Origin of the sequence: Streptosporangium sp. NPDC006930, assembly GCF_040635605.1 — a bacterium.
GTDB lineage: Bacteria > Actinomycetota > Actinomycetes > Streptosporangiales > Streptosporangiaceae > Streptosporangium.
In genome coordinates this window covers 56,726-168,106 of the sequence record NZ_JBEYID010000018.1, presented here as the reverse complement: position 1 = coordinate 168,106, position 111,381 = coordinate 56,726, and the positions used below count along the sequence as shown (strand labels likewise).

Annotated in this window: 110 protein-coding genes and 1 pseudogene (1 of these 111 running past the window's edge); 69 read left to right on the top strand and 42 right to left on the bottom strand. The window is 70.4% G+C overall.

Annotated elements, in window-relative coordinates:
- Positions 1 to 660 precede the first annotated feature (660 nt).
- From ABZ664_RS28405 to ABZ664_RS28380, 6 genes are all read left to right on the top strand, one after another.
- Positions 661 to 2,346 carry a serine/threonine-protein kinase gene (locus ABZ664_RS28405; protein ID WP_362516243.1) on the top strand — a complete coding sequence of 562 codons (1,686 nt, stop codon included), beginning with the start codon at positions 661 to 663 and terminating at the stop codon, positions 2,344 to 2,346.
- Positions 2,347 to 2,695: 349 nt separating this feature from the next.
- Entirely contained in the window at positions 2,696 to 4,126 is a 1,431-nt protein-coding gene (gene gndA, locus ABZ664_RS28400; protein WP_362516241.1) for an NADP-dependent phosphogluconate dehydrogenase, read from the top strand.
- Between the two features lie 554 nt (positions 4,127 to 4,680).
- On the top strand, positions 4,681 to 5,457 hold the full coding sequence (locus tag ABZ664_RS28395) for a hypothetical protein (protein ID WP_362516239.1): 777 nt from the start codon (positions 4,681 to 4,683) through the stop codon (positions 5,455 to 5,457).
- A 28-nt stretch (positions 5,458 to 5,485) separates the two neighbouring features.
- Complete coding sequence (locus tag ABZ664_RS28390) at positions 5,486 to 6,613, top strand: hypothetical protein (RefSeq protein WP_362516237.1); 1,128 nt, start codon at positions 5,486 to 5,488, stop codon at positions 6,611 to 6,613.
- Entirely contained in the window at positions 6,610 to 8,079 is a 1,470-nt protein-coding gene (locus ABZ664_RS28385) for a hypothetical protein (RefSeq protein ID WP_362516235.1), read from the top strand. Before ABZ664_RS28390 ends, ABZ664_RS28385 begins: the two co-directional genes overlap by 4 nt.
- 100 nt (positions 8,080 to 8,179) lie before the next feature.
- Complete coding sequence (locus tag ABZ664_RS28380; protein WP_362516232.1) at positions 8,180 to 9,478, top strand: AAA family ATPase; 1,299 nt, start codon at positions 8,180 to 8,182, stop codon at positions 9,476 to 9,478.
- Positions 9,479 to 9,596: 118 nt separating this feature from the next.
- Here ABZ664_RS28380 and ABZ664_RS28375 read toward each other — a convergent pair whose 3' ends face one another.
- Positions 9,597 to 10,550: a GNAT family N-acetyltransferase gene (locus ABZ664_RS28375; protein WP_362516230.1), complete on the bottom strand. Its 954-nt coding sequence runs from the start codon at positions 10,548 to 10,550 to the stop codon at positions 9,597 to 9,599.
- 130 nt (positions 10,551 to 10,680) lie between these two features.
- Positions 10,681 to 12,237 (bottom strand): MDR family MFS transporter, encoded by a 1,557-nt coding sequence (locus tag ABZ664_RS28370; protein ID WP_362516227.1) that lies wholly within the window; start codon positions 12,235 to 12,237, stop codon positions 10,681 to 10,683.
- A gap of 134 nt (positions 12,238 to 12,371) precedes the next feature.
- Between ABZ664_RS28370 and ABZ664_RS28365 the strand changes: the two genes are divergently transcribed.
- From ABZ664_RS28365 to ABZ664_RS28350, 4 genes are all read left to right on the top strand, one after another.
- Positions 12,372 to 12,923, top strand: coding sequence for a helix-turn-helix domain-containing protein (locus ABZ664_RS28365; RefSeq protein WP_362516225.1), 552 nt, complete (start codon positions 12,372 to 12,374; stop codon positions 12,921 to 12,923).
- Positions 12,920 to 13,237, top strand: a complete 318-nt coding sequence (locus tag ABZ664_RS28360; RefSeq protein WP_362516222.1) for a DUF4031 domain-containing protein — start codon at positions 12,920 to 12,922, stop codon at positions 13,235 to 13,237. The genes ABZ664_RS28365 and ABZ664_RS28360 overlap by 4 nt, the downstream gene beginning before the upstream one ends.
- Complete coding sequence (locus ABZ664_RS28355) at positions 13,237 to 13,815, top strand: type 1 glutamine amidotransferase domain-containing protein (RefSeq protein WP_362516220.1); 579 nt, start codon at positions 13,237 to 13,239, stop codon at positions 13,813 to 13,815. The genes ABZ664_RS28360 and ABZ664_RS28355 overlap by 1 nt, the downstream gene beginning before the upstream one ends.
- Positions 13,816 to 14,078: 263 nt before the next feature.
- Positions 14,079 to 14,606 (top strand): ATP-binding protein, encoded by a 528-nt coding sequence (locus ABZ664_RS28350; protein WP_362516217.1) that lies wholly within the window; start codon positions 14,079 to 14,081, stop codon positions 14,604 to 14,606.
- Here ABZ664_RS28350 and ABZ664_RS28345 read toward each other — a convergent pair.
- Together ABZ664_RS28345 and ABZ664_RS28340 are read right to left on the bottom strand one after the other, a co-directional pair.
- A complete protein-coding gene (locus ABZ664_RS28345) occupies positions 14,493 to 15,968 on the bottom strand; it encodes a wax ester/triacylglycerol synthase family O-acyltransferase (RefSeq protein WP_362516215.1) in 1,476 nt (491 codons plus the stop codon). The genes ABZ664_RS28350 and ABZ664_RS28345 overlap by 114 nt on opposite strands.
- Positions 15,969 to 16,130: 162 nt before the next feature.
- Entirely contained in the window at positions 16,131 to 17,201 is a 1,071-nt protein-coding gene (locus ABZ664_RS28340; RefSeq protein WP_362516213.1) for a helix-turn-helix domain-containing protein, read from the bottom strand.
- A gap of 162 nt (positions 17,202 to 17,363) precedes the next feature.
- Between ABZ664_RS28340 and ABZ664_RS28335 the strand changes: the two genes are divergently transcribed.
- Positions 17,364 to 18,671: a glycine hydroxymethyltransferase gene (locus ABZ664_RS28335; RefSeq protein WP_362516210.1), complete on the top strand. Its 1,308-nt coding sequence runs from the start codon at positions 17,364 to 17,366 to the stop codon at positions 18,669 to 18,671.
- A 197-nt stretch (positions 18,672 to 18,868) separates the two neighbouring features.
- On the opposite strand, the gene ABZ664_RS28330 is transcribed toward ABZ664_RS28335, so the two are convergent.
- Positions 18,869 to 19,966 (bottom strand): NADH:flavin oxidoreductase/NADH oxidase, encoded by a 1,098-nt coding sequence (locus tag ABZ664_RS28330; protein ID WP_362516208.1) that lies wholly within the window; start codon positions 19,964 to 19,966, stop codon positions 18,869 to 18,871.
- A gap of 136 nt (positions 19,967 to 20,102) precedes the next feature.
- Between ABZ664_RS28330 and ABZ664_RS28325 the strand changes: the two genes are divergently transcribed.
- Both ABZ664_RS28325 and ABZ664_RS28320 read left to right on the top strand, forming a co-directional pair.
- Complete coding sequence (locus tag ABZ664_RS28325; protein ID WP_362516206.1) at positions 20,103 to 20,459, top strand: helix-turn-helix transcriptional regulator; 357 nt, start codon at positions 20,103 to 20,105, stop codon at positions 20,457 to 20,459.
- Between the two features lie 178 nt (positions 20,460 to 20,637).
- The gene (locus ABZ664_RS28320; protein WP_350948434.1) at positions 20,638 to 20,856 is read left to right on the top strand and encodes a DUF2277 domain-containing protein; all 219 of its coding nucleotides are present in this window, start codon (positions 20,638 to 20,640) and stop codon (positions 20,854 to 20,856) included.
- Here the strand turns inward: ABZ664_RS28320 and ABZ664_RS28315 are convergent.
- From ABZ664_RS28315 to ABZ664_RS28305, 3 genes are all read right to left on the bottom strand, one after another.
- A complete protein-coding gene (locus tag ABZ664_RS28315) occupies positions 20,828 to 21,706 on the bottom strand; it encodes a MaoC family dehydratase N-terminal domain-containing protein (protein WP_362516203.1) in 879 nt (292 codons plus the stop codon). The two genes, ABZ664_RS28320 and ABZ664_RS28315, sit on opposite strands and share 29 nt — an antisense overlap.
- A 117-nt stretch (positions 21,707 to 21,823) precedes the next feature.
- Positions 21,824 to 22,663, bottom strand: coding sequence for a CoA ester lyase (locus ABZ664_RS28310; RefSeq protein WP_362516199.1), 840 nt, complete (start codon positions 22,661 to 22,663; stop codon positions 21,824 to 21,826).
- Positions 22,660 to 23,817, bottom strand: a complete 1,158-nt coding sequence (locus tag ABZ664_RS28305; RefSeq protein ID WP_362516197.1) for an acyl-CoA dehydrogenase family protein — start codon at positions 23,815 to 23,817, stop codon at positions 22,660 to 22,662. The genes ABZ664_RS28310 and ABZ664_RS28305 overlap by 4 nt, the downstream gene beginning before the upstream one ends.
- A gap of 146 nt (positions 23,818 to 23,963) precedes the next feature.
- Here ABZ664_RS28305 and ABZ664_RS28300 point away from each other — a divergent pair, with 146 nt between their 5' ends.
- Positions 23,964 to 24,902, top strand: a complete 939-nt coding sequence (locus tag ABZ664_RS28300) for a LysR family transcriptional regulator (protein ID WP_362516195.1) — start codon at positions 23,964 to 23,966, stop codon at positions 24,900 to 24,902.
- Positions 24,903 to 25,095: 193 nt separating this feature from the next.
- Here ABZ664_RS28300 and ABZ664_RS28295 read toward each other — a convergent pair whose 3' ends face one another.
- The 5 genes from ABZ664_RS28295 to ABZ664_RS28275 all read right to left on the bottom strand — a co-directional run bounded on the left by ABZ664_RS28295 (position 25,096) and on the right by ABZ664_RS28275 (position 32,382).
- On the bottom strand, positions 25,096 to 25,266 hold the full coding sequence (locus tag ABZ664_RS28295) for a hypothetical protein (RefSeq protein WP_362516193.1): 171 nt from the start codon (positions 25,264 to 25,266) through the stop codon (positions 25,096 to 25,098).
- 146 nt (positions 25,267 to 25,412) lie between these two features.
- The gene (locus ABZ664_RS28290) at positions 25,413 to 27,413 is read right to left on the bottom strand and encodes a Xaa-Pro dipeptidyl-peptidase (protein ID WP_362516190.1); all 2,001 of its coding nucleotides are present in this window, start codon (positions 27,411 to 27,413) and stop codon (positions 25,413 to 25,415) included.
- Between the two features lie 101 nt (positions 27,414 to 27,514).
- The gene (locus tag ABZ664_RS28285; RefSeq protein ID WP_362516188.1) at positions 27,515 to 28,534 is read right to left on the bottom strand and encodes a glycoside hydrolase family 6 protein; all 1,020 of its coding nucleotides are present in this window, start codon (positions 28,532 to 28,534) and stop codon (positions 27,515 to 27,517) included.
- 90 nt (positions 28,535 to 28,624) lie between these two features.
- Positions 28,625 to 30,643: a galactose oxidase-like domain-containing protein gene (locus ABZ664_RS28280; RefSeq protein WP_362516186.1), complete on the bottom strand. Its 2,019-nt coding sequence runs from the start codon at positions 30,641 to 30,643 to the stop codon at positions 28,625 to 28,627.
- Positions 30,640 to 32,382 (bottom strand): cellulose synthase catalytic subunit, encoded by a 1,743-nt coding sequence (locus tag ABZ664_RS28275; RefSeq protein WP_362516184.1) that lies wholly within the window; start codon positions 32,380 to 32,382, stop codon positions 30,640 to 30,642. Before ABZ664_RS28275 ends, ABZ664_RS28280 begins: the two co-directional genes overlap by 4 nt.
- A 238-nt stretch (positions 32,383 to 32,620) precedes the next feature.
- Here ABZ664_RS28275 and ABZ664_RS28270 point away from each other — a divergent pair, with 238 nt between their 5' ends.
- From ABZ664_RS28270 to ABZ664_RS28260, 3 genes are all read left to right on the top strand, one after another.
- Entirely contained in the window at positions 32,621 to 33,367 is a 747-nt protein-coding gene (locus ABZ664_RS28270) for a pirin family protein (RefSeq protein WP_362516182.1), read from the top strand.
- A gap of 160 nt (positions 33,368 to 33,527) precedes the next feature.
- On the top strand, positions 33,528 to 34,184 hold the full coding sequence (locus ABZ664_RS28265; protein WP_362516178.1) for a pyridoxamine 5'-phosphate oxidase family protein: 657 nt from the start codon (positions 33,528 to 33,530) through the stop codon (positions 34,182 to 34,184).
- 114 nt (positions 34,185 to 34,298) lie between these two features.
- Positions 34,299 to 34,949, top strand: a complete 651-nt coding sequence (locus tag ABZ664_RS28260) for a nucleotidyltransferase domain-containing protein (protein ID WP_362516176.1) — start codon at positions 34,299 to 34,301, stop codon at positions 34,947 to 34,949.
- Positions 34,950 to 35,027: 78 nt separating this feature from the next.
- On the opposite strand, the gene ABZ664_RS28255 is transcribed toward ABZ664_RS28260, so the two are convergent.
- Together ABZ664_RS28255 and ABZ664_RS28250 are read right to left on the bottom strand one after the other, a co-directional pair.
- Positions 35,028 to 36,209 (bottom strand): MBL fold metallo-hydrolase, encoded by a 1,182-nt coding sequence (locus tag ABZ664_RS28255; RefSeq protein WP_362516174.1) that lies wholly within the window; start codon positions 36,207 to 36,209, stop codon positions 35,028 to 35,030.
- Positions 36,210 to 36,474: 265 nt separating this feature from the next.
- Entirely contained in the window at positions 36,475 to 36,771 is a 297-nt protein-coding gene (locus ABZ664_RS28250) for a thiamine-binding protein (protein ID WP_362516257.1), read from the bottom strand.
- 114 nt (positions 36,772 to 36,885) lie between these two features.
- Between ABZ664_RS28250 and ABZ664_RS28245 the strand changes: the two genes are divergently transcribed.
- Genes ABZ664_RS28245 through ABZ664_RS28235 form a run of 3 tightly spaced genes read left to right on the top strand, consistent with a single transcriptional unit; the run spans position 36,886 to position 39,151 of the window.
- Complete coding sequence (locus tag ABZ664_RS28245) at positions 36,886 to 37,590, top strand: endonuclease V (protein WP_362516171.1); 705 nt, start codon at positions 36,886 to 36,888, stop codon at positions 37,588 to 37,590.
- Positions 37,591 to 37,592: 2 nt separating this feature from the next.
- On the top strand, positions 37,593 to 38,558 hold the full coding sequence (locus tag ABZ664_RS28240) for an ankyrin repeat domain-containing protein (protein WP_362516169.1): 966 nt from the start codon (positions 37,593 to 37,595) through the stop codon (positions 38,556 to 38,558).
- Positions 38,559 to 38,599: 41 nt separating this feature from the next.
- Positions 38,600 to 39,151, top strand: coding sequence for a hypothetical protein (locus tag ABZ664_RS28235; protein ID WP_362516167.1), 552 nt, complete (start codon positions 38,600 to 38,602; stop codon positions 39,149 to 39,151).
- 13 nt (positions 39,152 to 39,164) lie between these two features.
- Here the strand turns inward: ABZ664_RS28235 and ABZ664_RS28230 are convergent, their stop codons facing one another.
- The 3 genes from ABZ664_RS28230 to ABZ664_RS28220 are packed head-to-tail and all read right to left on the bottom strand — an operon-like array spanning position 39,165 to position 42,800.
- Positions 39,165 to 40,352, bottom strand: a complete 1,188-nt coding sequence (locus ABZ664_RS28230) for a M20 family metallopeptidase (RefSeq protein WP_362516164.1) — start codon at positions 40,350 to 40,352, stop codon at positions 39,165 to 39,167.
- Positions 40,349 to 41,521: an amidohydrolase family protein gene (locus ABZ664_RS28225; RefSeq protein ID WP_362516162.1), complete on the bottom strand. Its 1,173-nt coding sequence runs from the start codon at positions 41,519 to 41,521 to the stop codon at positions 40,349 to 40,351. Before ABZ664_RS28225 ends, ABZ664_RS28230 begins: the two co-directional genes overlap by 4 nt.
- Complete coding sequence (locus ABZ664_RS28220; RefSeq protein WP_362516160.1) at positions 41,511 to 42,800, bottom strand: glutamine synthetase family protein; 1,290 nt, start codon at positions 42,798 to 42,800, stop codon at positions 41,511 to 41,513. Before ABZ664_RS28220 ends, ABZ664_RS28225 begins: the two co-directional genes overlap by 11 nt.
- Before the next feature lie 196 nt (positions 42,801 to 42,996).
- Here ABZ664_RS28220 and ABZ664_RS28215 point away from each other — a divergent pair, with 196 nt between their 5' ends.
- From ABZ664_RS28215 to ABZ664_RS28155, 13 genes are all read left to right on the top strand, one after another.
- On the top strand, positions 42,997 to 43,794 hold the full coding sequence (locus tag ABZ664_RS28215) for an SDR family NAD(P)-dependent oxidoreductase (protein ID WP_362516158.1): 798 nt from the start codon (positions 42,997 to 42,999) through the stop codon (positions 43,792 to 43,794).
- A gap of 201 nt (positions 43,795 to 43,995) precedes the next feature.
- Positions 43,996 to 45,303: an ABC transporter substrate-binding protein gene (locus ABZ664_RS28210; RefSeq protein WP_362516156.1), complete on the top strand. Its 1,308-nt coding sequence runs from the start codon at positions 43,996 to 43,998 to the stop codon at positions 45,301 to 45,303.
- The gene (locus ABZ664_RS28205) at positions 45,300 to 46,145 is read left to right on the top strand and encodes a polysaccharide deacetylase (protein WP_362516153.1); all 846 of its coding nucleotides are present in this window, start codon (positions 45,300 to 45,302) and stop codon (positions 46,143 to 46,145) included. The genes ABZ664_RS28210 and ABZ664_RS28205 overlap by 4 nt, the downstream gene beginning before the upstream one ends.
- A 28-nt stretch (positions 46,146 to 46,173) precedes the next feature.
- Entirely contained in the window at positions 46,174 to 47,763 is a 1,590-nt protein-coding gene (locus tag ABZ664_RS28200; RefSeq protein WP_362516151.1) for a gamma-glutamyltransferase, read from the top strand.
- A 63-nt stretch (positions 47,764 to 47,826) separates the two neighbouring features.
- On the top strand, positions 47,827 to 48,642 hold the full coding sequence (locus ABZ664_RS28195) for an SDR family oxidoreductase (protein ID WP_362516149.1): 816 nt from the start codon (positions 47,827 to 47,829) through the stop codon (positions 48,640 to 48,642).
- Positions 48,639 to 49,379, top strand: a complete 741-nt coding sequence (locus ABZ664_RS28190) for an ABC transporter ATP-binding protein (RefSeq protein ID WP_350948408.1) — start codon at positions 48,639 to 48,641, stop codon at positions 49,377 to 49,379. The genes ABZ664_RS28195 and ABZ664_RS28190 overlap by 4 nt, the downstream gene beginning before the upstream one ends.
- Entirely contained in the window at positions 49,376 to 50,107 is a 732-nt protein-coding gene (locus tag ABZ664_RS28185) for an ABC transporter ATP-binding protein (RefSeq protein ID WP_362516146.1), read from the top strand. The genes ABZ664_RS28190 and ABZ664_RS28185 overlap by 4 nt, the downstream gene beginning before the upstream one ends.
- Complete coding sequence (locus ABZ664_RS28180; protein ID WP_362516143.1) at positions 50,094 to 50,969, top strand: branched-chain amino acid ABC transporter permease; 876 nt, start codon at positions 50,094 to 50,096, stop codon at positions 50,967 to 50,969. Before ABZ664_RS28185 ends, ABZ664_RS28180 begins: the two co-directional genes overlap by 14 nt.
- Positions 50,970 to 50,974: 5 nt before the next feature.
- On the top strand, positions 50,975 to 51,973 hold the full coding sequence (locus tag ABZ664_RS28175) for a branched-chain amino acid ABC transporter permease (RefSeq protein WP_362516255.1): 999 nt from the start codon (positions 50,975 to 50,977) through the stop codon (positions 51,971 to 51,973).
- Entirely contained in the window at positions 51,970 to 53,295 is a 1,326-nt protein-coding gene (locus ABZ664_RS28170; protein WP_362516141.1) for an ArgE/DapE family deacylase, read from the top strand. Before ABZ664_RS28175 ends, ABZ664_RS28170 begins: the two co-directional genes overlap by 4 nt.
- A 126-nt stretch (positions 53,296 to 53,421) precedes the next feature.
- A complete protein-coding gene (locus ABZ664_RS28165; RefSeq protein ID WP_362516138.1) occupies positions 53,422 to 54,360 on the top strand; it encodes a MurR/RpiR family transcriptional regulator in 939 nt (312 codons plus the stop codon).
- Between the two features lie 548 nt (positions 54,361 to 54,908).
- Positions 54,909 to 56,513: a M4 family metallopeptidase gene (locus tag ABZ664_RS28160; protein ID WP_362516136.1), complete on the top strand. Its 1,605-nt coding sequence runs from the start codon at positions 54,909 to 54,911 to the stop codon at positions 56,511 to 56,513.
- A 325-nt stretch (positions 56,514 to 56,838) separates the two neighbouring features.
- The gene (locus tag ABZ664_RS28155; protein WP_362516133.1) at positions 56,839 to 58,290 is read left to right on the top strand and encodes an MFS transporter; all 1,452 of its coding nucleotides are present in this window, start codon (positions 56,839 to 56,841) and stop codon (positions 58,288 to 58,290) included.
- An 86-nt stretch (positions 58,291 to 58,376) separates the two neighbouring features.
- On the opposite strand, the gene ABZ664_RS28150 is transcribed toward ABZ664_RS28155, so the two are convergent.
- Positions 58,377 to 59,468, bottom strand: coding sequence for a hypothetical protein (locus tag ABZ664_RS28150; RefSeq protein WP_362516131.1), 1,092 nt, complete (start codon positions 59,466 to 59,468; stop codon positions 58,377 to 58,379).
- 48 nt (positions 59,469 to 59,516) lie between these two features.
- Entirely contained in the window at positions 59,517 to 60,761 is a 1,245-nt protein-coding gene (locus tag ABZ664_RS28145) for a transposase (RefSeq protein WP_362516129.1), read from the bottom strand.
- A gap of 31 nt (positions 60,762 to 60,792) precedes the next feature.
- On the opposite strand from ABZ664_RS28145, the gene ABZ664_RS28140 reads away from it, so the two are divergent.
- On the top strand, positions 60,793 to 61,290 hold the full coding sequence (locus ABZ664_RS28140; RefSeq protein WP_362516127.1) for an ATP-binding protein: 498 nt from the start codon (positions 60,793 to 60,795) through the stop codon (positions 61,288 to 61,290).
- 21 nt (positions 61,291 to 61,311) lie between these two features.
- Positions 61,312 to 61,461: a hypothetical protein gene (locus tag ABZ664_RS28135; protein WP_362516125.1), complete on the top strand. Its 150-nt coding sequence runs from the start codon at positions 61,312 to 61,314 to the stop codon at positions 61,459 to 61,461.
- Positions 61,462 to 61,477: 16 nt separating this feature from the next.
- On the opposite strand, the gene ABZ664_RS28130 is transcribed toward ABZ664_RS28135, so the two are convergent.
- Both ABZ664_RS28130 and ABZ664_RS28125 read right to left on the bottom strand, forming a co-directional pair.
- Entirely contained in the window at positions 61,478 to 61,762 is a 285-nt protein-coding gene (locus tag ABZ664_RS28130) for a DUF1540 domain-containing protein (RefSeq protein WP_362516122.1), read from the bottom strand.
- A gap of 335 nt (positions 61,763 to 62,097) precedes the next feature.
- On the bottom strand, positions 62,098 to 63,816 hold the full coding sequence (locus tag ABZ664_RS28125) for a right-handed parallel beta-helix repeat-containing protein (RefSeq protein WP_362516120.1): 1,719 nt from the start codon (positions 63,814 to 63,816) through the stop codon (positions 62,098 to 62,100).
- A gap of 85 nt (positions 63,817 to 63,901) precedes the next feature.
- On the opposite strand from ABZ664_RS28125, the gene ABZ664_RS28120 reads away from it, so the two are divergent.
- Complete coding sequence (locus tag ABZ664_RS28120) at positions 63,902 to 64,906, top strand: TetR/AcrR family transcriptional regulator (protein ID WP_362516118.1); 1,005 nt, start codon at positions 63,902 to 63,904, stop codon at positions 64,904 to 64,906.
- Between the two features lie 193 nt (positions 64,907 to 65,099).
- Here ABZ664_RS28120 and ABZ664_RS28115 read toward each other — a convergent pair whose 3' ends face one another.
- The 4 genes from ABZ664_RS28115 to ABZ664_RS28100 form a co-directional block, all read right to left on the bottom strand.
- On the bottom strand, positions 65,100 to 66,209 hold the full coding sequence (locus ABZ664_RS28115) for an LLM class flavin-dependent oxidoreductase (RefSeq protein ID WP_362516116.1): 1,110 nt from the start codon (positions 66,207 to 66,209) through the stop codon (positions 65,100 to 65,102).
- 28 nt (positions 66,210 to 66,237) lie between these two features.
- A complete protein-coding gene (locus ABZ664_RS28110) occupies positions 66,238 to 67,236 on the bottom strand; it encodes an ABC transporter substrate-binding protein (protein WP_362516114.1) in 999 nt (332 codons plus the stop codon).
- Positions 67,233 to 67,922, bottom strand: coding sequence for an ABC transporter ATP-binding protein (locus ABZ664_RS28105; protein WP_362516112.1), 690 nt, complete (start codon positions 67,920 to 67,922; stop codon positions 67,233 to 67,235). The genes ABZ664_RS28110 and ABZ664_RS28105 overlap by 4 nt, the downstream gene beginning before the upstream one ends.
- 140 nt (positions 67,923 to 68,062) lie before the next feature.
- Positions 68,063 to 68,851: an ABC transporter permease gene (locus ABZ664_RS28100; RefSeq protein WP_362516110.1), complete on the bottom strand. Its 789-nt coding sequence runs from the start codon at positions 68,849 to 68,851 to the stop codon at positions 68,063 to 68,065.
- A gap of 209 nt (positions 68,852 to 69,060) precedes the next feature.
- On the opposite strand from ABZ664_RS28100, the gene ABZ664_RS28095 reads away from it, so the two are divergent.
- Both ABZ664_RS28095 and ABZ664_RS28090 read left to right on the top strand, forming a co-directional pair.
- Positions 69,061 to 69,543, top strand: a complete 483-nt coding sequence (locus tag ABZ664_RS28095; protein ID WP_362516108.1) for a cation:proton antiporter regulatory subunit — start codon at positions 69,061 to 69,063, stop codon at positions 69,541 to 69,543.
- A gap of 8 nt (positions 69,544 to 69,551) precedes the next feature.
- Positions 69,552 to 70,709, top strand: coding sequence for a cation:proton antiporter (locus ABZ664_RS28090; protein WP_362516104.1), 1,158 nt, complete (start codon positions 69,552 to 69,554; stop codon positions 70,707 to 70,709).
- Positions 70,710 to 70,862: 153 nt separating this feature from the next.
- On the opposite strand, the gene ABZ664_RS28085 is transcribed toward ABZ664_RS28090, so the two are convergent.
- The 4 genes from ABZ664_RS28085 to ABZ664_RS28070 are packed head-to-tail and all read right to left on the bottom strand — an operon-like array spanning position 70,863 to position 75,719.
- Positions 70,863 to 72,014 (bottom strand): LLM class flavin-dependent oxidoreductase, encoded by a 1,152-nt coding sequence (locus ABZ664_RS28085; protein WP_362516102.1) that lies wholly within the window; start codon positions 72,012 to 72,014, stop codon positions 70,863 to 70,865.
- Positions 72,011 to 73,192 (bottom strand): LLM class flavin-dependent oxidoreductase, encoded by a 1,182-nt coding sequence (locus ABZ664_RS28080; RefSeq protein WP_362516100.1) that lies wholly within the window; start codon positions 73,190 to 73,192, stop codon positions 72,011 to 72,013. Before ABZ664_RS28080 ends, ABZ664_RS28085 begins: the two co-directional genes overlap by 4 nt.
- Entirely contained in the window at positions 73,189 to 74,514 is a 1,326-nt protein-coding gene (locus ABZ664_RS28075) for an NtaA/DmoA family FMN-dependent monooxygenase (protein WP_362516098.1), read from the bottom strand. Before ABZ664_RS28075 ends, ABZ664_RS28080 begins: the two co-directional genes overlap by 4 nt.
- On the bottom strand, positions 74,511 to 75,719 hold the full coding sequence (locus ABZ664_RS28070) for an LLM class flavin-dependent oxidoreductase (RefSeq protein WP_362516096.1): 1,209 nt from the start codon (positions 75,717 to 75,719) through the stop codon (positions 74,511 to 74,513). Before ABZ664_RS28070 ends, ABZ664_RS28075 begins: the two co-directional genes overlap by 4 nt.
- A gap of 147 nt (positions 75,720 to 75,866) precedes the next feature.
- On the opposite strand from ABZ664_RS28070, the gene ABZ664_RS28065 reads away from it, so the two are divergent.
- Positions 75,867 to 76,835 (top strand): hypothetical protein, encoded by a 969-nt coding sequence (locus ABZ664_RS28065; protein ID WP_362516093.1) that lies wholly within the window; start codon positions 75,867 to 75,869, stop codon positions 76,833 to 76,835.
- 29 nt (positions 76,836 to 76,864) lie between these two features.
- Here ABZ664_RS28065 and ABZ664_RS28060 read toward each other — a convergent pair whose 3' ends face one another.
- Positions 76,865 to 77,290 (bottom strand): MarR family transcriptional regulator, encoded by a 426-nt coding sequence (locus tag ABZ664_RS28060; protein ID WP_362516253.1) that lies wholly within the window; start codon positions 77,288 to 77,290, stop codon positions 76,865 to 76,867.
- Between the two features lie 84 nt (positions 77,291 to 77,374).
- On the opposite strand from ABZ664_RS28060, the gene ABZ664_RS28055 reads away from it, so the two are divergent.
- On the top strand, positions 77,375 to 77,785 hold the full coding sequence (locus ABZ664_RS28055) for an organic hydroperoxide resistance protein (RefSeq protein WP_362516091.1): 411 nt from the start codon (positions 77,375 to 77,377) through the stop codon (positions 77,783 to 77,785).
- A 30-nt stretch (positions 77,786 to 77,815) separates the two neighbouring features.
- On the opposite strand, the gene ABZ664_RS28050 is transcribed toward ABZ664_RS28055, so the two are convergent.
- Positions 77,816 to 78,178: a DUF2203 domain-containing protein gene (locus tag ABZ664_RS28050; RefSeq protein WP_362516088.1), complete on the bottom strand. Its 363-nt coding sequence runs from the start codon at positions 78,176 to 78,178 to the stop codon at positions 77,816 to 77,818.
- Between the two features lie 99 nt (positions 78,179 to 78,277).
- Between ABZ664_RS28050 and ABZ664_RS28045 the strand changes: the two genes are divergently transcribed.
- Positions 78,278 to 78,505 carry a helix-turn-helix domain-containing protein gene (locus tag ABZ664_RS28045; protein WP_362516086.1) on the top strand — a complete coding sequence of 76 codons (228 nt, stop codon included), beginning with the start codon at positions 78,278 to 78,280 and terminating at the stop codon, positions 78,503 to 78,505.
- A 2-nt stretch (positions 78,506 to 78,507) separates the two neighbouring features.
- Positions 78,508 to 79,059, top strand: coding sequence for a Clp protease N-terminal domain-containing protein (locus tag ABZ664_RS28040; RefSeq protein WP_362516084.1), 552 nt, complete (start codon positions 78,508 to 78,510; stop codon positions 79,057 to 79,059).
- A gap of 158 nt (positions 79,060 to 79,217) precedes the next feature.
- Here the strand turns inward: ABZ664_RS28040 and ABZ664_RS28035 are convergent, their stop codons facing one another.
- Positions 79,218 to 80,060 (bottom strand): amidohydrolase family protein, encoded by an 843-nt coding sequence (locus ABZ664_RS28035; RefSeq protein ID WP_362516081.1) that lies wholly within the window; start codon positions 80,058 to 80,060, stop codon positions 79,218 to 79,220.
- A gap of 411 nt (positions 80,061 to 80,471) precedes the next feature.
- Here ABZ664_RS28035 and ABZ664_RS28030 point away from each other — a divergent pair, with 411 nt between their 5' ends.
- Complete coding sequence (locus tag ABZ664_RS28030) at positions 80,472 to 80,762, top strand: HTH domain-containing protein (protein WP_362516080.1); 291 nt, start codon at positions 80,472 to 80,474, stop codon at positions 80,760 to 80,762.
- Positions 80,763 to 80,799: 37 nt separating this feature from the next.
- On the opposite strand, the gene ABZ664_RS28025 is transcribed toward ABZ664_RS28030, so the two are convergent.
- The gene (locus tag ABZ664_RS28025; protein WP_350948369.1) at positions 80,800 to 81,027 is read right to left on the bottom strand and encodes an HGxxPAAW family protein; all 228 of its coding nucleotides are present in this window, start codon (positions 81,025 to 81,027) and stop codon (positions 80,800 to 80,802) included.
- Positions 80,982 to 81,503, bottom strand: coding sequence for a MarR family transcriptional regulator (locus ABZ664_RS28020; RefSeq protein ID WP_362516251.1), 522 nt, complete (start codon positions 81,501 to 81,503; stop codon positions 80,982 to 80,984). Before ABZ664_RS28020 ends, ABZ664_RS28025 begins: the two co-directional genes overlap by 46 nt.
- 88 nt (positions 81,504 to 81,591) lie before the next feature.
- Between ABZ664_RS28020 and ABZ664_RS28015 the strand changes: the two genes are divergently transcribed.
- The 15 genes from ABZ664_RS28015 (at position 81,592) to ABZ664_RS27945 (ending at position 93,284) form a co-directional block, all read left to right on the top strand.
- Positions 81,592 to 81,774 (top strand): hypothetical protein, encoded by a 183-nt coding sequence (locus ABZ664_RS28015; RefSeq protein WP_362516077.1) that lies wholly within the window; start codon positions 81,592 to 81,594, stop codon positions 81,772 to 81,774.
- 141 nt (positions 81,775 to 81,915) lie between these two features.
- On the top strand, positions 81,916 to 82,119 hold the full coding sequence (locus ABZ664_RS28010) for a DUF5302 domain-containing protein (RefSeq protein WP_350967627.1): 204 nt from the start codon (positions 81,916 to 81,918) through the stop codon (positions 82,117 to 82,119).
- A gap of 150 nt (positions 82,120 to 82,269) precedes the next feature.
- Positions 82,270 to 82,710 carry a type II toxin-antitoxin system PemK/MazF family toxin gene (locus ABZ664_RS28005; RefSeq protein WP_362516074.1) on the top strand — a complete coding sequence of 147 codons (441 nt, stop codon included), beginning with the start codon at positions 82,270 to 82,272 and terminating at the stop codon, positions 82,708 to 82,710.
- 28 nt (positions 82,711 to 82,738) lie between these two features.
- Positions 82,739 to 83,281 carry an RNA 2'-phosphotransferase gene (locus ABZ664_RS28000; RefSeq protein WP_362516070.1) on the top strand — a complete coding sequence of 181 codons (543 nt, stop codon included), beginning with the start codon at positions 82,739 to 82,741 and terminating at the stop codon, positions 83,279 to 83,281.
- Positions 83,282 to 83,688: 407 nt separating this feature from the next.
- On the top strand, positions 83,689 to 84,450 hold the full coding sequence (locus tag ABZ664_RS27995; protein WP_362516068.1) for a DeoR/GlpR family DNA-binding transcription regulator: 762 nt from the start codon (positions 83,689 to 83,691) through the stop codon (positions 84,448 to 84,450).
- Positions 84,451 to 84,547: 97 nt separating this feature from the next.
- Entirely contained in the window at positions 84,548 to 85,489 is a 942-nt protein-coding gene (gene pfkB, locus ABZ664_RS27990) for a 1-phosphofructokinase (RefSeq protein ID WP_362516066.1), read from the top strand.
- A 65-nt stretch (positions 85,490 to 85,554) separates the two neighbouring features.
- Entirely contained in the window at positions 85,555 to 86,667 is a 1,113-nt protein-coding gene (locus ABZ664_RS27985) for a PTS mannitol transporter subunit IICB (RefSeq protein WP_362516064.1), read from the top strand.
- 3 nt (positions 86,668 to 86,670) lie between these two features.
- Entirely contained in the window at positions 86,671 to 86,979 is a 309-nt protein-coding gene (locus ABZ664_RS27980) for a PTS lactose transporter subunit IIB (RefSeq protein ID WP_350948361.1), read from the top strand.
- Positions 86,972 to 87,430, top strand: coding sequence for a PTS sugar transporter subunit IIA (locus ABZ664_RS27975; RefSeq protein ID WP_350948360.1), 459 nt, complete (start codon positions 86,972 to 86,974; stop codon positions 87,428 to 87,430). The genes ABZ664_RS27980 and ABZ664_RS27975 overlap by 8 nt, the downstream gene beginning before the upstream one ends.
- The gene (locus tag ABZ664_RS27970; RefSeq protein WP_362516061.1) at positions 87,427 to 88,458 is read left to right on the top strand and encodes a zinc-dependent dehydrogenase; all 1,032 of its coding nucleotides are present in this window, start codon (positions 87,427 to 87,429) and stop codon (positions 88,456 to 88,458) included. Before ABZ664_RS27975 ends, ABZ664_RS27970 begins: the two co-directional genes overlap by 4 nt.
- A 126-nt stretch (positions 88,459 to 88,584) precedes the next feature.
- Entirely contained in the window at positions 88,585 to 88,869 is a 285-nt protein-coding gene (locus ABZ664_RS27965) for an HPr family phosphocarrier protein (RefSeq protein WP_362516059.1), read from the top strand.
- The gene (ptsP, locus tag ABZ664_RS27960; protein WP_362516056.1) at positions 88,862 to 90,544 is read left to right on the top strand and encodes a phosphoenolpyruvate--protein phosphotransferase; all 1,683 of its coding nucleotides are present in this window, start codon (positions 88,862 to 88,864) and stop codon (positions 90,542 to 90,544) included. Before ABZ664_RS27965 ends, ptsP begins: the two co-directional genes overlap by 8 nt.
- Positions 90,545 to 90,803: 259 nt before the next feature.
- Entirely contained in the window at positions 90,804 to 91,571 is a 768-nt protein-coding gene (locus ABZ664_RS27955) for a DUF3152 domain-containing protein (RefSeq protein ID WP_362516053.1), read from the top strand.
- Between the two features lie 528 nt (positions 91,572 to 92,099).
- Positions 92,100 to 92,240, top strand: a complete 141-nt coding sequence (locus ABZ664_RS27950; RefSeq protein WP_362516051.1) for a hypothetical protein — start codon at positions 92,100 to 92,102, stop codon at positions 92,238 to 92,240.
- A 105-nt stretch (positions 92,241 to 92,345) separates the two neighbouring features.
- Positions 92,346 to 93,284, top strand: coding sequence for a DUF72 domain-containing protein (locus tag ABZ664_RS27945; protein WP_362516049.1), 939 nt, complete (start codon positions 92,346 to 92,348; stop codon positions 93,282 to 93,284).
- 85 nt (positions 93,285 to 93,369) lie between these two features.
- Here ABZ664_RS27945 and ABZ664_RS27940 read toward each other — a convergent pair whose 3' ends face one another.
- The 5 genes from ABZ664_RS27940 to ABZ664_RS27920 all read right to left on the bottom strand — a co-directional run bounded on the left by ABZ664_RS27940 (position 93,370) and on the right by ABZ664_RS27920 (position 98,791).
- A complete protein-coding gene (locus tag ABZ664_RS27940; protein WP_362516047.1) occupies positions 93,370 to 93,642 on the bottom strand; it encodes a WhiB family transcriptional regulator in 273 nt (90 codons plus the stop codon).
- Between the two features lie 270 nt (positions 93,643 to 93,912).
- Complete coding sequence (locus ABZ664_RS27935; protein WP_362516045.1) at positions 93,913 to 95,571, bottom strand: catalase; 1,659 nt, start codon at positions 95,569 to 95,571, stop codon at positions 93,913 to 93,915.
- 167 nt (positions 95,572 to 95,738) lie between these two features.
- Positions 95,739 to 97,139 (bottom strand): FAD-dependent monooxygenase, encoded by a 1,401-nt coding sequence (locus ABZ664_RS27930; protein WP_362516043.1) that lies wholly within the window; start codon positions 97,137 to 97,139, stop codon positions 95,739 to 95,741.
- Between the two features lies 1 nt (position 97,140).
- Positions 97,141 to 97,743, bottom strand: a complete 603-nt coding sequence (locus tag ABZ664_RS27925) for a PadR family transcriptional regulator (protein WP_362516040.1) — start codon at positions 97,741 to 97,743, stop codon at positions 97,141 to 97,143.
- Positions 97,744 to 98,026: 283 nt separating this feature from the next.
- On the bottom strand, positions 98,027 to 98,791 hold the full coding sequence (locus ABZ664_RS27920) for a hypothetical protein (RefSeq protein WP_362516038.1): 765 nt from the start codon (positions 98,789 to 98,791) through the stop codon (positions 98,027 to 98,029).
- A gap of 217 nt (positions 98,792 to 99,008) precedes the next feature.
- Between ABZ664_RS27920 and ABZ664_RS27915 the strand changes: the two genes are divergently transcribed.
- The 5 genes from ABZ664_RS27915 to ABZ664_RS27895 all read left to right on the top strand — a co-directional run bounded on the left by ABZ664_RS27915 (position 99,009) and on the right by ABZ664_RS27895 (position 103,635).
- Positions 99,009 to 100,013, top strand: a complete 1,005-nt coding sequence (locus tag ABZ664_RS27915; RefSeq protein WP_362516036.1) for a MoxR family ATPase — start codon at positions 99,009 to 99,011, stop codon at positions 100,011 to 100,013.
- A gap of 123 nt (positions 100,014 to 100,136) precedes the next feature.
- Positions 100,137 to 101,162, top strand: coding sequence for a DUF58 domain-containing protein (locus ABZ664_RS27910; RefSeq protein WP_362516034.1), 1,026 nt, complete (start codon positions 100,137 to 100,139; stop codon positions 101,160 to 101,162).
- A complete protein-coding gene (locus ABZ664_RS27905; RefSeq protein WP_362516032.1) occupies positions 101,159 to 102,106 on the top strand; it encodes a VWA domain-containing protein in 948 nt (315 codons plus the stop codon). Before ABZ664_RS27910 ends, ABZ664_RS27905 begins: the two co-directional genes overlap by 4 nt.
- A gap of 163 nt (positions 102,107 to 102,269) precedes the next feature.
- A complete protein-coding gene (locus ABZ664_RS27900) occupies positions 102,270 to 102,884 on the top strand; it encodes a methyltransferase (RefSeq protein WP_362516030.1) in 615 nt (204 codons plus the stop codon).
- 193 nt (positions 102,885 to 103,077) lie between these two features.
- Positions 103,078 to 103,635 (top strand): TrmH family RNA methyltransferase, encoded by a 558-nt coding sequence (locus ABZ664_RS27895; RefSeq protein ID WP_362516028.1) that lies wholly within the window; start codon positions 103,078 to 103,080, stop codon positions 103,633 to 103,635.
- Positions 103,636 to 103,684: 49 nt separating this feature from the next.
- Here the strand turns inward: ABZ664_RS27895 and ABZ664_RS27890 are convergent, their stop codons facing one another.
- Complete coding sequence (locus tag ABZ664_RS27890; protein WP_362516026.1) at positions 103,685 to 105,373, bottom strand: ubiquinol-cytochrome c reductase cytochrome b subunit; 1,689 nt, start codon at positions 105,371 to 105,373, stop codon at positions 103,685 to 103,687.
- Between the two features lie 286 nt (positions 105,374 to 105,659).
- Between ABZ664_RS27890 and ABZ664_RS27885 the strand changes: the two genes are divergently transcribed.
- From ABZ664_RS27885 to ABZ664_RS27870, 4 genes and pseudogenes are all read left to right on the top strand, one after another.
- The gene (locus ABZ664_RS27885) at positions 105,660 to 106,457 is read left to right on the top strand and encodes a glycerophosphodiester phosphodiesterase (RefSeq protein WP_362516024.1); all 798 of its coding nucleotides are present in this window, start codon (positions 105,660 to 105,662) and stop codon (positions 106,455 to 106,457) included.
- A gap of 72 nt (positions 106,458 to 106,529) precedes the next feature.
- A pseudogene (locus ABZ664_RS27880) lies at positions 106,530 to 107,906 on the top strand (MFS transporter); the annotation flags it as partial.
- Between the two features lie 147 nt (positions 107,907 to 108,053).
- The gene (locus ABZ664_RS27875; RefSeq protein WP_350948341.1) at positions 108,054 to 108,398 is read left to right on the top strand and encodes an RNA polymerase-binding protein RbpA; all 345 of its coding nucleotides are present in this window, start codon (positions 108,054 to 108,056) and stop codon (positions 108,396 to 108,398) included.
- A gap of 261 nt (positions 108,399 to 108,659) precedes the next feature.
- Positions 108,660 to 109,487 (top strand): isocitrate lyase/phosphoenolpyruvate mutase family protein, encoded by an 828-nt coding sequence (locus ABZ664_RS27870; protein WP_362516021.1) that lies wholly within the window; start codon positions 108,660 to 108,662, stop codon positions 109,485 to 109,487.
- 136 nt (positions 109,488 to 109,623) lie between these two features.
- Here ABZ664_RS27870 and ABZ664_RS27865 read toward each other — a convergent pair whose 3' ends face one another.
- Positions 109,624 to 109,884, bottom strand: a complete 261-nt coding sequence (locus ABZ664_RS27865) for a hypothetical protein (RefSeq protein ID WP_362516018.1) — start codon at positions 109,882 to 109,884, stop codon at positions 109,624 to 109,626.
- Between the two features lie 272 nt (positions 109,885 to 110,156).
- Here ABZ664_RS27865 and ABZ664_RS27860 point away from each other — a divergent pair, with 272 nt between their 5' ends.
- Both ABZ664_RS27860 and ABZ664_RS27855 read left to right on the top strand, forming a co-directional pair.
- Positions 110,157 to 111,029, top strand: a complete 873-nt coding sequence (locus ABZ664_RS27860) for an MHYT domain-containing protein (protein ID WP_362516015.1) — start codon at positions 110,157 to 110,159, stop codon at positions 111,027 to 111,029.
- 107 nt (positions 111,030 to 111,136) lie between these two features.
- Positions 111,137 to 111,381: the 5' end (the start) of an aminoglycoside phosphotransferase family protein gene (locus ABZ664_RS27855; protein ID WP_362516013.1), read on the top strand. 1,024 nt of this gene lie beyond the right edge of the window; 245 of the gene's 1,269 nt are visible here — the first part of the coding sequence; it begins with the start codon at positions 111,137 to 111,139; the stop codon falls past the right edge of the window.

Sequence of the window (111,381 nt, the reverse complement as noted above, 5' to 3'; positions counted from 1 at the left end):
CCACCACAACGGGTGGTAGGACGGGGTTGTGCTTCATGCACTGGCTTTTAACACACTGTTGAGTTCTCAAGAAACGGACGCGTACACCATCACCCCCACCCGACCAACCGGTCCGGCAGAACTCCGGGGCGTTCGTTTTATTCTGTTCTTTCGTTGTGCCTTTATTCTTTCAGGCCCGCTTTTTCGTGTCAAACCGACCCGATCCGGCCTACCTGTTTCAAAATTTACTGCTCCCCCTTCTCAGGAGGACCCGCCTAACGTACTTGATGGTCCGATTCATGTCGAATCAAACCCCTTTAAGGGACAAACATCCCATCAAGGCAAAGATCGTCAGAGAGGGTTCCGAGGCCCCGGCGCCACCGCCGTCTCCCTCGGGTCTGGTGAACTTTATGAACCCTGACCCGCATCGTCAAATCAACCGCGCCCCACGTGGAAGCAGGGCGCCTTGGCGTGCGTGCTTCAGGGAAAGCGGCTCCGACAAAACGAAGGATCCGGACACGCCGGCGAGGGGCCGGAGACGGAGTGGGCATGTGATGTCCCGGCGGCGGGCCTTCAACGCGAGGCGGGCGCGGCGCACCCCGGCGGCGAAACGAAGGGAATACGCCCATGGTTCGCGCTGGAAACTCCGGTAATCTGCCGCTCGTCTTCAGGAGGTGGCAGGTGGCCGGAGCTGGCGCCTTTGCGGTACCGGGCTACGAGGTGTCCGGGGTGCTCGGCCAGGGCGGTTTCGGGATCGTCTACCGGGCCAGACAGCTGGCGGTGGATCGTGAGGTCGCGCTCAAGGTGGACAACCGGGTGCTGGTCTCCGAGCGGGACCGGCGCCGCTTCATGCGTGAGGTGACCTCGGCCGGCGCGCTCTCCGGTCACCCGCACGTCGCCCATGTCTACGACGCGGGGGTCCTACCCGACGGACGGCCGTACATGGTCCTGGAACTGTGTCCCGGCGGGTCTCTGCTGGACCGGATGCGGGCCGAGAAGCGGTTGCCGCCGGCCGAGGTCGCCGACATCGGCATCCGGATCGCCGACGCGCTGTCGGCCGCGCACGCCGCCGGGGTGCTGCACCGCGACATCAAGCCCGCCAACATCCTGATCAACCGGTACGGCAATGTGGTGCTCTCCGACTTCGGCCTCGCCACCATGCCGTCCTCGGGCAGCGAGGCGTCGGTGACCCGGGAGTCCCTCACTCCCGCCTACGCCCCGCCCGAGGCGTTCGAACTGACCGAACCCGCCGCCGCCGGTGACGTCTACTCCCTGGCCGCCACGTTGTACGCGCTGCTCTCGGGGCGCCCACCGCGCTTCCCCGAGAGCGGCGTGGTCAACATCGCGGTCATCATGGCCCTGCACCGCCTGCCGATTCCCGAGATCCCGGAAGTGCCGCCGGAGCTGACCGCCGTGCTCAGGGAGGCCATGGCCACCGACCCCGCGCGACGCACCCCCTCGGTGGCCGCGCTGCGCGACGCCCTCACGGACCTGCGCCTGGAGGGAGGCGTCCCGGTCCACCGGTCCCACACCCCGCGCCCCGCCATCCCTCACCTGGCTCCGAGGCCCACTTCGCCGCCGGTTTCGACACCGGAGAAGAACCCGGTGCCCATGCCGCCGCACGCGTCACCGTACGGCACACCGCCGGGACAGCGCGGGGAAGCTGTGCGGTCGCATCTGACGTCACCGGGCGTGAAGGGGTTCTCCGGTACCCAGCCGCCCGCGGCGGCCCCGGAGCATCCGGCCGCGTCGAACGCGCGGGTCTTCGTCGCGGTGGCCGTGGCCTTCGCGATCCTGCTGATGGCCGGAGTAGGGCTCATGTACATCGAGAAGCGCGACCAGACCCCGTCCACCGGGCAGCGGCCCAGCTCGCAGGCCCTCCAGAGCACGGGCGAGGACGGGAGCGCGACCCCGGAGGCGGGCACGTCCGCGGCTCGCGAGGTTTTCGAGGTCGCCACGGTCACGACCCCCTGCCCCGCTGCGGCGGTGACGGGCGCGGGGGCAGTGTGCGTGGCGGAGAACGAGTGCTGGGGCGGCCTCGTCGCGATCGCGGGCGACACCACGGCCAAGCGGATCCGCTGCCAGGAGCCCCATGTGTGGGAGACGTTCGCGATCGCCCCGCTGCCCCGGGACTCTCTCACCTACGATCTGGCCGTCCTGGAGAACCATCCGACGGTGAAGAAGGTCTGCTCGGACCAGGTGATGTTCGCCTCCATGTTCGACGAGCGCAATGACCGGCGGACAAGGTGGCACAAGACGATCCTGCCGCCCTCGCGGGAGCAGTTCCAGGGCGGGGCGCGGACCTACCGGTGCCTGGGCGGCCTCATCGGACGGGAGCTTCCGGGCGTCATCAGCTTCGGCCGCTGAGCCTTCTGGGCGCGGGTTGGTTCCCGCAAGGTCGTCCCCGTTCCCGCCGGAGGTCGGAGCCATCGGAAAAAGCAGGTCGTCCACCGATCGGCACGATGCCGGGACCTTCTTCGCACGTTCGATCGGGGTGGGTGCAGACTTGCCTTCCCGAACGTGAAAAATTAGACGCGGTTGGACGGAGGTGGAGCGTGAACGTCCGCCTCCCGATCCGCGTAGGTCACAAAGTAGGTCACAAAGGGTGCGGCATTCACCACGAAGTCGCTCAGGTTTTCGAGAAATCGGCCAACGGCATCCCGCCGCGTTCTCCTTCCGGTCGTGAAGACCGGGTTTTTCGAGCTGGAGGTTTTTGATGACTCAGGCACAGATCGGCGTGACAGGACTGGCCGTGATGGGGGCGAACCTCGCCCGCAACCTGGCCAGGCACGGGCATTCGGTAGCGGTACACAACAGGTCCCAGCACAGGACCAAGGCGCTGATCGAGGAGCATGGGCACGAGGGAACCTTTGTCCCCTGCGAGACCCCCGAGGAGTTCGTCGCGGCGCTGGAGCGGCCCCGCCGCATTCTGATCATGGTCAAGGCGGGTGCGCCGACCGACGCGGTGATCGAGGAGTTCGCTCCCCTGCTTGAGCCGGGCGACATGCTCGTGGACGGCGGGAACGCGCACTTTCTGGACACGCGCAGGCGCGAGGCCGCGCTGCGCGAGCGTGGTCTCCACTTCGTCGGCGCCGGGGTTTCCGGTGGGGAGGAGGGCGCGCTGCTCGGGCCGAGCATCATGCCCGGCGGTTCGAAGGAGTCGTACCAGGCGCTGGGCCCGCTGCTGGAGGACATCGCGGCGAAGGTGGACGGCGTGCCCTGCTGCGCGCACATCGGCCCCGACGGTGCCGGACACTTCGTGAAGATGGTGCACAACGGCATCGAGTACGCCGACATGCAGCTCATCGCCGAGGCCTACGACCTGATCAGGCAGGGACTCGGCCGGACCCCGGCGGAGCTCGCGGACATCTTCGCGGAGTGGAACGAGGGTGAGCTGTCCTCGTACCTGATCGAGATCACCGCCGAGGTGCTGCGCCAGGTCGACGCCGCGACGGGCAAGCCGCTCGTCGACGTGATCGCCGACCGGGCGGAGCAGAAGGGCACCGGCCGCTGGACGGTGCAGATCGCGCTGGACCTGGGCGTTCCGGTGAGCGGAATCGCCGAGGCGGTGTTCGCCCGTTCCCTGTCCGGTCACGCGGACCTGCGGAAGGCCGCACGGGGTCTGCCCGGCCCGTCGGGCGTGCCCGCGGGGGCCGTGGGCGAGGACTTCGCCGAGGACGTGCGGCGGGCGCTGTACGCCTCGAAGATCGTCGCTTACGCCCAGGGGTTCGACCAGCTCAGGGTCGGCAGCACGGAGTACGGCTGGGATCTCGACCTTGGCACCCTGGCCACGATCTGGCGGGGTGGCTGCATCATCCGCGCCGTCTTCCTCGACCGTATCCGCGAGGCGTACGCGGCGGAGGACAAGCCGGTCACCCTGCTCGCCGCCCCCTACTTCGCCGAGGCGCTGACCCTGGCGCAGGACTCGTGGCGGCGGGTGGTGGCGAAGGCCGCCGAGTTGGGCATCCCGGCGCCCGGCTTCTCGACCGCGCTCGCCTACTACGACGGGCTGCGCGCCGAGCGCCTGCCCGCGGCCCTGATCCAGGGCCAGCGTGACTTCTTCGGCGCTCACACCTACGAGCGGATCGACCTCGAGGGCTCCTTCCACACCCTGTGGTCGGCCGACCGCACGGAGGTCAAGGGCTAGCCCTCATATCCCGCATGTCACCCCTCCTCGCCCCGGGGTGACCGTCTGCCGCACTGGATCGGACGCGGTCGCCGACCCGCGACAGGCGGCACATTCAGGGCAGGGACCGGCCGCCCCTGACCCGAGCGCTCAGGGAGGTTCGGGGAGCAGCGCGGTCGGCGGCGACGGCCGAGGAGTGGGTCTCCTCGGCCTTCGCGCCCCCGACCAGGTCAGCCGGTCGCGCCGGGCCGGCACCCGCTGCGCGGCGAGGACCTGATCGGCGACGAACCTAACCGGCGGGGATCGCGGGAACGGGAGAGTGGGGTCCCGACCTGCCCTACGCCGCGCTGACCCGGCCGGATGTGCTGCACCCCTTCCGCTCCCCCGCGTGGTTCCCGCCTGATTCACCGTCCGAGGTGGGATTCGGCCGTGTCGACTGACTCCGCCTCCCACACGATGGGTTTCGCATTAAATGACCTTTTTGTACCTTTATTTCCATTACACGGCTCGCACTTAATACTGGAATTCGCTGGAATTCAAGGGAGGCTGGTGGAACTCCTGTTACGCTCCGGGCCGTGAGTGATTCACTGGACGCGCTGGAACGGCGAATAGCCGAGCTCCGCGCCGAGGTGCGACGGGCGGTCAAGGCGAAGGAGAACTCGCTCGCCCGGTCGCTGCGCGGCGACCTGCGCAGGGCGGAGCAGGCGTGGGACGCGGCGATCACCTCCGAGACCCCCGCGCCGCCACACGAACCCGAGACCTCGCTGGTGCCCATCAGGGAGCAGGTGCACCAGGCGCTGGCCATGCTGGGCGTACCGACGGCGGCCAAACTGATCGTGGCGGTGAACGACGCCTTCTTCTCCCGCGAGTTGCGCGGCTCCCAGCTCACCAGCCTGCGGCGCGACGAGGAGCGCTCGTTCCGCGGTGACCCCTACGCCAGGCCGTACTACCTGTGCGCCGCGCTGACCGACCGCCTCTCCCCCGCCCGCGGGCTGTTCGCCGACAGCACGTGGCCGCCCGAGTCGCGGGTGCTGGGACCGCTGAGCCCGCGCGTCGACTTCCTCGTCTCGGCCATGCGCGTCGCCGAGCACCTGACGCGGCTGGCGGAACCTCCCGCGGGGGCGGTGCGGCTGCTGTCGCGGATGGCGCAGAACATCCCGGGCGCCGTCGAGGGCTTCGCCCCGGCCGACCCGGCGACCGCGATCCGCGCGGCACGGGCCGAGCTGGAGGTGCACCTCGCCGCCGACTCCGCGCAGCGGGCCGAGGTGGCGGCGCGGGCGATGAGGCAACTACCGGACGTGGAGCGCCTGTTCGGCGCCACCGCGATGAACACCTTGAGGGGGGCCTGTTGAAGACCAGGCTGGACGGGGAGACCGGCTCATGAACAAGCTCGGGGAGAGGGCCTTCCTGAACAGGCTTGACGAGCTGCGCGGGCCGATGCCCTCCCGCCCACACGACGCGCGGGCCATCGCGGCGCTCGCCGCCAACCCCGGCTGCGTCCGCCGGGCGGTGATGGACGCCGCGGGTGTCGACAAGGACCTCACGGCCCGGCACGTCGGCTTCCCCGCCCCGTTCGGCCAGTCCCAGTTCGCGATCACCCGCGGGAACGTGTTCGAGACGCTGGTGAAGGAGAACGGGTGCGCGGAGCTGCTGCGCCTCCTGCGCGAGCTGCTCGGCCTGGAGGTCGCCCAGGTCGGCTATCAGGACGTGGAGAGTGTCGGCTCCCACCTGCGTCACTCGCACACCCGGGCGCTGATCGACCGCGCGGCGCGCGAGGACGACGGGACCGCGGTGTTCTACGACCACCCGCTGCTCAGCCTGGAGATCGCCGGGCACACCTCCTACCTGGAACCCGACGTGGTGGCCTTCCAGATCGGGAGGCGCTTCCACATCGTGGAGATCAAGTCGTTCAGCATGATCGACGGGCAGGCCGAGCCGGAAAAGGTCGCGGCGGCGGCGCGACAGGCGTCGGTCTACGTCATGGCGCTGCGCACGCTCATGGCCGACCTCGGGCACGACCCGGAACGCGTCTCCCACGACGTGGTCCTCGTCTGCCCGGAGAACTTCGCCAACCGCCCGACGGCGGCGCTGGTCGACGTGCGCAAGCATCTCTCCGTGCTCAACCGCCAGCTCGCCCGGATGACCAGGGTCGAGCGCCTGCTGGAGGGCCTGCCCGGCGGCCTCACCTTCGATCTGGCCCCCGGCGAGGACGGTGTGCCGACCCGCTCGGCCGAGGAGCTGGCCCAGGCACTGCTCCAGGTGCCCGCCCGCTACGCGCCCGACTGTCTGTCCACCTGCGACATGTGCATGTTCTGCCGTCACGAGGCCCGCTCCTGCGGGACCACCGACCTGCTCGGGCGCCAGGTACGCGACCAGCTGGGCGGCGTCTCCGGCATGGACGAGGCCCTCGGCCTGGCCGAGGGCACCCGCGAGGTGGCCGAGGGCCAGGAGGAGATCGCCCACCTGCTCCGGCTGGCGCATCGGCTGCGCGAGGAGTCGCTGCGGTGAGCACACTGACGGCGCTGGCGCGGCTGCGGGCCGCCAGGGACGGCGTCGCGCAGCGGATCACCACGGTCCGGCACTGCCACGTCTCCGCCCAGCCGCTGGTGTTCATCCCGCTCAAGCTCGCGGGCGAGGCCGCCGCGCCGCTCGCCGCCATGGTCGGCACCGATCCCGGTCATCCCCGGCTGCTCGTCGTTCCCCAGCCCCGCAACCGCGACCTGCGGTTCGCCTTCGCCGCCGGGTTGGCCGAGGTGCTGCTGCCGTACATCGAGGGGTTCCAGAAGAGCACCGAGACGGTCGAGCGAAAGAGCGGCGATCCGTACGAGCGTTGCCTGGACGCGCCACAGATCCTGGTGCCGAACCGGCCCGCGGCCTCGTTCGCCGCGCTGCTCGGCCGCTCAACCCGCTTCCGCAGGGCGGAGGGCCCCTACCCGGTGCACCCGTCGGTGCCGCTGCTCGGCCGGTGGCTGACCTATCTCGCCGACCGGTCGCTGCAGCCGGGCTCCTCGATGCTGCTCCCCGCCACCGAGGCGCTGAGCCTGCACTGGGCGACCGGACAGAGCAACCTGGAGGACGCCAACCTGGCGGCGCTGCTGGGATGGATCGATCCGCCGCGAGGAATGTCCGGGCGGCGGGCGGCCGAGGAGGCCGAGGACCCGCTGCTCTGGCCTCCCGCGGGCCCCGCCACCGACCCCGGCTTCGACAACGAGGTGCTCGGCCCCGCGATCCGCGCCTACGAGGAGGCGCCGACCGATCGCGCCGTCGACCGGATCAGCCAGGCGTTGCGCACCCAGCTCGAACCCACCTGGCGGCTGATGTGGCGCAGTGTGGAGCTGCTGCGCTCGCTGCCCGAGGGGGCGCGGGTGAAGGACCGCTGGGAGATCGACCGCGGGTCGTTCACCCGGTTCGTCGAGCGGATCGCCGAGGGCGGGCCGCCTCAGGCGCGCAGGGACGGGGCGGTCGGTGCCGCCGCGCGGCTGGCGGGGCTGGAACGGGCGCGGGCGAGCTACGACGTGCAGCGCGCCCATGACGACCCGCTGCTCATGGCCGAGTACCGGCTGAGCGGCGAGGCCTTCGCCGGGACGGTGACGTCCGCCGATCTTGAGCACACCGAGGGCGAGGGTCGCTCGCGCAAGCTCAGGCCCCTGATCACGGTGCGGACCGACGACCCGGTGCGGCTTTCCCCCAAGACCACGGTCGGCAGCCCCGACCGGCGTGGCCACGCCGCCGAGATCGTCGAGATCGGGAACGGGGAGATCACCCTCAAGGTCACCAAGGGGATGGGGCGGGGCAGGACACCCGTCCCCGGTTCCGTACCCGAACCGGGCGAGCAGGTCTCCTACACCTCACTGACGGACGACTTCCAGTCGTCGGCGGCGCTGCCCGATCCGGAGCAGACGCCGTGGACCCACGGCGGCCCTCCGCAGGAGTACGAGCCCGGCGACGACGACGCGCAGGAGGAATGGCTTTGAGCGTTCACCGGATCCCGTGCCGCCGGGCGATGCCCCGTCCCGCCGCGTGCGGGACGGGCCGTGACGGGGGCCTTTACGGGGGCCTTTACGGGGGCACGGCATGACGACCCCGCAGCGGGAGGCCGCCGCCGTGGTGGAGGCCGTGCTGGCCGACCTGCCCCGCCATCGCGGCGTGGTCGTGGACTCGCCGCCGGGCGCGGGCAAGTCCACGCTGGTGGTGAGGGCGGCGGGGCACATCGCGGAGACCGGCGAGCCGCTGATGATCGTCGCCCAGACCAACGAGCAGGTCGACGACCTGGTGGAGCGGCTCGCGGTCGAGCACCCCGACCTGCCGATCGGCCGCCTGTCGGCGAGCGGCTACGTCACGCCCGGCCGCGTCCTCGCCCACCCCAACGTCTCGGTCGCGGGCAAGCTGCCCGACCTGGGGGATCCGGCCGTGGTGATCGCCACTGCCGACAAGTGGGCCTGGATCGGCGACCGCACCTGGCCCTGGGCCATCGTCGACGAGGCGTACCAGATGCGCTCGGACAAGTTGCTGCGCATCGCCTCGCTGTTCGAGCGGTCGCTGTTCGTGGGCGATCCCGGCCAGCTCGACCCGTTCTCCATCGTGGACGGCGACCGGTGGGCGGGCCTGTCGTGGGATCCGGTGCAGAGCGCGGTCTCGGTGCTGCTGCGGCACAACCCCGACCTGCCGGTGCACCGGCTGCCGGTCTCCTGGCGACTGCCCGCCTCGGCGGCGCCGGTGGTCTCCGAGGCGTTCTACCCGTTCACCGGGTTCCGCGCGGGGACGGGTCCGGACGACAGGTCGCTGGAGTTCACCGTGAACGGCATGCGCACCTCCCACGACCTGGCGCTGGAGGAGGCGGCCGTCTCCGGCTGGGCGCTGTACGAGCTGCCGAGCCGTCACACGGTGCGCACCGACGCCGAAGCCGTCGCGGCGACCGCGATGCTGGCGACGCGGCTGCTCCAGCGGGGCCCGGTCGCGCACTCCGAGCGCGGCAGCCATCCCGTCACCGCCGACAGGATCGCCATCGGCGCCGCGCACCGCGACCAGGTCGCCGCGATCAGGGCCGCCGGGGTGCCGCCGGAGATCACGGTGGACACCGCCAACCGCCTGCAGGGCCGGGAGTACGACGTGACGATCGTGCTTCACCCGCTGTCCGGGCGCCGCGACGCCACCGCGTTCCATCTGGAGTCCGGGCGGCTGTGCGTGCTCACCTCCCGGCACCGCCACGCCTGCGTCGTGGTCGCCAGGGCGGGCATTCCCGAACTCCTGGACGCCCACCCGTCGTCCGAGCCGGTCCAGCTCGGCGTGCCGGTGAAGTTCCCCGACGGCTGGGAGGCCAACCAGGCGGTGCTGGCCCACCTCTCCAAACACCGGGTGACCCCGGACCGATGACCCGGACGCGCCGCGCCGGAGTCCGCACCGTCGCGCCGCAGTGATCCGCAGTGATCCCCACTGTGATTTCCACGGTGATCCCCACGGTCTCGTGCGGCGAGGCCCGTACGGCGGGAGGTCAGATCGTGCGCCGCCAGACGTCGATCGCCAGCACCTGACGCATGCCCACCGAGAGGTAGAGGTCGAGGGCGGGCGTGCTGTTGTTGGCGTCGACGTGGAGGTAGGTGCCGACCCGCCCGCGGCGGGCGTCGTCGGCGAACGCCCCACGCAGCATGACCTTGCCCAGACCCCGGCCCCTGAAGGCGGGGAGCACCGCCAACTGGCGCACGTACCCGCAGTTCTCGTCCCCCAGGAAGGCGTTGGTCCCCAGCAGCATCGCCACGGGCTCGCCGTCGAGGCGGGCGACCGTCAGCTGCGCCCAGTCGGTGGTGACCGAGGAGTCCAGCTCCTCGTACCACTCGTCGTAGTCCTTCGGGGCGAACCCGAAGTGTTCGGCGAAGCCCGCCTGCTGCACGGCGTGCCCCTGACGGCGTACCTCCTCGGTGAGCCCGTCGTGCACCGTCACCCCGGCCGGGAGTTCGGGCCCGGGGACCGTCCCCTCGTGGTCGGCGCGAAGCCGGATGAAGCTGGTGGCGGCGGCGAAGCCGCGGGACGCGGCGATGGCGCGCTTGCCGCTGTCCTCGCGGTAGAGGCCGATGTCCACCACGGCCCGGTCGTGGCCGAGTCCGGCCGTGATCTGCCTGGCCCGCTCGGTCACGGTGTCCCAGAGCGGGCCGGTCAGCTCCGGTGCGGCGGGGTGTACGACGACGTCGATGTCGACGTTGTCGCTGCCCCCCTTGCGGCAGGCCCAGGCCCACGCCACCAGGCGCCCGCTCTCGTCGTGAACTAGCCAGCCGTCGGACTCCCCGTCGAAGGAGGAGTCGTTCAGATGGTCGGCGACGTCGTCGAGGGTCATGTCGGCCTTGCCGATCACCTGGGTGTCGCAGAGCGAGATCAGCTCGTGGATCTCGCGGACGTCCTCGGCCAGTGGCCGCCGGGTGACGTACCCGGCGGCGGGGATGGTTGTCTTCATGACCCCATCGTCGCGAGGGCGACTTGGGGATCGCTGGGTCGGGACTTGGCTGCCGGCTCATCGATCGACCTGCCGATGAGCCGGTCAGCCGGATGCTCCGGTGGTCGTCAGGCGACAGGAGCGAAGCCGGTCAGTCGAGTGCCGGGACCGCTGCCGGGGTGTCCTCGGAGGCCTCGGGCGCGCCGCGCAGCGGGATCTCCTTGATGAAGGCCGCCAGCAGCGGCACCAGGACGGCGAACAGGATCGCCCACCAGAAGACGCCGGAGATCGACTCGGCCAGCGACTCCAGGAAGCCGACCCGCACGTTGGCGGGAAGCTCGTGCAGCGCGGCCGGGTCGAACTGGGCGCCTCCGGAGGCGAGCCGCTCGCCCGCGGCGCCCAGCTTGCTCTCCAGGCCGGAGGTGAGCTGGTTGTTGAAGATCGCGCCGAACAACGAGACGCCGAACGAGCCGCCGATGGAGCGGAAGAAGGTCGAGGCACTGCTGGCGACGCCGAGGTCCTTCTGCTCGACGCTGTTCTGGGCGATCAGCATGGTGGTCTGCATCAGGAAGCCCATGCCGACGCCGAGCACCGCGATGAACACCCCGGTCTGCCAGGCGGGGGTGTTGACGTCCATCAGGGAGAGCAGCCACATCGCGACCGCCATGCCCACGCCACCGAGGATCGGATACATCTTGTACTTGCCGGTCCTGGTGATGGCGCGGCCGACGAAGAGCGAGATCACCATGGCGGCGCCCATCATCGGGAGCAGCAGCAGGCCGGAGTTGGTGGCGCTCGCCCCCTGGACGGTCTGCTGGAACAGCGGGAGGAAGTTGATCGCACCGAACATGGCGAACCCGAGCAGGAAGCCCACTCCAGAGATCAGGCTGAAGTTGCGGTTGCGGAAGACGTTGAGCGGCATGATGGGCTCGGCGACACGGCGCTCCACCAGGACGAACACCGCCAGCGTGATCACGGCGAGCCCCGCCAGGCCGAGGATCTGCCACGAGCCCCACGCGTAGTCGTTGCCGCCCCAGGTGGTGATGAGGACGAGCGCGGTGATGCCGACCGAGAGCAGGGCCGCGCCCAGCCAGTCGATGCGGTGCTCGGTGCGGAGCTTGGGCAGTTGCAGCTTGACCGCGAGCAGGGCGAGGGCGACGAACCCGATGGGCAGGTTCACGTAGAAGGCCCAGCGCCAGTCGAGGTGGTCGGTGATGAACCCGCCGACGAGCGGACCCGCGATCATGGCGAGTGACATCACGGCGGCCATGATGCCCTGGTACTGGCCGCGCTCGCGGGGCGGGACGAGGTCGCCGATGATCGCCATGGCGTTGACCATCAGGCCCCCGGCTCCCAGGCCCTGGAGCGCGCGAAAGGCGATGAGCTGCGTCATGCCGTCGGACGGCCCGCCGAGCATCTCGGATCCGGCCATGCCGCAGAGCACGGAGCCGATCATGAAGATGACGATGGAGGCGAGGAAGATGCTCTTCCTGCCGTACAGGTCGCCGATCTTGCCCCAGATGGGGGTCGAGACGGTGGTGCCGAGCACGTAGGCGGTCACCACCCAGGACAGGTGCGTCAGTCCGCCGAGTTCGCCGACGATGCGGGGCATCGCGGTGCCGACGATCATGTTGTCGAGCATGGCCAGGACCATCGCGAGCATCAGGCCTGGCAGCACCACCATGACCTCGCGACGCCGCGCCGGCACGGCCGCGGTCTCCTTCACTTCTGCGCCCCCAGTTTTTGTGATCTTGCTTACTTGCCGACCGGCTAGCGTCGGCTATGCTGGAATGTAGGCCGCTTACTTGCCGGCCGTCAAGTTAATTTCTCGGTAAGGGAACCATGAGGGAAAACGCCGACACACGGACGCGCATTCAGGAGATCGCCCTGAAGCTCTTCACCGAGCAGGGCTACGAGGCCACCTCGCTCCGCGAGATCGCGGAGGCCCTCGGCGTGACCAAAGCGGCACTTTACTACCACTTCAAGACCAAGGACGACATCATCGCCAGCCTGGCGGAGGACCGGGTGAGGGCGGTCGAGGAGCTGATCGCCTGGGCCCGCACCCAGCCGCGAACCGACGAGACGCGCGAGGAGCTGATCCGCCGCTACGCCCACGACCTGCAACGGGGCAGGCACCACGAGATCATGCGGTTCTTCGAGCGCAACCAGACCTCACTCAAGAACCACCCGATGACGGAGAAGACCCGCGAGCGGATGTTCGAGCTGCTCACCTTCCTCGTCGATGCTGAGGACCCCCTGGCCACGCAGCTGAAGCACTCGATGTCCCTGTTCGCGCTGCACGCCTCGTGGTTCACGCTCAGGGACGAGTCGATCACCGACGAGGAGCGCCAGGCGGCCGCCCTGGAGGTCGCGCTCGACCTCGCCAGGCGGTGAGCGTTCTCATCGACCCGCCCAGCTGGCCGGGTCCGCGCGGTCTGTTCTGGTCACATCTGGTCAGTGACACCTCCACCGGGGAACTGCACGCCTTCGCGGAGCTGCTCGGCGTGCCGCGCCGGGCCTTCGACCGTGACCACTACGACGTGCCGGAGACCGTCTACGAGCAGGCCCTCGTGCTGGGCGCCGAGGCCGTCTCCTCCCGCGAGCTCGTCACCCGTCTCATCGCCGCCGGTCTGCGCCGGCGCAGGGTCCGCCCTGGGATCGACACTTCTCGCATAGATCCCGGCAGTGCGGGCATGGCATCCCGTTGATGGCATATCCGCACGTCAACGAAGGGAACGACATGCTGAGCGGCAAGACGATCGCGTTTCTCGTGGCTCCCGAGGGGATCGAGCAGGTCGAACTCACCGAGCCGTGGAAGGCCGTCAAGCAGGCGGGGGGCACGCCCAAGCTGATCTCCACCGAGCAGGGTCAGGTCCAGGCGTTCAACCACCTCGACAAGGCCGACACGTTCCCGGTGGACGCGACGGTGGAGCAGGTCTCCGTCGCCGACTTCGACGGGCTGCTGCTGCCGGGCGGCGTCGCCAACCCCGATCTCCTGCGGACCGTACCCGCGGCCGTGGGCTTCGTGAAGGGCTTCTTCGACGCGGGCAAGCCCGTCGCGGCCATCTGCCACGCGCCCTGGGCACTGATCGAGGCCGACGTGGTACGTGACCGCAAGGTCACGTCCTGGCCGAGTCTGCGGACCGACCTGCGCAACGCCGGGGCGACCTGGGAGGACAACGAGGTCGTGATCTGCTCCTCGGGCCCGAACACACTGATCACCAGCCGTAAGCCCGACGACCTCAAGGCCTTCTGCCAGGCCGCGACGGACGCCTTCTCCGGGTAGCGTCCCTCGATCACCGAAGCACGGGGCAGGGGTCGGTGACCCCTGCCCCGCCGGCGTTCCACGTCCGGCTCCGGACCACCTCGTGAACCCTGAACCCTGAACCGGAGAGAATCCTCCGCACACCCGATTTCAAGTCACGAAAGAAATGTTTTGCCGTTTTTTGCCGCATCCCAGGGACACGATCACCCATCCCCGGTTAGGACGGTTTCCCCAGGGCAGGGCTTCTACGTCGGCTGTGAATCGGCGGTGAAAAGGGGGAGACCGTGGAGGCCACCATCGCGTTGCGTCTACCGCGTGACGCTGCGAGTGTTCCCGTGATCAGACAGCTTCTCGACTCCTCGCTGCAGGCCCTGGGGGTGGTGCCCCAGATTCGCGAGGACATCCAGCTCATGCTCTCCGAGGCGTGCTCCAACGTCATCCAGCACGCCGTCCCCAGCGACGACTACATGGTCAGCACCGAGCTGACCAGGGGTCGGTGCGTGATCAAGGTGGTGGACGCCGGCAACGGCTTCGACTTCTCCGAGACCTCCTCCCCCGCCCCCACCTCCGAGCACGGTCGCGGGCTGCTGATCATGCAGGCCCTCGCCGATGACATCCGGTTCGTCAAAAGGCAGGAACGGGGCTCGATCGTCTGCCTGGAGAAGACTCTGCGCTTCACCGAGGACGCTCCCGGGCTGTCACTGCTCCTCAACGAGGAACTTGAGCTCCAGCAGGGTGTCCCTGAGGTAGTCGGTAACGGTCCACACGTCGGGAACCATCTCCCTGCAGGCGATCACGCCGACGTCAAGTGAGCCGTCGTAGGAGAAGACCGTGATGTTGATGCCGCCGCTGGCGTCGGTCACGACGGAGACGGGGTGGTACGCCAGAAGCCTGGCGCCGCTCACGTAGAGGGGGATCTGCGGGCCGGGCACGTTGGAGATCACCACGTTGATGGGGCCCGCGCTGCCGGCGAACAGGTTGAAGGCGGCGCGGGAGGCGAGGCCGGTCAGCGCGGAGGGCATCATGTCGCTCAGCTCCTGGAGCCAGCGCGCCGGGGCGAGCGACGAGCGGTCCTTGATCAGCCGCATCGCGTCACGCACCGCCAGCAGCCGTTCCACCGGGTCGGCGACCTGTGTCGCCAAGGTGGTGATCATGATGCTGACCTGGTTTCCCGCGCTCTGGTCACCGGGCAGGCGGAGCGAGAACGGCACCCCCGCGACCAAGGGCTGCTCGGGCAGCGCGTCGTGCTTGAGCAGCCACTGGCGCAGCGCCCCGGCGCACAGGGCCATCACCACGTCGTTCACCGTGACACCGAAGGCGTTCTTGACCAGCTTGACGTCCTCCAGCGGCAGGGCGGTGTAGGCGAACCGCCGATGCGCGCTGATCCTGCCGCTGAAAGGGGTGCGGGGAACGGTCATGCGGGGCATGGCGGGCACCTCGGCGGCCCCGGATCCGGACAGGCGGGTGGCGAGGTCCCTGGTGATCCGTGAGACCAGCCCCGCCCCGGGCGCCTGGGAGATCAGCGGGATCTCGTCAAGGTGCGGGACGGCGTTGATCAGGAACCGTATCGCGTTGGCCGGGTTGACGGCGACCTTGGCGAGCCCTCTGACGACCATCTCCCCCGTGTCGATCTCCTCCTCCGGCTCGCCCGGGGGCGCCAGCTCGACCTCCGCGGGCTCGGGTGAGGTGTCCAGCAGGCCGGCCAGCACGTCGGCGCCGGTGACGCCGTCGACCGCGGAGTGGTGGACCTTCATGTAGAGGGCCGTACGGTCCCCGTACAGGCCGTGGATGAGATACATCTCCCAGAGCGGGCGGCGCCGATCCAGGCGTCGGGCGTGCAGCCTGGCCACCTGCTCGCCCAGTTGCATATCACTGCCCGGTTTGGGCAGCGCGATCTCGCGCACGTGGTAGTCGAGGTCGATTCTGGAGTCCTCGGTCCAGTAGGGGTGGTCCAGACCGAACGGGACGAAGGCGAGCCGCATGCGGAAGGGCGCGGCCAGGTGGAGCCGGCGGGCCAGCAGCGACACCAGGTCACCGCGGGTCAGGCCTCCCGACAGGATCGCGAGTCCCCCGATGTTCGCGACGTTCGTCGAGGTCTCGAAATTCAGGAACTGCGTATCCACCGCGTTGAGCTGCCGCACCGTCTTACCTCCGCCGGGATGTCGTTCTCCCATCCTGCTCCCGTGAAGTCACCAGAGCCAACGCGGCCAGCGCGAGGAGGACCACAACGGACACGAGAATTAACGACAGCGGAATGAGTACGAGCACGACGACGATGGCCATGATCTCGCTGATCAACTGCAACACCGGAAAGCTGTGCCCGGATTATCCGGCCGTTACACCGCATTCCAGCGACCGAGCTTCAGCGCGAGATGGAGTTCTAACCTGTGGGTTCCGTTCTTGAGGTTGCGGCCGGCCAGGTGCTCGATTCTGGTGAGGCGGTAATAGAGGCTGGTGCGGTGCAGGTGGAGCAGCCTGGCGGTCTCCTGGGCGTCTCCTCCGCTGTCCAGATAGGTCTCCAGGGTGGTGAGGAGCGCCGGGTGCTCGCGCAGCGCGTCGAGCGGGCCGCCGGCCGACCCGTGCGGGCCCGCGACCGGCTCGGCGAGCAGCCGGTAGACGCCCAGATCCGGCCAGCGGGCGACCGGCCGCAGCGCGGGTTCGGCCGCGGCGGCCCTGGCCGCGGTGAGCGCCTCCTCGTGCGCCCGTACGGCCGATTCCAGTCCGGGGTGCGGCGCGCTGAGCCCGGCGCCCGCGCGGGTCCTGGCGGCGAGCCGCTCCCCCAGTGCCACCGCGTCCTCGCCGCGGTTCAGCAGCAGCACGGCGTGGCGGTCCAGGATCGTGAAGGCCGGCGGGCGGCGCACCCTGGCGAGCTCCGCGCCGACCGCCTCGCGCAGACCGTCCGGATCGCCCCGCAGCGCCAGGACGCGCAGCGGCCCCTCGCCGAGCACACCGGCCGCACGCCGCACGCCGATCTCACCGGTGAGCAGCTGGCTCAGGATGTGGGAGCTGCCGCCGTCGTCGAGCAGGGCGGCGATCGCGGCGGCGTCGCGCACGGCCCTTTCGCGCTCCTGCGGGTTGAGCGGGCCGGGACCCTCGATGATCCACAGGTAGCCGACGCGGCGGTCCTGGTGGAGGAGGGGGACACAGAGCCTCGCCGCCATCCCCAAGTCAGGATTTTTCGGGATCTGTACCGGCTCGCGGGTCGTGGTCACCCCGTGCGCCTCCTGCCAGGCCCCCACCTCGGCGGGAACCGAGCGCGAGAGGATGGCCTGTGCCCTGACCGGATCGACCTCCCCGTGGTGGGCACTGTGCGCGACGACCCGGCCCTCCAGGTCGTCCACGGACATCCCTCGGCCCACGGCCACGGCGAGCGACTCCAGCAGATCCTGAACATCATCCGCTATCACGGTCCAATCCTACAGATGTAGGAAGTATCTCCGGCGCCGGAACGATGACTCGACCTGGCGTGAGCCGTAGCGTCGCACTTACTCATTTCGGGGGACCCGCCTCCTGGGAGTCGGGGAGCCCGCCTCGTGAGAGTCGTCCGATCGCCCGGTGAAAGGAACCTCGTGGAGGAGCGCAGCCGCGTCGCCCCGTGGGCGCCGCCACGGGCACAGTTGCGCCTGGCCGAGCTTGAGGCCGAGGTGGGCGGGCTGGGGTTCGACGCGGTATCCCGGCTGGTCGACGCGGTACTGGCCGAGCACCGCGGCCGCCTCGACGAGGACGGCGTGGTGCTGTACGCGGGAACCAACACGATGAGCGAGCGCGCCAGGGCCGCGCACGAGATCTCTCTGGGGTGCCGCCCTTCGATGGGCTGGCCGGGCGAGAAGTTCCAGACCGGCCTGGAGGAGCTGGACGTGCTGGAGGTCCTCGCCCCGCTCCAGGTCGCGGCGCTGATGGGCGGTGAGTTCGCCGAGGTGCGCCTGCAGAGCGCCACGATGGCCAACCTCGCCTGCTACAGCGCGTTCACCAGCCCAGGCGACACGATCGCGGTGCTTCCGGAGGCCGCCGGGGGTCACGCCAGCCACCACGCCCAGGGCGCCGCCGGGATCCGGGGCCTGCGAGTCGCCGACCTGCCCTACGACGCCGAACGGCTCGACGTCGACCACGTGGCCCTGCCGGCGTTCCTGCGCGCACACCGGCCCGCGCTGGTGGTGGTCGGCGCGAACCTGATGCTGTTCCCGTACGACGTCGCGAGGGTACGGGCGGCCTGCGACGAGGTCGGGGCCCTGCTGGTCTACGACGCCTCGCACGTGGCGGGGCTCATCGCGGGCGGCCGGTTCCAGCGCCCGCTGGACGAGGGCGCGCACCTGGTGACCATGTCCACCTACATGTCCTTCGGCGGCCCGCCGGGCGCGGCCGTGGTGACCCGCGACGAGGATCTCGCCCGCCAGGTGTCGGCGGCCGCCTATCCCGGCCTGACCGCCAACTACGACGCCTCACGCCTGGCGCCGCTGGTCCTCGCCTCCGCCGAGCACGCCGCGGGCGGTTCCGCGTACGCCGACCGCTGCGTCGCCAACGCCGGGGCGCTGGCCGCGGCACTGGACGGCGAGGGCTTCACCGTGGCCGCCGCCCATCGAGGCTGGACCGTCTCGCACCACGTGGCGGTGGACGCCGCCGCGTTCGGCGGCGGGGACGAGGCCGCCAGGCTGCTGGCCGAGGGCGGCGTCTATCTCAGCGGCGTCCGCCTGCCGGGGCAGCCTTCCGGTGAGCCCGCGCGGGGCCTGCGGATCGGCACCCAGGAGGTGACCCGCCGCGGCTTCCGCCCGGAGACGATGGGTGAGGTCGCGGTCCTGATGCGCCGCCTGCTCGTCGACGGTCACGCTCCCGCCGCGGTCCACCGGGACGCGGTGGCCCTGCGCCGCACCACCCCATGATCCCGGACCGGCCCGCTCGACCCCCGGGGGTTCGCCCCCTGGCGGGTCGGTCCGCTCATCGCCACTCCCCCTGACAGACGGACCGGCCCGCGCCCCCCTGGCGGACCGCTCCGTCTTCCCCCCAGCGCGTCCCCTCACCGGACGGGTCACCTCCCCGTCCGGTGGGAGGGACGCGCCGGGTGACGGCCACAGCGGGGTCAGACCGCGCGGTGATACTGGTCGGGCCAGCGGGCGGCGGAGCCGAGCTCGCGGGCGGCGAGGTTCGGCCAGTACGGGGTGCGGAGCAGTTCCCTGCCGAGCAGGACCGCGTCGGCCTGACCGGAGGCGATGATCTCCTCGGCCTGCCGGGGCCGGGTGATCTCACCGACCGCGCCCACCCGCAGGTCGGTCTCGGCCTTCACCCTGGCCGCGTACGGCACCTGGTAGCCGGGCCCGGTGGGGATGCGCACCCTGGCGACGTTGCCGCCGGTCGAGGCGTCGAGCAGATCGACGCCGTGGGCCAGCAGGTCCTTGGCGAAGCGGACGGTGTCGTCGGCGCCCCAGCCCTCACGGTCGTCGGCGGGGTTCTCCGCCAGCCAGTCGGTGGCCGAGACGCGGAAGAAGAGGGGAAGCTCCTCCGGCCATACCTCGCGCACCGCCTCGACGACCCGGAGCGCGAACCGGGTGCGGTTCTCGTACGAGCCGCCGTACGCGTCGGTGCGGTGGTTGCTGATGGGCGACAGGAACTCGGCGATCAGGTAGCCGTGCGCGCCGTGGATCTCGGCCACCTGGAAGCCCGCGGCCAGCGCCCTGCGCGCCGCGGCGGCGAAGTCGCCCACGATTCTGTCGATGTCGCCGGCGTCCAGCTCCGTGGGAGTGGGGTGACCTTCGTCGAAGGGGATCGGGCTCGGCCCGACCGGCTGCCAGCCGTGTTCGCCGGGTCCGGTGGGCGCGCCGCCTCGCCAGGGGCTGCGGGTGGAGGCCTTGCGTCCCGCGTGCGCGAGCTGGATGCCGGGAACGGCGCCGTGCTCCCGCAGGAAACGGGCGATGCGGGTGAACGCCTGCTGCTGGCGGTCGTTCCAGAGCCCGAGGTCGGCCGGGCTGATGCGGCCCTCCGGCGCCACCGCGGTGGCCTCGGTCAGGATGAGCCCGGCACCGCCCACCGCGCGGGCGGCGAGGTGGGACAGGTGCCAGTCGGTCGGCACCCCCCGCTCCGGCCCCTCGACCGCCGCGGAGTACTGGCACATCGGAGCCATCCAGATCCGGTTGGGAATGGTGAGGGATCTCAGTGTCAGGGGCTCGAACAGGGCGCTCACGGTCGTACTCCTTGCTGGAGAGGGATCTTTGGGGCGGCGCCCCGACTTAACACTAATACGATAATCTACGTACTACGATAGATGTCAAACTACGACCACTCTCGTACAATTGAGCCACCCAAGGGAGGGAATCACCGTGTCGACCTCGTCCGTCAGGGCTCTGGAACACCCCGCGCGCGAGGACATCCGTCTGGAGGGCGTGCTGCACGCGCTGTCCGACCCGATGCGCCTTCAGATCGTGCGTTTCCTGTGGCAACTGGGCGAGGACGGGGAGGCCCCCTGCTCGGCGATCGATCTGGCGATCACCAAGTCGACCACCACCCACCACTTCCGGGTGCTGCGCGAGGCAGGGGTGATCAACCAGGTCTATCGGGGCACGGCCAAGATGAACGCGCTGCGCCGGCGTGACCTCGACGTGCTCTTTCCCGGGCTTCTCGGCGCCATCCAGGGTGCCGACGCGATCCAGTGCGAGCGCGACGGCCACGACGGCTGACCGTCGGCGCGCGGCGACCGGCCCCGGCGTGATCCGGCCTCGGACCGCACGGTTCCGGCCGATCCGGAGTCGAGCCGAGCGGCTCGGGCGTGACCCGGTGGGTCAGGACACCCCCGTCGGCCGGTTCCGGCGGAGCCTGTCGGATCGGGAGAGTCGCGAGACGCAGTACGGTCCTGTCATGTGCCGGAGCATCAAGACCCTTCGTGAGCCCTACGCCAGCGACGTGACCGACGACGACGTGCGAGCCGCCGCGCTCCAGTACGTCCGCAAGGTGTCGGGCTTCCGCTCCCCGTCGACGCGCAACGCGGAGGCCTTCGAGCGGGCCGTCGAGGCGGTGGCCGCCGCGACCCAGACCCTGCTCGACGATCTCAGGCTGAGGCACGTCTCCCGGGATTGACCGCGGACGAGTGGACATGCCCCTTCGCCGTGATCCGGCCGCCGAGGTCACGGACGGAGACCTCGTGGCCGGAACCGGCCGGGACGCCCCGTGCCACCAGGCCCTGGTGGTCGAACAACGGTGCGACCAGGCGGTAGTCGATCGCCGTGGCGAGCACGCCCTTTCCTCGCACGCACTCCGCCATGGCCAGTGCCTGCAGCGGACCGTGGGTCACCAGCCCCGGGTAGCCTTCGACGTCGCGAGCGTAGTCACGGTCGTAGTGGATGCGATGCGCGTTGTAGGTCAACGCCGAGAACCGGAACAGCAGCACCGGGTCCACGGACAGCGGCCACTCATCCTCTCCGAGCGCCATCGGTGTGAACGTGTCCGCTTCGGCACGTGGGCCGGTGGCGACGGCGTCGCGATAGACGATGTCCTGTTCCTCGACGACCTTGACCTCGCCACCCTGGCGTACGGTGTGGCGCACGACGACGAAGGTCAGCGGCCCCGTGCGTCCTTCCTTCTCGGTCAGTGACACGACCTCGGTGCGTCGCGTCGCGTCACGCCCCACAACGAGCGGGCCGAGCAGCCTGACCCGGCCGCCGGCCGCCATCCGGCGCCGTCCCGGCGCGGGCGGAGCGGGAATCACATCGCGGACCGGATGGCCGTCGGCTCCAAGGTCGACCTGGCGCGGCCGCTCCAGCAGGTAGACCCAGTGCCACAACAGGGGCAGCCCTTCGCTCTCCAGATCCGGTAGGTCGACGCCGAGGAGCCGGGCGAGCGCGACGGCGGGCTCCGGCTGGAGCGTCTCGGTGCGCTCGACGACCTCCGTCTCGGCGCCCTCCGTCTCGGTGTCCCCTGCCTCGGTCATTCGGCGACCTCCTCGCGTCGCGGGCCGTACTCGGCCCGGATGCTCTCGTTGTACTCGCCCGGATGGGCACGGTCCCCATCACCGTCTCCTGGCCGACGGCGGACGCATGCGGCACTCTCACGTCCCCGGTTCGGCCGTCGCCCGATGGCCGGCCCGCGCCATTATCCGGCGGGCTCGCTCCAGGACCGGCTTGTCGACCATCTGGCCGTTGCTGGTGAAGACCTCGGCCCCGCCGTCCCCGGGCACCTCGGCGAGCACCGCCCTCGCCCACTTCAGATCCGCGTGGTCGGGAGCGAAGGCGGTGTTGACGGGTTCGACCTGAGCGGGGTGGACGCACAGCTTTCCCCCGAAGCCGAGTCCTCTGGCGCGGGCCGCGGCCGTCCTGACCGCGGCGGTGTCCCGGAGTTCGACGGTGACGCCGTCGATCGGGGCCGGCAGGGACGCCGCGCGGGAGGCCACGACGAGTGCGCAACGGGCGAACAGCAGGGCCTCGTCCGTATGCTCGGCGCCGATGTCGAGCGCGAAATCGATCGATCCGAACGCCAACGCGGTCACCGCGGGGAAGGCGGCGATGGCTGCCGCCTCCTGAACTCCCAGCGCGCTCTCCACCAGGGCGACGATCCCGGCCTCGGCCGGCAGCCGCTGGGCGACCCTGCGCAGGACGGCCGGCCCCTCCGTCTTGGGCACCATCACCCCGCGCAACCCCCGGCAGGAGGCCAGCGCCGCGAGATCGGCCTCGTGCCACCGGGTGTTGGCCGCGTTGACACGCACCCAGGCCGTCGCGCCGCCGGCCAGCCAGGCCGCGACCTCGTCACGAGCGGACTCCTTGTGCTCGGGGGCGACCGCGTCCTCAAGGTCGACGACGACCTCGCCGGCACCGGCGCGGGCGGCCTTGTCGAACCGATCCGGCCGGCTGCCGGGGACGAACAGCCAGGATGCCGCGACCGGGGCCGTCACGGCCGCACCTGGTGGCGCCGGACCAGCTCCCGCGCGATCACGTTGCGTTGGATCTCGTTGGTGCCCTCACCGATGATCATCAGTGGGGCGTCACGGAAGTACCGTTCGACGTCGAACTCGGTCGAGTAGCCGTATCCACCGTGGATACGGACAGCGTCGAGAGCGATCTTCATCGCCGTCTCCGAGGCGAACAGTTTCGCCATGCCTGCCTCCAGGTCGGCTCGCTCACCTGAGTCGTAGCGGCGAGCGGCGTACTGGACGAGCTGTCGAGCGGCTGTCAGCTGGGTCGCCATGTCCGCGAGGTAGTTGCCGATCGACTGGTGCTTCCAGATCGGCTGCCCGAAGCTCTCGCGCTCCTGGCTGTAGCGCAGGGCGTCCTCCAACGCCGCGGCGCCGACGCCGACCGCTCGCGCGGCCACCTGGATGCGTCCGATCTCCAGGCCGCGCATCATCTGCGCGAAGCCGTGGCCCTCCACGTCGCCGAGCAGCGCGGAGCGGGGCACGCGGAAGTCGTCGAAGGACAGCTCGCAGCTCTCCACCCCCTTGTAGCCGAGCTTCGGAAGGTCGCGTGACACCTCGAAGCCGGGCCCCTTCTCGACCAGGAGGATGCTGACGCCGCGGTGCGCGGGCTCGGCCGTGGGGTCGGTGAGACACAGTAGGGCGATCAGCTGGGACCGCCGCGCGTTCGTGATCCACGTCTTGGACCCGTTGAGCACGTACTCGTCGCCCTGCCTGCGTGCCACGGTGCGCATGGCCTGCAGGTCGGATCCTCCGCCGGGCTCGGTGAGCGCCATGGTCGCCCGGATCTCGCCGACGGCCATCTTCGGCAGGTAGTGGTCCTTCTGCTCCTGGGTTCCGTAGGCGAGAATCAGCTTCGCGACCACGCTGTGCCCGCCCATCGCGCCGGCCAGGCTCATCCAACCGCGCGCGAGCTCCTCGGTCACCGCGGCGTAGCAGCGCGCGGAGACGCCGGCGTCGTTCCACGGCTCGGGGATCGCGAGGCCGTAGATGCCCATCCGCTTCATCTGCTCGATGAGCGCCTCGGGATAGGTGTTGGTGTGCTCCAGCTCCCGCACGACGGGTTTGACCTCGTGGTCGACCCATTCCCGCACCAGGGCGACGATCGCCGCTTCATCCGCACTGAGTTCGCACATGGGAAGCCCTCCCGGGCGTGATGGTCAGGAACGGGACACACGGTGCGCTTGGCCGCCAGGCCATCTTATTTTGCGATGATAGATCCTGTGAAATGCTGATATGTGATGACCTCACTCGTTTCACGCATGACCACGTAAAGGACCCGATGGACCTCAAGCAGCTCACGGCGCTCGTCACCGTCAGCGACGTCGGCAGTGTCACCAAGGCGGCCCGCCTGCTCCGCGTCGTGCAGCCCGCGGTCAGCCGGCACATCCGCTCACTGGAGGAGGAGGTCGGCGTCCGGCTCTTCGAGCGCACCAGCCAGGGCATGACACTCACTCCCGCGGGTGAGATCCTGACCGAACGCGCGCGCCGAGCGCTCCTCGAACTGGAGCGGGCACGGGCCGAGATCAGGCCCGATCGCGGGCAGGTCCAGGGAATCGTCACGGTCGGGCTGCTTGAGAGCACCGTCGAGATCCTCGCGGCGCCTCTGATGGAGTCGGTCGCGCGGCGGCACCCGGACATCGATCTGCGCCTGCTCAGCGCCTTCTCCGGTCACCTGCAGCAGTGGCTGGACGACGGCGCCGTCGACATGACCCTGCTGTACAACCTCGCGTCGACACCGTCGATCTCCGTCACACCGCTGCTCCACGAGTCGCTGTGGGCGGTCGCGCCGCCCGACGCGACTCTCACCGACGCCGGCGCGCTGACCTGGGACCACGTGACGAAACAGCCACTGGTGCTGCCTGTCGCCGGGCACGGACTGCGGACCCTCATCGACGAGGCGCTCGACACCGCCGGCGTCGAGCCCACGGTGGCGTGCCAGACCAACTCGATGCTGCTGCAGAAGAAGCTGGTGTCGTCAGGAACCGGCTGGAGCATCCTGCCCGCCGCGGGCGTCGCCGAGGACGTGGCGACCGGACGGCTGAGCGGCGGCCCGCTGACCGATCCCGAGGTGTCCCGCACCGTTGTCCTCGCCCTGCAACGGGGCAGCCGGATACCGGCCGCCGTCGAGGTCGTCGCGACCGAAGTCTTTCGGGTGACGCGCCGGTTGGTCGAGAACGGGGCGTGGCCGACGGCGCGTGCCGTCGAGCGGCGGGACTGACATCGGTCCGCGTGGTCTCGGAGGGCCCGCTCCCGCCTCGCGGCCAGGGCGCGCCCGGTGTCACCGGGCGCGCCCTGGCCGCAGTAGTTCTCGGTGTCGTCGCGGACGACGCCGCACGCGCGGGCGTCGGTGCCGCGGCGTCGTCAGGTGGGCGACGTTTCACCGGCCACCGGTCTCGCCCGGTGGGCTGCGGTCAGTCGCGCGCGTTCGAGGAGCGGAAGAGCCTGCTCGCGAACATGACCACCACACCCACCAGTCCGATGATCAGAGCCCACTTGAGGAGCGTGAAGAGGAAGCCCAGTACCGAGCCCAGCAGGAGGAAGCCGATCACCACGGCCGCCACGATCAGAAGAATTCGTCCCATGCACCCCACGCTAGGCCCCGGCCCGGCCCGGCGGCAGGCCTGGGTCCCGATCTCAGGGACAAGCCGGGGTTTCCCCTCATGCCCGTCCCTTCGCCCGAGTGCCGCAGGCCACGCGAAGGGTCCGCGTTCCCTGACCGGGCCGGGGATCAGCGGAGGGCGGAGCTCCCGCCGACGAGCGGGAGGACGACCGAGCTGGATCCGGGCTCGACCGAGACGCCGGTCCCCGGGGGCAGGCGCAGGGTGAAGTCACGGTCGGTGGACAGGAGCACGACGCCGATCCGGTGGCCGGCCTTGACGACGTAGTCGTTCGGCTGGAGGTCGAAGCGGAAGTCGTAGAAGTGGCCCTCGCGCAGGAGCTCGGTCTTGGAGACGGAGTGGCGGTTGCGAACGTCGAGCCAGCCCCTTGTGATGATCTTGTAGGGGGCGGTCACCGTGGTGTGCTCGGCCAGCCGGGTGCAGCCGGTGTCGCCGGGCACGCCCTGGCCGTAGCAGACCTGGGTGTCGCCGTAGACGACGCCGCCGTACGCGCGGGTGTCGGTACCGTAGTCGACGAGCAGCGCCGTCAGGTACGGCGAGCGCCCGCCCTTGAAGGCGGCGCGCACCGAGACCTCCGGGGTGCCCGACAGGCGCGCGTCGCGGGCCAGGGAACCCGACAGGTAGGCCAGGCGGTTGGGATCCGTGGCCTCGGCGTTCTCGGCGAGCTGCTCGGCGGTGCGGGCGCTCTGGTCGACGAAGGACTCGACGGTGCGGCGGTCCCGGGGGCGGTCGGCGCTCAGGGTGCCGTTGCGGCCGTCCTTGCCGGCGGCGAGGTGGAGCCGCACGTCGCGGGTGCCGGGCAGCGGCCACGAGGCGTGCTGCGCCCACTGTCCCGGGCCCGACTCCACATCGGCCTGCGGCTCGTCCATGATGCCGTTGCGCAGGCCGTACAGGTGGAAGTCGAACCAGCGGTGGAGCTGGCGCAGCCACTCGGCGTTGCGCCCGGCGAAGGAGAACGGGTTGAAGTGCGCGCCCTGGTGGAGCCAGATCTTACGGGGCACGTTCCGTTTCGCGAGGGCGTCCCACCACTGGACGGCCTGCTTGGTCTTGACGTTCCAGTCGTTGAGGCCGTGCACCAGGAAGACCGCGGCGCGGACCTTTCGCACGTCGTTGAGGTAGTTGCGCCGGTCCCAGAAACCGGAGTAGTCGCCGGTGACCCGGTCCTGGTCCTGCTCGATGCGGTCCATCAGCGCGCCGCAGGTCTGCGTGGCGTTCTCGCGGGTCAGGACGTAGCGGGCGAGCACGTCGGCGTCCTCGCCCTGGTAGCCACCGGGGGCGAGGACCCCGCCGTTGGCTCGGTAGTAGTCGTACCAGGAGGAGATGGCCGCGATCGGCACGATCGCCTTGAGCCCCTTGACCCCGGTCGCGGCGACGGCGTTGGGCAGCGTGCCGTTGTAGGAGACGCCGATCATGCCGACGTTCCCGGTGGACCAGTCGGCCCTGATCTCGTTTCCTGCCGCGTCGAACCCCCGGGCGCGGCCGTTGAGCCAGTCGATCGCGGCCTTGGGGCCCGCGGTCTCGTTGTCCAGGCCGGTCGTGGGGCAGCCGGTCGCCCGCCCCGAGCCGAGGTTCTCCACCAGCGCGATCGCGTAGCCGCGCGGCACGAAGTAGTTGTCGTAGTAGCCGCGGAAGGGCGGCGCGACCGCGCGGTTCACGTCGAGGCCGTCGATGCCGAACATCTCGTCGCGCAGGTCCTGGAACTTGTTGCGCCGGTACTCCATACCCGCGGGGTCGGAGCCGTCCAGGTCGACGACGTGGTTGGGCACGTCGTTGCCGCCCGCGTAGTAGGGGCTCGCCTCCATGATGACCGGGACCTTCAGCCCCGAGGCGCTCTCCTTGGGGCGCATGATGTCGACGGCGACCCGGTCCGGGCGGCCGTCGGCGTCGCTGTCGACCCCGGCGACCTCGACGAACACGGTCTCGGTGAGCGCGTCGGCGCGCGAGTAGACCGGCTGGGTCTCGCCGTTCTCGATCGGGGAGGCCGCGGATCGCGCGGCGGCGGCGGGCAACACGTCGGTAGGCAGCACGCCGGCGGGTAGCACGGCGGCCGGCAGTACGCCGCTTGGCAGGGTGACCGCCAGTGCGACGATGGCCGTTTTCCATCTGTTCATCGAGGAAAGCTCCCAGAGGGTCGCTGAAAAACTGACAACTCCGGTCAATCTCCTGCGAAGCAATCTTGACCTGCAAGATCGAAGATATAACGAATAAGCGGCTATCTCGCGTTACGCGCGAGTTCCAGCGCGTATTCGGGGAACCAGTCGCCGGCGCGGGGTTCCCCTCGGTGGCACTCGCCGTCCGACTCGCCGGGCCGCTTGATCCACAGGAAGGCGTCCACCCGCTCGTGGCCGGTCTCGGTGGTCGGTTCCGCGCCGAGCGCGCGGCCCCTGGGGTTGCACCACGCGTCGTCGCCCTGCGCGTCGCGGACGGGGCCGTTGCCGTTGCGGGAGGTGTCGATGACGTAGTGGGCCCCGTCGACCGCGTCCGAGAGCCGTCTCGCGACGGCGACGCTCTCCTCGACGGTGAAGAAGTTGCTGACGTTGAAGGCGAAACCGTCCGCCTGGGGCACCCCTGCCCTGCGCATGGGTTCGGCCCACTCGCCCGGGTTCTTGATCCAGCCGGCGTTCCCCGCGTCGAGGTAGACCTTGGCCTCAGGCTGTTTCTTCAGCGTCTCCACCGCGCCGCGCAGCAGGTCGAGGCGCTCGCCCGCCTGACCGCCCTGGGTGCAGTTGTCCAGGATGTGGGCGAGCGCGTCGGGTTCGACGACGACCAGCGCGGGCCGGTCGCCGATGCCCTCGGCGAACCGGCCGATCCAGGAGCGGTACTCCTCCGCGTCGGAGGCGCCGCCCGCGGAGAACTGGCCACAGTCGCGGTTGGGGATGTGGTACGCCACCAGGACGGGGATCCGGCCCGCCTGCCGGGCCTTGGTGGTGATGGCGGCGACCCTGTCCTTCGGGTCCTGGTCACCGATCCAGATCGCGTTGGGCCGGTCGGCGATCTTACGGATCAGCCCGGCCTCCTCGGTCCTGCCCTCCCCTTCGAGTTTGCGGACCTCCTGGGCCGCGGCGCCGTCGGGGTCGACGTAGAAACCGCCCGCGGGGCCCGAGACGGCGTCCCCCGAGGGAGCGCTGCCGGAGGTGGCGTTCCCGGAGGCGGTGGGCGGCGCGGGATCGCCGGTGCAGGCCCCCGTCGCGAGAGCGAGAGCCAGCGCGGCCGCGAGGCCGTACCTGTTCATCGAATACCTCCGGCGTGGGGACCCCGGGCCGACCCCGGGGAACAGAAGTGGGAGGGCGCCGTATGCCGCGAGAGGGCCGCGGGGATCATGTCAGCCCTCCCCTCGGATGTGGACCCAGCGTGCCGGGGACGGCGTTCCCCGTTCGGTGACTCCGAACAGCATGTACCACCCTGGGGGCACCAGGGCTGGATTGGAGGGGATCTCCGCGATTATCCCGGTAGGCACCCGGGTGAACTCCAACTTGATCGAGCGTTGCTCCACATCGGTGACGTGGGTGACGGCACTCGGGCGCATCAGCCGTACCTGGTGGATGCGTGCGGCGTCGGGGGTCCGGAAACCGGCCCTGCGCCCCAGGGACACGCTCTCGCGCCCGCCGGTGAACACCGGCGCCTTCTCGCCGTTGTGCAGGTAGGTCGGCGTGTAGATCTCGATGCGCTGGTCGAAGGTGCCGGGCAGGGAGCCGGCCTTGTCGCCGAAGAGCGGGTCGGAGCCCATGCCGAGCACCCGTCCGTCGGGCAACAGGAGCCCTTCCGCGTGGTAGTTGCGGCCGACGGCGGGCGCCGCGGCCTCGTGGAAGCTGTTGCTCTCCGGGCGGTAGACCTCCGCGCGCAGGACGTCACTGGCGCCGCGTCCCCGGTAGTCGCTGGAACCGTTGAAGGAGAGCACGCTGTCGTCGGGCAGCAGCACGGCGTTCGGGTAGCGCACCGGGTCGGACAGGTCTGGGCCCCTGACGTAGTGCGGGCTCGCCTCGGTGAGATCGACGATGGCGGTCCTGGCGGTGGCGTTGGGCAGACCCGGCTGGCGTTCCCCGACCGGTCCCCCGCCCATCACCATGATCCGCTGGTCCTGCGCGGGCGGCAGCAGCACCGAGGCGCCGGTCTCGTTCAGCTCGGGCTCTGGCAGTCCGGGGACGGGGGTGAACGCCTCCATCTCGTCGGGCGCCATGCCTCCGACGCCGCCAGGGGTCTTCACCAGACGGTCGGTGTCGCGGCGGTAGTCCCAGATTCCGGGGGGACGCAACTCGAGCTGGCCGGGGCCGTACCCGGCGCTCATACCGGTGAAGAAGAGGGTGTCGTCCTCCAGCAGGAACAGCGCGGGGTAGGTCGGGAAGAACCTCTTGGGGCCGGGCCGCCAGGTCTTGGTCCTGGGGTTGTAGATCTCGTTGTCCCTGGTGACCTCCCCCACGACGTCGAGTCCGGAGACGGTCATGACCCTGCCGTCGGGCAGGTTCGTCATGGTCGGGTACCAGCGCCCCTCGGCCATGTCCTGGACCTTGGTGTAGCGCTCGGTGACGGGGTCGAACTCGTAGGCGTCCCTGATGCCCTGGAAGTCCTGCTTCTCCATCGTCATGCTGCCGCCCATGGCGTACAGGTCGCGCTTCTCCCTGCCCTTGAGTCCCTGGATCTCGTAGTTGACGGAACCGGCCGGCGCGGTGAGCAGGCCGGCCGCGCCCTCGGTGACGGCCTCGGCGAAGACCTTGGTCTCGCTGGGCCGGATCCTCACCTTCCCCGGCACTCCGGTCTCGATCTTCTTCGCGGGCGGCACGCTGATGTGAGCGGTGGTGCGGTAGACCTGACCGCTGGGGGCGGTGAGCAGCGTGCCGGGATGAAACTGTCTGGGCTTGGCGTCGGGGTTCTCGTTCTTGATGGTCAGGGCGCCCGCGGCCCGCTTGACCTTCGCCTTCAGCACCTCGAAGCGGCCCGTACCGCCCGCGATGAGGAGCTTGCCGTCGGGCAGCATCGTGTGTCCCGCGCAGAAGAGGTCGACGGGGGTGTCGATCAGCTTGAACTCGTCGGGCCCGCCCGGCTTCGCCGGGTCCCACAGCACGGTCTTGAAGGTGCCCTTGTCGAAGTTGGCGGCGTTGTTCCCCGATCCGGCGACGATGAGCACCTTGCCGGTGTGCAGCAGCGCGGCGTGGATGGCGTTGACCTTGAACCTCTCGGGGACGCCGAGGAAGGTCCAGTGGCCGTGGGAGGCCTTGTAGTCGTCGCGGTTGATGCTGTAGTCGCGCCACTTCTCCGTGGCGAAGCCCGCGACGGCGGGCAGGTTGATGGCGAGGACCGCGGTCACCACCGCCACCCCGACCAGGTGCTTGCGCAGGCGGCTCACGACTCGTCACCGACCGGCCGCAGGCCGCCCTTGACCGCCCGCAGGTTCCAGGCCCAGGTCACGAGGGGTCCCAGGCAGATGACCAGGGCGAGGATGCCCCACAGGGTCATGACCAGGTGGATGTGGCCGGTCCAGAAAACGGTGAGCAACAGTCCTCCGCCGAAGATCGCCGCCCACCACAGGTGGATACGGAACGTGGCGATCTGGTCGGGGCTGGCCGAGTCGCCCTTGGGGGTGACCACGAACTTGCTGGGCCTGCGCAGCGCGGCGCCGATCAGCGAGGTGACGTAGATGGGCGCCGACAGCGCCGACATGACCATTCCCGCCACCCCGGAGGAGCCCTCCGGCTCGTGCGGGCTGACGTTGTGGCGCCGGTTCCAGGTGTAGAGCATGACCTGCAGCAGCGCCGCGTCGCCGTACAGCATGAGCCACATGTCCATCGGCACGGTCACGCCGGAGCCGCCGACGGCCATGAACAGGGTGGCGCTGAGCCCGGCCAGCAGCCAGTTGAGCGCGGACATCGGATAGAAGGTCACCATCAGGGAGTAGTTGAAGAACCGGCCGGGCGAGAGCTTCGGCGCGGCCTTCCAGAACTGGGTGAGCAGCGTCTCGTAGGTGCCCCGGCTCCAGCGCAGCTGCTGGGTGAAGAAGTCGGTCCACGAGGACGGTCCCTCCCCCACGGCCAGCACGTCGGGGGTGTAGACCGACATCCAGCGCTGCCCGGTCTCCGGGTCACGGGAGCGGTGGAACTCGATGCCGGTGGCCATGTCCTCGGTGATCGAGTCGTACAGGCCGCCGATCTGCTTGAGCGCGCGGATGCGCACGGCGTTGTTGGTGCCGACGAACATCGGCGCGCCGTACAGGTTGCCCGCCCGCTGGATCAGCGAGTGGAACAGGAACTGCTGGCTCTCGGCGGCCTTGGTGACCCCGGCGTCGTAGTTGCCGTAGACCTGGGGACCGACGACGAAGGCCACCCTCGGGTCACGGAAGTAGCCGAGCATGCGCTCGCAGAACTCCGGGAGCGGTACGTGGTCGGTGTCGACCGAGACGAAGAAGTCGTAGTCGTCGCCGTGCGCGTCCAGCCAGCTGTTGTAGTTGCCGTGCTTGGTCTTGGCTCGGAACGTTCCCTTGGGCTGGTTCCACTCGGGCACGCCCTTGCGGGTGAAGTGGCGGGCGCCCAGCCAGTCACAGAGTTCGCGGATGTCGGGGTCGTCGCCCTCGTCCAGCAGCCAGACGTCGAGCACGCCGTCGTGGCGGATCTTCAGCGCGGCGGCCAGGGTCTCCCTGACCATCTCCAACGGCTCCTTGCCGGGTACGCAGGTGGTGATGAAGGCCACCCGGGTGCCGGGTTCCGGCTCGACCGGGACCGGGTCCCTCGCCGCCAGCATGGCGTGCACGTTGGAGACCACGCTGACCAGCCGGAAGACCTCGATGAAGGCGATCGCGACGAGCATGATCCGGTCGGCCACCGGCAGATACCACGGGATCGTGCCATAGGGGTCGGGACGGACGGTCCAATGGTCGGGCAGCAGCAGCCAGACCATCAGGGTGAACTCCACGAGAAGGGCCGCGACCATCAGCAACACCGCCCGCACCCGGTGCGGCTCGGTGGCCAGCAGGGAGCGGTAGCTCACGCGGTAGGGCACCCCGGGTTCCGGTTCGGTCACGGGCCCGGCGAGCCTGCTGAACTTTCCGTAGTCGTAGGTGGCGGTTTTCGCGGCGTCTGCGGGGGAGCTCATCGATCCAGCGACCTCGGAGCACACGAAAGCAGGCCTAACACTGTGTTCCCCCAGGTAGATCGCAGAGGCCGCTCCCCGTCAAGGTAGGGTCACCCGCGGCCCGCGTGGTGATAAATCGTCACACATCATATTCGGATCGGTAAGCAAGATCTGCCCAACCCGGAGATGGGAGGAACATTTCACGCGGCCGTCTAGTTTAAGTTTCAACAAACGAGATGAGATGAGAGGACCACCAGACATGAACGTCGACATCCGCAGGTCCGACGAGCGCTACGCCACCAAGATCCCGTGGCTGGACTCGAAGCACTCCTTCTCCTTCGGCCGCCACCAGGACCTTTCCAACACCCACCACGGTGTGCTGCTCGTCAACAACGACGACATCGTCAAGCCGGGCACCGGCTTCGACACCCACCCCCACCGGGACATGGAGATCGTCACCTGGGTGATGCGCGGATCCCTCGTCCACCAGGACTCCGAGGGCCACTCCGGGGTGATCTATCCGGGACTGGCCCAGCGGATGAGCGCGGGGACGGGCATCCTGCACTCGGAGAAGAACGACTCGTGGCGACTCCAGGGCGAGCAGCACACCGACCCGGTGCACTTCGTCCAGATGTGGGTGGTTCCCGACGAGGGTGGGCTCGCCCCCGGGTACGAGCAGCTGGAGATCGACTCCGAACTGCTCGGCGGCACCCTGGTCCCGGTCGCGTCCGGCATGGCCAGAGACGAGGGCCGCAGCGCCATCCGGATCAACAACAGGTACGCCGCGCTGCACGTGGCCAGGCTCCAGCCGGGCCAGGGCGTGCAACTGCCCGAGGCGCCGTTCCTGCACCTGTTCGTCCCGCGCGGCACCGTCGACCTGGAGGGGGCCGGGCACCTCGCCGAGGGCGACGCCGTCCGCTTCACCGCCACCGGCGGCCAGCGCGTCACCGCGATCGACCCGGCCGAGATCCTGGTCTGGGAGATGCACGCCACCCTCGCCGCCTGACGGTGAGATCAGGCCCGCCACCGGGCGGCCTGGGACTTCGGCGGGATCCACCCCGCCGAGCCCTGGCTCGAAAGGCCGCTCACTTGCGCCCACCGGGAAGGCCGGAGACGCCCAAGAGGACATTGAGCCGGGATTCCCAGCAAAAGGCTAGCCTTACCTCATGACTTCCCTCGAGACCAGTGAGACCGGTGAGACCGGCCAGATCGTCACGGTCACCTCAGAAGAAGAGCTGCGCCGGATCGCCGGGGAGGTCACGGACGTCGTCCTGCGCAAGGACATCGGCCACCTCGACGAACATGCCCGCGACTTCATCGCCGCCTCGCCGTTCGTCCTGCTCGCGACCTCGGCCCCCGACGGTACCTGTGACGTATCCCCGCGCGGCGAGGAGCCGGGCGGTGTCCTCGTCCTCGACGACCACACGCTGGTGATCCCCGACCGGCCCGGCAACCGCCGGGTCGACAGCCTGCGCAACATCGTCGCCAACCCGAACGTCGGCCTGCTGTTCGTGGTGCCCGGCACCGAGGAGACCCTGCGCGTCAACGGGCGGGCACAGGTGGTCAGCCAGGCCCCGTACATGGAGCGCCTGCGCGTGAAGGGCAGGCTCCCCACGCTGGCGGTGAGCGTCGAGGTGCGTGAGTGCTTCTTCCACTGCTCCAAGGCCTTCCGGCGCTCGGCGCTCTGGCAGCCGGAGCGGTGGCCGGAGCGCGAGTCGCTGCCCACACTCGGCCGGATCCTCAAGGACCAGCTGAACCTGGAGTGGTCGGCCAAGCTGATCGACGACGACCTGAGGGCCGACGCCCGCGAGAACCTGTACTGACGGTGAGGATGTCGACGAACGTCTCCCGGTGAGGTCCCGGCCGGCCGCCTTCCTCCCCGTCCCGCGGGCGAAAACCTGTACCCGAGCCGGGAGCGGCCCTGACAGGCTGTGCGGATGGATACGCGGTACGTCCCGGATCACCTGGTCTTGTCGGTGGTGGTCGGCTCGCGAGCATACGGGCTGGAGACCGAGGAGTCGGACATCGACCGGCGCGGAGTCTTCGTGGCGCCGACCCGGCTGTTCTGGCGGCTGGCCAAGCCGCCCACTCACGTCGAAGGACCGCTGCCCGAGCAGTTCTCGTGGGAGGTCGAGCGGTTCTGCGCTCTCGCGCTGGAGGCCAACCCGACGATCCTGGAGTGCCTGTGGTCGCCGATGGTCGAGCGCATCACCCCGGCGGGCGAGGAACTGCTCGCCATCCGGGACGCCTTCCTGTCCGAACGCGCCAACCAGACCTTCGTGGGATACGCCGACGCCCAGTTCCGCCGCCTGGACCCCGGGCGTCCCAGGTGGAAGCGGGCGATGCACATGATCCGTCTGCTGCTCAGCGGCCTGCACCTGGCCCGCCACGGCGAGCCGCTGGTGCGGATGGACGCCCACCGCGACCGACTGCTCGCCGTACGCAGGGGAGAGCTCCCCTGGGAGGAGGTCGAACGCTGGCGCTCCGAGCTGACGGCGAGATTTCGCGGCGGTGGCGTGCTGCCCGCCGAACCCGACCGGCGGCGCGTGGAGGACTACCTCGCGCGCACCAGGCAGGCCGCGCTGTGACGGGTCGTCCCGCCCTGCCGACCGGCCGAGACTCCCGCCGTGGTCGAAGGGGTCACCTGTTGGCTCTTTCCCGAAGGATCAGAGCCTGGGGCCGGAGCCTCGGTGCGGGGAGTTCGGCACCCGGCCGGGCGTGCGGGACGTCTCGGCGCCGTACGACACCTCCCACCAGCTCTCCAGCATGGGCACGTCGGCGGTGTCGACGCGCTCGCCCGGGCGGGGAACGGTGATGCGGACGTCGCGGGCCTTGGCCTCGCGCCACAGGCGGTCGACCGGCTCGGCCCAGGGGTGCGTGGCGAGGGCGAAGGTCGCCCAGTGGACCGGCAGGAGCAACCCGCCGCCCAGGTCGAGGTGGGCGTCGACCGCCTCCTCGGGATCCATGTGGATGTCGGGCCAGGCGGCGTTGTAGGCGCCGATCGGCATGAGCGTGAGGTCGAACGGGCCGTGCGCGGCGCCGATCCTCGCGTAGCCGTCGAAGTATCCGGAGTCGCCCGCGTAGAAGACCCTCTTCTCCCCGGCCGCGATCACCCAGGACCCCCACAGGGTGACGTTCCGGTTGAGGGTGCGGCCGGAGAAGTGGCGGGCGGCGGTGGCGACGAACCGCAGGCCCGCGACGTCCGCCTCCTCCTCCCAGTCGAGCTCGATGATCCGTGAGGCGGGCACGCCCCACCGCTCCAGATGCGCGCCGATGCCCAGCGGCACCAGGAACGGGGCGGCCTGCAGCGTGGTGAGCCCGCGGACCGTCGCGCGGTCGAGGTGGTCGTAGTGGTCGTGCGAGATGACGATCGCGTCGAGCGGCGGAAGGCCCGCCAGCGGCCCGGGCACCGGGTGCAGACGGCGTGGGCCGACCAGCTGGGAGGGCGAGGCGCGCCTGCTCCACACCGGGTCGACGAGCACGCGGCGCCCCTCGATCTCCAGCAGCGCGGTGGCGTGGCCGTACCAGATGACGCTCAGCCCCGCCGGGGACGGCCCGCCCAGCGGGGAGGTCACCACGGGGACCGGTACGGCCGGGCGGCGCTCCTCGCGGTTGCGCACCATGTTCCAGGCGACCTCTCGGGTGCTCTGCGTGGAGGGGACGAATCCTCCGGGCATGGAGTTACGGAAGACGCCGTCGTGGAACTGCGGCGAGCGGCGCATCCGCTCCAGCCGCTCCCCCTCGGCCTTGCCACCGAGTTCCGCGGGGATGTCCTTCAGCGCCCACCCGGCGGCGGCCAGCGCCAGCCCGCCCGCGAGGAGACGCCCGATCGATCTGTTGCCCGCCATGCGGTTTCACGCTCCTGAAGTCGCCCGTGCCTCCAGAACGATCTCGACTCCGCGGGCATTCCCCTTACGTTCCGGGCGAGCCTGGCCCTCGCGGAATCCGAGAACACGCGGGCAGGAGAGGCCATCCCAGGCACGAAACACCACCTGACAGCGCCCGCGCGCCTCCGGCCAGGAAAGGCGTCACGAGCTCTTCGAGGAGCGAGCGCGCACCGACCGGCGTGTGGCATCACGAGGTCGCCGCGGGGTGGACCCGGCCGCGAGGATCTTACGGGGCGAGATGCCGTTCGACGGTGGCGACCTTGGTCTCCAGGCGGCCGCCCGGCCCCTCGCGGATATCCGCCTTGAGGACGAGGCTGACCCGTCCGGCGCGGGCCTCGACCGCCGCGACAGCGTCCCTCACCACCGTCATGACCTCGTCCCACGTCTCACCCTCGACCGTGGTGAACATGGCGTCGGTCCTGTTGGGCAGGCCGGAGGCCCGGACGACGCGTACCGCCTCGGAGACGAGTTCGCCGACATCCTCCCCCGCTCCGATGGGGGTCACGCTGAACGCCACGAGCACCGACATGGACAGTCCCTTCCCCGAATCCCCGCGGCGACCTCACCGGTCGCCGAAGAACCCGATGAACAGTACCGAAATATGACGTCATACTATAAAAGTAGCGATCATGGAGTCATGAAGGTACAAATGCCGCGCACTGTCACGGAGGCCGAGGCCATCCAGGACGAGCTCAGGGCACTGCTCGACCTGGCCGGTCCCGGACCCCGTCACCCCGCGAGGATCGCGGGAGTGGACGTCGCCTACGACAGGGCCCGACTCGCGGCGGCGGTGACCGTCCTGGACGGAACGACACTGGAGATCGTCGAAGAGGTCGCCGTCACCGGCAAGGTGACCTTCGACTACGTCCCCGGACTGCTCGCCTTCCGTGAGGTCCCCGCGCTGCTGGGCGCCCTTGAACGGCTGTCCGCACCCCCCGACCTGGTCGTCTGCGACGGATACGGCCTGGCGCACCCGCGCCGCTTCGGCCTCGCCTGTCACCTCGGAGTGCTCACGGGACTGCCCTCGATCGGAGTCGGCAAGACCGCCTTCGTCGGCACCTACCCCGAACCTGCGCCCGAGCGGGGCGCGTGGACCGACCTGACGCTGGACGGCGACGTCGTCGGCCGCGTGCTGCGCACCCGGGACGGGGTCAAACCCGTCTTCGTCTCAACCGGTCACCGCGTCGACCTCGACACCGCCTGCCACAACGTACTGAACCTGACGCCCCGCTACCGCCTCCCCGAGACCACCCGCGCCGCCGACCGCCTCTCGCGACGGACCCTCGCCGAGAAGTGTCGTACGGACCTGGTTGGATCCGCTCAGCACAACAAGATGGGATAAAAGTGGGCGAAGACGAGTGGGCCGAGGACGTCGACGTGTGGCGCGACACCAACCTGGCGCAGATCCGCCAGCGGCTGGCGGGCGGGTTCGACCCCGGCCGACGGCTGCCGTGGCTGCGCACGACCCCCCTGCACCAGGCCGCCCAGGAGGGCGCCACCCAAGTGATCGAGCTGCTGCTCGCGTCGGGCGCGGAAGTCGACCCCGTCGACACCGACGGCGCCACCCCGCTGTGGGAGGCCGTCCGCCACGGCTGGGAGGACGCCGTACGAATCCTGCTCGCCGCGGGCGCCGACCCCTGGCGGCCGTGCATCGCGGGCCGCTCCCCCGGCGCCCAGGCCCTCTTCACCGAGATGGCCGACCTGTTCACCCACCTGCCCGGGGCTCCCAGCGTGAGCCCCAGGTTCCGCGAACTCCAGGACACTGTCGACGCGATGATGTTCTCGTACGAGGACTACAACGAGGAACTGTGCGTGGCCTTCGTCGGCGAAGTGCCCGAGGACGAGGTCATCCGCCGCCTGGGCGTCGCGCCGGAGTCGTGCCCGCCGATGGGGATCGGTGAGCTGTGGGGCGCGGAGCAGGCCTCCACCGTGGAGGTCCTGCGCGTGGCCAGCCCGCCGGGAGGAGGGGTGGTGCTCTTCCAGTCCGGTGGCATCCTGCCGGTTCACGACGAGGTCGGGCGGGCGGTCACCTCGGGCGGCGGGGTGCTGGCCGGGGCGTTCCCGTCCACCAGCCCGTCGGTCGACATCTGGCGGGACGGGTTTCCCGCGGGACGGCCCTCGGTCCACGAGCAGCTCTCCGACGACAGCATGGTCGAGCTGTGGATGTGCCGCTTCGGCGACTGCGGCGCCCACCCCTCCACCGCCACCGAGCGGACCCTCGGCCTGATGACGCTGCTCACCTCCACCTACATCACCGAGGAGTGGCTGTGGAGCACCCCGATGAGGCTGGTCCCGGTCATGCTGAGGTGACAGGACCGGGATCGCCGGGAAATGGGTAGAGTCGCACGACGATGAGAATGCACACGATCACCGCCCTGTGGGAAGAGGTCCCCGACGACGCCGACGACCTCGTCGTGGTGAGCGGCGGGTTCCGGATCTATCTGTGCGTGTGCGGCAGTCAGCTGTCCGACCGGGCGGCGGCCGAGTCGCACGCCTCGGAGACAGGCCAGTGCACCACCTGCCTGGGCACCACCGTCGAGGACATCGTGCCCGGCTTCTCCCAGCCGTGCACCGCCTGCGCCGGAACCGGCCGGCGCACGGTTCAGCTGACCTGGCAGCTCGCCCACCTTGAGGCCGAGAGTGTGATCACCGTCGAGATCGTCCGCGGCCTGATCTCCGGTCTCACCGAGCCGTTCCGGCTCTCGCAGGTGGCCGACCTGGTCCGCGAGACCCTTCACCTCCCGGTGGGCCGCCTGCCGGTCGGCCCCCGCGTCCGCGACGTCCTGCGCGGCCTGGAGGCGGCGGGCGAGCTCGTGCTCGTCTCCGCCCCCGACGAGTTGCTCCGCGGCACCTCGGTCACGCTCTACCGCGACCCCTACTGGGAACACGCCACCGGCGGCTGAGCACCTCTCGCGACTACGTCATCTCCGCCGCCGCGAGGTATCCCGCCAGCATGGCCAGCGCGACATCGCGCACCGCGCCGTCGTCGGGCAGGAAACCGGCGCTGTGCATGCGCACGTCCGTGCCGTCACCGACCCCGACGAACATCATCAGGCCGGGCAGCACAGCGGAGAGATAGGAGAAGTCGTCGGCGCCGAAGGAGAGCAGCGGCCGCGAGAGCGTGAGGCCGAGGTGGGCCAGATGGGCACCGGCGCGGGTGGCGAGCCCGGGGTCGTTGTGCAGAACCGGCTCCCCCCGGGTGATGCTCACCTTGGCCTCGCAGCCGTGGGCCCGCGCGACGAGGTCCGCGACCTCCTCCAGCCGGGCGTGCACCTGGTCGCGGATGTGCTCGCTCAGCGACCTGACCGTACCGCCGGCCGTGGCCTCGTCCGGGACGACGTTGGCCGCGCTGCCGGCCGCCAGCGTGGAGACACCGAGGACCGCCGAGTTGGTCGGGTCGACGTCACGGCTGACCACCTGTTGCAGGGCGACGACGACGTGCGCGAGCGCGAGTACCGGATCTCTGGTCAGGTGCGGGTAGGCGGCGTGCCCGCCGCGGCCCCTGACCACGACCGTGAACTCGTCGGCGGCGGCGTTCACCGTACCCGGGGTGGCCGCGACCTCGCCTCGCGGCAGGGTGGGCTGGACGTGCGCGCCGATGACGGCGGTGATCTGGTGTTCCGCCAGCGACGACGACCGGGCGATGTCGTGGGCGCCGGAGGGATAGGTTTCCTCGCGCGGCTGGAGCATCGCGATCAGCGGGGGCGTGCCGGCGGTCTCACCGACCGCGTGGCAGAGCGCCACCAGGGCGGCGAGGTGCACGTCGTGCCCGCAGGCGTGCATGCGGCCCGGCTTCGTGGACGCCCAGTCGACGCCGGTCCGCTCGGTGACCGCCAGCGCGTCGAGTTCGGCCCGCACGGCGACCGCGGGTCCGGGACCGCCGATGCGCACCAGCGCGCCCGTACCGGCCACCGCGTCCACCGGGCGTCCCGGCAGCTCGGCCAGGATCAGGTCGCGGGTCGGCCCCTCCTCCCCCGACAGGTCGGGGATGGCGTGCAGTCGGCGGCGCAGCTCCGTCGCGGCGGGCAGCCGCCGCTCCAGCGCCGCCCGGAGCCTGGCCGCGACGGAACCGGCGGCCGAGCCGCAGACAACAGACTCGATCATTCGGCCGGTCCCAGACCGTAGACGCGCAGGGCGTTGCCGACACCGATCATGGTGGCCACCCGGACCGCCTCCTCCTCGGCCCACTCGCCGGCGTCGACCCACCCGCGCAGCGCCCGGCCGAGCCCGCGGCGGAACAGGTGGGCCCCCAGCATGTGCAGCTCCGCGGGGCCCCAGGCGTCCGACGAGAACAGGATCTTGGCGAACGGCGCGAGCTCCAGTGACTCGGCGATCAGCGCGTCCGACCGGCTGCCGGTGTAGTTGACGCCGAGACCGACGTCGAAGTAGACGTGCGGGAAGACCTGCGCGAGATAACCGGCATTGCGATGGTAGGGGTAGCAGTGCAGCAGCAGGACGTCCACGCCGTGTGGCTCGATGAGCTTCAGCCAGCGGGTGAGCAGCAGCGGGTCGCACATGTGCAGTTCCACGTCGGGATCCCCGTAGCCGGCGTGTAGTTGCAGCGGCAGCCCGCGCTCCACTCCCGCCCAGAGCCCGAAGCGGAGCAGCACCGGATCGTCCACCCGCCACCGGCCGCTCTCCTCGCCGGCGGACAGCCAGCGGTCCGCCGCGAGGGCGACCTCCCGCTCCCCGGGCGGCGCCGGGTCGAAGGCGAAGCCGTACCGGTAGGCGACGATGCTCTTGAGACCGACGGCGTCGGCGGTGCGGCGCTCCAGTTCCTCGCGGAACCGGCCCGGCAGCTCCGCGGCCGAGACCCCCGAGGCCGCCACCTGCTCCAGCACCCGCTCGATGCGGACCACCTCGTGCGCGGGCCGCCCCGACGCCTGCGCCATCCCGGCCGGGTCCAGGACGTCGTCGCCCCGGTAACCGGTCTCCAGCAGGAAGCGGCCGATACCGCTGGCGGCCAGCAGCCGCCGGTTCACCTCGGCGGCGCCGAGTTCGGCGCGGCGCGCCAGGTAGTCCTCCGGTGCGGCGTGGGCGGGCAGGCCGAGGACGGGTGCGCACCAGCGGCGGATCGCGAAGCCGAGCTGGGAGTCGAACTGAGTCATGAACGCCGGGATCGGCCGGTCGGACTCGGTCACCAGCGTCTCGAACTCACCGCGGCCGAGGTCTCCGGAGGAGGCGCCGTGCACATGGTGGTCGACCAGGGGCAGGGTGGCGAGCACGCTCTCCAGACCGCCGGCCGCGCCCGCCGGGGAGCTCTCAGTAGACATCGGCGACCTTCCGGCAGAGCTCGTGGTCGGGCAGTCCCGCGACGTGGGTCAGTTCGCCCCGTCGCACGGCGAGGAAGGTGTGGAGCAGTTCGTGGGGGAACCAGCCGCGGGCGACCTCGTCGGCCTCCAGCGCGGCGAGCGCCTCGGGCAGGGAACCGGGAAGCGCGGGCTCTCCTGCCAGGTCGGCCTCGGTCGAGCTCTCCGGCCACACCCGGGCGGCCTCTGCGCCGGCCAGTCCCGCGAGGCCCGCGCGGATCAGGACGCCGAGCACCAGCCACGGGTTGGCGGTGGCGTCCGCCGCCCGATACTCCAGGTGGAGCTGGTCCGCGGGGTCGGCGCCCCCGATCTCGACGGTCGGCGCGATGCGCAGCAGCGCCTCGCGGTTGCGTTCGGCGAGGAAGACCCCGCCGGCACTCCACCGGTGCGGGGTGAGCCTGAGGTGGGAGCCGACGCTGGGAGCGGTGACGGCCACCACCGCACCGGCGTGCCGCAGGATCCCGGCCGCGAACCTGGCCGCGGTCGAGGAGAGCCTGCCGGAGGCTTCGGCGTCGAACATCACCGGGCCGCCGCCGACCTCACGGAGCGAGAAGTGCACGTGGACGCCGTTGCCGACTCCCGCGGGATCGGCCAGCGGGACGAAGGTGACCGGGTGCCCGCGTCTGCGGGCGAGGTCGCGGACGAGTTCGCGCAGCAGGACCGCCCGGTCGGCGGCGACCATGCCGGGGGCGGGACGCAGGGTGATCTCGAACTGGCCGTCCCCGTACTCGGGAAGCCAGCTCTCCGGCTCCAGCCCGGCCTCCTCCAGCAGCGCGACCAGGTCGGTGCCGAACGGCTCGACGCCGCGCAGGCGCTGGAAGGAGAAGGGCGGTGCCTCCACCTGGCCACCGAGCATGAACTCGTGCTCGAAGGAGACGTTGATCTCCAGGCCCGCGATCTCCTTCAGGTCCGTCAGCGCGCGGGCGAGAAAGCCACGCGGGCAGCCGGGCCAGGGGCTGCCGTCCAGGCCGACCTGGTCGGCGAGGTAGAGCCGGGTGCCCGGCACCGGGCCGTCGGCCGGCAGGTCGACGGCCGTCGCGGGGTCGGGGAGCAACCTCAGGTCGCCCACCGAGCCGAAGACGTTGTCGTCGACCAGCTGGCCGAAACAGGTCAGCGCCAGGTTGGCGGGGACCCATCCCACCCCGGTGCGCAACGTCTGGTCCAGCCGCGCCGTCGGGGTCGCCCGGCCACGCACCTGGGCCGCGAGGTCGCAGGTCGCCACGAAGGCGGTCCCTGTCGTCATCGGCTCTCTCCTCCCAGTCCGGTCCGCACCTCGCGTCCCGGCCGCCCTAAGTGAAACATACGATTCACATATATGGTCAAGGCGACGGAATGAAACTTAGCATGCGTGTTACCTGCTGGCCCGGAAGAAACGACCAGGTCACATGTGTCGCGTCGGCAGGAGACCGCTCCCGCCCGGCATCACCGGAAGGCATCCCATGACGGACCACTCCTCTCCCGGCAGGCTCGACGGAACGGTCGTCCTGGTCACCGGCGGAGCCCGGGGCATCGGCCGGGGCATCGCCGACGCCTTCCACGACGCCGGGGCGACGGTCGTCGTCGCCGACCTCGACGAGACGCGCACGGAGCAGGTCGCCGCGGAACTCGCCGCCACCTCGGGCGCATCGCCCGCGCCGGTCTCGGCGGTGCGCCTGGACGTGCGCGACCCGGGGTCGGTGACCGCCGCCTTCGAGCACGCGACCACCCGGCACGGCGGGGTGGACGTGCTGGTCAACTGCGCCGGGGTCTATCCGAACACCTCGGCCCTCGACATGACCGCCGCGGAGTGGGACGAGGTGTTCGCCGTCAACGTCCGCGGCGTGATGCTGACCTCGCAGGCTTTCGCCCGCACCTCCGGCGCCCTCGGGGGCGGGCGCCGGATCGTCAACGTCTCCTCGGGCGCGGCCCGCTCGGCCCGGGTGGGCGCCGCCCACTACTGCTCGTCCAAGGCGGCGGTGGAGATGCTCACCAGGGTCCTGGCGCTGGAGTTCGCACCGTCGGGGATCACCGTCAACGCCGTCGCCCCCGGACTGATCGAGGTCCCGGCCACCCTCGCGCTCTCGGCCGAGTACGTGACGACGCTGGTCGCCGGGCAGCCGGTGCACCGCATGGGCACCCCGGCGGAGATCGCCCGGGCGTGCCTGTTCCTCGCCGATCCGGACTCCTCCTTCATCACGGGGAGTGTTCTCGACGTGGACGGAGGCTTCCTGGCCGGAACGGCCCTGCCGCCGAGCTGATCCACGTTTTACGAGATCAGGGCGGCAGGACGGATCGAGTTTAAGTAACAAATCTTTTACAGGCCTAGTCTTTGCCGCAGTATGCAACGTACGTTTCAATCGTCGAAAGTGACAGAACGGTGCAAAGCAGGCATGTGACGCCCGCAGGCATGTCCCGCACGCGTTCGTCCCCTCGTCCAACAGACGCAGAGAGGCTTCACCGTGGCCCGTTCCCCCTTCCTCCGTCCCCGGACGCCAGTCCGGGCGATCACCGCCGTCGCGGTGACGGGCGCCCTGGCGGCGCTCACCGCGTGCTCCTCATCCACTTCCACCTCCGCAGCGGAGAACGGCGGTGAGGCCGGCACGAAGGAGATCCAGATCGGCCTGCTCGCCCCGCTGACCGGAGGTCTGGCATCCGACGGCCTGGGCATGAAGCAGGGGGCCGAACTCGCCGTCAAGCAGCTCAACGCGGCCGGCGGCGTCAACGGGTACACGTTCAAGCTCAAGGTCGCGGACGTGCAGAGCCAGTCCAACGACGCGGTGACCAAGGGCGTGCAGACCCTCACCGACGACGAGTCGGTGAAGGCGGTCGTCACCGGCTACGCCTCCACGTCCAACTTCGAGATCGACGAGTTCGCCGCGGCGGAGAAGGTCTACCTGATCGGCGGCAACACCGCGCAGACCCAGGAGATCATCGAGAAGGACCCGGCGAAGTACCCCACCGTCTGGTCGATCACCCCCAACTACGACGCCTACGGCACCGAACCGGTCGACCTGGCGGAGTCCTGGGCCGAGCAGGGGCTGTGGAAGCCGCGCGGCAAGTCCGCGTTCATCGTCCGCTCCGACAACCCCTACAGCGAGAGCATCGCCGACGGCCTGGTCAAGCAGTTCGAGGCCAAGGGCTGGACCATCGCCGGCCAGGAGAAGGTGCCGTTCGGCACGGTCAACGACTGGGGCACGGTCCTCGGGAAGATCCGCTCCGCCGACCCCGACTTCATCGTCAACACCGACTACCAGGTCTCCAACGAGGCCAGCTTCCTGCAGCAGTTCCTGCAGAAGCCCACCAACTCCCTGCTCTTCATGCAGTACGGCCCCAACCAGCCCCAGTTCTTCGAGCTGACCAAGCAGCAGGCCGAAGGTGTGCTGTTCAACAACCTCGCGGGCATCGTGCCCTCACCCGACTACGAGCCGGCCGCGCAGTTGCAGAAGGACTGGAAGGCCGAGTACGGGACCGACGACGTCGACCCGCAGGGCGTGATGACGTACGTGGAGACCATGATCTACGCCGATGCGCTACGCGAGGTCGGTGACCCCGACGACGCGCTGGCGATCGGTGCCGCCATCGGCAAGAGCGACAGCGAGCGGGCCTCCGGGCGGATCGCGTTCGACCAGGCCACGCACCTGGCCAAGCAGGGCGACGACTACGTGCCACTGCAGTCCTTCCAGTTCCAGGACGAGAAGCGGACGCTGATCGCCCCCGAGAAGTACAAGTCGGGCTCCTTCCGGCTCCCGCCGTGGATGAAGAAGTGACCTCGGCTCCCCTGGCGCTGCCGCAGGGCAAGCGGATGGCCGTGGCGCTGACCTTCGACTTCGACGCCCACTCCCCCTGGATGGGCACCCTGGGCCGCACCTCGCCGTCCTACCTGTCGCGTGGCGACTTCGGCGCCGAGCAGGGGGTGCCCCGGCTGCTGGAACTGCTCGGCCGCAACGACCTGCCCGCGACCTGGGCCACCCCCGGCCACGACCTGGTGACCTTCCCGCACCGCATCGAGCAGATCCTGGCGGCCGGGCACGAGATCGCCGCGCACGGCTGCTACCACGAGGTCGTGCCCGACCTGGGGCCCGACGAGGAGCGCCGGCTCATGGAGGTCGCGCTGCGCCAGCACGAGCAGGTCGTCGGGCGCCGCCCCCGCGGCTACCGCTCGCCCGCCTGGGACTTCTCCGAGAGCACGCTGGGTCTGCTCGAGGAGTTCGGCTTCGACTGGGACAGCTCGCTGATGGGCCGGGAGTTCGAGCCCTACCGGCCCCGGCGGGTCACGGTGAACTACGAGTCGGCCAGTGAGTTCGGCCCGGAGAGCCGGATCGTGGAGATCCCCGTGTCGTGGTACCTCGACGACTGGCCCTCGGTGGAGTACGTCGCCGGGGTCTCCCCGCTGGGTTCCCACCGCGACATGGAAGACCGCTGGAACACCATCTTCGACTACGCCCACCAGCGGGTGCCCGGTGCGGTCTACGTGCTCACCATGCACCCGCAGACCATCGGCCGAGCCCACCACCTGCTCGTCCTGGAGGCGCTGATCGATCGGATGCTGGCGGCGGGCGACGTCTGGTTCGCGACGCTGAGCGAGATCGCCGATGCCTGGCAGGGCTGAGCCTGGCCCCGCCCAGGGAGCCGGCGGGATGGTCACCGCGCCCGACCCGAGGGCGGCGCGCGCGGGGGCGTCGATGCTGCGCGCCGGCGGCAGCGCCGTGGACGCGGCGGTCGCCACCGCCTTCGCCACCGGAGTGGTCGAGCCCTACATGAGCGGGCTCGGCGGCGGCGCGTGGCTGGTGGTGCGCGAGCCGGGCGCCCCGGCCGCGACCGTCGTGTGCGGCCCGATCCGAGCCCCGGGCCTGGCTCACCCGCGGATGTTCCCGCTGACGTCCTCCGCGACCGGCACCGGCCTGTACAACTGGCCGGCCGTGCGCGACGACGCGAACATCGTCGGCCCGCTGTCGGTGGGCGTCCCCGGAGCGGTCGCCGCACTGTGCCGGGCGCACGCCAGGTTCGGCCGCCTGCCGCTGGCCCAGGTGCTCGCCCCGGCGATCGAACTGGCCGAGGCCGGACACGAGACCAACTGGTTCGCCTCCTCGGCGATCTGCGCCGAGGCCCGGACGCTGCGGGCCTTCCCCTCCTCCGCGGAGCTCTTCCTGCCCGACGGCCTGCCGCTGCGCGGCCCGTCCCAGGGCCCGGGCGACACGCTCGTCCAACCCCGGCTGGCCCGGGTGCTCCGTGAGATCGGCGCCGGCGGCCCCGACGCGTTCTACCTGGGCCGGGCCGCCCGCGCGATCGCCACGACGGTCACCGAGGCCGGCGGGCTGCTGTCTGAGGAGGACTTCGCCGGGTACACCGTCGACGAGTCCGAGGTCCTTCCCGTCGAGATCGGCCCGATACGGCTGTACGGCCCGCACGCCACCGGGGTGATCTCGGTGATCGAGGCGCTGCAACTGGTCGAGGCCGCCCGGCGGCGCGGGCTGGATCCGGGGGCCCGGCTGTGGGCACGGGTGCTGTCCCACGCGTTCGAGGACCGGCTGCGCGAGGTCACCACCTCCTGGGAGAGTCCCGCGCCATGGGCCCGGCTCGCCTCCCCCGAGTACGCCGACGAGACGGTGGCCCGCTGGATCGCGGGCCGAAACCACCCACCCGCGCCTCCCGGCGGCTCCGCCAGGGCGGGATGCACCTCGCACATGTCGGCGGTCGACGACCAGGGCATGACGGTCTCGCTCACCCAGACGGTGCTCGACCTGTTCGGCTCCCGCATGGTGGAGCCGGAGACCGGCATCGTGCTGAACGACGGAATGATGTACTTCGACCCCCGTCCCGGCCGGGTGACCAGCGTCGCTCCGGGCACGGCCGGGCTCAGCGCGGTCAGCCCCGTCGTACTGACCGGGCCCGGGGAGGCCGAGGCGACGCTCGGCGCCTCGGGCGGGCGGCGGATCATCTCCGCCGTCGCCCAGATCGCCGCCCGCTGGCGTGACGGCGCGGACCTCCAGGAGGCGATCTCGGCGCCGAGGATTCACGCCGAGGGCGACCGCGTCTGGCTGGACCCGCGCGACGCGGGGGCCTCGGCCGACCTCTCCGCCGCGGGGTTCGACGTCCTCGTCGTCGCCGAGGAGCCCACCACCTGGCACTTCGCCCGGCCCAACGGCATCGCGCGGCGCGGCGGCGGGGCGTGGTCCCCCGGCGTCGACCGGATGAAGCCGTACGGGGTGGGTCTGCCCGGCGAATGAGACAGGCCGGCCGAGCCGGCCCACCAACACCACGAGTACCAGCGGATTGAGGGAGATATCGCGATGGCGAGCACTCTGACCGGGCGACGCGCCCTGGTCACAGGCGCGGCGGGCGGGATCGGCGCGGCCATCGCGCACCGCCTGCGCGCGGAGGGGGCGCGGGTCATGATCGCAGACGTCGACGTGGAACGCGGCACGCGTACCGCCGCGGAGCTGCCGGGGGACGGTCCCGCGTGTGTGTTCCAGGAGGCGGACGTGTCCGACGAGGGCAGCGTCGAGGCGCTGTTCACGCGGGTCTCGGACGAGTTCGGCGGCCTGGACATCCTGGTCAACAACGCCGGCATCGCCGAGAGCGGCGGCGGCGTCACCGGTGTACCGGTCTCCGAGTGGCGAAGGGTGATGGACGTCAACGTCACCGGGACGTTCCTGTGTGCCAGGGCGGCGTTCCCGCTGCTGGCCGCGAGCGGTACGGGCGCCATGGTCAACCTGTCGTCCATCTTCGGGGTCACCGGCCTGCCTGCCTTCCCCGCCTACTCCGCGGCCAAGGGCGCCATCGCCAACCTCACCCGGCAGCTCGCCGTCGAGGGCGGCCCGCTGGGAATCCGGGTCAACGCCGTGCTGCCCGGCTACGTCGACAACGACATGGGCGACTCGCGGAGCCTGCTCGACGCCGAGGCGGCCGCGGAGTCCCTGCGGCAGCGCGAGGCGGCGGCGGCCCGCCAGCCGGCCGGGCGGCAGTGCTCACCGGACGAGATCGCCGCGGCGGTCGCCTTCCTTCTCGCCCCGGACGCCTCGTTCGTCAACGGCGTGCTGCTGCCGGTCGACGGCGGTTTCCTCGCCCAGGGTGACTGGCGCGGGCCGGGGCAGGCCGCGTCGTGAACGCCCAGGTCATCCTCGCCGCGCACGAGGTCGGCAAGTCGTTCGGCAGCCTGCGGGCCGTCGACGGCGTCTCGATGTCGGTGAGACGCGACGAGGTCTTCGGTCTGGCCGGCCCCAACGGTGCGGGCAAGAGCACGTTGTTCAACCTGCTCACCGGCATCCCGATCCGCCCCGACTCCGGAAAGGTGATCTTCGACGGCCACGAGATCCAGAACCGCTCGCCGCGCTGGATCGCCAAGGCCGGCCTCAAGCGCACCTTCCAGACCGAGGCCGTCTTCGAGTCGCTGAGCGTGCTGGAGAACGTCCGTATCGGCTCGGCGTACGGCGGCGCGGGCAAGGCCAGGCGCTGGGCCCCTGCCCGGTGCCGGGAGGCGCTGGACGCGGTGGAACTCGGCGGCGACCCGAACCGTCCGGCCGACGGACTCTCGCTGATCGACCGCAAACGCCTGATGATCGCCGGCGCGCTGGTCAGCGGCCCCTCCGTACTGCTGCTCGACGAGCCCGCGGCAGGCCTCGACCCGGCCGACCAGGACGCGCTGATCCGGTTGCTGGCCGGTGTGCGCGGCACGGGCGTCACCATGGTGATCATCGAGCACGTGCTTTCCGTGCTGGAGGCGCTCGCCGACCGGATGGCGGTCCTCGACAGCGGCCGGATCATCGTGACCGGCAGGCCCGCCGAGGTGCTGTCCGACCCGAGGGTCGTCGAAGCCTACCTGGGACCGGGGGCCGCGCGATGAGCGATCTGCTGACCGTGGAGAACCTCACCGCCGGCTACGGCCAGGCGAAGGTGTTGCGCGGCATCTCGCTGCGCGTCGGAGAGAACGAGGCGGTCGGGCTGCTGGGGCCGAACGGCCACGGCAAGACCACACTGCTGCGCTGCGTCTCCAACCTGCACCGGGCCGCCTCCGGCACGATCGCCTTCGCCGGACGCGACACCAGGGGCGAGTCCCCCGGCAGCCTGGTCAGGCGCGGGCTCGTCCACGTGCCACAGGGCTCGCGGTTGTTCCCGCAACTCACCGTGGAGGAGGCACTGCGGCTCTCCGCGTCCTCCAGCGGGCACTCCTCGACCTGGCGGGACGGGATCGACCAGGTCTTCTCGGTCTTTCCCAAGCTCAAGGAACGGCGCCGGCAACTCACCGGCACGCTCAGCGGCGGGGAGCGCCAGATGGCCAGCCTCGGCATGGGCCTGATGGCCCGGCCCACGCTGCTGATCCTCGACGAGCCCACGCTGGGCCTGTCACCGAAGGTCAAGCACGAACTGAGCGAGTGCATCGTGCGGGTCCGGGCCGAGGTCTCGTCGGTCGTCCTGATCGACGGCGACATGGACCTGGTGCTCGACCTGACCGACCGCTACCACGTCGTCCTGCACGGCGACGTGGTGGACAGCGGCGCCTCGGACGGCAGCCGCAGCCGCGACGAGATGATGTCGCTCTTCCTGGGAGGGACCGCCGATGGACGGCATTAGTGTCATCGTGACGAGCACGCTCGTCCTCGGCGGCCTCTACATGCTCATGGCGGCGGGGCTGACGCTGATCTGGTCCACGCTGCGGGTCTTCAACTTCGGGCACGGCGCGCTGATGATGTTCGGCGCCTACCTGACCTGGACGCTGCTGGACTCAACCGGGCTACCGGTCGCGGTGGCGCTGCTCGGCGCCGTGGCGGCGATGGCGCTGATCGGAGTGGCCTACGAGTTCCTGCTGGTCAGCCCGTTCATCCGGCGGCCGGGAGGCGACATGCTGGTGATGGTCGCCACGCTGGCGGCCACGATGCTGCTGCAGAGCGGCGCCCAGCTGATCTGGGGACCGGAGATCAAGCAGCTCCCGCCGTTCGGCGGCGCGCGCGTCGAGGTCGCCGGGGCGGTCGCCCAGGGCAGCCAGCTCGTCACGATCCTGCTCGCCCCCCTGCTGGTGGGCCTGCTCGCCCTGGTGCTCAAACGCACCGGCATCGGGCTGACCGTACGGGCGCTGGAACAGAACCGCGAGCACGCCCAGCTGCTCGGCATCGCACCGCGCCGGGTCTACGTCTTCGTGGTCGTGGTCGCGATCGGCCTGGCCACCGTGGCCGGGGCGCTGCTCGGCAGCATGCAGTTCATCTCCCCGGGCATGGGCGGCGACCCGCTGCTGCGGGCCTTCGTGGTGCTCGCCTTCGGCGGGGCCGGCAGCCTGGCGGGCACCATCGCCGGCGCGTACGCCATCGGCCTGCTCGAGGCCGTCACCACCTACTACTTCGGGCTCTCCTGGAGCCCGGTCCTGGTCTTCCTCGCGATGATCGTGATCATGCTGGTCAAACCCGAGGGACTGCTGCGGACCAAGGTGAGGAGCGCGTGAACGCCATGACCAACCTGCGCTCCTGGGCCGGCTGGCCGGTCTACGCGGCGGTCCTGGTGGCCCTGCCTCTGGTCTTCACCGACCCGCACTCCCGGCTGCTGCTCATCCTCTTCACGATGTACGGCGTGCTCGCCATGAGCTGGAACCTCACCCTCGGTTTCGCCGGCATCTTCAACTTCGCCCAGATCGGGTTCTTCGGCATCGGCGCCTACACCACGGGCATCCTGGCCACCCGCACCGGCATCGACCCGTGGCTGGCCCTGCCGATCTCGGGGGTGTCGGCCCTGCTCGCCTCGCTGGTGGCGTTCCTGCCGGTGCTGCGGCTGCGCGGCATCTACGTGGGCCTGGCCACGTACGTCTTCTCCCAGCTCTGCATCTACCTGGTGCTCGGGCAGGCGGGTCTGACCGGTGGATCCAACGGCATCGTCGGCATCCCCCGGCTCAGCCTGGGCGACGTCAGCCTGCGGGCCGACGGCCGGATCGGCTACTACTTCCTCGGCGCCGCGCTGTTGTTCGCGGTCACCGTGCTGGTCCGGGTACTGACCCGCTCGACCCTGGGCATGTCGCTGCTGGCACTGCGCGACAACGAGGCGCTCGCCACCAGCCGGGGCGTCTCCCGGGTGCGCCAGCACCTGATCGTCTTCATGATCGGCGCGGCCGTGGCCGGGGTGGCGGGCAGCTTCAACGCCTTCCTCAACGGCGTGGTCAGCACCGACGTCTTCGGCTTCGGCTACCTGACCCTGCTGCTCAGCATGATCTTCCTGGGCGGCAGCGGCAGCGTCTACGGGCCGATCGCCGGTGCCGTGGTCGTCACCCTCGTCTCCGACGTGCTGCAGGACGCCGGGGCCTGGCGCGACATGGCGATCGCCATGCTGATCCTCGTGGTGCTCTGGATCGCCCCCAAGGGCCTGGCCGGCATCACGAACTCCGTCCTCACCTCGCTCCGGCGGCCCCCTACCCCCGCTCAGGAACCACTTCCCACCACCTCGAAGGAGACCGCATGACCGCCGAACACGACGTGACCCGCCGGGTGCTGGAGCAGGTCGACCTGCTCGCCGAGCGGATGGTCTCCAGCCTGGCCGACGCGATCGCCATCCCCAGCGTGAACCCGCGTTACCCCGGCCAGGAGTACGACAAGATCGTCGGCGCGGAGGGCGATGTGAGCGCGCTGCTCGGCGACCTGTACGCCGAGGCCGGGGCCGAGGTCACGAAGGTCACCGTGGAGCGGGGCCGCGACAACGCCTGCGGCGTCGTCTCCGGCGCCGGTGGTGGCCGGTCGCTGCTGCTCAACGGGCACGTCGACGTGGTGCCGCCGGGCCGCCTGGACCGGTGGCGCGGCGACCCGTTCCGCGCCCAGGTCACCGACGACGCGGTGATCGGGCGCGGCGCGACGGACATGAAGGGCGGTCTGGTCGCCGCGGCCTACGCGGCCCTCGCGCTGCGCGGGGCCGGCGTGCGCCTCGCCGGTGACCTGGTCCTGCAGGGCGTCGTCGGCGAGGAGGTCGGCGACCACGAGGCGGGCACCACCGCGGTGCTGGAGGCCGGGTTCGGCGCGGACGCGGCCATCGTCTGCGAGCCGTCCGGACAGGCCGGCACCCTGCCCGCGTCGGTGCCGGTGACGCCGGGCCTGCTCTGGTTCAGCGTCTCCCTGGAGGGCAAGACCGCGCACTCCGGGCTGCGAGGCATGACCGTGCACCCGACGCTGGAGGGCGACGCGCTCGGCGTCAACACCGTCGACAAGTTCTGGGTGGTCTACCAGGCGTTGCGCGCCCTGGAGGACGACTGGGCCCGGCACAACCGGCACCCGCTCTTCCCGCCCGGCTACTTCAACCTGCTGCCCGGTGTGCTGCGGGCCAACCCTTCGGGCATCCTGGTGCCCTTCTTCCTCGCCGACGAGCTGGTCGTGGAGTACTGCGTCTACCACCACCCCGACCGGTCCAACGAGGAGGTCATGGCCGAGATCGAGTCCCGGGTGCTGGACGCCTGCCGCACCGACCCGTGGCTGCGCGAGCACCCGCCGGTGTTCGAGTGGAAGCTGCTCTGGCCGCCGTACTCGCTGCCCGACGACGCCCCGTTGAGCGCGGCACTGGTCGGCGCGCACACCACGGCGACCGGCGGGCAACCGCCGCTCACCACCGGCTTCATGGGTGTGTGCGACCTGACCTGGATGGACCGCAAGGGCATCGGCGGCCTGGTGTACGGCCCCGGCGTCGGGTACACCGCGCACGCGGAGAACGAGTACGTGGAGATCGCCCAGCTGGTGCAGTCGGCGAAGACCTACGCGCTGACCGCGATCGACTGGTGCGGGCTCGCGGATGAGCGGTGAGCGGTAGCCGGCCCCGGACGGTCGGTGCGCGATCCGAGAGCGACGTTCTCATTTCGCACGGTTCGTGGCATGATCCCTACCTGCCGACGTGCCGCGCGAGCCGGCGGCCGTTTCGGAGGAGGCATCATGTCCGGCACCCCTGAGCCGCGCACCGTCGCGGCCCAGCTCCGCGATGTGCTGCCCAAGCTGCCCCGTGCGGAGCAGCGGGTCGCCCGTACCCTGCTCGCCGGCTACCCGACCGCCGGCCTGGAGCCGCTGGCGACGGTCGCGAGCCAGGCCCAGACCAGTCCGGCCACCGTGCTGCGGCTGGCCTACCGGCTGGGTTTCGAGGGCTATCCGGAGTTGCAGCAGGCGCTCAAGCGTGAGACCCAGCAGCGCTACTCCTCTCCCCTGGCCCAGTACGGCAGCGCCGAGGAGGACACCGGCAGGGTGCTGAGCCGGTCCCGCCGGGTGCTGCTGGACGCCACCGCCATGACCTTCGACCAGCTTCCCGAGGGGGAGCTGGTCAAGGCCGCGGAACTGCTGGCCGACCCCGGCCGCCGCATCTCGGCGGCCGGGGGGCGGTTCAGCACCATCCTGGCCCAGTACCTCATCGCCCACCTGCACCAGTTGCGGCCCAACGCGACCTACATCACCGGGTCCACCGCCGACCACGCGGCCCACCTGCTCGACATGGGCCGCCGCGACGTGCTGGTGCTCTTCGACTACCGGCGCTACCAGCGCGAGACGATCGCCTTCGCCCGCGCCGCGGCGGCGCGCAACGTGAAGATCGTGTTGCTGACCGACCCGTGGCTGTCGCCCGCCGCCGCGGTGGCGGATGTCGTGCTGCCCGCCCAGGTCCGCTCGCCCTCGCCGTTCGACTCGCTGACCCCGGCGGTGGCGCTGCTCGAAACGCTGGTCGCCGCCGTGGTCGAGCAGCTCGGCGAGGCGGGCAGGAGCCGGGTGGCCGAGTACGACCAGATGGCCGACGACGTGCTGCGCGAGGGCGACGGGCCGCTGCCTCCGGCCGAGCCCGGCACCGGGCCACCCCGCAGGACCCGGACGTCCGCGGAAACCCCGTCCTGACGGCGCCCGTCCTGATGGCGCCCCTTCCGACGGCGCCCCTCCCGACGGCGCCCCGTACGCGTTGACCGGCGGGTCCTGCGTGACCTTCACGATCCCGCCACCGACCGCGCGATCGGAACCGTGGCGGTCCTCGCCGCCGCCTCGGTAGCCCCGCACTCGCGCCGAACGCGGTGTCGGGGTGGCGATTCGCGCCAACACCTCGGTGTGGGCCTCTGTGATTTCCTCGCTCACCGGAGCCTGCCCACCAGGACATCCCCGTACCGAAACGATCGGTTCCACCGTGGGTGATCTTCGATCAACCTGACGAAAAACAGCCGTACACCAGGGCAATCAACCCCAGGAACCTCCAAAGCACGGTGCCCTTTCCCGCACCGGCGAGCCGCGGCGACACGGGCTCTTCGGCATGGATAACCGCCCATATCACGACGTTATGGGACTTTGCGAGGTATTCAGCCGCCCGTCTCGATGCCACCTTAAGGGAGCCCGGACTTCTTAGGGCTCCTTGCATCCCTCCTACCCCCCAAGGGACATCGAGAGGAATCACCCGCGTGAATCCGAAGGTCAAGCTTGGCGCCGTGGCCGTACTGGTCGTCGCCGCCATGACCACCCCCACGGCGGTGAACGCCGCCACCCCGGCGGACGCCGCCGCAGCCCGCACCGTGTCCGCCGACCCGCCGGTGTACGCGCCGCCGGACGCGGAGGCGCGCAACCGCGCGGTCACCACCGCCAACGCGACCCTCGCCGCCAGGTCGGAAGCCGTCCTCAAGGGACAGAACGAGAGGTTCACCCTCACCAGGAACATCGCCGGCGCGTACGGCCTGCAGTACCTGACCTACGCGCGCACCTACCGCGGACTTCCGGTCTACGGCGGTGAGGTGATCGTCTCCACCGACAGGGCCGGAGAGCTCGTCGGATCCGTGAGCTCGGGCCAGCAGTCCAGGATCACGATCGACGTCACGAGCAAGGTGGACGCCGCCACGGCGACCGCCACCGCCCGCGCGCAGCTGCCCGTCGTGGAGAGCGTGGCCGCGCCCAAGCTGCTCGTGCACGCCACCACCACGACGCCCAGACTGGCCTGGGAGGTGGTCGTCAGCGGCGCCACCGCCGAGGCTCCGAGCGTCCTGCACGTCTTCGTGGACGCCCTCGACGGATCGGTCTTCGACTCCTACGACGACGTGCACGCCGGAACCGGCAACAGCTACTACAACGGCAACCCGGTGACCATCCAGACCTCGGGCTCGGGCAGCTCGTACTCGATGACCGACACCACCAGGCCCGGCCTGCGCTGCGGCGGCCAGAACGGTTCGGCCTACACCGGGACCGACGACTCCTGGGGCAACGGCTCGGGCACCAACCTGGAGACCGCCTGCGTCGACGCGTTGTACGCGGCCCAGACGGAATGGAACATGCTCAGCAGCTGGCTGGGCCGCAACGGGTTCACCGGCTCGGGCGGCGCCTTCCCGGCCCGGGTCGGCCTGAGCGCCGTCAACGCCTACTGGAACGGCAGCTACACCAGCTTCGGGCGCAACTCGGCGAACACCAGGCAGGCCACCCCGATGGACGTGGTCGGCCACGAGTACGGTCACGGCATCTTCCAGTACTCCGGCGGCAGCGGGGGCAGCGGCAACGAGGCCGGCGGCCTGAACGAGTCGACCGGTGACATCTTCGGCGCGCTGACCGAGCACTACGCCAACCAGCCCGCCTCCCTCGACCCGCCGGACTACCTGGTGGGCGAGGAGGTCAACCTGACCGGCTCGGGCGAGATCCGCAACATGTACAACCCCTCCGCCAAGGGACACCCGAACTGCTACAGCTCCTCCATCCCCTCCACCGCGGTTCACGCGGCGGCAGGCCCGCAGAACCACTGGTTCTACCTGCTCGCCGAGGGCACCAACCCGGTGGGCAAGCCGGCCAGCTCCGTCTGCTCGGGTCCGACGACCCTGACGGGCATCGGCATCCAGAAGGCCGGCCGGATCTTCCAGGCCGGGCTGAACACCAAGACCTCCCCGTGGACGCACGCCAAGGCACGCCTCGCCACCGTGGCAGCCGCCAAGTCGCTCTACCCCGGCGGCTGCACCGAGGTGAACGCGGTCAAGGCCGCCTGGACCGCGATCAACGTCCCGGCCACGAGCAGTGAGGTGTCGTGTCCCTGACATGAGGAGCTCCCCGCGCCGACGGTGACCCCCGGCCTTCGCAGACCCGGAAACCACCCCGGCGCGAGGACTTCCCCCCGGCCCTCGCGGGCACATCCGTGATGACCGGGGAATCACACCGGCGTGAGAACTCTCCCCCGGCCCTCGCAGGCACGACCTGCGAGGGCCGGATCACGCTCCGGGGCGCGAACCATGATTGGAAAGGCTACAAAGGGTACATACGCCCTGCTGAAAGCTGGAAAGCTCGACCGAAGACGGGGAACGGGGCGGTCATGACGATCCTCAAGCGATCACGGGCCGGAACGCCGCTCCCCCACACGACCGGATGAGCACCGGCCCCGACAGGACGACGTCCTCCCGGCATCGCGAGGGAGCCGATCCGCGCCGCTGGAAGGCGCTCACCGTCTGCCTCGTCGCCGGTTTCATGACCCTGCTGGACGTCAGCATCGTCAACGTGGCGCTGCCCTCCATCCGTACCGGGCTGGAGGCCCCGCAGAGCACCCTGCAGTGGGTGGTCTCCGGGTACGCGCTCACCTTCGGGCTGGTGCTGGTCCCCGCCGGGCGGTTCGGCGACACACACGGCCGACGCAACGCGTTCGTCTTCGGCGTCGTACTGTTCACCGCGGCGAGCGCGGCGGCCGGGCTCGCCCAGAACCCGACCTTGCTGGTCATCGCGAGACTCGTGCAGGGGATCGCGGGCGGAGTGATCAATCCGCAGGTCAGCGGGCTGATCCAGCAGCTCTTCCGGGGAGCGGAGCGAGGCAGGGCGTTCGGGATGCTGGGCACCGTCATCGGCATCTCGACCGCGATCGGCCCGCTGCTCGGCGGGGTGCTCATCAACCTCGGCGGCTACACCGACGGCTGGCGCCTCGTCTTCTACGTCAACGTGCCGATCGGCGTCCTGGCCGTCGTCCTGGCCTACCGCTACATCGGGCCCGCCGCCAAGGAGTCTCGCCCCCGGCAGACCATGGACCCGGTGGGCGTGCTGCTGCTCGCCGCCTGTGTCCTGCTGGTGCTCCTGCCACTCGTCGAAGTTCAGGAGTGGGACGCCTCGGCCAGGTGGCCGGCCCTGCTCGCCGGGCTTGCCCTGCTCGCGGCCTTCGTGGCCTGGGAGCGCCGGTACGGGCGGCACCACCAGCCGGTCGTCGACCTGTCCCTGTTCCGAAGGCGCTCGTACGCGCTCGGCGCCCTGCTCGGGGCGCTCTACTTCGCGGGCTTCACCGCCATCTTCTTCATCCTCACCCTGTACCTGCAGAACGGCCTGGGCTACTCGGCCCTGGAGGCGGGACTTGCGACCACGCCGTTCGCGGCAGGGTCGGCCGTGACCTCCCTGTTCGGCGGCAGGTTCGTCACCCGGCTCGGCCGCCCGCTGGTGGTGGCCGGACTCGTGACGGTCGCGGTCTCCCTCGCCGTCACCGCGCTCGCGGTGGAACTCGTCCCCGGCACCCAAGTGGCCTGGGCCACCGCGGTCCCGCTGCTCCTCGCCGGCCTGGGCAGCGGCCTGGTGATCTCCCCGAACCAGACACTGACCCTGTCGGAGGTGCCGGTCCCCGAGGCGGGCACGGCCGGGGGCGTGCTCCAGACGGGGCAGCGCATCGGCGCCGCCGTCGGCATCGCGGCGATCGGCTCGGTGTTCCTCTCCGAGGTCGCCTCCTCGGGCGGCGAGTATGCGACGGCGTTCCGGCACTCGCTGCTGGTCACCATCGCCTTCGTGCTGGTCGCGCTGGTCGTGGCCATCACCGACGTGATCGCCTCCCGCCGCCTCTCCCGGACCTGAGCCCCGCCACCGAGAACTCACGGCTCCCCAAGCAGGATGCGAAACGATTCGCCACCCATGAATGACACTCCCGAGCTCGCGCCTGGTCAGGCGGCCAGCTCGCTGTTCAGGTGATCACGGAACTCGCGAACCATCACACTGTCCCCGTACGGCTCAAGCTGTCCGGCGAACTGGCGGGCAAGCTCCACCGTGCGGGCGGAGGTCAGCGTCTTGGTCGCCGGGATCGCGGCTCGGGCGAAGTCCAGAGCCTGCTCCAACTCCCCCATGCCGAGGTATGCCTCGGCGGCATGCAGCTGATTGAACTGGGCGGAGCGAGGAAGGCGTGCGCTGAACTCGGCCACGACCTCCTCCGCACAGACCGCCGCCCGCCGGTGCTCACCCAGCAGACTCCAGCAGCGCCCGGCCTGGGCCGTCAACTCCACCGCCTCGAACCTGCCGACCCATGTCGGATCGCGGTCGGTCGCTCCTTGAGCGTGAGCACGCTCGGCCTCGGTGATCAGTCGTTCGACCTGCTTGGCAGTGTGCCGGTCCTGGGTCTCGGACGGTCTGGCCTGCACGGCCATCGCCCTAGCCTCACCGGCCAGCACCAATGCCATGACACGCGGAGGCGCCTGCGCCCGGCTGGCCGTGTCGACGGCGGCTCGGGCCAGCCACACGGCCCAGGCCCCCTGCTCCAGATGGATCGCCTGGCGGGTCAGCGTCGCCAGCACCCAGGCGCCGGTCAGCGGGTCGTCAGCGTTCTTGGCCAGCCTCAGCGCCTGGCCGAAGTGCTGCTGGGCCTGGCCGTGCCGGTTCAGGTCGAAGGCCGTCCAGCCTGCCAGCCAGGTCATCCCGGCCGCCGCCGTCATCAGCTCGGAACCCACCCGCTCGTCGTAGCGGCCCCGCAGCAGCGGCGCCACCGTCTCGTGCAGGTATTTGACCACCACCGGGCGCACCAGCCCGGCCCCGAACCGCTGGTCTATCTGGCCGAACGCCTTCTGCGCCTCGACGATCCGCGCCACGTCGGCGAGACCCACATCTCGCCCCTCGTCCTGCCGGGCGGCCGATGCGGCCGGAGTGCCGTAGTTCCAGGAGACCAGCCACTCGCCCAGGGCACCGGGCACGAACGGCAGCGAGGCCAGTAGGTGACGCCGGGACGGGTCCATCTCCAACCTCCACAGAAGCGCGGCCGACTTCACGTTGACGCGCTCCCCGGTCTGAAGGCCGGGGGTTCAGTCCGTGCCGCGTCATGCGGCACCTCTGTGGCTTCCTGCTTCATCGGTGTCTGCCGCCGCGAGCGGTGGTCTTACGTCACCTCCACAGGCGTTTAACGTCTCCGCCTCCCGCCGCGTTTCAGCGATGGGTTTCCGTCCAGCGGCGACGGTTCGTTGGCCTTCGGTGAGGATGTTGCGTGCGGCGTTGACGTCGCGGTCATGGGTCACGCCGCAGGGGCAGGCCCATTCCCGCACGTTCAGCGGCATCGACTCTTGCCGGCTGCCGCACTGCGAGCACGTCTTCGAGGACGGGAACCAGCGGTCGATCTTGGCGAAGGTGCGGCCGTACCGTTTCGCCTTGTACTCCAGCATCCCGACGAAGGCCGACCAGCCCGCGTCATAGACGCTCTTGGCCAGCCGGGTGCGGGCCAGGCCGTTCACCGACAGGTCCTCCACGTAGATCGCTTGGTTGTCGCGGATCAACTGGGTGGAGAACTTGTGGGCGAAGTCCCGGCGCGCATCGGTCACCCGGGCGTGTGCGCGGGCGACCTTGACGACGGCCTTGCTGCGGTTGTTCGACCCCTTCGCCGTGCGGCCGAGGGCCTTTTGCGCCTTGCGGAGTTTCTTGGCCGCGCGGCGCAGGAATCGTGGGTTGTCGATCTTCCGGCCGTCGGAGGTGACCGCGAAGTGGGTGAGCCCCAGGTCGACGCCGACCTCGGCCGCGACCCCGGCGAGCGGTTCCTCGGACGCCTCCACGACGAAACTCGCGAAGTACCGGCCCGCCGCGTCCTTGATCACCGTGACGCTGGACGGCTCCGACGGCAGGGGTCGCGACCAGCGCACCGGCACGTCGCCGATCTTCGGCAGGCAGAGTTTCCCGCCCGCGGTGATGGCGAACCGGGCGTTGCGGGTGAAGCGGATCGCCTGGCGGTTGTCTTTTCGGGACCGGAACCGGGGCGGGCCGATCTTCGGCCCCTGACGCTTACCGGTGATCGAGGCGAAGAAGTTGCGGTAGGCGGTGTTCAGGTCGGCCAGCGCCTGCTGCAGCACCACCGCCGACACCTCGCCCAGCCACGATCGTTGCGGCGCGTGCTTCGCCTCGGTGATGACCCGCTTGGACAGGTCGGCATCGGAGATGTACGGCAGGCCCGCCCGGTGGGCGTCGGTGCGAGCGCGCAGCCCGTCGTTGAACACCACCCGCGCGCACCCGAACGCCCGCGCCAGCGCCTGGCACTGAGCGGCGTCCGGATAGAGCCGGTACCGGTAACGAAGCTGCACGGCACCGATGGTTCCATGACCGAACGCATGTGTGTTCGAGAACTCCGCGACCAGTTGGGGCCCCGGATCGACGTCCGTGATGGGAGGCGGCGGCGTTCGCGTACTGATCAAGATCCTTCAGCCGGGCTCGGCCTCGCGTCGCGCCCGCGCCGTGCTCCGGGAGGTGCTCCGGGAGGCCGGTCTGGACGACGAGGCCGTCTCCGACGCGGAGACCATCGTGGCGGAGCTGGCCGCCAACGCGGAGCGGCATGCCCGTCCCCCGTACGAGCTGCGCGTCCTCAGTCTGGACGGTGTCCCCACCTGGTGTGAGGTCGTCGACGGCGATCCCGACCTCCACGAGGTCCGCATCATCCTCGGCCTTCTGGACTCGGTGGAGGAGATCGGCCTGCCTCTGCTCACCGAGAACGGCCGCGGCCTGCTCCTGGCCCACCGGCTCTCCCAGGGGCGGTGCCACGTCCACCCCGCCACGACCCACACCACCGGCACCCCCGGCAAGGCCGTCGTCTTCGCCCTGCCCACCCAACGTTAATCTTGCCTTGCGATCCGTCACATGAGCCTGGGTGAGATCCGGTCGGCGGGCAACCGTACCCAGCGCAAGGTCGAGCTCGGCGTGACGATGGACAACGTGTCGGGTGGCGCCCTCTACGACGAGGTGCGTCTCATCACCGCACGGCTCGGCCCGGTCCTGCCGTCGTCCTGATCCGGGCCGCCCGGTGTCAGGCGGGCGCGTAGGTGAGGCAGTCGATGTCCTGCTGCGCGTAGCCGACGACGATGCCGGAGGCCTGGCACTCGTACTGGATGTTGTGCTGGCAGTCGGCCATCTTGCAGGCGCCGACGCGGCCGGTGCGGGCCGGGTCGCCCCCCTTCGAAGGGACCTTGAAGAAGGTCTCGCACTCCGCGTGGCTGCTGTTGCCGACCGTGATGGCGAGGGCGTGGCAGCTGTGCGCGGTGTTGTACGCGCACGCCTCGACCTGGCACTCGTTGACCGCGGGCATCTCCATGGCTGAACTCTCCTTGCTCGGGCCGCTCCCAGGCTCGACGAGCCGTCGCCCAGTGATGTGTCGGCGTCACCCGTGGCGGCACCGGCGTGTCCCCCGGTCAGCGTCCGGGACGTCGGCCCGCCTCGCGCCGCGCCATGTCACGGCTGCCGATGCTCACGGCAGGACATGGCGCGGCCCGTGCCCACTACGGGCACCGGGACTATCCCGTCTCATACCGCGCCCGCGTCGTCTTCACGCTCCCGGCGGCCCCAAGGCTTCTCCAAGAGAGCCGGGGCGTTCGTTTCGCGTGTGACGGGTTTGGAAGGCGGCCGACGGTGCCCGAGGAGTGCCCGCGGTCACCGGCCGAGCAGGTGGGCGTAGCCGGGCTCCAGGCCGGCTCGCGCGGCGATGTCCGCCGTGCGGACCTCGAAGTCCTTCTCGTCGGTCAGTGTCGCGTTGTCCTCCAGGGTGACGCCCTGCGGCGGGTCGTCCCAGCCCACGGGGTCGGCGTCCCAGACGTTGCCTCGGAAGACGACGTTCTCCAGCGGCGGCCATGCCTGCAGGGTGGCGGTGTTGTCGGCGCGCTGGACGGCGTTGTCCTCGACGGTGACCCAGGCGGCGCCGTAGTCGGTGTAGAGCGCGAAGTTGTACGGCGTGAGCGTGTCGCGCACGACGTTGCCGCGGATCACCGCGCCGTTGTCGTGGGAGTCGCCCTGCGGGCCCGACAGGTAGACGCCGCCACCGTCGGCCAGCACCTTCAGCGTGTTGAAGGTAAGGTTTCGCAGGATTCGGGTGCTCCTGCCGACGCCGGCCACGATGCCGCAGTGCGGGACGTCGTTCACCTGGTTGTGCGCGATCGTGGTGTCCTCGCTCGCGGTCACCGCGATGCCGGGCGAGCCGGAGTATTCCAGGCCGATGTCGTGGATCCAGTTGTTCTCGACCGTGGCGCCACGGCTCCCGCTGATCAAGATCCCGCCGCCGCAGACGCCCTCGAACACGTTGCCCCGCACCAGGATGCCGGTGCTGTCGCCGGAGAACCGCAGGGCCGTGGCGCCCAACCTGGTGAAGCGGCAGTCTTCGACCGAGACACTTCCCGCGCCCTCGAACACGACGTTCGCGGGGATCGCCAGCGACTCCCCTGGAACCGTCACCCACGCTCCCTCGCCGAACGACACCTTCTCGATGGGTCCGCCGTCGTAGTAGCCGGTGCCGTGGTAGTGCAGGAAACCCTCGGGGCGGCTCGGCCGCATCCAGGTGGCGTCGGCGAAGGTGATGCCCAGGAAGGCGACGTCACGGGCGCCGGTGACGTTGACCAGTTCCTCCAGCACGGGTGCGACGACCTCCGTCCGCCCGGGATCCTCGCCGGGGCGCGGCCGGTAGTGCAGGACGTGGCGGCCGGGGCGGGACCTGTCGAGGGCGAAGGTGCCGGGCTCGGTCAGGAAGCCCACACCGTTCTCCACCCGGGTCGGCAGGCCGGGGCCGTGGGATTCGATGCTCGCCCACGGGACGGCCGAGTTGTAGAGGTCGATCGCCCAGCCGAAGGCGGGCTCGGCCATGGTGATGACGGTCGAGTGCTCGTCCCCCTCGACGGCGGCGACGCCGAGGCGGGCCTCGGTCCACGGGTAGACGCCGCGCAGGACGAACTCGACGTCGCCGGGGTTTCCCCAGCCCTGTGGGGCCGTGCTGTCGGTGACGTAACCCGTGTCGGTTCTGGTGGCGTTCCCGGGAATCGTGTCGATCGCGGCCCGTTCGGCCCTGCGCCCGTCGACGTGGAGCTGCCGGGTGTCGAGGTCGCCGACCTCGGCCAGCCACACGCCGTCCCGCTCGTGCCAGCCGGTGATCACTCTGCCCCCGCTGATGACGGCCTCGCCCACGGCCCGGTAGGTCACGCCCGAGTCGGCCTCGGTGAGCCGGAAGGTTTCTGCGAGCCTGTGGGTGCCCGCCAACAGGTTGACCACGGTGCCGACGCCGGTGCCGCGTGCCAGGTCACGGGCGCGGGTGAGGCTCGCGAGGGGTTGTCTGCTGGTGCCTGGCCAGGTGTCGTCGCCGGATGGGGAGACGTAGAGCTCACTCAAGGAACGCTCCTCGTTTATAATGTAAACATCGTTATACAGCATAAACAGATATTGGGTCTAAGCGTCAAGCCGGAAGGAGGACGGCGTGGCCGTCGAGGAGGGTCCCGACCGGACGGTCGAACTGCTGTGGCGAAAGCCGCCCGTGCCGAGACAGGGGCTGAGCGTCGACGCGATCGTGCGCGCGGCCGTCGAGATCGCCGATGCCGACGGGATCGAGGCACTGTCGATGCGCCGGGTCGGCGAACGGCTCGGCTTCACCAGCATGTCGCTCTACCGGCACGTGCCGGGGAAGGCGCAGCTCGTCGAGTTGATGTGCGACGCGGTGCTGGCCGACACCACGCCGGATGCCGCGCCGGGCACGGGTGGCGCACCGGGTCAGGCGGCGGGTGACACGGGGAGTACGTCAGGCGAGGCGGGCACGGCGGAAGCGGCGGCGGGCGAGGCGGGCGGGGGCGCCGCGGCGGCGGGAACCTCGGCGAGCACGGCACATGGGTGGCGCGAGGCGCTCGAGGGGTGGGCGCGGCGCGGCTGGGCCCTGCGCCTGCGCCACCCCTGGCTGGCCGGAGCGCGCGGCAGCCGGCACATCCCAGGACCGAACTCCGTCGCCAACTTCGAGTACGCGCTCAGCACCGTGGCGAAGAGCGGTCTGAAGCCCGCCGAGATGGTCGCCGTGGTGGGCCTCGTCGGCCGGTTCGTGGACAGTGAGGCGGCCAGGGCCGCGGAGATCGCCAGGGTCGAGCGGCACACCGGGGTCTCCGAGGAGGAGTGGTGGGGCGCCAGGGCGTCCCTGTACGAGAACCTCCACCGCTATCCCACGCTGACCCGCATCTGGGAGGCGGGCGGCTACGACGAGCCGGAGGACTCCTTCGAGTTCGGCCTGCGGCGCGTGCTGGACGGCATCGAGGCACTGATCCGCGAGCGTGATGTAAGCCGTGACGAAAGGGCCTCGTGTGTGATGTGCGGAACGAGCATGGACCGGGCCGAGGCGGGCCGCCCTCGCGCCTACTGCTCGCGCGCCTGCCAGCAACGCGCCTACCGCAGGCGCCACCGCTCCACGCCGCGACCGGGCGACCCGCCGGACCGCACCTGACCCTCTCGAACGGGTCCTCACCGAACGGGTCCCGGCCGGTCACCTCCCAGCCGAGGTCCGGCCGGGCCGGTTTCAGCCGAGCCGGTTCCAGCCGGGGGTCGGCCGGGCCGGTTTCAGACCGGCCGCCTCCGGCCGGTCGCGTTCCGGCGAAACAGGCCCCGGTCGGCGAACCCGGCCACGACCGCCCTCGCGCTCACCTCGACGCGGGTGCGGCGGCGAACCGGGGAAGCACGTTCTCACCAAACCAGTACGACTCCTCCAAATGGGGGTAGCCGGACAGAACGAACTCCTCGATGCCGAGCGAGGCGTACTCCTCGATCCGCTCGGCGACCTGGGAGTGGCTGCCCACCAGCGCGGTCCCGGCACCGCCCCTGACGAGACCGACCCCGGCCCAGAGGTTCGGGTGGATCTCCAGGTCGCGGGCGCCGCCACCGGTGAAGCCCTCGTGCAGTTCCAGCATGCGTTTCTGGCCGACCGACTCACTGCGGCCCAGCAGCTTCCTGGCCGAGACGATGTCGGCCGGGTCGATGGCGGCCAGCAGTCGTTCCGCCTCCGCCCAGGCGTCGCGCTCGGTGTCGCGGGTGATCACGTGCAGCCGGATGCCGAAGCGGAGCTTGCGGCCCTGCTCCTCGGCCAGCCCGCGGATCCACTCGATCTTCCTCGCGACCTGTTCCGGTGGCTCACCCCAGGTGAGGTAGACGTCCACGTGCCTGGCCGCGACCGGTCCCGCCGCCCGCGAGGAGCCGCCGAAGTAGATCTCCGGGACGGGGGCGGGCGTCTCGGAGACCATCGCGCCCTCGACCCGGTAGTGCGTGCCGTCGAAGTCGTACGGGGTGCCGCTCCACGCTCCGCGCACGATCGAGAGGAACTCGTCGGTGCGCTCGTAGCGTTCGTCCTTGGACAGGTGGTCGCCGAACCTGGCCTGTTCGACGGTCTCCCCGCCGGTCACCACGTTGAGCAGGAGCCTGCCGCGCGAGAGCCGCTGGTAGGTGGCGGCCATCTGCGCGGCCAGCGTCGGGGACATGAAACCCGGCCGGAACGCGACGAGGAACTTCAGCCGCTCGGTCTCTCTGGTCAGCGCGGCGGTGACCAGCCAGGCGTCCTCGCACCAGGTGCCGGTCGGGGTGAGGACCGCCTCGAAGCCGAGTTGCTCGGCGGAGCGGGCGACCTGCGCCAGGTATTCGATGTCCGGCGAGCGGAACGCCGCCGCCTCGGAGCGGCCGTGCCCCCTGGCGAGGCCGTGGCCGCCCCCGGTGAGGACCCGGCTGTCACCGGCGGTGGGCAGGAACCAGTGGAACTTCATCGAGTGCCTCCGGGCCTCGGAAGGGGGGTCACGAGGGGTTCTCCAGGGTGGCGTCGAACCGGGTGTCGACGACGTCGGCGAACGTTATGGACACCGGGATGAGCTTCTCCTCGCTGAAGGCGTCGGCCACGAGCTGCTCGCGTTCGACGACGTCACCGGCGAGCTTGAGGTCCCGGTACGAACTGCGCTTGATCGCCGTGCCGACGATCCCCCGGTCCAGGCCGGTGAGCTCGGAGAAGACCTTGGTCCACTCGTCCTGGTGCTCGTTGGCCCACTGGTGCGCCTTGCGGATTCGTGCCACCCAGTCTCCCAGCGCCGCCGTGCGGGCCGGGTCGGCGAGGACGTCCTTGCCCGTGATCTGGAACTCGAAGCCGTTGGCGTAGCCCTCGCCGTCGACCAGGATGCGCGCCTTGGTCTGCGCCTCGGCCTGGGCGGTGTAGGGATCCCAGATGGCCCATGCGTCGATCTTGCCGGAGGAGAGCGCGGCCAGGGCGTCCGGTGGCTGGAGATACTGGGGCTGGATGTCGCCGAAGCTCAGGCCCTCCTTCTTCAGCACGGCGAGCAGGTGGAAGTTCGCGGAGCTGCCCTTGGCCACGGCGACGCGCTTACCGCGCAGGTCGGCCGGGGTCTTGATGGGCGAGTCCGCGGGGACGACGACGGCCTGGCCGCCGAGCCCCTTCTCGGCGACCGCGACGACGGAGATCTTCGCCCCGGCGGCGGCGGCGAAGACCGGCGGGGCGTTGCCCACCGCACCGAAGTCCAGGGAACCGGCGTTGATGGCCTCCAGGATCGGCGGCCCCGAGGTGAACTGGGACCAGGTCACCTTGTACTTGACGTCGTCGAGCTGGCCGGCCGCGGTCAACAGCGCCTGCAGACCCGTGCCCTTCTGGTCGCCGACGCGCAGCGTCACCTGGGACAGGTCGATCGAGCCGTCGGCCCGGACGCTCTGTTCCTCCCCCGCCCCGCAGGCCGCGGTGACGGTGAGGAGCAGTGCCGCGGCGATCAGGGCGGTGACACGACGTTTCATGCGGTTCCTTCCGGGGTGACGCCCAGCCGGTCGAGCAGGGTGGAGCGCAGTGCGATGAGGTCGGGGTGGTCGCGGTGGCGGGGCCGGGGCAGTTCGATCCGGGACTCGTGGGCGATGGCGCCCCCGTCGAGTACCAGGACGCGGTCGGCCAGCAGCATGGCCTCGTCCACGTCGTGGGTGACGAGCAGGATGCCGGGGCGATGCCTCTCCCACAGGTCGAGTACGAGGCGGTGGATGGTGATACGGGTCAGCGCGTCCAGGGCGCTGAACGGCTCGTCGAGCAGGAGCAGGCCGGGCTCGCGGACCAGTGCCCTGGCCAGGGAGGCCCGCTGGGCTTCCCCGCCCGACAGGGTGAGCGGCCAGGCGTCGCTCAGCCGGCCGAGACCGACCTCCTCCAGCGCGGCCCCCGCGGCGGCGTCCGGGTCGGGGGCGCGAAGACCGAGGGCGACGTTGGCCAGGACCCGCTTCCACGGCACGAGCCGGGGTTCCTGGAAGGCCACGGCGACGGTGCCGCCGACCTCGACCTCGCCCTCGGCGCCGGGGTCGAGTCCCGCGAGCACCCGCAGGAGGGTGGACTTGCCGGAACCGCTGCGGCCGAGCAGCGCGACGAACTCGCCCCGGCCTATCTCCAGGTCGACCCCGTCGAGGACCCTTCGCCGCCCGAAGTCCCTGGTGAGGCTCCTCACAGCCGCCACCGAAGCCGCCGTGGAGGGCCGACTCTCCGTGCGGGACGACGCTTTCACGGTGGGCCGGAGCGCCGTCCGCGAAGGCGTCTTCGTCGGCGGCCGAGGATCGGTGCGCGAAGGCGTCTCGGTACGGGACGAGGTCAGCGTGACAGGAAATTCTGCCGCCATGACAGGGCCCTCCTCTCCAGCAGGCGCACCAGCGCGTCCGTCAGCAGGCCGAGGATCGCGTAGACGATCAGACCGACGACGACCACGTCGGTGCGCAGGAACTCCCTGGCGTTGTTGATCATGTATCCCAGTCCGGCGTCCGCGTTGATCTGCTCGGCCACGATCAGCGCCAGCCAGGCCACGCCCAGGCTCTGCCGCAGACCGACGAGCGTCTGGCCGAGCGCGCCCGGCAGGACGATGTGGGTGATCGTCTCGGTACGGCTCAGCCGCAGCACCCGGGCCACCTCGGCGAGCTTGCCGTCGACGCCGCGGATCCCGGAGAAGGTGTTGAGGTAGAGCGGGAAGACCACACCGAGGGCGACCAGGGCCACCTTGGGGGTCTCCCCGATGCCGAACCAGAGGATGAACAGCGGGATCAGGCCGAACAGCGGAAGCGCTCGCAGCATCTGCAGCGGCGGGTCGACGGCGTTCTCACCCACCCGGCTGAGCCCGGCGACCAGGGCGAGGCCGACTCCGGCGACCGCGCCGAGGGTGAAGCCGATCGCGGCCCGCTGGAGCGAGACGGCGATCGCCTCGGGCAGGACTCCTTCCTGGACGAGCCCGGCGGCGGTGGTGAGGATCTTGAAGGGCGAGGCGAGGAGCCGTTCCTGGAGGAGTCCCGCGGTGCTGGCGACCTGCCAGGCGACGACGATGACCAGAGGGCTGGCGAGACGCTGCCAGGCGGTGGATGAAAGAAGGGGGACGCGTGACCGTGTTCGCACGGTCTGTTGTCGTATCCCCGCGCCGACGGCGGAAGCGGACACGGAAGACCTCACTCACGGCTGGGGGCTGGGTTCCCGCCCATCGTCCGGCAAATAACCCACAAAGTCAATCGGTAATACAGGTTATTGCCGCCGGTATGTCGAGGGCCCCCGAATTGGTAGGTTTTCCGTAAAGGAAGAACGCATGCGCACGCGGAGGAGCTGGCACGGTGGAGGTCGAGCAGACGGCACTGCCTGGGATAGGACTGCGACACGAGTTCACCACGCGCTCAGGCAGGCGCATCGGGATCGTCACTCACCGCACCGGCCGCCGTGACCTGGTGATATACGACCCCGACGATCCTGATCGCGCGTGCGAGACCATCAAGCTGAACGACGAGGAGGCCGACGCGCTCGCCGAGTTGCTCGGCGCCCCGCGCATCGTGCAGCGCCTCAACGACCTGCACCGCGAGGTCGAGGGTCTGGTCAGCATGCAGCTGCCGATCCCGGCCGCCTCTCCGTACGCGGGCCGGCCGATGGGTGACGCGCGCGTGCGCACCCGCACCGGCGCCTCCATCGTGGCCGTGGTGCGCGAGGGCCAGGTCTTCGCCAGCCCCGCTCCCGACTTCACGCTGTCCCGGGGCGACGTGGTGGTCGTGGTGGGCAGCCCGGAGAGCACCTCCGCCGTCTCCGATATCCTTTCCGGCGGGTAGGACGCCGGGTGCACACCGCGATTCTTTTTCTTGAGCTCGGTGCTGTCCTTCTCGGGCTCGGCATACTCGGAGCACTCGCCCTAAAAGGGGGCATATCCCCCATCCCTCTCTACCTCATCGCGGGCCTCGCCTTCGGCACCGGCGGCATCCTGCCCCTCGCCACCAGCGAGGAGTTCATCGCGGTCGGCGCCGAGCTCGGTGTGATCCTGCTGTTGCTCACCCTCGGCCTGGAGTACAACGCCGACGAGCTCGTGACGAGCCTGAAGGGCAACGCGCGAGCGGGCGTCGTCGACCTGGTGCTCAACGCGGCACCGGGCGCGATCGCCGCGCTGCTGCTCGGCTGGGGTCCGGTGGCCGCCATCGCCATGGCCGGCGTCACGTACGCGACCTCCTCGGGCATCACCGCGAAGGTCCTGTCCGACCTGGGGTGGATCGGTAACCGCGAGACACCGGTGGTGCTGTCGCTGCTGGTCTTCGAGGACCTGACGATGTCCATCTACCTGCCGATCCTCACCGCGGTGCTGGCCGGGGTGAGCTTCGCCGGTGGCGCGATCACCGTGGCGATCGCGCTCGCCGCGGTGAGCGTCGTGCTGCTGGTCGCGCTCCGCTACGGCAGGTTCATCGAGGCCTTCGTCTCCAGCCCCAACTCCGAGGTGCTGCTGCTGAAGGTCGTCGGCCTCGCGCTGCTGGTCGCCGGAGTGGCGCAGCAGCTGCAGGTCTCGGCCGCGGTCGGCGCCTTCCTCGTCGGGATCGCGCTCTCGGGTGAGCTGGCCGAGGACGCGCAGGCGCTGCTCACCCCGCTCCGCGACCTGTTCGCCGCGGTGTTCTTCGTCTTCTTCGGCCTGCAGACCGACCCGACCAAGATCCTGCCGGTCGCCGGGCTCGCCGCGCTGCTCGCCCTGATCAGCATGATCACGAAACTGCTCACCGGCGCCTACGCCGCCCGCCGGGCGGGCATCGCCAATGCCGGACAGGCACGGGCCGGTATCGCGCTCATCCCCCGGGGCGAGTTCAACATCGTGGTCGCCGGACTCGCGGTGGCCGCCGGGGTCCATCCCGACCTGGGACCGCTCGCCGCCACGTACGTTCTCATCCTCGCCGCGTTCGGCCCGCTCGCCGCGCGGCTCGTCCAGCCCTTCATCACCGCCATCGCCAAGCGCGCCTGAGATCCCGCCCGGCCCGCCGTCCCGGCGGGCCGGGCGGGCCGGGCTGGATTCCCGGGACCGCTCAACCGGTCGCTTTCCTGGATCACGGACCGGAAAAACTCCGGCACCCGGCGGTGACCGCCGGGTGCCGAAGAAGGTGCGGAGAACGCGGGCTCAGCCTGTGACGACGCCTCCCTCCCATTCCGCGGCGAGCAACTCGTAGGAGCGGACCCGGTCGGCGTGGTCGTGGGTCATGGTGGTGATGAGCAACTCGTCGGCGCCGGTGACGTCGCGCAGCACGCGCAGCTTCTCCACGACGGTTCTCGGGGAGCCGACGAACTGGGTGGCGAGCCGGTCGGCGACCAGCGCGAGGTCCTCCTGCGTCCACTCGTGGGCGGCGGCCTCGGCCGGAGTCGGGAACGGGATCGCACCGGCGCCGGTGCGGATGCTGCGGACCCAGAGCCCGTACGGGGAGGCGAGGTCCCTCGCCCTCTCGTCGTCCTCCGCCACGACGACGTCGGCCGAGACGATCAGGTAGGGCTCGCTGAGGACCTCCGAGGGCTTGAACGCCTCCCGATACGCCTGCGCGGCGTCCAGCACCCCGGATGGGCTGACGTGGTAGTTCGCCGCGAACGGCAGTCCCCGCTCCCCCGCCACCTGCGCGCTCTGCCCGCCGCTGCTGCCCAGGATCCACAGCCGCAGGTCCGCGCCCTCGCCCGGCACGGCGTGCGCGACCACCCCCTCGGGGGAACGATAGGTCCCGGCCAGCAGAGCCGCGATCTCGTCGACCTGGTCGGCGAAGTCGGGGCTCTGCGCACCCGGCTGCTGAAGCAACGCGCCGTACAACGAGAACAGCGGCGACTTCACGAGCGCCGCGAAGGAGAAGGGCTCTGGAATGAGCAGCCCGTCCACGATCCTGGCGGGCGTCGGCGAGGTCGAGATCCTCTCCTCCGACTCCGAGAGCTCGACGGTCGCGCGAAGTTCGGCCCCGCGCCGGCCCGACCGGCCCAGGCCGAGGTCGACGCGGCCCGGGTAGAGCGCGTCGACGAGACCGAACTGCTCGACCACCGACAGCGCGGTCTGGTGACCGACCTGGACGGCTCCTGAGCCGACCCTGATCGTGCTGGTCGCGGCGGCCACCAGGCCGATGAGCACGGCGGGGGCGGCACTGGCGACACCGGGCGCGAGGTGGTGCTCGGCCACCCAGTAGCGGAGGTAGCCGAACTCCTCAGCCCGCCGGGCCAGGTCCAGGGTGTTGCGCAGCGCCTCGCCGGCGGTGCCACCGGAGGGGATGGGTGCCAGGTCGAGGATCGACAGGGAGGTCATGACCGCACCTCCTCGCGCTGTGAACTCCCGGAGCGGGGAGCCTCGGGGGCCGGGCTCTCGTGCCGTGGGCTTTCCGTGCCTGAACTCCCGGAACTCGAACCTGCGGGCCCCGGGCCTCCCGGCTCGGAGCCCACCTGGCGGGGGAACGGCCTGCTGGGGATCTCCGCGCGCAGCACGGGAGCGATGTCGCTCTGGAAGAGTTCCAGGGCCGTCCGGTGCTGCTTGTCGGTGAGGCCGTCCGCGTCGGCGTGCAGGTGCATGACCTCGTGCCCGAGCCGCTCGTGGTAGCGGTGGACCTTGTCGATGATCTGCTGCGGGCTGCCGACCAGGATCGAGCTGCGCTCGATCGCGTCCTCCAGGGTGTGAAAGACCGGGTCCACCCCGACCTTCCTGAACAGTTCCAGCCTCGCGTTGAAGATCGGCCGGTAGGTCTCGATCGCGTCCTGGGACCTCCTGGTCGCGTAGTAGCCCGCCGTACCCGCGCCCACCAGGGCGTCGGCGGGGTCGTGACCGTGGAACTCCCAGCGTTCCCGGTAGTGGCGGACCAGCTCGGCGTACGGCTCGACCGGGTTGCTGACGTTGGCGGAGAAGAGCGGATCGCCGTACAGGGCGGCGAGCTCCACCGACTCCTTGCTGGTGGCGCTGCCGTGCCAGACGCGAATGGGGCGCTGTAGCGGGCGCGGCCAGGTTTCCGCGTCGGTCAGGGACGGCCGGAACCTCCCCGACCAGGTGACCTTGTCCTCCCGCCACAGGCGGCGGAACAGCTCGTAGCCCTCCCGGTTGCGCTCCCACTGGTCCTCGCCGGTCACATGGAACAGCTGGGCCTGCGCGGCGCCGTTGCCCTTGCCGATGATGAGTTCCAGGCGGCCGTCGGAGAGGTGGTCGAGGGTGGCGTAGTCCTCGTAGGCCCGTACGGGGTCCAGCAGGCTCAGTGTGGTGACCGCGGTGAACAGCCTGATCGTCGACGTCCTGGCCGCGATGTGGCTGAGCACGACCGGCGGGGACGAGGAGATGAACGGGCGCTCGTGCCGCTCCCCGACACCGAAACCGTCGAACCCGAGTTCCTCGGCCAGCACGGCGTTCTCGACGACCTCGCGCAGGCGCGCGTTGGTCGACTTGAGCTCGCCGGTGATGGGGTCGGGGCCGTGAACAATCAGGGTGATCGCCAGAAATCTCATCGTTCGTTCTCCAGGCCCAGGTGACCGCGCAGCGTGGTGGTCTCGTACTCGGCGCGGAAGACCCCGCGTTCCTGCAGCAGCGGTACGACCGTGTCGACGAAGGCGTCCAGGCCGCCGGGGGTGAGGTGCGGCACCAGGATGAACCCGTCGGAGGCGTCGTTCTGCACGAACTCGTTGATCTCCTCGGCGACGCGTGAGGGCGAGCCGATGAAGGACTGCCTGCCGGTCACCTCGATGATCAGGTCGCGGATGCCGAGCTTCTTGGACTCGGCCAGGGCCCGCCACTCCGCCGCCGTCTTGAGCGGGTCGCGGGACAACCGGGTCCGGCCCTTGATGATCGAGTCCTCGGAGACGTCGGGGTCGATCTCGGGCAGCGGTCCCTCGGGGTCGTAGGCCGACAGGTCACGGTTCCACAGTTGCTCCAGCAGCAGGATCGCGGTCTGCGGGCTGACCTGCTGGCGGCGGATGTGGTCGGCGTTCTCCTGTGCCTCGGCGTCGGTGTCGCCGAGCGCGAACGTGGCACCGGGGAGGATCTTCAGGGAGTCGGGCGACCGGCCGTGCGCGGCCAGCCTCGACTTGATGTCCCGGTAGAAGGCCTGCCCCTCCTGGAGTCTGCTGTGCCGGGAGAAGACGGCGTCGGCGGTGGCCGCCGCGAAGGCCCTGCCCCCCTCGGAGTCCCCCGCCTGGATGGTCAGCGGACGGCCCTGCGGGCTGCGCGGCACGGTGAAGTGGCCGCCGATGTCGAAGTGGGTGCCCCGGTGGGCGAACTCCCCCGCGTCCGGCCTGGCGAACGTGCCGGCCGCCGGGTCCGCGACGAGGTCGTCGGCCGCCCACGAGTCCCAGAGCTCGTTGACGGTCCGCACGAACTCCTCGGCTCGCTCGTAGCGCCGCGCGTACTCCAGGAAACCGCCCCGGCGGAAGTTCTCCCCGGTGAAGGCGTCGGAGGAGGTGACGACGTTCCACCCGGCCCGGCCTGCGGACAGGTGGTCGAGGGTGGCGAGCTTGCGGGCGAGCTCGTACGGCTCGTTGAAGGTGGCGTTGATCGTCCCGGCCAGGCCGAGGTGGTCGGTGACCGCGGCGAGACCGGAGAGCACGGTGAGCGAGTCGGGGCGGCCGACCACGTCGAGGTCATGGATCTTCCCGCGCTGTTCGCGCAGCCGCTGCCCGTCCGCGAGGAAGAAGAAGTCGAACTTCCCGCGCTCGGCGGTCCGCGCCAGGTGGGTGAACGAGGCGAAGTCGATCTGGCTGCCCGAGGCGGGATCACTCCAGACCGTGTGGTTGTTCACACCCGGGAAGTGGGCGGCGAGGATGACCTGCTTCATCGTCGGCTCCCTGCGTAGCGGCCGGCGGGTCGGGGCAGGTGGAGATGGCCGCGGAGGGTGTCGGCCTCGTAGGCTCGGCGGAAGGCGCCGCGTCCCTGGAGTTCGGGCACCAGGCCGCGCGTGATCGCGTTCAGGTCGGTCGGCAGCACGGCGGGCCGTAGCCTGAAGCCCTCCAGGCCGGCCGCGCGCCATTCCAGGAGCAGGTCGGCGAGTTCGCCGGGCGTGCCCGTGAAGATCGCGGCGTCGGAGGTGTGGGCGGCGCCGTCGAGCTCGTCGAGCCGGGCCCCGCGCTCGCGGGCGTCGTTCCCGTCCTCTCCCAGGAGCACGACGAGGTCCGCGAAGATCTTCAGTTTCTCGGCGTCCGGGTCGCGCACCTCTTCGGCGATCTCGCGCACCTCCGCCACGACGGCCCGCGCCTGCTCGGTGTCGTGCGGCGTGACGTGGACGACGTCGGCGCCGCGCGCGGCGAACTCGTACGGCAGCCGGGAGTGTGCCAGCGCGGTGACGAGCGGCTGCCCCTGGGGCGGTCGCGGCACGATGGAGGGCCCCTTCACGGTGAAGTGCTCGCCCTCGAAGTCGACGTAGTGGAGTTTGTCGCGGTCGACGAACCGGCCGGTGGCCACGTCGCGGATGACCGCGTCGTCCTCCCAGCTGTCCCACAGGCGCCGCACCGCCTCCACGGCGTCGGCGGCGTCACCGAACAGTTCCCGCACCAGGGGTGCCCTGCCGAGGTCGCCGAGGCTCTCCGGTGTCAGGACGGGAACCTCCCGGCGGCCGAAGTGGGCGGCCTCGGTGTGGCGCCCGGAGATCTGTGCGCGCCATCCGGCCCGGCCGGAGCTGACGTGGTCGAGGGTGGCGATGGAGCTCGCGACGTGGAAAGGCTCGGTGTGCGTGGTGGTGACCGTGGGCACCAGCCCGATCCTGCTCGTCAGCGGGGCGATCCTGGAGGCGACGAGGGCGGCGTCGAGACGCCCGCGCACCTGGTCGGTACGGCCGTCGTGACCGTCCAGGCGCGTGGTCTGCAGGGCGAGGGAGTCCTCGATGGTGACGAAGTCGAGGAGGCCGCGCTCGGCCTCGGCCACCAGGGCGGCCCAGTAGGCGGCGGTGAACAGGACTTTCGGGGAGGCGGCGGGGTCACGCCAGGCTGCGGGGTGCCATCCGGCGCCGTCGAATGCGACGGCGAGATGCAGGGGAACTGCCGACATGCGGTGACGATAACACAAAAACCCTTAATCTCTACATGTTTAGTTGGTTATATCGCGGAAGTTGGCCCGTCGCGGACGTCTTCCTGACGTCGGCATCGGGATCTGGTAGGCATTTGTCCCGTGACGCGCTTTCTAGCAGCTCTCGCGATGACTCTCCCGCTCATCGCCGCCGCGGCTCCGGCTTCGGCCGCCGCCCCCGGCAAGCCGAACATCCCACCGGGAGTGACGGCCGGTTACGTGGTCTTCGACCGGCAGACGGCGAAGGTGACCGAATACCGCAACGCGCACCGGAGATTCCGATCGGCGTCGGTGGTGAAGATCCTCATCGCGATCGACTACCTGGAGTCGCGCAAGAGCGTTCCCGAGCGGGACCTCGCGCTGCTGAAGGTCATGCTGCGGGTGAGCGACGACGGCGCCGCGACGTCCTTCTGGACCCGGGGCGGTCAGGGAAAGATCATCCAGCGGATGGCGCGCAAGCTGCGGCTCACCGACACCGCTCCCCCACCGGCCGACAAGCCGGGCTTCTGGGGTTACACCTCACTCAGCGCGATGGACGTCGCCACGACCTACCGCTACCTGCTCGACCGGGCCGACCCCAAGGTCGGCGGCCTGATCCTGGGCCACCTGCGCAGGTCGGGGCAGTGCGGCTCCGACGGTTTCGACCAGTACTTCGGCATCCCCCGCGCGGTGCGCGGGCCGTGGGCGGTCAAGCAGGGCTGGTCGGGGTACGGCTCCACGCCCCCGGTCCGCTGCCGCCCGGCGAAAGCCCCCGCGTCCACCCCCCGGCCTTCGAGCTCGGCCGCCCCCGCGTCCGTCGCCCACCCCTCGACCTTCACCGCGGCCACACCCGACGTCCCGCTCGCCGCGCACCCCGCCACCTCCACCGACTCCACGGTCACCGCGCGGACCGTACCCGCCGCACAGGTCATCCCCGCCCGCTCAGGGCCGGTCCCCGATCTGGGACGCCCGGTCCTGCACACCACGGGGCTCGTCGGCCCCAAGGAGCGCTGGATCGTGGTCCTGCTGACCGCCCACCCTGCGGGAAGCACCTGGCAGCGCTCCACCGCCCAGACGACGAAGCTGGCCCGGGAGGTCCACCTCAGCGGGACCTCCTGATCAGACGCGGCGTACGTCGCCGGCCGCGGTCATTGCGCCGACTCGTCGAGGGAGGCGACGAGACGGCGCAGGGTCTGCTGCAGGTCCAGGACCTCGACGGGGGCGAGACCGGCGGCCTCGAAGATCCGGGCGGGGACGTCACACGCCCGCTCCCCCAGCCGGCCACCCTCATCGGTGAGCCGCACCAGCACGGATCGCTCGTCCTCCGTGCTGCGCTCGCGACGCACCAGGCCCGCCGCCTCCAGCCTCTTCAGCAGCGGGGACAGGGTGCCCGAGTCGAGCCGCAACCTCACGCCGAGCTCCTTGACCGTCACCGGCTCGCGCTCCCAGAGCACCATCATGACCAGGTACTGCGGGTAGGTCAGGCCGAGCTCGCCCAGCACCCTGCGGTAGACGGCGTCCAGGGCGCGAGAGGCGGCGTGCACGTCGAAGCACACCAGATTCTCGACGGTGATCTTCACGTCTCGATTATACCGACCTTGACTGCTATCAACTTAATTGTGCACAATTAAGTTGTCCAAAACCGAGAAGGGATCACGATGAGTACGATCTACACGGCCATCGCCACCGCCAACGGCAGGGAAGGACGGGCGGTCTCGTCCGACAAGCGCCTCGACGTGACCCTCGCACCACCGAAGGAGCTGGGCGGATCCGGCGAGGGCACCAATCCCGAGCAGTTGTTCGCGGCCGGATACGCCGCCTGCTTCGCCAGCGCGCTCCAGTTGATCGGCAGGAGGCAGAAGGCCGACGTGTCCGAGGCCTCGGTGACCGCCGAGGTGGGCCTCGTCCCCGAGGGTGAGGGCTTCGCGCTCGCCGTGACGCTGCGCGTCGAGCTGCCCGACGAGTTGCACGGGGAGGCCGGCACCGCCCTCGTGGAGGCCGCCCACCAGGTTTGCCCCTACTCCAACGCCACCCGGGGCAACATCCCGGTCAACCTGGTGATCGAGTAGTCAGACCCCCGGACCCTCCGGGGAGCGTGGTCAGGGAAGGGGTCTGCGACCGGCGAAGCCGAGTTCGTCTCGGTGGTACCACGCCAGCTCGCGGTCCCCTTCCAGCCAGCACAGCTGCACCCGCACCCCGTCGAGCACCGAGGGGAAGTCGACCAGCAGAGGCGCGACGCCCTTGACCTCGATGCCTCGCTCCTCGAACCAGCCGAGGATCTCCTCCAGCCTGGCCTCGAAGGCCTTCGCCTCCGCCAGACCACCGGCCTTTGACGTCCCGGTGCTGCGGAGCTCGTGCGCGAGCTCGGCCAGCTCCCCCCGCATCGCCACGAACGCGGCGGCCCGCTCCAGCAGCACGGGCATGAGCGCCCGCGCCTCCTCAACGGTGAAGATCTTGTCCACCCTCGCACGCTAGCGCGTCCCCTGCCGGAACGCGGCGAGGCCCCGGAATGTTGTCAGCAAATGCTGACAACAACGAACCTGTCAGCTTATGCTGACAGCATGGGATCGTTGAACGAGTTCGCCGAGGCCGTCGACGGCAAGGATCCGGTGGTGGCGCTGGCGGCCGTGGCGGCACTACGCAGGCTTCTGGAGGAACTTGAGGCCGCGCACGTCATCGAGGCCAGGAACCAGGGTTCCTCCTGGGAGGTCATCGCCGCCGCGCTCGGCGTCAGGCGGCAGACGGCACACCGCAAGCACGCACACCGAACCACCGACGGCGGGAGCTGACGATGTTCGCGAGATTCACCCCCGAGGCCCGGCGAACCACGGTCCGCGCCGGACTGCTGGCGCTCGACCACGGCCACACCACGCTCGACGAGGACATGTTCCTGCTCGCCCTGGCCGAGTCCTGGCCGGTGACCGGTCTCGGGGTCACCCCCGAGGCAGTCGGCGCGGAGATCCGGAACCGTGAGGCCGCGAAGGGCCGGGCGGGCGACCGCGCGCTGCTCGCCGCCATCGGCGTCGACCTGGACGAGGTCAGGCGGCACCTCCCGCCCCGGCGGGAGGATCCCCTGGCGTGGCGACTGACGCGCTCCAGGCTCCGCCCGCTGAACGTGACGCTCAGCGGCCCGGCCGGTGACCTGCTCCTCACGGCCAGGGCGCGGAAGGCCGTCGAGGTCGCCCTGCACACCCGCGGCACCGATTCCCAGGTGGGCGGCGAGGAGTTGCTGAAGGGCCTGCTGGCCGACGGCTCGAACGCCTCCGTCTCCATCCTGCGCGGCCTCGGCGTCGACGTTCGCGGCCTCGCGGCGAGCATCGGCTTCCTGCGCGAGTCGGCCTGAGCCTTCCTGCGCGTGTCGGCCCGAGCCTGAGAGCGCGCATCGACCCGCGCTCTCGGCCCCGCCAAGGATCTTCCGAAAGGGGCCGGGAGGGGTGCGAAGCGGGCACCGCCCGGCCGTCCCTGCGGAAGGAGGTCAGGAAGGAGCGAGCGAGGGCCGGATCAGGTCTCGATGCCGTAGAAGCGCGCTGCGGTACCGCCGAGGATCGCCTCCCTGGCGGCCTCGTCGAGACCCGACAGCAGCACGCCGGTCTCCCTCCAGACCTTGGCGTAGTCGCCCGCGAGGACGGCCACCGGCCAGTCGCTGCCGAACATCAGCCGCTCGGGGCCGAACGCCTCAAGCGCGTGGTCGACGTAGGGGCGGAGGTCCTCGGCGGTCCAGGTCTCGGGATCGGCGGCGGTGTTGAGGCCGGACACCTTCCCGTACACGTTGGGGTGCTCGGCGGCGCGGGCGATCAGCGACGCCCACGGCTCCCACCCCTTCTCCCTGATCGGCGGCTTGGACAGGTGGTCGATGACCAGCCGCAGCCCGGGGACGCGCTCGGCGAGGAACGGCACGTGCTCCAGGTGCCTGGGCAGCACGGCGACCACGTCGAACGGCAGCCCCGCCGCGGCGAGCAGGCCCAGGCTCTCGATCACCGTGTCCTGGACCACCCAGTCGGGATCGGGATCGTCGTGGATGAGGTGCCTCACCCCGGCGAATCTCGGATGCCTGCCGTAGCGCTCCAGCGCCCCGGCCGCCTCGTCGGGCCGGTTCAGCGGCACCCACCCCACCACGGCGGCGATGAAGTCGTGGGCGTCCGCCTGCGCCAGCATCGCGTCGGTGTCGGCGTAGGTGTCGGCGGCCTGGACCAGCACGGTCCGCTCCACACCGGCGGCGGCGAGCTGCGGGACGAGCTCCTCGGGAGCGAAGGTGCGGTAGAGCGGCCCCGCCTCCGGCGTCAGCCAGGGGTAGGAGCCCGTCTCCAGATTCCAGAAGTGCTGGTGGGCATCGATGACGGCCATCCACCGCTCCCCTTCGATTCCGTGATCAGTCGTCTGAGCCTGCTCAAACTAGGGCGACGTGACAAGGGTGTCAACGCCGTCGGGCCCGCGGGAACCGGCCGGTGGCGATCACTTTGGCGGGCGCGTCTCACACGTACGGACCGGTGGCGGTCGCTCCCCCGAGCAGAGCGTCCACCACCGGCCCGTGCGCCCTTCGGAGGGTCGCCCGTCGTTACGCCGGCTACGCCGGGGTCAGGGCCTGGTCGTCCGGCCGCGCGGAAACCGGCCGCGCGCTCGCGGGCGAGGATGAGCCGGGCGCCGGAAGCACGATGGAGAGCGGGACGGGCGCGGTGTTCACCGTGCGGCTGCCGCTGCGAGGGAAGGGCGTAGAAGCTCGTCCGCTACGCGGAGTTCCGGTCGTCGGTGGAGGGCGTGGGAGAGGCGAACGGTCAGGGCGAGGTGGACCGCGCGCCGGCGGCGCTACGGGGTCCGACGCAGAGCCTGTTGCCCAAGGAGATGACGCAGGCCACGCTCGACGCCGTGCTGGCGGAGCTGCGCAAGGCCCCCGGCGGCCTGTCGGCCCAGACCGCCGGGGCGGCGATCGGCGTCTCCCGGGTGACCGCCCGCCGCTACCTGGAGCATCTGACGGAGAACGGGATCACACACCGGGTCCCCCAGTACGGCGGACTCGGACGACCCGAGCTGCTCTACCGGATCACTTGAGATCCCGCCGGGCGAGGAGGCGCTGCAGGAGGCCTGATCAGCCGTTGCTCTGGTCCATCGGCACGCGGGGCGCGTCGATGATGACGTCGGAGAAGATGTCGACCATCAGGGCGATCACGCCGCCCACCGCGACGATCCCGGCCCCCACCCAGAAGAACGTCCAGTTGGGACCGAGGCACAGGGCGACACCCCCCACGGTGAACCCCAGCAGGATGACGATCACCGCGAACCACGACTTGGGGCTTCCCCCGTGACTTCCGGCCATGAGCCTTTCCTCTCCCTGTCCTGTGACTCTTCGCGAGTCGGTGATGCCGCGCCGTCCGCCGCGGCGATCAGCCGCGTCAGCGACCGGTGGAGCTCCTGGAGCTCCTCCATGGTCATCCCCAGACGCTTGACGATCGCCGGCGGAACCTTCTCCGCCTCGCCCCGTAGCCCGCTGCCCTCCGGTGTGAGCGAGACGGCCAGGACACGCTGGTCCTGGCTGTCACGCCGCCTCCGGATGTAACCGACGGACTCGAGACGCTTCAGCAGCGGGGACAGCGTACCGGGGTCGAGTCTCAGTAGCTCGCTCAGCTCCTTGACCGAGAGCGGTGCCCGCTCCCAGAGGGCGAGCATGACCAGATACTGGGGGTGGGTGAGCCCCATCGGCTCCAGCAGGGGCCGGTAGAGGCCGATGACGTTGCGCGAGGCGATCGCCAGGGCGAAGCACACCTGACGGTCCAGGCTCAGGGGGTCGGCCATGTCACTCACGTGCGCCTCCAAGCGACATAGTACAATAATTGGTACACAAACGATTATCGCCCCAACCATCGGTGAGCAAAGGACCCCCATGTTTCACAGCAGGCCGATCGAGGAGCGGATCGCCGAGCGCCAGGCCAAGCGTCCCACCCTCAAGGAGGGCCGGCATTTCGAGCACGGCCCGGCCAAGTTCGTCTTCATCTTCGTGATCGTCTTCGTGGTCGTCGGCCACCTCGCCGGCCTGCTGCTGATGATGGCTTTGGGAATGCACTGACCCGTGCGCCGGCGGAGCTCGCGGCACGTGCCCTTCCTCTCAGAGCCGAAGCCAGGGGCCTGCACGCCGAAGGGGTCCGGATGAGAGGATGATGATCCTGTTGGTCGGGGTTGGACCGCCCGATAGATCAGGAGGTCTGTAATGTCTGACGTCACGCCGGAACCCGAAGGTTCCGAGAGTTCCGACGACGAGCTGAAGCGCAAGTTCCGCGAGGCACTGGAGCGCAAGAAGCTCGCCCAGGCGGACGCGGGTTCCGGGGGCAAGGGGAAGAACTCCTCGAAGATCCACGGTGCTCACGGCCCGGCTGCGGCCAAGCGCTCCTTCCGGCGCAAGAGCGGCGGCTGAGCCGTCTTCGCACCAGGTCCAGGATGAGGGCACCCGCCCACCCGGACCTCGGCCGCCCCGCTGGCATCCGGCCAGCGGGCGGCGCGCTCCCCGCCACCGGCTCCGGCCGCTCCCTTGGAAGCGGCCGGGGTCTGCCGTTAAGCTGTGCGCGTGCGTGATCTTGGCGAGGACCCCCGACCGGCTCGAGGCGCGGTCAGCGAGGTCCACCGTGTCGACCGAACCGCGACCCTGCACTACTCCCCCGACCTCGACGGGCTCGCCGACCCCGGTGAGATCGTCTGGGCGTGGGTCCCCTACGAGGAGGATCCGAACCGGGGCAAGGACCGGCCTCTGCTGGTCGTCGGCCGCCACGGGCGCAAGCTGCTCGCGCTGATGCTGACCAGCCGGGCCGGCGGCGACCCCGATGACTACCTGGAGCTCGGCCCCGGCCAGTGGGACCGGGAGAACCGGGTCTCCTACCTGCGCCTGGATCGGGTCTTCAGTCTCGCCGAGGGCGACATCCGGCGCGAGGGCTCCATCCTCGACGGCGCGCGCTTCGCCCGCGTGGCCGCCGTCCTCAAGCGCACCCACGGCTGGGCCGCCGACGGCTGAGCCCGCCCCACCCGGAGACCCGTATCCCATGGATGACAAGCGGCTCGTTCGAGTCTCCAAATATCTCTCCCAGCACCTCAGGCACCAGCCCGAGCGCATCGGGCTCGTCCTGGGCCCGCAGGGCTGGGTGGACGTCGACGCCCTGCTGGCCGCCGCCGCGCGGCACGGTTTCGCGATCACCCGTGAGGAGCTCGCGCGGGTGGTCGCGGGCAACGACAAGCGGCGCTTCAGCATCGAGGGCGACCGGATCCGCGCCAACCAGGGCCACACGGTCGACGTCGATCTGGGCCTTCCCGCGGTCGAACCGCCCGAGATCCTCTTTCACGGCACGGTGGGCGCGCACGTGGGCGCCATCCGGGAGGAGGGCCTGCGGCCGATGAGCCGGCACGCCGTACACCTTTCCCCCGACCGGGAGACCGCGACCAGGGTGGGCGCGCGCCGGGGCAGGCCGGTCGTGCTGGTCGTCCGCGCGGGAGAGATGCACCGGGCGGGTCACGAGTTCCGGGTCAGCGCCAACGGCGTCTGGCTGGCCGCCCACGTGCCGCCCGCCCACATCTCGTTTCCCGGCTGAGGGACTTCCCGCGACAGAACCCCCGTGACGGGGCCCCGGACTCCCATCCGCCGGGGAGCCCGCGGCGTTCTCGGCCCTTCCCGAAGATCCCCGGAGCTCCTCGAAACTCCCCGGATCCCTCCTGAGACGCGTCTTTCGCACTGGAAGAGCCAGTGGCGCCCCTCACTTCGCCGCCGGAGGAGCCCGGATCGGCCTCACTTCACACCAAGAGCCACAGTGATTCCAACGTGTTCCCAAATCTGGGCCAAACCGTGACCCCACTTCCGCCCGACCCCCGGGTTTACCGGTAAATACCTGGGTCTTTTTATGGTCATGCTGTGTTAGCCGGGAGGCAACCCATTGACGTTCCAACACATTCGGGTGTAAATAAAGCTGAAACAACACGGAAACGGTGGTGAATCAACAGCATGTACGCCGAGGAGCGGCAACAGGAGATTCTGCGCCGGGCGCGGGCCGTCGGACGGGTGGACGTGGTGACGCTGGCGGAGGAGTTCGCCGTCACCACGGAGACCATCCGGCGCGACCTGACCGCGCTGGAGCGCTCCGGGATGCTGCGACGCGTGCACGGCGGAGCGATCCTGGTCGAGCGGCTGGGGTTCGAGCCCGAGCTGGCCGCCCGCGACGAGGTGATGATCGCGGAGAAGGAACGCATCGCGAAGGCGGCGCTCGCCGAGCTCCCCGACGACGGCGCGATCATCATCGACGCCGGTTCGACCACCGGCAGGCTGGTGCAGGCACTTCCGGTCGATCGGGAGCTGACCGTGATCGTGAACTCACCGCCACTGGCGACGGCGATGGCCACCCGACCCAACCTGACGGTGATCATGCTGGGCGGCCGGGTCCGCGGACGGACCCTGGCCACCGTCGACGACTGGGCGCTGCGCCCTCTCGCCGACCTGCACGTGGACGTGGCGTTCATGGCCGCCAACGGGTGCTCGGTGGCCAAGGGGCTGACGACACCCGACCCGGGCGAGGCCGCCATCAAGCGGGCGATGATCGACGCGGCTCAGCGGTGCGTGTTGCTCGCCGACCACACCAAGTTCCCCAACACCTACCTGGCGCGTTTCGCCTCGATCCAGGAGATCGACGTGGTGATCAGTGACACCGGGCTCGATTCCGGGGTCGCGGCCGAGATGGCCGCAGCGGGCCCGGAGGTGATCCGGGCGTGATCCTCCCCTCCCCCCCGGTCACCGCCAGGATCTCGAAGGTGATCGTCCCCGCCCCCCTCGGCCTCCGCCGGAACCGTACGACCAAGGTGGTCCCGGCATGATCGTCACCTTGACCCTCAACCCCAGCCTGGACCGTACGATCGAGGTCGGGTCGATGACCCGCGGGGCCGTCATCCGCGCCGCCGCCACCCACCTCGACCCCGGCGGCAAGGGCGTCAACGTCTCCCGGGCGCTGCTGGCCAACCAGGTCCGCTCGTGCGCGGTCGTCCCCTTCGGCGGCGACGAGGGCCGCCGACTGGTGAGCCTGCTCTCGGCCGAGGGCATCGAGATGATCACCGTCCCCGTCGGCGGGGCCACCCGGTCCAATGTCGCGCTGGCCGAGCCCGACGGCACGGTCACCAAGATCAACGAACCGGGAACGGCCCTGTCGTCGACCGAACTCGACACCATCGCCGAGGCGGTGCTCGGCGCGGCCAGCTCCGCGGACTGGGTGGTCGCCTCGGGCAGCCTCCCGCCCGAGGTGCCCGCCGACGTCTACGCCCGCCTGTGCGAGCGGTTCAGCGGCGCGGGCATCAACGTCGCGGTCGACACCAGCGGACCCGCGTTCATCTCGGCGCTCGCCGAGGCTCCCGCCCTGGTCAAACCCAACCGGGAGGAGCTGGCCGAGGCCACGGGGATCGTCATCTCGTCCCTGGGCGACGCCATCAAGGCCGCGGAGAACCTGCGGGCGCGAGGCGCGGGCACCGTCCTGGCCAGTCTGGGCGCCGACGGCGCGATCCTGCTGCAGGACGACCAGATCTGGCACGGCCAGTGCCCGGTGGCCGAACCACGCAGCACCGTCGGCGCCGGCGACGCCATGCTCGCGGGCTTCCTCGCGGGCGGGGCACGAGGCGAGCGCGCGCTGGTGGAGGCGCTGGCCTGGGCGACCGCCGCAGTCGGGCTGCCGGGAAGCCGGATGCCATCCCCACACCACATCCATCGTGACGACGTGCGCGTCACCGGAGCCGATCCCACCCTGTCGCTGCGGCCCGAGGGCTGACAGCGGTATAGATCCACCCCCCAGGTCGGCCCAACCGCCGACCGCCCCGGAAGGAGCAGAACCACATGAGTGAATACACCCCAACTGTCACAGGAACCGGGGCGAGAGCGACTATTCAGCGTTTCGGCGGATACCTCGCCGGGATGATCATGCCGAACATCGGCGCGTTCATCGCCTGGGGCCTGATCACCGCTCTGTTCATCCCCACCGGCTGGCTGCCCAATGAGGACTTCGCCACCCTGGTCGGGCCGATCGTCACGACGCTGCTGCCGGTCCTGATCGGCTACACCGGCGGGCGGATGGTCCACGGCCAGCGCGGTGCCGTGGTCGGCGCCGTCGCCACCATGGGCATCGTCGCCGGCGCGGAAAGCCCGATGTTCCTCGGCGCGATGATCATCGGTCCGCTCACCGCGTACCTCCTGAAGCTGTTCGACGGACTCATCGCCGACCGCGTCAAGGCCGGCTTCGAGATGCTGGTGGACAACTTCAGCGCCGGCATCATCGGCGGCGCCATGGCCCTGGTCGGACTCAAGGCCATCGGCCCCGTCGTCGCCTCGATCACCGCGGTCGCGAGCGACGCGGTCGCCTGGCTGATCAACAACAACCTGCTGCCGATCGCCTCGATCGTCATCGAGCCCGCCAAGGTGCTCTTCCTCAACAACGCCATCAACCACGGCGTGATGGGCCCGCTGGGCATCGCCCAGGCGGCCGAGGACGGCAAGTCGATCCTGTTCATGCTGGAGTCGAACCCCGGCCCCGGCCTCGGCCTGCTGCTCGCCTTCATGTTCTTCGGCCCCCGCGCGCTGCGTCCCAGCACCCCCGCCGCGATCATCATCCACTTCTTCGGCGGCATCCACGAGATCTACTTCCCGTACGTGCTCATGAAGCCCCGGCTGATCCTCGCGGTCATCGCCGGTGGCGCCACGGGCGTCCTGGTCTTCCTCATGACCGGGGCCGGGCTGGTGGCCACGCCGTCGCCCGGCAGCATCTTCGCCTTCCTCGCGGTGACCCCCAGGGGCGGACTGTTCGGCACCATCGCCGGCGTCGCCGCCGCAACGCTCGTCTCCTTCGCCGTCGCGGCGGCGCTCCTCGGCTTCGGGCGCGGCAAGGACGACAGTGAGGAGAGTGGGGAGAGCGTCGAAGAGCCGCAAACCGCACCCACCGTCAAGGAGGCCTAATCGATGGCCAGCATCGAGAGCAAGGACATCCACAAGATCGTCGTCGCCTGCGACGCGGGAATGGGCAGCAGCGTCATGCTCGCCAGCCAGCTCCGTAAGCAGCTGAAGCCGCAGAACATCGCGGTGGAGCACACCCCGGTGAACACGATCCCCGCCGACGCCGACGTGGTGCTCTGCCACGCCGGACTGGCGAGCCGGGCCAGGGCCGGTGCCCCGGACAAGGTGCTCATCCCGTTCCAGGTCTTCATCGGAGACCCCGCGGTGACCAAGCTGGTCAGCACGATCAAGAGCGGCGGCACCGTCAATGCCTGAGACGGCACCGTTGCCGCTGGACCCACGCGCCATCCGGCTGGCGGCCTCGGCCGCCGGCCGTGACGACGCGATCCTGCAGTGCGGAGAGGCCCTGCTCGCCGTCGGCGCGGTGGAGAGCGAGTACATCGACACCATGCTCGAACGGGAGCGGTCGATCTCCACCTACGTCGGCGAGGGGGTCGCCATCCCGCACGGCACCCTGGCCGGCAAGGACGCGGTCCTGTACGACGCCATCAGCTTCGTGCGCTTTCCCGAGGGCGTCGACTGGGACGGCGAGCAGGTGACAGTGTGCATCGGCATCGCCGCCAAGGGCGACGGCCACGTGCGACTGCTCGCCGAACTCGCGCAGATCCTGATGGATCCCGACCAGGCCCGGGCCCTTCGCGAGGCGACGGAAGTCGCCGAGGTGGTCCGGCTGCTGCAACCGAACGAAGAGGACGAAGCACAGTGAAGGTCGCCCGTTTCTACGCCCCCGGCGACATCCGCGTCGAGGAGGCGCCGGAACCCGTCACCGGACCAGGCGAGATCAAGATACGCGTGCGCAACTGCTCGACCTGCGGTACCGACGCGAAGATCCTCAAGCACGGCCACCACCACATCCATCCGCCCAGGGTGATGGGGCACGAGATCGCCGGCGAGGTGGTCGAGGCCGTCGACGCCGGCGAGTGGGCCCCGGGTGACCGGGTGCAGGTGATCGCCGCGATTCCCTGCGGGACGTGCCCGGAGTGCCGCCGGGGCCGGATGACCGTCTGCCCGAACCAGGAGTCGATGGGCTACCACTACGACGGTGGTTTCGCCGAGTACATGATCATCCCGGCTAAGGTCCTCGCGGTCAACGGCGTCAACCGCATTCCCGACGAGATCGGTTTCGCCGAGGCGTCGGTGGCCGAGCCGCTGGCCTGCGTGCTCAACGGCCAGGAGCTGGCCCGCGTGGGCGAGGGCGACGACGTGGTGATCATGGGCTCCGGCCCGATCGGCTGTCTGCACGTGCGGCTGGCTCGGGCGCGGGGCGCGGCACGCGTCTTCCTCGTCGACATCAACGCCGGGCGGCTGGAGATGGCCGCCCGGCTGGTCCACCCCGACGCGGTCGTCCACGGTGAGGACGTCGTCGAGCAGGTGCTCAAACTGACCGAGGGCAGGGGGGCCGACGTCGTCATCACCGCCGCCGCCGCCGGCGCGGCCCAGGAGCAGGCGCTGCAGATGGTCGCCCGCCAGGGGCGGATCAGCTTCTTCGGCGGCCTGCCCAAGGACAACCCGATCATCCAGTGCGACTCCAACCTGGTCCACTACCGGGAGCTGACCATCGTCGGCGCCAACGGGTCGAGCCCGGCGCACAACGCCCAGGCTCTGCGGCTGATCGCCGACGGCTCGGTGCCGGTCGCCGACCTGATCACGCATCGGCTGCCGCTCACGGAGGTCCTTGAGGGCATCGACATCGTCAGCAGGGGCGAGGCCATCAAGGTGACCATCGAACCCTGACCGGTGCCGGCCCGCCGGGCCCCTCCCGTCTGGTCAGACGGGAGGGGCCCGGCGCGGAACCGGCACAGGCCCGCCAAGCTCGCACCACTCGCAGAACGCGCACAAAGCGCAGAAGGAGGACCGGAGATGCCGGAGAGGACAGTGGTCGTCGCCTCAAGCACGGGCCTTCACGCCCGGCCCGCGAAGATCTTCGTGCAGGCCGCGGGCAAGCAGGGGGTGCCCGTCCGCATCCGCGTCGGAGAGGGCAAACCCGTACCGGCCAACAGCATGCTCGCCGTACTGGCACTGGGCGCCACGCACGGCACGGAGGTCACGCTCGAGGCAGAGGGACCGGGAGCCGACGAGGCGCTCGACTCCCTCGCCGAACTGCTCGCCCGTGACCTCGACGCCGAAGAGAACTCCCGTGGCTGAGACGCTCAGTGGCCTGGGCGTGAGCCCGGGCCGGGCCGCCGGACGGGTCTGCCGGATGGCGGGCCCGCCGGAGTTGCCCGCCCCCTCCCCCGTGACCGACGCCGACGCCGAGCTCGGCCTGGCGCTGGACGCGCTGCGGGCCACGGCCGCAGAGCTGGCGGCGCGTGCGGAGAAGGCGCCCGACGCCGACGCGAAGGCGATCCTGGAGGCGCAGTCCTTCATCGCCGACGACCCCGGCCTGCACGAGTCCGTGGAGACGAGCGTCAGGTCGGGCAGGAACGCCGCGCACGCCGTCGACGAGGCCTGCGCCCATCACCGGCGCGCGCTGCTGGAGGCGGGCGGCTACTTCGCCGAACGCGCCGCGGACCTCGACGACATCCGCAACCGGGCCGTGGCGGCGGTGCTGGGCCTGCCCGTCCCCGGGGTGCCCGACCCCGGTCATCCGTTCGTCCTGGTCGCCGGGGATCTCTCCCCCGCCGACACGGTGAACCTGGACCCCGGGTCCGTTCTCGCCCTCGTCACCGAGAAGGGCGGCCCGACGAGCCACACCGCCATCCTCGCCCGCGCCCGCGGCCTGCCCGCCGTGGTCGCCTGCCGGGGAGCCGACGACATCGGCGAGGGGACGTGGATCTCGGTCGACGGCCAGCTGGGCGAGGTGGAGGTCGGCATCGGCGAGGAGGCCGCCACCGCGGTCCAGCGCCGGGCCGAGGACGACCGCCGCAGGAAGGCCACCAGCCGTGGTCCCGGGCGCACCTCCGACGGCCACCCCGTCAAGCTGCTGCTCAACGTCGGCTCGGCGGCCGACCTCACCCCCTCGGGCCACGCTCCTTCCACGGAGGGGGCCGGGGGATTCGACGCCGAGGGGGTGGGGCTGTTCCGCACGGAGTTCCTCTTCCTGGACCGGCGCGAGGAGCCGACCTACGAGGAGCAGGTGGCCGCCTATGCCGCGGTCTTCCGTGCCGCACCCGGCGGCGGGCACGTCGTGGTCCGCACCCTCGACGCGGGCACGGACAAGCCGCTGCCGTTCCTCGGACTGGCCGAGGAGACCAACCCCGCGCTGGGCATCCGGGGACTTCGGGTCTCCCGGGTCAGGCCGGAGGTGCTCGACACCCAGCTCGACGCCATCGCCGAGGCCGCCCGCACGACCGGGGCCGAGGCGTGGGTGATGGCTCCGATGGTGACGACGGTGGCCGAGGCCGCCGACTTCGCCGCGCGGGCACGCGCCCGGGGCATCGCGCGTGTCGGGGCGATGATCGAGGTTCCCGCCGCCGCGCTGCGCGCCGGACGCCTGCTGGAGGAGCTCGACTTCCTGAGCATCGGCACCAACGACCTGAGCCAGTACACCTTCGCCTCCGACCGCCAGCACGGGGAACTCGCCGACCTGCTCGACCCCTGGCAGGCCGCGCTGCTCCAGCTGATCGCCGACTGCGCGGCGGCCGGGCAGGCGGCGGGCAAGCCGGTCGGCGTGTGCGGCGAGGCGGCGGCCGACCCGCTCCTGGCGACGGTCCTGGTCGGGCTGGGGGTCACCAGCCTGTCGATGTCCGCGCCCGGCGTCCCCGCGGTACGGGAGAGTCTCGCCGCCCACTCCCTGGAGCGGTGCCGCGAGAACGCCCGGATCGCCCTGGCCACCGACGATCCGGCGGAGGCCAGGAAGACGATCGCCTCGGGCCGGTGAGATCCCGTCCCGCTCAGGGCCGGGCCACGGCACCGGCAGCGATCCATCTGTTGAGTCCACGCGGATCCCGCTAAGTCCGCGACCCTCTGATCCAACGGCGACCGCATACGTGCGGTCGCCGTTGGCATGCCCCGAAATGCCCATGGGCTGGCTGCATATGATGGATTTGCTCCTGATTTGATGAGTTACCTCCAGGGGGCAATAGGGTTTACGGTCTATGTCCAGGAACGAAAAGAAACGTGACCCTAAGACCGTTCTGTTGCTTCTCGCGCTGAGCATCGTGGTCACGTTCACAGCCGGTGGGGCCACGGTGCTGAGCGGTCGCCTCGACCCCGTTCCCGACAGGCCCGCACCTCTCCCCGACGCCGCCCCGCCCGGCATACCGGTGGTTCCCCAGACGCCGACCCCGCCGCCTCAGCCGCAAGACACGGCCGCGCCCCTGTCACCCGCCAAGGAGCCGCTCCTGCTCGCCAACGGCCGCCAGCAGCCGCTGAGGATGAAGGTGCCCCGGTCGGCCAAAGGCCGCTACGCCGTCGCCCCCGGCGAGGCCGCCCCTCCCAAGGGGAGGAAGGGCAAGGTGGTCCGGTACATCGTGGAGGTCGAGCGCGGCCTGCCGTTCGAGGCGGAGGAGTTCGCCGCCGAGGTGCACCGGATCCTCAACGACCGGCGCGGCTGGGGATACCGGTTCAAGCGGGTGACCCGCGGCCCGGCGAGCATCAGGGTCTCCCTGAGCAGCCCGCGGACGACCGACAGGCGATGCCTGCCGATGCGGACCAACGGCGCGCTCTCCTGCTGGAACGGCGAGCGCGCGGTCATCAACGCGGTCCGCTGGAACAGCGGGGCGCGCGGCTACGGCCGCGACGTGGCCTCCTACCGCGAGTACGTGATCAGCCACGAGGTCGGCCACGGTCTCGGCCACGGCCACGTGTCCTGCCCGGGGCGCGGCCGGCGGGCACCGGTGATGCTCCAGCAGACCAAGTCCCTGCACGGCTGCCGTCCCAACCCCTGGCCGTCCCCCCGACGCTGACCCCCGGCCTCGCCCGCGTAGGGCGAGCACGGCGGGCATCTCGGGCACGGCGATGGGCACCGTAGCGGCGCGGTGTCGTGCCCGTCGCGTCCGGCATCGCGCGGACGACGGATCCCCCACCGGTCCGGCGCGGCGGTCACCCAGCGCCGGATCGGCTCCCCGTATGGCAAAGCGGTCACCGGGAGGGGATTCACCGCCCCCTCCCGGGGCACCCGGTAGGCATGCGATTGACGCGCTCCCCTGCCTGAAGGCCGGGGATTCAGCCCGCACCGCGCGTTCACGCGGCACCTCTGAGGCTTCCTGCTTCGTCGACCTGAGCCACCGCGAGCGGTGGTCTTACCGGGCCTCCACAGTCGTTTAGCGTCTCCGCCCGTCCGGCGGCGACTCGAACACATTACCGCATCGCCCCTGATCTGACGGCGAAACCGCTCAGGTCAGGGCACGCTCGCACCCTAGCGGGCACTCCCGCGCGGGCCTTCGCCTCCGGCCTGAAGGCCGGAGCACTGGCCCGCATTCCGGATAGCATTGGTGGGCGGGACGTTCGTGCCGCAGCAGCTGGTACGGCCGGGCCTGATCCCGTTCGTGCCCGACACCTTGCCGCTGTCGCCGCGCACCGGAGGTCCCGCACGCCTGGGCGAACTCGCCGGCGGCGTCGGCGGGAAGCCGTAGGAACCCGGCGCCGCGACGGCCCCGCACCCCCGGCCGGGGCCGTCACCTGGCGGAGGAACGCCGGGAGTGGGAGATGCGCCGGGCCTGTCAGGGAGGACGGGGAACATGGGCAGGATCTGCGTGGGCACGGCCTCGTGGACCCACCGCTCACTGCTGGAGTCCGGCTGGTATCCCGAGGACGCCTCCACCCCGGCGAAACGCCTCGCCTACTACGCGACGCGGTTCCCGGTCGTCGAGGTGGACGCCACCTACTACCATCCGCCGTCGCGAAGCACCGTGGAGGCCTGGCGCGACCGCACCCCCGCGGACTTCACCTTCGACGTCAAGGCGTTCTCCATGCTGACCGGGCACCCCACCCGGCCCGCCTCCCTCTACAAGGACCTGCGGGAGAGCCTCGGCGCGCCGCAGGGGCGCAACCTCTACCCGAAAGACGTGCCACCGGAGATCCTGGACGAGGTCTGGCGGCGGTTCCTCGACGCGCTGGGACCGCTGCACGAGGCCGGCAAGCTGGGGGCGGTGCTCTTCCAGTTCCCGCCGTGGTTCCCGATCGGAGAGAGCAACAGGCGCCACATCCTGGAATGCGCCCGGCGCTGCGCACCGATGCGCGTCAGTGTCGAGTTCCGCGACCGCACCTGGATGAGCGAGGAGAACCGCGAGGACACCCTCGCCTTTCTCGCCGGACACGACCTCGCGTACGTGGGGGTCGACATGCCCCAGGGGTACGCCTCGTCGGTCCCGCCGGTCCTCGCCGCGACCTCCGACCTCGCCGTGGTACGAATGCACGGGCATTCCGACAGGTGGACCAGCAAGAACGTCGACGAGCGCTTCGCGTACCTGTACTCGGAGGAGGAGCTCGCCCGCTGGGCGGCGAGGGTCGAGAAGCTCGCGGAGGGCGCCGAGGTCACCCATGTGCTCTTCAACAACTGCTGCGCGGACAACTCCCAGCGCAACGCCACCCGTTTCCGCGCCCTCGTCGGCGATTCCGGGGACCGTGGGGAGGCCGAAGAGCCGGAGAGCACCGTGAGCCCGGGGACCCCGCGGTGAACCGGGCGGCTCCGGGCGGACCGGACCGTGCGCCGGGCAGGCGGGGCGCAGGCGGTGCCGACGGGCCGGCTGACGAGGAAGACCGCTACCTGACCTGCTGCCTCGCCCTGGCCATGGTGGCCCTGCGCTCCTCCGGGGTGGTGCCTCCCCACACGCCGTACATCTGCTGGGTGTTCAACGCGTACTCCAGGCAACGCCCGCGCACCGGGCACAGGCGGCACACCGCCCTGGCGCGCTCATACTGCTCACGGCCCGGCCCCTCGTAGGACACGGGAAAGAACAGCTCGGGATCCTCGCTGAGGCAGGACGAACGGCGAGACCAGTGGATGATCGGAATGACGTTGCTCTTAACAGGCATGGCGATCCAATTGGGAGTGGGAACGGCTCAGATGTCGGTGTCTCGGATTGAGGATCGCGTGCCCGCTGTAATGGCATTCATACCTTTTAAGCGGAAAAATCGGACCTTCTTGACCGAGGATCTCTCCCTGGCTGAAGGTCCTGGTCGGAGGGCTCCCAGGGCGGATGGATCATCTCCCCGCGCCCGCGGGACAGCGTCCCCGAGCACCGGCTCACCGCCTTTCGCCCCACCGGGCCGGAGTACGGTTCGCTCCGGCCCGGCGGCGGTTCGCTAACGCTCCGCCCGCGCCCGCTCGTTGGGCACGCAGTGGGTCATCTTCATACCCTCCACCTCGCGGGGTCCGTTCTTGCCCAGTCTGGACATCCGCTCACGGTCCTCGTCGCTCAGGTCCTGGCTCGCCAGCGGCTCCAGATGGGAGACGTCGTCGGGGCTGATCCCGAGCCCTTCCCCGACCTTGAGGCCGAGATCGTCCTCGACCATCAGGAAATGCCAGACCATGCGCTCCTGAACCGGGCGCGAGGCCTGGGAGAGCAGGTCGACGAAGTTCCGCACGAGGTCGTCGCGCTCCCACTCCTCCATCAGCAGGTAGCGCTGGCCCGCCTGCGTGTAGTCGTTGGTACGCGGGATGCGCTTGCGGGTCACCCTGCCCGAGATCACCGGGCCCTGCTCGTCGTGGGTGGGGCTCTGCCCCTCCCTGAGCCCCCCGGTGATCGACGGCTCATAGTTGACGTGCGGGTTCTCGCCCTGCCCGTCGACGTGGTAGGTCATCAGGCCGTCGCGCTGATTGGTGCGCACCTCGGCGTTCTTGGCCTGGTTGACCGGCAGCTGCAGGTAGTTGGGACCCACGCGGTAGCGCTGGGTGTCGCTGTAGGAGAACGTACGGCCCACCAGCATCTTGTCGTCGGAGAAGTCGAGCCCGTCGACCAGGACCCCGGTGCCGAAGGAGATCTGCTCGTTCTCGGCGAAATTGTTGGCCACGTTGCGGTTCAGGACCATCTTGCCGACCGGCATGGGCGGGAACTCGTTCTCGGGCCACACCTTGGTGTCGTCCAGCGGGTCGAAGTCCAGCTCGGGGTGGTCGTCGTCGCTCATGATCTGCACCAGCAGCTCCCACTCGGGGAAGTCGCCGCGGTTGATCGCCTCGTGCAGGTCCTTGGTGGCGTGCCCGAGCTCCTGCCCCTGGACGACGGCGGCGTCCTCCTCGGTCATGCTGCGCACGCCCTGCTTGGGCATCCAGTGGTACTTGACCAGGTGGGTCTCGCCCTGGGCGTTCACCCACTTGTAGGTGTTAACCCCGAATCCCTGCATATGCCGGTAGTCGGCGGGGATGCCGCGCGGGCTGAACAGGTTGACGATCATGTGCATGCTCTCCGGCGTCTGCGACATGAAGTCGAAGATCCGTCCGGGCTCCTGCCTGAACGTCACCGGGTCCGGCTTGAGCGCGTGGATCACGTCGGGGAACTTGATGGCGTCCCTGATGAAGAAGACCCCCAGGTTGTTGCCGACGAGGTCCCAGTTGCCGTCCTCGGTGTAGAACTTCACCGCGAACCCGCGTGGGTCGCGGGCGGCCTCCGAGGAGTCCCTGCCGCCGATCACCGTGGAGAAGCGCACGGCCACGTCGGTCCGCTTCCCCGCCTCCTGGAAGAGCCTGGCCCTGGTGTAGCGGCTGATCGGCTCGTCGCCGAGCTTGCCGTAGGCCTCGAAGTAGCCGTAGGTGGTCACCCCCCGGGCGTGGACCACCCGCTCGGGGATGCGCTCGCGGTCGAAGTGGCTGATCTTCTCCAGGAACTGGTAGTTCTCCAGCGTGGCCGGGCCCCTCGCGCCGACCGTGCGCTGGTTCTGGTTGTCGTAGACCTGGTGCCCCTGACGGTTGGTCAGGACCGGGCGGTCATCACCCGGCTGGGGGCCCATGCTCGACACATCCGTCATGACAACGTTTCCTTTCCCTGCCGTGGTCGCTTCGGCGTGCCAAGTACATATCGACACATGGGCTCCTTATCCGACATAAGGCGCTTTATAGCGACAAAGGAAAAAATCTTCACGAAAAAGAGCAACGGTTTACGGGGGGCGCGCCCCTGAGCGTCCCCCGGCCGCGCCTACCCTTCCCCGGTCGCGCCGTCGGTCCACAGGTGCCCGAAGCTCATCCGCTTGACCGGCGGCAGGGCGTCGCACAGGCGGAACCAGGCCTTCGCGCCGTGCCGGACGAGAGGACTACCGGAGATCATGAAATTCGTGAACCTCGCGGAGGTACGGACGGCTCCGAAGCCGTACTCACGCATCCGGGCCTCGTAGCCGCCGACGGCCTCCGCGAGGGTGCCCCGGCCCCGCCGGAACGCCACCAGCCTGCTCGACAGCAGTGCGGCGTCACGAAGCGCCGTGTTGGCGCCGAAGCCCATCGCGGGAGTCATGTTGTGGATGGCGTCCCCGAGCAGTGTCACCGCCGTCGTGGGCCACCGGCCGACGGGGACGGAGGTCTTGAACGGCATCAACTGGACGCTGGCCGGGTCGGCCTCGGCGACCAGGCGGCGCAGGGCGGGATGCCAGCCGGAGGTCATCGTCCCGGCCAGGTCCCTGAGCCCGCCGCCGTCGAGGTCCGCGGTCCCGGCCGGGTAGATCCCGCGAGGGGCGACGAAGGCCCACAGCACGTAGTCCTGGAGATCGTCGGCCAGAGCCCTCAGATCGAGCCCGAACCCGGCGAGATCGGTCTCCAGGCCGGCGCCATCCCCTTCCCCGGCGGCCGGTCCGGCTCCGCGGATGGAACCGAGGCCGCTCCCCTGGGCGAGAAGGCTCTCCGCCCTGCGCCTGCCGTTGAAGGCCGCGGTGAACATCGCGCTCCCGCTCGGCGGCAGGATGAGATTGAGCCCCTCGGCGAGGTTCCGTGGCAGCCACTCGCGAACCCGGTCGTCCAGCGGCAGCCTGGCGCCGATCGCGAGCGCGCCGGTGTCGACGCGACGGGCCCCCGGCAGATACTGCCCGCGTACGCGCGAGTTGGCGCCGTCCGCGCCGACCAGCACATCACCGGTGGCCGAGGTGCCGTCGGCGAAGAAGGCGGTGACCCTGCCGTCCGGTCTCGTCTCATAGCGCTGGAACGTCTTACCGTGCTGGACGACGCCCTCCAGACCGGCGAGCAGGAGCCTGCGCAGGGTGGTGCGGCTGACCGCGTACTGGCCGCCGGAGGGGTCGGTGACCCCGCCGGTCATCACGCCCTCCTCCACGAACACGAGCTCGCGCAGCCGGTGGGTGTGGAAGCCGAAGCCGGGGCCGGGGTGACCCGAGGTGGCGAGGAACGCCTCCCACAGCGGGCGTGGCAGGCAGCGGTGCAGCGCCCGGCTGCCGATCTGGTTCATGTGGATGCGGTAGCCCTGCACCCAGTCGGCGGCCTCGCCCGCACGCTCGTAGACCTGGACGTTCACGCCGGAGGGCAGCAGCGCCTGAGCCAGTGCCAGCCCTCCTATGCCGCCTCCGATGACGAGAACGTCGAGTGGTTCGGCGGGCATGTCAGGCTCCTCCTTCGTCTTCGTCGGGGGTGGCGCCGGAGGGCGTCTCCGGGGATCCGCCGGTGGCGCCGAGAAGCCGGGGCAGTTCCTCGAGCAGCGTCTCGTGCCACGCGATCTCCGCCCGCAGGCGGATGAGGGTGTGGTCGAAACCGAGCGGTTCGAGGCCTCGGAGGTGAGGGGTGGCCGCCTCTCTCAGCCGCTGCCAGCTCTGGAGCTCGGCGATGAGCCTGCGATGACGGTCCTCGATGACGGCCCTCAGCTCCCGCTCGCCCATGTCGGCACTGAGCTGAAGGGCGAGGTCCACGGGATCGGGCCGCAGCCGGGTGTCGCGCAGGGCCGCCTCACGCAGCGACTCCAGCTCCAGCACACCGTCCTCGGTGATCGCGTAGACGGTCCGCGCCGGAAGATTGCCCTGCTGCTCGGTGCGCACCGTCTCGATCACGCCCTCGGCCTCCATGCGATGCAGCGCCCCGTACAGGGAGCCGACCTTGATGTCGGTCCACAACTCGGTCCGGTCCGTCTGCGCGCTCTGCCGGATCTGATGACCGTGCATCGGTCCCCGGCGAGCCAGCGCCCCCAGGATGAACAGTCGCGTACTACTCATGCGACTACTCAAACACGAGTAGAGGGCATAGTCAAACATGAGTACTCGTAAATGAGTAGCAGGACGGGAGGGATCCCACACGAGGACGTCCACCGGCTCGCTTCGAACTCGACGTCCCGCCTCACCGGAATACGCCGTCGACATCCGCAACGAACGTGCCCAGACGGTCACTCACCAGGAGAAAGACCCATGCGATCTCTCCATCCGGATACCCACCCGGCTCGCTTCGAACTCGACGGGCGCGTCCGGCCGGAGTCCGCCGGACATCCCCGGGTGGGCCTCCCTAGATCGGCTCGCCCTCGTTCTCGTCGCCCCGATCCGGGCCCGGCGTGCCGGTCCCGCTCTGGCTCGGCGACGGTGACGGCGTGGGCTCGCCGGGCTCGGGTGTCGCCGGGACCGGCGGCGGGGTCGGGACGAACACCGTGGGCGGCAGCGGCCTCGGCAACGGCTCGAAATCGCCTTCCCTGCGCAGCAGAAGCCAGACCATCACGGCCAGCAGCACGAGCAGCACGGTCAGCACGACCCCCGCGATGATCACGGACCGGCGGGTCTCGGTCGGCGGCGGCGCACCCTTGGGCGGCGGGGGCAACGCCGGGGAGCGGTCGCCCACCCAGTGCGGCGCGAAGTCAGGGCCGTGCTGCTCACCGATCAGCGTGCCGCTGACCAGCACCGCTTCGAGGAACCGCTCCGCCCCCGCCCTGTCCGGCTCGTACGGCGTGGCCACCCACGGGGCGCTCCCACCGTCCATCGCCAGCACCTGCGGAACCGCATCGGCCACGGCGGTACGCGTGCGCGTCGCCCAGGCCATCCAGCTCCGTACGCCGGAACGGCTCGCCGTCGCTTCGCGGACCCCTGTGACGAAACGGTCACGGGCCGCCGGGTCGAGCGCCGCCCCCTTGGTCAACACCGCGACCGAGACGGCCCGGCCGTCGGGCGCCAACCCGAGGTAGACCAGACCTGCGGGTCCCACGCGCAGACGGGCCTGCACGACGTAGGGCCCCAACTGGGGCGGGTCACCGTACTGGAGTGGAGTGGCCACGTCTGACATGAAAGCACACCCCGCCGATCACACCACGCCCCACGGGGACCGGGATCGGCTACCGGGCGGGACTCCGAACGGGAACCCGCCGGACCTGCGGTTGGACCCGGTACACGAACCCGCCGGGTCCCGCTGCGGGCTCCCTGCGGGCCCCCTACGAGCACTGTCAGGAAATACGGAGCGAGCCCGTCGTGCGAGCCGCCATTTCATTTGATGGAATACCGACATGACCGTCGCCGAAGAACTGCCGCGCGAGACCGACACCGGATTGCTGCGCGACGCCCTGGCCGAGGTCCGGCGGGTCATCGTCGGGCAGGAACACATGGTGGAGCGGCTGCTCGTGGCACTCCTCGCCCGGGGTCACTGCCTGCTGGAGGGCGTGCCGGGAGTGGCCAAGACCCTGGCGGCCTCGACCCTGGCCACGGTGGTCGGCGGGGAGTTCGCCCGCATCCAGTTCACTCCCGACCTGGTCCCCAGCGACATCGTCGGAACCCGGGTGTACCACCCCTCCCGCGAGGCCTTCGATGTCGAGCTCGGCCCGGTGTTCGTCAACTTCCTGCTCGCCGACGAGATCAACCGGGCCCCGGCGAAGGTGCAGTCGGCGCTGCTGGAGGTCATGGCCGAGCGGCAGGTGACCCTGGCCGGGGAGACCCACCCCCTGCCGAAGCCGTTCATCGTGCTGGCCACCCAGAACCCGATCGAGTCCGAGGGTGTCTATCCCCTCCCCGAGGTCCAGCGCGACCGGTTCCTGTTCAAGGTCCGCGTCAGCCACCCCAGCGCCCACGAGGAGCTGGAGATCCTGCACCGGATGAGCGTGACACCGCCGACCCCCAGAGCGGTGCTCGACCCCGCACGGCTGGCCGCGCTGCAGTCCATGGCCGACCAGGTGTCGGTCCACCAGCTCGTCGCCGACTACGTGGTCCGGCTCGTGATGGCCACCCGCTCCCCCGCCGACTACGGCCTGGCCGAGCTGCAGGAGAACATCGAGATCGGCGTCAGCCCTCGGGCCACCCTCGGCCTGGTCGCCGCTGGGCGCGGCCTGGCACTGCTGCGCGGCCGTGATTACCTGCTCCCCGACGACGTGCGCGATGTGGCGGTGGACGTGATGTCCCACCGGCTGATGCTCACCTTCGACGCCCTGGCCGACGGGATCGACCCCGAGGAGGTGGTCCGCCAGATCCTCGCCGCGGTACCGCCCCCGCTGGTCGTCTGGAACCAGGGCCCCCGATGACCCCCCGGAAAAAGGCCGTAAGGCCACTGGGCCGAGGAAGGCCGTGAGGCCGCCGAGGACTGGACCGAAGAGGGCCGTGAGGCCGCGCCGGGGACTGGACTGAGGAGCGAAGGAGCGAAGCGGATGAGCGACGAGGGAAGGAGCCGGATAGGAGCGGCCGAACCGCGACGCGAAGCGTCGCAAAACAACACAGCGTCGCAAACCAACACAGCCGAGCAGGCGTTGCGGCGGCTGGAGCTCACCATCGTCCGGCGCCTGGACGGGCTGCTGCAGGGGGCACACCAGGGGCTCCTGCCCGGTCCGGGCAGCGAGTTCGGCGACAGCCGGGTCTATGTGCCCGGCGAGGACGACATCCGGCGGATGGACTGGGCGGTGACCGCGCGCACGACCGTCCCGCACGTGCGCGACCTGATCGCCGACCGGGAGCTGGAGACCTGGGCCCTGGCGGACCTGTCGCCCAGCATGGACTTCGGCACCGCCGACATGGAGAAGCGGGATCTGGTCGTGGCCGCCGTCGGGGCGATCGGCTTCCTGTCCGGCCGGATCGGAAACCGCTTCGGCACCTACGTCCTGCACGACGAGTACGTCCACCGGATGCCCGCCAGGAGCGGCCGCCCTGCCCTGTACGGCCTGCTGCACTCGCTGATGGACGCTCCCAGGGGCCGTGCCGTCGCCGACGCCCCGGACCTGGCCGAGGCGATCGACATCCTCGCCTCGGCGCGGCGGCGGCGCGGTCTTCGAGTGATCGTCTCCGACTTCCTCGACCCCGAGCCCACCCTCGATCCCGGCCTGGAGCTGCCCTGGGAACGGCCGATCCGCCGGTTGGCCGCCCACCACCAGGTGCTGGCCGTCGAAGTGATCGACCCTCGCGAGCTGGAGCTGCCACCGGTGGGGCTGGTCAACATGACCGACCCCGAGACGGGCAGGAACCGCCAGATCCAGCTCACCCCCAAGGTCCGGCAGGCGTACGCGGAGGCCGCCGCCGCGCAGCGGATGACCAACCAGATGGCGCTGCGCCGCTGCGGGGTGGCCCACCTGGTGCTGCGCACCGACCGCGACTGGGTGTTCGACATCGCCCAGTTCGTGCTGCGGCAGCGTCGCATGGCACACCTGACCCATCGGCCCCCAAGATCGGGAGCGACACGGTGACCTTCCTCTCTCCGGTCTGGCTGTGGCTGTTCGCCGCGCTGGCGCTGCTCGTGGCCGGCTACGTGGCCGCCCAGTTCGCCCGGCGCCGCTACGCGCTGCGGTTCACCAACCTGCCCCTGCTGGCGCTGGTGTCCCCCGCGGGGCCCGGCTGGCGGCGGCACGTGGCCCCCGCGCTGTTCCTCGTCATGATGAGCCTCCTGATCGTGGGGGCGGCCCGCCCCGCCGACTCGGTGCGCATCCCCCGCGACCGCGCGACGATCATCATCGCGCTGGACGTCTCGCTGTCGATGGAGGCCGGCGACGTCCAGCCGAACCGGATCACCGCGGCCAAGGAGGCCGCCCAGAAGTTCGTCGCCGACCTGCCGGAGCGGTTCAACGTCGGGCTGGTCGCCTTCGCCCGCTCCGCCTCGGTCGTGATCTCACCTACCACCGACCACCAGGCGGTCAGCACCTCCCTCGGCAATCTCAGCACCCGGGCGGGCACCGCGATCGGCGAGGCGGTCTTCAGCTCCCTGGAGTCGCTGCGCTCCTTCGACCAGCAGGCGGTGACCGACCCGCCTCCGGCCGCGATCGTGCTGTTGTCCGACGGCGACAACACCTCGGGCCGCTCGGTGGCGGAGGCGATCGAGACGGCGATGAACTCACGGGTGCCGGTCTCCACGATCGCCTACGGCACCCAGGACGGCACGGTCTCGATCGACGGCCGCGACGTGAACGTGCCGGTGAACAAGGCCACCCTGCAGACCCTGTCGGACGGCACCGGCGGCCGGGCCTACGAGGCGGAGTCGGGCAGCCAGTTGCGGCAGGTGTACGAGCAGATCGGCACCTCGCTGGGCTACCGGACGGTCAACCAGGAGGTCACCCAGTGGTTCGTGGTGGCGGCGATCCTGGCCGGGCTGGTGACCGCCGGGGCGGCCCTGCTGCTGGGGTCGCGGATCCCCTGAGCTCACACGTCGGGGCGGACGTACGGCTGGGGCGGCGTGTGAGGGCGGGCGCTCCCGCCTCCACCGACCGGCTGGGAGCGAAGCGGGTGTACGGGGTGGTCCCGCCGCCTTCGGCGTCGTGGCCGCCCTGAGCCGGTCCCCGCCGTTGGTAACGTTCTACGACGTGGCACATTACTTCGAGGAGCGTCCGGAGACCGCGGGCCGTCCCGGCTCGGTCACGCTCGTGCTCCCCGACCTTCATCTGAAGCTGGAGACCGACAGCGGGGTGTTCTCCGCCGAGCGTGTCGACCAGGGCACCCGGATCCTGCTGGAGAGCGTCCCCCCTCCCCCACCGAGCGGTGACCTGCTCGACCTGGGCTGCGGCTACGGGCCGATCGCGCTGACGATGGCTTCGCGTGCCCCGGAGGCGACGGTCTGGGCGGTGGACGTCAACCGCAGGTCGGTCGAGTTGTGCGCGAGAAACGCCAGGGCCGCCTCCCTTGACAAAGTAAGGTCGATGCATGTCGACGAGGTCCCCCCACAGGTGCGGTTCTCCGCCATCTGGTCCAACCCCGCGATCCGCATCGGCAAGACCGCGATGCACGAGATGCTGACCCGCTGGCTGTCGCGTCTCACCCCCGACGGCGTCGCCCACCTGGTCGTCCAGAAACACCTGGGCTCCGACTCCCTGCAGCGCTGGCTGAACGAGCAGGGCTGGCCCACCGAGCGTGTGGCCTCCCGCTCCTCGTACCGGATCCTCCGGGTGGAGGCGCGCCCGGAGGCGGACCCCGCGCCGTGAGCGGCCGTTCTCCGGCGGGTACCAGGGGCGCCGGGGGTTCCGGCACCGGATGGCACCAGGTGGCGGCTGCGCGGCGTTGAGCGGCGTCGAGGTGGCGAGACGCGACGAGACACGGTCACCGCGGACGGAACGCGGAACGAACCCTGAACGAACCCTGAACGAACGAGGAACGACGAGAAACGGTGAACATCCGATGACGGCGAATCCGCGCAGGCAACTGCGCCCGACCGATGTCAAACGCCTCAACCGCACCTGGCGGAGGAACACCGAGGGGCGACTGGCTCTGATCCTGGAGTCGGTGACCGGCCCGTTCAACATCGGCTCCATCTTCCGCACGGCCGCCGCCTTCGGCGTGGAGCGGATCTGGCTGGCGGGCAACGCCACCCCGCCGACCAACCCCAAGGCGCAGAAGACCGCGTTGGGCACCGACAGGCTGGTGGCCTGGGAGGAGCCGGTCGCTGTCCTGGAGGCCGTACGGGCGGCGAAGGAGGACGGATTCACGGTGGTGGCGGTGGAACTCACCGGCGACGCGGTGCCCCTGTCCGAGGCCAGGCTGGACGGCGACGTGTGCCTGGTGGTGGGCAGCGAGGACCACGGCTGCTCCCCCGCGCTGCTGGAGGCCGCCGACGGCGTCTGCTACATCCCTCAGGTCGGCCGGGTCGGGTCGTTCAACGTCGCGGTGGCGGCGGCGATCGCGATCGCGGAGGCCCGCCGCCAGGAGTGGTCGGGCAAGGTGCCCGCCGAGGAGTAACGGCCCTCGACGGGTGAGGTGCCGCCCGAGGAGCAACCGCCTCGGCCGGTCACGGCGACCTCTTCTCCTCCGTTCCCCGGCCGACGGCCGTGCGCCCGGTGCGGTCGCGCCCGTCGTGCCCGCCACGCCCGTCGTGGCCGTCGTGGCCGTCGTGATCCCCGTCGCCGAGCGGGACCTTCTCGCCGCCGTACACCCTGCTCATCCTGACGCGGAGTTCGCGCAGCGGGTGGTGCTTCCCTCCGCGCGGCGGGGCGCCGTGCCCGTCGCCCTCCTCGGCCGCCCCTTCGAGGATCGGGACCGGCTCCTTGCCTCGGACCTGGGCCTCGATGGATTCGAGGGAGGGGACGTGGACCTCGAAGTACTCACCCGTGGGCCGGCGCTTGATCACACCGGTCTCCACGCCGTGACCGAGGGCGTCGGCGTCGCGACGCTGCAGCCCCAGGCAGATCCGGTAGGTGATGAAGTACGCCAGGGCCGGGCCGAGGAAGACCAGGACCCGGCCAATGTAGATCATCTTGTTCAGCGAGAGGTGGAAGACCGAGGCGATCACGTCGTTGGAGGCCATCAGCCACAGGACGCCGTAGAACGTGACCGCCGACACGCCGATCGAGGTGCGGTGCGGATTGTTGCGTGGACGGTCCACGATGTGGTGCTCGCGGCGGTCTCCGGTGACCCACTGCTCGACGAACGGATAGAGCGCCAGGCCGGTCAGGATGATCCCCAGAGGGAGCAGCGCCGGGATCAGCACGCTCATCGGCAGCGTGAAGCCCAGGAAGTTGATCTCCCAGGAGGGCATCAGGCGCAGCGAGCCGTCCAGGAGCGCCAGGTAGAAGTCGGGCTGGGTACCCGCCGAGATGTCGGACGGCGTGTAGGGGCCGTACAGCCAGACGGGGTTGATCTGGGCGAAGGTGCCCAGCAGCGCGACGACGCCGAAGGTGAACATGAAGTAGGCGCCTGATTTGATCATGAAGGAGGGGTAGGTCGGCGCGCCCACCACGTTGTCGTTGGTGCGGCCCTTGCCCGGCATCTGCGTGTGCTTCAACACCCACGTCAGGATCAGGTGGGCGGTGATGAGTGCCAGCAGTACGGCCGGGATGAGCAGGATGTGGATCGAGTAGAAGCGCGCGATGACGTCCTGGCCGGGATACTCGCCGCCGATGAGGAAGAAGCTGAGCCAGGTGCCCACCACCGGCATCGACTGCGCCACACCGGCGGTGATCCGCAGACCGGCACCGGAGAGCAGGTCGTCGAGCAGGGAGTAGCCGGTCAGGCCCTCGAACAGCGCGAGAGCCAGCAGGGCGACGCCGATCAGCCAGTTCAGCTCGCGCGGCTTGCGGTAGGCGCCGTTGAAGAACACCCGCAGCATGTGGATCATCATGCCGCCGATGAACAGCAGGGCCGCCCAGTGGTGCATCTGCCGCATCAGCAGGCCGCCGCGCACGTCGAAGCTGAGGTCCAGCGAGGAGGCGTACGCCTCGGACATCGTGACGCCTTTGAGCGGCGAGTAGGAGCCGCTGTAGACGACCTCGTTCATGCCGGGCTTGAAGAAGAACGTCAGGAACGTGCCGGTCAGCAGCAGGATGACGAACGAGTAGAGAGCGATCTCGCCCAGCAGGAACGTCCAGTGGTCGGGAAAGATCTTCCGCATGTTCCGCTTGAGGAATGCCGCCGCGCCGAGGCGATCGTCGAGGAACACGCCCACGCGCGCCGGCCGTCCGAGAGTGCTTCCCGTGCTCATGCGCGGCCTCCGTTCTCACAACCGGGGCCTCGACGCCACCTGCCCCCGAAGAATGAAAAACTGGGCGTAACGGCGAGACACACCGTGGGCAACCAGGTGTTTTTCCATCATCCACGGCGATGGGCAGGTCAAGGCAAAGCCCCGCCCCGGGTCAGGTCGGCGCCGCTCGGCCGCTATCACGCCCTCCGTCCCACTCCGCCCATCCCCTCCCGTTCAGGGCCTTGTGATCCAAACGTTCACCTGCCCGCGATGACGTGCCCGGCCCGCAGGGGGCATACTCCTGCACGTGCAACGCCGTTACGCCTTCCTCGACCATCCCGGCCCCCTGCCCTTCGCGCACAGGGGTGGTGCCGCCGAGGGCAGGGAGAACACCTTCCCCGCCTTCGAACGGGCCGTCGAACTCGGTTACACGTATCTGGAGACCGACGCGCACGCCACCTCCGACGGCGTGCTGCTCGCCTTCCACGACCACACTCTGGACCGGGTGACCGACCGCAGGGGCAGGATCGCCGAACTGCCGTACCGGCTGGTGCGCGAGGCGCGGATCGGCGGCGTGGACGAGATCCCGCTGATGGAGGACCTGCTGGGCTCGTGGCCCGAGGCGCGCTTCAACATCGACGTCAAGGAGTCGGCGGCCATCGGGCCGCTCGCCGCCGCGGTCAGGCGGACCGCCTCCCACGACCGGATCTGCCTCACCTCCTTCTCGGAGGAGCGGCTCGCCAGGGCCCGTGCCGCGATCGGCCTTGACGTGTGCTCATCGCTCGGCCCACGCGGCGTGGCGACCCTGCGCGCCGCCGCCTCCACCTCCGGCTACGGCCGCCTGCTCGCCCGCCTGGCCCGCGCCGGGGTGCCGTGCGCGCAGGTGCCGGTCGGCTTCCGCGGCCTGCGGATCACCACGCCCGCCCTGATCCGCACGGTGCACGCGCTCGGCATGCAGATCCACGTGTGGACCGTCAACGACACCGGGGTGATGGAACGCCTGCTCGACCTCGGCGTGGACGGGCTGATGACCGACAACATCTCGGGGCTGCGCGGCGTGCTGGAGTCTCGCGGCCAGTGGTATCCGGGCCGTCTCGCCGCGTAACCCTTATCCCCGCCATCCCCGCCATCCCCTCCATCCCCTCTATCCCCTCTCCTCTCCCCGCCTCCCCCGCCCCCGAAAGACCGAGGACCGCCCATGACCTCAGAACAGGTCGTCGAGGACTCCCCCCAGTCCCGCCGCCGCGAGCAGCGCGGCTGGTACTTCTACGACTGGGCGAACTCCGCCTTCCCGACCACCATCCTGACGGTCTTCCTCGGCCCGTACCTGACGACGATCGCGGAGACCGCCGCCCAGGGACGCCCGTACGTGGACGTGATCGGGTTCGACGTGCGGCCCAGCGCCTACTACTCCTTCGTGGTGGGCTTCGCGGCCATCCTGCAGATCATCCTGATGCCCGTCGTGGGCGCACTGGCCGATCACACCGGCAGGAAGAAGGAGCTCCTCGGTCTCTTCGCCTACCTCGGCGCCGGCGCGACCGTCTGCTTCTGGTTCGTCGCCGACGGACGCTACCTGCTGGGCGGCGCGCTGTTCCTGGTGTCCAGCGTCGCCTTCGCCGCCGCGTTCGTGATCTACAACTCGTTCCTGCCTGAGATCGCCACGGCGGACGAGCGCGACAAGGTCTCCGCCAGGGGATGGGGTTTCGGCTATCTCGGCGGTGGCCTGCTGCTCGCCGTCCACCTGGCCCTGTTCCTCTATCACAAGTCCTTCGGCATCACCGAGGGCGAGGCGGTGCGCATCGCCCTGTCGTCCGCGGGCCTGTGGTGGGGCGGGTTCACGATCATCCCGCTGCTGCGGCTACGCAACCGGCGGGCGCTCCCCTCGGGCGCGGAGAACGTGGGCCAGGTCATGACCGGCAGCTTCCGACAGCTGGGCCGCACGATCAGGGAGCTACGGCGCTACCCGCTCACCCTGGGTTTCCTCGTCGCCTATCTGATCTACAACGACGGCGTGCAGACCGTCATCTCCTTCTCGGCCACCTACGCCGACAAGGAGCTCGGGCTGGACCAGACCGTACGGATCGCGGCAATCCTGATGGTGCAGTTCGTCGCCTTCTTCGGCGCCCTGCTGCTCGGCAGGCTCGCCGCCTCCTACGGAGCCAAGCGGGTCGTGATGGCCGCGCTGATCGCCTGGATCGCCGTGGTGGCCGTGGCCTACTTCCTGCCCAAGGGCGCGGCCCTGCCCTTCTTCGCGCTGGGGTTCGCCATCGCGATCGTGATGGGCGGGACGCAGGCCCTGTCGCGATCGCTGTTCTCCCACGTGATCCCGAAGGGCAAGGAGGCGGAGTATTACAGCCTGTACGAGATCAGCGACAAGGGCTCGACGTTCCTCGGCTCGTTCACCCTCGGCCTGGCGCTCCAGCTGACCGACAGCTATCGCCTGGGAATCATCTCTTTGGTGATCTTCTTCGTGCTCGGCTTCGTGCTGCTCGCCCTCATCAACCTGCCCAAGGCCATCAGAGCGGCCGGAAACCAGGTGCCGGAACGCATCTGAGAACCCCAGAAAAAAGGGTCCTTCGCAGACCGGGTCAAGAACGTGCGATTGGATCACCCTGTCTGTGGGAATCCACACACGGTACCAAGCGTTGTACGCCGTGGGAGACGAACCCCTCACGACGGGGCCCTCAGGAGGCATTCAGACATGGGCGAGCGTGCGCTACGCGGCACCAGACTCGGGGCGACCAGCTACGAGAACGACCGCAACACCGATCTGGCCCCGCGCCAAGAGGTGTCCTACACCTGCCCGAAGGGCCATCGATTCGACGTTCCGCTTGCCGCTGAAGCAGAGATCCCGGCGACCTGGGAGTGCCGCATGTGCGGCGCGACCGCCCTCCGGGTGGACGGCGAGCAGCCCGAGGCCAAGAAGGCCAAGCCCCCGCGAACGCACTGGGACATGCTGCTGGAACGCCGCACGATCGAGGACCTGGAGGAGGTGCTCAACGAGCGCCTGGCGATTCTACGCGCCCAGCGCCGCAAGAGCGCCTGACCGAATTCGGAGAGTCGGCGACCCCCGGCCCCGCGAGGGCCGGGGGTCCGTTCTTTCCCATCCCTGGGTTCTCCCTCTGACCGTCGCTTCCCCTCACTCGCCCCCGAGGCTCCCAAGAGCCTCGCCCTCCCGCTCGGAAAGAGCGTCCCTGCCTCGAGGGTCGTCCGGCTCTTCCTGGCGGTGAGCGAGGTGAAGTGGCCTAACCGATTGGCTGGGAATTGGTCCTTAAGGTTGATCCACTTCCCGGCTAGGGTCGCTTCCATGACCATTTCGACCAGTGAGGACACCGGCGGTTCCGCGCCGACGACGGCCCATGAGAAAGCCACGGCGCTACGGGCGCTGCACGTACCTGGCCGTCCGCTGGTGGTGCCCAACGTCTGGGACGCCGCGTCGGCCCGTGCGGTCGAGGCGGCGGGCTTCCCGGTGGTCGCCACCGGCAGCGCCGCGATCGCCCCGGTGCTCGGCTACGACGACGGCGAGGAGACCCCGGTCGAGGAGATGCTGGCCGCGATCGCCAGGATCAGCCGTTCGGTCGGCCTGCCCGTCACCGCCGACATGGAGCGCGGCTACCGGCTTGAGCCCGCCGAGCTGGTCGAGCGGCTCGTCGCCGCGGGGGCCTCAGGCTGCAACCTGGAGGACTCCGACCCCCGTACGGGCGCGATGATCGACATCGACGAGCAGATCGCCTTCCTCTCCGCCGTCAGGAGTGCCGCGACCGGCGCGGGCGTGGACCTGGTGATCAACGCCCGAGTCGACGCCTACATGCAGGGGACGGGAAGCCCCGAGGAGCGGCTGACCGAATCCGTGCGGCGGGGGCGCGGCTACCTGGAGGCGGGCGCCGACTGCGTCTATCCGATCTTGGTGGCCGAGGCGGGGGCCATTCGCGCGCTGGTCGAGGGTGTCGACGGGCCGATCAACATCCTGTTCCGTCCCGGCACACCGTCCATCGGCGAGCTCGCGGCCCTCGGGGTGGCCCGCGTGAGTTTCGGCCACGGCCTGCACGAGGCCGTGCGGGCGTACGCGGCGCGGATGCTCGCGGCGATCCGGGACGGCGAGAGCCCTTATCCCCCCGAGCTTCCCACCCCCTGACTCCGACGAGCCGGGCCCTGTAACCGTCTGATCTCGACGGCCCTGGGCCCCGTGACCCGTCCGTCCCCACGGGGCCCGATGCCCTCCGACCTTGGCACCCGGGCCCCCTCACGCCTCCGCCCGAAGGGGTTGGCGATCACCAATCGTCGGCGGGCAGGTCGACGCCGTTGACGCGGTCGTAGATCACCACCCCGTCGGACAGCCTGACCACGCGCACCCTCCTGGCGAGCCCGGCCGTCTCCAGGCTGTGCGCCGAGTTCACCGCGTACTTCGGGAAGTGATAGCGGTCGCGGGTGCCGCCGTGCGGCTCGTCACGCTCGCAGACCACCTCGTAGCGGTCCTCCGGCCATACCGGAGGCGGTGGCGTCTTCTGTCCTCGACCGGCGAGCCTGCTCATCGGCCCGTCTCCTCTCCTGGAATGTTCACGTCAAGTGAGCGAGACAGTCACCACGTGCTTGGTTTAGACATTCGTAATCACCCCATTATGGCCATGCGCAACCGAAGAACTGTAAGGTGAGCTCCCCTCGTAGTGATTGGCTGATCAGCCAGTCGCGACCCGAACCACCTCACGGCCATCCCACGGCCATCCCACGACCACTCCCGCATGCCAGCCCGGCCTGACCCCGTCCTGGCACGTTCCATTACTCTCCCGCATGCCAGGAGTTCGTCATGTCCCCCATCGACCATTTCGCCTACGGGCTCGTCACGCCGGTCGCCTCGTACATCATGTCGAGCACCGGATCCCTGCTGGGACTGCTGTTCGCCGCGCGGGCCCGAGGGGCGGAGGGCCGCTCACGCGCGCTCTGGCTCGGCGGCGCGGCCCTGTCCATCGGCGGGACCGGCATCTGGGTGATGCACTTCATCGCGATGATGGGCTTCGACGTCATGGGCACGTCGATCCGCTACGACGTCCCGCTCACCGTCGCGTCCGCGCTGCTCGCGATCGTCGTCGTCGGCGCCGGTCTGTTCCTGGTCTCGCACAGGGAGAACAGCACCGGCGCGCTCCTCGGCGGCGGGCTGCTGACCGGCCTGGGCGTGGCCGGAATGCACTATCTGGGCATGGCGGCCATGAACATGTCCGCACACGTGAGCTACGACCCTCTCCTGGTCGGACTGTCACTGATCATCGCGGTGGTCGCGGCGACGGTGGCACTCTGGTTCAGCGTGCGCGTGCGCGGGGCACTCGCCACCACCGGCGCCGCCCTGCTGATGGGCTTCGCGGTGAATGGGATGCACTACACCGGCATGTTCGCCATCGGGGTCGAGCTCCACGACACCTCCGCGCCGACGAGCGGGGCGCAGGGCATGGATTTCATGCTGCCTCTGCTCGTCGGGATCAGCATGCTCAGCCTCGGCCTGCTCCTGGCGATCTTCCTGTCCCCCTCTGAAGAAGAGATGCGCGAGGACGCGAGACTCCTGTCCCAACTGCGGCGCGATCGCCCGAGCGAGAACCCTCAGCCCGCAGGATCGATGGAGCCCCACGCGCGGCCGGCCCGGCGGCACGAGCCCTCCCTCTTCGACGACCACAGCTCCGGGCACTGACCGAGGACCGGGCACCCGGACCCGGCAGTGCCGCCCCTCGTCCTCCTCTGCCTCGGCTCCGGAGAAACCCGTGGCACCGACCGCCTCCCCGCGGGCACACTGCCCCCGTGAGCGAAACGTCGGGCCGCACGGTGAGCGCCCTCGTGACGTCGGGCACCGAATGGCTGGGAACCATCGGCCCGTTCCCCGTGGCCGAACCCTGGTGGGCCGAGGTCGGTTCGATCGTGACCCATCTGGAGGGCGTGCTGGGCGCACCCGTGGTGGTACTGCGCCTGGTCGACGTCGAGAACGGCGGCCACGGCCCTCGCGACGGCCACACGACCTATCACGTCGAGGCCCTGAACCGTCCCGC

Bases quoted from the DNA above. Each gene is read 5' to 3' on its own strand.
- gndA (WP_362516241.1), top strand. From the start codon at position 2,696: ATGACTCAGGCACAGATCGGCGTGACAGGACTGGCCGTGATGGGGGCG.
- ABZ664_RS28390 (WP_362516237.1), top strand. From the start codon at position 5,486: ATGAACAAGCTCGGGGAGAGGGCCTTCCTGAACAGGCTTGACGAGCTG.
- ABZ664_RS28380 (WP_362516232.1), top strand. From the start codon at position 8,180: ATGACGACCCCGCAGCGGGAGGCCGCCGCCGTGGTGGAGGCCGTGCTG.
- ABZ664_RS28375 (WP_362516230.1), bottom strand. From the start codon at position 10,550: ATGAAGACAACCATCCCCGCCGCCGGGTACGTCACCCGGCGGCCACTG.
- ABZ664_RS28365 (WP_362516225.1), top strand. From the start codon at position 12,372: ATGAGGGAAAACGCCGACACACGGACGCGCATTCAGGAGATCGCCCTG.
- ABZ664_RS28355 (WP_362516220.1), top strand. From the start codon at position 13,237: ATGGCATATCCGCACGTCAACGAAGGGAACGACATGCTGAGCGGCAAG.
- ABZ664_RS28345 (WP_362516215.1), bottom strand. From the start codon at position 15,968: ATGGGAGAACGACATCCCGGCGGAGGTAAGACGGTGCGGCAGCTCAAC.
- ABZ664_RS28320 (WP_350948434.1), top strand. From the start codon at position 20,638: ATGTGCCGGAGCATCAAGACCCTTCGTGAGCCCTACGCCAGCGACGTG.
- ABZ664_RS28315 (WP_362516203.1), bottom strand. From the start codon at position 21,706: ATGACCGAGGCAGGGGACACCGAGACGGAGGGCGCCGAGACGGAGGTC.
- ABZ664_RS28305 (WP_362516197.1), bottom strand. From the start codon at position 23,817: ATGTGCGAACTCAGTGCGGATGAAGCGGCGATCGTCGCCCTGGTGCGG.
- ABZ664_RS28300 (WP_362516195.1), top strand. From the start codon at position 23,964: ATGGACCTCAAGCAGCTCACGGCGCTCGTCACCGTCAGCGACGTCGGC.
- ABZ664_RS28295 (WP_362516193.1), bottom strand. From the start codon at position 25,266: ATGGGACGAATTCTTCTGATCGTGGCGGCCGTGGTGATCGGCTTCCTC.
- ABZ664_RS28290 (WP_362516190.1), bottom strand. From the start codon at position 27,413: ATGAACAGATGGAAAACGGCCATCGTCGCACTGGCGGTCACCCTGCCA.
- ABZ664_RS28285 (WP_362516188.1), bottom strand. From the start codon at position 28,534: ATGAACAGGTACGGCCTCGCGGCCGCGCTGGCTCTCGCTCTCGCGACG.
- ABZ664_RS28275 (WP_362516184.1), bottom strand. From the start codon at position 32,382: ATGAGCTCCCCCGCAGACGCCGCGAAAACCGCCACCTACGACTACGGA.
- ABZ664_RS28270 (WP_362516182.1), top strand. From the start codon at position 32,621: ATGAACGTCGACATCCGCAGGTCCGACGAGCGCTACGCCACCAAGATC.
- ABZ664_RS28265 (WP_362516178.1), top strand. From the start codon at position 33,528: ATGACTTCCCTCGAGACCAGTGAGACCGGTGAGACCGGCCAGATCGTC.
- ABZ664_RS28260 (WP_362516176.1), top strand. From the start codon at position 34,299: ATGGATACGCGGTACGTCCCGGATCACCTGGTCTTGTCGGTGGTGGTC.
- ABZ664_RS28255 (WP_362516174.1), bottom strand. From the start codon at position 36,209: ATGGCGGGCAACAGATCGATCGGGCGTCTCCTCGCGGGCGGGCTGGCG.
- ABZ664_RS28245 (WP_362516171.1), top strand. From the start codon at position 36,886: ATGAAGGTACAAATGCCGCGCACTGTCACGGAGGCCGAGGCCATCCAG.
- ABZ664_RS28235 (WP_362516167.1), top strand. From the start codon at position 38,600: ATGAGAATGCACACGATCACCGCCCTGTGGGAAGAGGTCCCCGACGAC.
- ABZ664_RS28230 (WP_362516164.1), bottom strand. From the start codon at position 40,352: ATGATCGAGTCTGTTGTCTGCGGCTCGGCCGCCGGTTCCGTCGCGGCC.
- ABZ664_RS28225 (WP_362516162.1), bottom strand. From the start codon at position 41,521: ATGTCTACTGAGAGCTCCCCGGCGGGCGCGGCCGGCGGTCTGGAGAGC.
- ABZ664_RS28220 (WP_362516160.1), bottom strand. From the start codon at position 42,800: ATGACGACAGGGACCGCCTTCGTGGCGACCTGCGACCTCGCGGCCCAG.
- ABZ664_RS28215 (WP_362516158.1), top strand. From the start codon at position 42,997: ATGACGGACCACTCCTCTCCCGGCAGGCTCGACGGAACGGTCGTCCTG.
- ABZ664_RS28200 (WP_362516151.1), top strand. From the start codon at position 46,174: ATGGTCACCGCGCCCGACCCGAGGGCGGCGCGCGCGGGGGCGTCGATG.
- ABZ664_RS28195 (WP_362516149.1), top strand. From the start codon at position 47,827: ATGGCGAGCACTCTGACCGGGCGACGCGCCCTGGTCACAGGCGCGGCG.
- ABZ664_RS28185 (WP_362516146.1), top strand. From the start codon at position 49,376: ATGAGCGATCTGCTGACCGTGGAGAACCTCACCGCCGGCTACGGCCAG.
- ABZ664_RS28180 (WP_362516143.1), top strand. From the start codon at position 50,094: ATGGACGGCATTAGTGTCATCGTGACGAGCACGCTCGTCCTCGGCGGC.
- ABZ664_RS28175 (WP_362516255.1), top strand. From the start codon at position 50,975: ATGACCAACCTGCGCTCCTGGGCCGGCTGGCCGGTCTACGCGGCGGTC.
- ABZ664_RS28170 (WP_362516141.1), top strand. From the start codon at position 51,970: ATGACCGCCGAACACGACGTGACCCGCCGGGTGCTGGAGCAGGTCGAC.
- ABZ664_RS28165 (WP_362516138.1), top strand. From the start codon at position 53,422: ATGTCCGGCACCCCTGAGCCGCGCACCGTCGCGGCCCAGCTCCGCGAT.
- ABZ664_RS28155 (WP_362516133.1), top strand. From the start codon at position 56,839: ATGAGCACCGGCCCCGACAGGACGACGTCCTCCCGGCATCGCGAGGGA.
- ABZ664_RS28135 (WP_362516125.1), top strand. From the start codon at position 61,312: ATGAGCCTGGGTGAGATCCGGTCGGCGGGCAACCGTACCCAGCGCAAG.
- ABZ664_RS28130 (WP_362516122.1), bottom strand. From the start codon at position 61,762: ATGGAGATGCCCGCGGTCAACGAGTGCCAGGTCGAGGCGTGCGCGTAC.
- ABZ664_RS28115 (WP_362516116.1), bottom strand. From the start codon at position 66,209: ATGAAGTTCCACTGGTTCCTGCCCACCGCCGGTGACAGCCGGGTCCTC.
- ABZ664_RS28110 (WP_362516114.1), bottom strand. From the start codon at position 67,236: ATGAAACGTCGTGTCACCGCCCTGATCGCCGCGGCACTGCTCCTCACC.
- ABZ664_RS28085 (WP_362516102.1), bottom strand. From the start codon at position 72,014: ATGACCTCCCTGTCGATCCTCGACCTGGCACCCATCCCCTCCGGTGGC.
- ABZ664_RS28080 (WP_362516100.1), bottom strand. From the start codon at position 73,192: ATGAGATTTCTGGCGATCACCCTGATTGTTCACGGCCCCGACCCCATC.
- ABZ664_RS28075 (WP_362516098.1), bottom strand. From the start codon at position 74,514: ATGAAGCAGGTCATCCTCGCCGCCCACTTCCCGGGTGTGAACAACCAC.
- ABZ664_RS28070 (WP_362516096.1), bottom strand. From the start codon at position 75,719: ATGTCGGCAGTTCCCCTGCATCTCGCCGTCGCATTCGACGGCGCCGGA.
- ABZ664_RS28065 (WP_362516093.1), top strand. From the start codon at position 75,867: ATGACTCTCCCGCTCATCGCCGCCGCGGCTCCGGCTTCGGCCGCCGCC.
- ABZ664_RS28055 (WP_362516091.1), top strand. From the start codon at position 77,375: ATGAGTACGATCTACACGGCCATCGCCACCGCCAACGGCAGGGAAGGA.
- ABZ664_RS28045 (WP_362516086.1), top strand. From the start codon at position 78,278: ATGGGATCGTTGAACGAGTTCGCCGAGGCCGTCGACGGCAAGGATCCG.
- ABZ664_RS28040 (WP_362516084.1), top strand. From the start codon at position 78,508: ATGTTCGCGAGATTCACCCCCGAGGCCCGGCGAACCACGGTCCGCGCC.
- ABZ664_RS28035 (WP_362516081.1), bottom strand. From the start codon at position 80,060: ATGGCCGTCATCGATGCCCACCAGCACTTCTGGAATCTGGAGACGGGC.
- ABZ664_RS28025 (WP_350948369.1), bottom strand. From the start codon at position 81,027: ATGGCCGGAAGTCACGGGGGAAGCCCCAAGTCGTGGTTCGCGGTGATC.
- ABZ664_RS28020 (WP_362516251.1), bottom strand. From the start codon at position 81,503: ATGGCCGACCCCCTGAGCCTGGACCGTCAGGTGTGCTTCGCCCTGGCG.
- ABZ664_RS28015 (WP_362516077.1), top strand. From the start codon at position 81,592: ATGTTTCACAGCAGGCCGATCGAGGAGCGGATCGCCGAGCGCCAGGCC.
- ABZ664_RS28010 (WP_350967627.1), top strand. From the start codon at position 81,916: ATGTCTGACGTCACGCCGGAACCCGAAGGTTCCGAGAGTTCCGACGAC.
- ABZ664_RS28000 (WP_362516070.1), top strand. From the start codon at position 82,739: ATGGATGACAAGCGGCTCGTTCGAGTCTCCAAATATCTCTCCCAGCAC.
- ABZ664_RS27995 (WP_362516068.1), top strand. From the start codon at position 83,689: ATGTACGCCGAGGAGCGGCAACAGGAGATTCTGCGCCGGGCGCGGGCC.
- pfkB (WP_362516066.1), top strand. From the start codon at position 84,548: ATGATCGTCACCTTGACCCTCAACCCCAGCCTGGACCGTACGATCGAG.
- ABZ664_RS27985 (WP_362516064.1), top strand. From the start codon at position 85,555: ATGAGTGAATACACCCCAACTGTCACAGGAACCGGGGCGAGAGCGACT.
- ABZ664_RS27980 (WP_350948361.1), top strand. From the start codon at position 86,671: ATGGCCAGCATCGAGAGCAAGGACATCCACAAGATCGTCGTCGCCTGC.
- ABZ664_RS27975 (WP_350948360.1), top strand. From the start codon at position 86,972: ATGCCTGAGACGGCACCGTTGCCGCTGGACCCACGCGCCATCCGGCTG.
- ABZ664_RS27965 (WP_362516059.1), top strand. From the start codon at position 88,585: ATGCCGGAGAGGACAGTGGTCGTCGCCTCAAGCACGGGCCTTCACGCC.
- ABZ664_RS27945 (WP_362516049.1), top strand. From the start codon at position 92,346: ATGGGCAGGATCTGCGTGGGCACGGCCTCGTGGACCCACCGCTCACTG.
- ABZ664_RS27940 (WP_362516047.1), bottom strand. From the start codon at position 93,642: ATGCCTGTTAAGAGCAACGTCATTCCGATCATCCACTGGTCTCGCCGT.
- ABZ664_RS27935 (WP_362516045.1), bottom strand. From the start codon at position 95,571: ATGACGGATGTGTCGAGCATGGGCCCCCAGCCGGGTGATGACCGCCCG.
- ABZ664_RS27930 (WP_362516043.1), bottom strand. From the start codon at position 97,139: ATGCCCGCCGAACCACTCGACGTTCTCGTCATCGGAGGCGGCATAGGA.
- ABZ664_RS27925 (WP_362516040.1), bottom strand. From the start codon at position 97,743: ATGAGTAGTACGCGACTGTTCATCCTGGGGGCGCTGGCTCGCCGGGGA.
- ABZ664_RS27920 (WP_362516038.1), bottom strand. From the start codon at position 98,791: ATGTCAGACGTGGCCACTCCACTCCAGTACGGTGACCCGCCCCAGTTG.
- ABZ664_RS27915 (WP_362516036.1), top strand. From the start codon at position 99,009: ATGACCGTCGCCGAAGAACTGCCGCGCGAGACCGACACCGGATTGCTG.
- ABZ664_RS27910 (WP_362516034.1), top strand. From the start codon at position 100,137: ATGAGCGACGAGGGAAGGAGCCGGATAGGAGCGGCCGAACCGCGACGC.
- ABZ664_RS27895 (WP_362516028.1), top strand. From the start codon at position 103,078: ATGACGGCGAATCCGCGCAGGCAACTGCGCCCGACCGATGTCAAACGC.
- ABZ664_RS27890 (WP_362516026.1), bottom strand. From the start codon at position 105,373: ATGAGCACGGGAAGCACTCTCGGACGGCCGGCGCGCGTGGGCGTGTTC.
- ABZ664_RS27875 (WP_350948341.1), top strand. From the start codon at position 108,054: ATGGGCGAGCGTGCGCTACGCGGCACCAGACTCGGGGCGACCAGCTAC.
- ABZ664_RS27870 (WP_362516021.1), top strand. From the start codon at position 108,660: ATGACCATTTCGACCAGTGAGGACACCGGCGGTTCCGCGCCGACGACG.
- ABZ664_RS27865 (WP_362516018.1), bottom strand. From the start codon at position 109,884: ATGAGCAGGCTCGCCGGTCGAGGACAGAAGACGCCACCGCCTCCGGTA.
- ABZ664_RS27860 (WP_362516015.1), top strand. From the start codon at position 110,157: ATGTCCCCCATCGACCATTTCGCCTACGGGCTCGTCACGCCGGTCGCC.